This is a genomic window from Saccharospirillum sp. (genome assembly GCF_039982735.1).
In the GTDB taxonomy this organism is placed as follows: domain Bacteria; phylum Pseudomonadota; class Gammaproteobacteria; order Pseudomonadales; family Natronospirillaceae; genus Saccharospirillum.
Genome location: NZ_JBDWXV010000011.1, coordinates 459,505 through 574,847, shown reverse-complemented (window position 1 = coordinate 574,847; position 115,343 = coordinate 459,505). Strand labels below are relative to the sequence as shown.

The 115,343-nt window shown below is 55.6% G+C and carries 107 protein-coding genes and 7 tRNA genes (2 of these 114 only partly in view); 35 read left to right on the top strand and 79 right to left on the bottom strand.

Annotated elements, in window-relative coordinates:
• The 12 genes from ABJT94_RS10965 to ABJT94_RS10910 form a co-directional block, all read right to left on the bottom strand.
• On the bottom strand, window positions 1-111 hold the beginning of the coding sequence (locus ABJT94_RS10965) for a PilZ domain-containing protein (protein WP_028669935.1). The gene continues 243 nt to the left of window position 1, outside the view; 111 of the gene's 354 nt are visible here — the first part of the coding sequence; the start codon lies at window positions 109-111; its stop codon lies beyond the left edge, outside the window.
• Window positions 108-1,064, bottom strand: coding sequence for a DNA polymerase III subunit (locus ABJT94_RS10960; protein WP_348475314.1), 957 nt, complete (start codon window positions 1,062-1,064; stop codon window positions 108-110). Before ABJT94_RS10960 ends, ABJT94_RS10965 begins: the two co-directional genes overlap by 4 nt.
• Window positions 1,061-1,681: a dTMP kinase gene (gene tmk, locus ABJT94_RS10955; RefSeq protein ID WP_348475315.1), complete on the bottom strand. Its 621-nt coding sequence runs from the start codon at window positions 1,679-1,681 to the stop codon at window positions 1,061-1,063. The genes ABJT94_RS10960 and tmk overlap by 4 nt, the downstream gene beginning before the upstream one ends.
• Complete coding sequence (gene mltG / locus ABJT94_RS10950; protein WP_348475317.1) at window positions 1,678-2,724, bottom strand: endolytic transglycosylase MltG; 1,047 nt, start codon at window positions 2,722-2,724, stop codon at window positions 1,678-1,680. Before mltG ends, tmk begins: the two co-directional genes overlap by 4 nt.
• A complete protein-coding gene (gene pabC / locus ABJT94_RS10945) occupies window positions 2,717-3,553 on the bottom strand; it encodes an aminodeoxychorismate lyase (RefSeq protein WP_348475318.1) in 837 nt (278 codons plus the stop codon). Before pabC ends, mltG begins: the two co-directional genes overlap by 8 nt.
• Before the next feature lie 123 nt (window positions 3,554-3,676).
• Window positions 3,677-4,915 carry a beta-ketoacyl-ACP synthase II gene (gene fabF, locus ABJT94_RS10940; protein ID WP_348475319.1) on the bottom strand — a complete coding sequence of 413 codons (1,239 nt, stop codon included), beginning with the start codon at window positions 4,913-4,915 and terminating at the stop codon, window positions 3,677-3,679.
• Window positions 4,916-4,997: 82 nt separating this feature from the next.
• A complete protein-coding gene (gene acpP / locus ABJT94_RS10935) occupies window positions 4,998-5,234 on the bottom strand; it encodes an acyl carrier protein (protein ID WP_127555348.1) in 237 nt (78 codons plus the stop codon).
• A gap of 88 nt (window positions 5,235-5,322) precedes the next feature.
• A complete protein-coding gene (fabG, locus tag ABJT94_RS10930; protein ID WP_348475320.1) occupies window positions 5,323-6,063 on the bottom strand; it encodes a 3-oxoacyl-ACP reductase FabG in 741 nt (246 codons plus the stop codon).
• The gene (gene fabD / locus ABJT94_RS10925) at window positions 6,060-6,998 is read right to left on the bottom strand and encodes an ACP S-malonyltransferase (RefSeq protein ID WP_348475321.1); all 939 of its coding nucleotides are present in this window, start codon (window positions 6,996-6,998) and stop codon (window positions 6,060-6,062) included. Before fabD ends, fabG begins: the two co-directional genes overlap by 4 nt.
• A 198-nt stretch (window positions 6,999-7,196) precedes the next feature.
• On the bottom strand, window positions 7,197-8,204 hold the full coding sequence (locus ABJT94_RS10920; RefSeq protein ID WP_348475322.1) for a hypothetical protein: 1,008 nt from the start codon (window positions 8,202-8,204) through the stop codon (window positions 7,197-7,199).
• Between the two features lie 6 nt (window positions 8,205-8,210).
• Entirely contained in the window at window positions 8,211-8,393 is a 183-nt protein-coding gene (gene rpmF, locus ABJT94_RS10915; RefSeq protein WP_348475323.1) for a 50S ribosomal protein L32, read from the bottom strand.
• Between the two features lie 91 nt (window positions 8,394-8,484).
• Complete coding sequence (locus ABJT94_RS10910; RefSeq protein WP_348475324.1) at window positions 8,485-8,934, bottom strand: YceD family protein; 450 nt, start codon at window positions 8,932-8,934, stop codon at window positions 8,485-8,487.
• 209 nt (window positions 8,935-9,143) lie between these two features.
• On the opposite strand from ABJT94_RS10910, the gene ABJT94_RS10905 reads away from it, so the two are divergent.
• Window positions 9,144-9,719, top strand: coding sequence for a nucleoside triphosphate pyrophosphatase (locus ABJT94_RS10905; RefSeq protein ID WP_348475325.1), 576 nt, complete (start codon window positions 9,144-9,146; stop codon window positions 9,717-9,719).
• Between the two features lie 15 nt (window positions 9,720-9,734).
• Here ABJT94_RS10905 and ABJT94_RS10900 read toward each other — a convergent pair whose 3' ends face one another.
• Together ABJT94_RS10900 and rluC are read right to left on the bottom strand one after the other, a co-directional pair.
• Entirely contained in the window at window positions 9,735-10,724 is a 990-nt protein-coding gene (locus ABJT94_RS10900; protein ID WP_348475326.1) for a S49 family peptidase, read from the bottom strand.
• A gap of 36 nt (window positions 10,725-10,760) precedes the next feature.
• On the bottom strand, window positions 10,761-11,717 hold the full coding sequence (gene rluC, locus ABJT94_RS10895) for a 23S rRNA pseudouridine(955/2504/2580) synthase RluC (protein ID WP_348475327.1): 957 nt from the start codon (window positions 11,715-11,717) through the stop codon (window positions 10,761-10,763).
• A 619-nt stretch (window positions 11,718-12,336) separates the two neighbouring features.
• On the opposite strand from rluC, the gene rne reads away from it, so the two are divergent.
• Window positions 12,337-15,354, top strand: a complete 3,018-nt coding sequence (gene rne / locus ABJT94_RS10890; RefSeq protein ID WP_348475328.1) for a ribonuclease E — start codon at window positions 12,337-12,339, stop codon at window positions 15,352-15,354.
• 66 nt (window positions 15,355-15,420) lie between these two features.
• On the opposite strand, the gene murB is transcribed toward rne, so the two are convergent.
• The 7 genes from murB to ABJT94_RS10855 all read right to left on the bottom strand — a co-directional run bounded on the left by murB (window position 15,421) and on the right by ABJT94_RS10855 (window position 22,001).
• Window positions 15,421-16,434 carry a UDP-N-acetylmuramate dehydrogenase gene (murB, locus tag ABJT94_RS10885; RefSeq protein ID WP_348475329.1) on the bottom strand — a complete coding sequence of 338 codons (1,014 nt, stop codon included), beginning with the start codon at window positions 16,432-16,434 and terminating at the stop codon, window positions 15,421-15,423.
• The gene (locus ABJT94_RS10880; protein ID WP_348475330.1) at window positions 16,431-16,925 is read right to left on the bottom strand and encodes a low molecular weight protein-tyrosine-phosphatase; all 495 of its coding nucleotides are present in this window, start codon (window positions 16,923-16,925) and stop codon (window positions 16,431-16,433) included. Before ABJT94_RS10880 ends, murB begins: the two co-directional genes overlap by 4 nt.
• The gene (kdsB, locus tag ABJT94_RS10875) at window positions 16,922-17,674 is read right to left on the bottom strand and encodes a 3-deoxy-manno-octulosonate cytidylyltransferase (protein ID WP_348475331.1); all 753 of its coding nucleotides are present in this window, start codon (window positions 17,672-17,674) and stop codon (window positions 16,922-16,924) included. The genes ABJT94_RS10880 and kdsB overlap by 4 nt, the downstream gene beginning before the upstream one ends.
• Before the next feature lie 2 nt (window positions 17,675-17,676).
• On the bottom strand, window positions 17,677-18,621 hold the full coding sequence (lpxK, locus tag ABJT94_RS10870; protein ID WP_348475333.1) for a tetraacyldisaccharide 4'-kinase: 945 nt from the start codon (window positions 18,619-18,621) through the stop codon (window positions 17,677-17,679).
• A 23-nt stretch (window positions 18,622-18,644) separates the two neighbouring features.
• The gene (locus ABJT94_RS10865; RefSeq protein ID WP_127555336.1) at window positions 18,645-19,064 is read right to left on the bottom strand and encodes a biopolymer transporter ExbD; all 420 of its coding nucleotides are present in this window, start codon (window positions 19,062-19,064) and stop codon (window positions 18,645-18,647) included.
• A gap of 12 nt (window positions 19,065-19,076) precedes the next feature.
• Window positions 19,077-19,691 (bottom strand): MotA/TolQ/ExbB proton channel family protein, encoded by a 615-nt coding sequence (locus ABJT94_RS10860; protein WP_213677955.1) that lies wholly within the window; start codon window positions 19,689-19,691, stop codon window positions 19,077-19,079.
• Window positions 19,692-19,775: 84 nt separating this feature from the next.
• Window positions 19,776-22,001, bottom strand: coding sequence for a DNA internalization-related competence protein ComEC/Rec2 (locus tag ABJT94_RS10855; RefSeq protein ID WP_348475334.1), 2,226 nt, complete (start codon window positions 21,999-22,001; stop codon window positions 19,776-19,778).
• A 58-nt stretch (window positions 22,002-22,059) separates the two neighbouring features.
• On the opposite strand from ABJT94_RS10855, the gene ABJT94_RS10850 reads away from it, so the two are divergent.
• Window positions 22,060-22,590, top strand: a complete 531-nt coding sequence (locus ABJT94_RS10850; protein ID WP_348475335.1) for a DUF2062 domain-containing protein — start codon at window positions 22,060-22,062, stop codon at window positions 22,588-22,590.
• Between the two features lie 7 nt (window positions 22,591-22,597).
• Here ABJT94_RS10850 and ABJT94_RS10845 read toward each other — a convergent pair whose 3' ends face one another.
• Window positions 22,598-23,284, bottom strand: a complete 687-nt coding sequence (locus tag ABJT94_RS10845) for an ABC transporter ATP-binding protein (protein WP_348475336.1) — start codon at window positions 23,282-23,284, stop codon at window positions 22,598-22,600.
• Complete coding sequence (locus ABJT94_RS10840; RefSeq protein WP_348475790.1) at window positions 23,274-24,518, bottom strand: lipoprotein-releasing ABC transporter permease subunit; 1,245 nt, start codon at window positions 24,516-24,518, stop codon at window positions 23,274-23,276. Before ABJT94_RS10840 ends, ABJT94_RS10845 begins: the two co-directional genes overlap by 11 nt.
• 153 nt (window positions 24,519-24,671) lie before the next feature.
• Between ABJT94_RS10840 and ABJT94_RS10835 the strand changes: the two genes are divergently transcribed.
• Window positions 24,672-25,208 carry a PilZ domain-containing protein gene (locus ABJT94_RS10835; protein ID WP_348475337.1) on the top strand — a complete coding sequence of 179 codons (537 nt, stop codon included), beginning with the start codon at window positions 24,672-24,674 and terminating at the stop codon, window positions 25,206-25,208.
• 108 nt (window positions 25,209-25,316) lie between these two features.
• Window positions 25,317-26,378 (top strand): agmatine deiminase family protein, encoded by a 1,062-nt coding sequence (locus ABJT94_RS10830; protein ID WP_348475339.1) that lies wholly within the window; start codon window positions 25,317-25,319, stop codon window positions 26,376-26,378.
• A 13-nt stretch (window positions 26,379-26,391) separates the two neighbouring features.
• On the opposite strand, the gene dinG is transcribed toward ABJT94_RS10830, so the two are convergent.
• Entirely contained in the window at window positions 26,392-28,572 is a 2,181-nt protein-coding gene (gene dinG, locus ABJT94_RS10825; RefSeq protein WP_348475340.1) for an ATP-dependent DNA helicase DinG, read from the bottom strand.
• 13 nt (window positions 28,573-28,585) lie between these two features.
• On the opposite strand from dinG, the gene kdsA reads away from it, so the two are divergent.
• A complete protein-coding gene (gene kdsA / locus ABJT94_RS10820) occupies window positions 28,586-29,431 on the top strand; it encodes a 3-deoxy-8-phosphooctulonate synthase (protein ID WP_213677962.1) in 846 nt (281 codons plus the stop codon).
• A 23-nt stretch (window positions 29,432-29,454) separates the two neighbouring features.
• Here the strand turns inward: kdsA and ABJT94_RS10815 are convergent, their stop codons facing one another.
• The 11 genes from ABJT94_RS10815 to ABJT94_RS10765 form a co-directional block, all read right to left on the bottom strand.
• The gene (locus ABJT94_RS10815; protein WP_348475341.1) at window positions 29,455-30,018 is read right to left on the bottom strand and encodes an HAD-IIIA family hydrolase; all 564 of its coding nucleotides are present in this window, start codon (window positions 30,016-30,018) and stop codon (window positions 29,455-29,457) included.
• Window positions 30,019-30,033: 15 nt separating this feature from the next.
• Window positions 30,034-30,276, bottom strand: a complete 243-nt coding sequence (locus ABJT94_RS10810; protein ID WP_348475342.1) for a hypothetical protein — start codon at window positions 30,274-30,276, stop codon at window positions 30,034-30,036.
• Window positions 30,277-30,377: 101 nt separating this feature from the next.
• Window positions 30,378-32,237 (bottom strand): SurA N-terminal domain-containing protein, encoded by a 1,860-nt coding sequence (locus ABJT94_RS10805; protein WP_348475343.1) that lies wholly within the window; start codon window positions 32,235-32,237, stop codon window positions 30,378-30,380.
• Between the two features lie 126 nt (window positions 32,238-32,363).
• Complete coding sequence (gene hupB / locus ABJT94_RS10800; RefSeq protein ID WP_028669965.1) at window positions 32,364-32,636, bottom strand: nucleoid-associated protein HU-beta; 273 nt, start codon at window positions 32,634-32,636, stop codon at window positions 32,364-32,366.
• A 192-nt stretch (window positions 32,637-32,828) separates the two neighbouring features.
• Window positions 32,829-35,252: an endopeptidase La gene (gene lon, locus ABJT94_RS10795; protein ID WP_348475344.1), complete on the bottom strand. Its 2,424-nt coding sequence runs from the start codon at window positions 35,250-35,252 to the stop codon at window positions 32,829-32,831.
• Window positions 35,253-35,412: 160 nt separating this feature from the next.
• On the bottom strand, window positions 35,413-36,699 hold the full coding sequence (gene clpX, locus ABJT94_RS10790) for an ATP-dependent Clp protease ATP-binding subunit ClpX (RefSeq protein WP_348475345.1): 1,287 nt from the start codon (window positions 36,697-36,699) through the stop codon (window positions 35,413-35,415).
• A gap of 146 nt (window positions 36,700-36,845) precedes the next feature.
• Window positions 36,846-37,484 (bottom strand): ATP-dependent Clp endopeptidase proteolytic subunit ClpP, encoded by a 639-nt coding sequence (gene clpP / locus ABJT94_RS10785; protein WP_127555324.1) that lies wholly within the window; start codon window positions 37,482-37,484, stop codon window positions 36,846-36,848.
• A gap of 105 nt (window positions 37,485-37,589) precedes the next feature.
• Window positions 37,590-38,903, bottom strand: coding sequence for a trigger factor (tig, locus tag ABJT94_RS10780; RefSeq protein WP_348475346.1), 1,314 nt, complete (start codon window positions 38,901-38,903; stop codon window positions 37,590-37,592).
• A 252-nt stretch (window positions 38,904-39,155) separates the two neighbouring features.
• A tRNA-His gene (locus ABJT94_RS10775) sits at window positions 39,156-39,231 on the bottom strand.
• A gap of 21 nt (window positions 39,232-39,252) precedes the next feature.
• A tRNA-Arg gene (locus ABJT94_RS10770) sits at window positions 39,253-39,329 on the bottom strand.
• Window positions 39,330-39,401: 72 nt separating this feature from the next.
• Window positions 39,402-39,478 (bottom strand) — tRNA-Pro (locus ABJT94_RS10765).
• Between the two features lie 198 nt (window positions 39,479-39,676).
• On the opposite strand from ABJT94_RS10765, the gene folD reads away from it, so the two are divergent.
• From folD to ABJT94_RS10750, 3 genes are read left to right on the top strand one after another with little or no spacing between them, the layout of a single operon-like run.
• Window positions 39,677-40,543 (top strand): bifunctional methylenetetrahydrofolate dehydrogenase/methenyltetrahydrofolate cyclohydrolase FolD, encoded by an 867-nt coding sequence (gene folD, locus ABJT94_RS10760; RefSeq protein ID WP_348475347.1) that lies wholly within the window; start codon window positions 39,677-39,679, stop codon window positions 40,541-40,543.
• A gap of 14 nt (window positions 40,544-40,557) precedes the next feature.
• Entirely contained in the window at window positions 40,558-41,055 is a 498-nt protein-coding gene (locus ABJT94_RS10755) for a peptidylprolyl isomerase (RefSeq protein ID WP_127555321.1), read from the top strand.
• A 4-nt stretch (window positions 41,056-41,059) separates the two neighbouring features.
• On the top strand, window positions 41,060-41,818 hold the full coding sequence (locus tag ABJT94_RS10750) for a UDP-2,3-diacylglucosamine diphosphatase (RefSeq protein ID WP_348475348.1): 759 nt from the start codon (window positions 41,060-41,062) through the stop codon (window positions 41,816-41,818).
• A 3-nt stretch (window positions 41,819-41,821) separates the two neighbouring features.
• On the opposite strand, the gene ABJT94_RS10745 is transcribed toward ABJT94_RS10750, so the two are convergent.
• Window positions 41,822-42,433 (bottom strand): tRNA-(ms[2]io[6]A)-hydroxylase, encoded by a 612-nt coding sequence (locus ABJT94_RS10745; protein WP_348475791.1) that lies wholly within the window; start codon window positions 42,431-42,433, stop codon window positions 41,822-41,824.
• Window positions 42,434-42,672: 239 nt separating this feature from the next.
• On the opposite strand from ABJT94_RS10745, the gene trmA reads away from it, so the two are divergent.
• Both trmA and ABJT94_RS10735 read left to right on the top strand, forming a co-directional pair.
• Window positions 42,673-43,758: a tRNA (uridine(54)-C5)-methyltransferase TrmA gene (gene trmA / locus ABJT94_RS10740; protein ID WP_348475349.1), complete on the top strand. Its 1,086-nt coding sequence runs from the start codon at window positions 42,673-42,675 to the stop codon at window positions 43,756-43,758.
• On the top strand, window positions 43,758-44,849 hold the full coding sequence (locus tag ABJT94_RS10735) for a methyltransferase (RefSeq protein ID WP_348475350.1): 1,092 nt from the start codon (window positions 43,758-43,760) through the stop codon (window positions 44,847-44,849). The genes trmA and ABJT94_RS10735 overlap by 1 nt, the downstream gene beginning before the upstream one ends.
• A gap of 37 nt (window positions 44,850-44,886) precedes the next feature.
• Here ABJT94_RS10735 and rlmKL read toward each other — a convergent pair whose 3' ends face one another.
• A complete protein-coding gene (rlmKL, locus tag ABJT94_RS10730; RefSeq protein ID WP_348475351.1) occupies window positions 44,887-47,037 on the bottom strand; it encodes a bifunctional 23S rRNA (guanine(2069)-N(7))-methyltransferase RlmK/23S rRNA (guanine(2445)-N(2))-methyltransferase RlmL in 2,151 nt (716 codons plus the stop codon).
• Window positions 47,038-47,332: 295 nt separating this feature from the next.
• Between rlmKL and rmf the strand changes: the two genes are divergently transcribed.
• A complete protein-coding gene (gene rmf, locus ABJT94_RS10725; protein ID WP_127555316.1) occupies window positions 47,333-47,548 on the top strand; it encodes a ribosome modulation factor in 216 nt (71 codons plus the stop codon).
• A gap of 111 nt (window positions 47,549-47,659) precedes the next feature.
• Here rmf and ABJT94_RS10720 read toward each other — a convergent pair whose 3' ends face one another.
• The 3 genes from ABJT94_RS10720 to ABJT94_RS10710 all read right to left on the bottom strand — a co-directional run bounded on the left by ABJT94_RS10720 (window position 47,660) and on the right by ABJT94_RS10710 (window position 53,936).
• Window positions 47,660-48,679, bottom strand: coding sequence for a quinone-dependent dihydroorotate dehydrogenase (locus ABJT94_RS10720; RefSeq protein ID WP_348475352.1), 1,020 nt, complete (start codon window positions 48,677-48,679; stop codon window positions 47,660-47,662).
• Window positions 48,680-48,755: 76 nt separating this feature from the next.
• Window positions 48,756-48,980, bottom strand: a complete 225-nt coding sequence (locus tag ABJT94_RS10715; protein ID WP_127555314.1) for a DUF2835 domain-containing protein — start codon at window positions 48,978-48,980, stop codon at window positions 48,756-48,758.
• Window positions 48,981-49,130: 150 nt separating this feature from the next.
• A complete protein-coding gene (locus tag ABJT94_RS10710) occupies window positions 49,131-53,936 on the bottom strand; it encodes an NAD-glutamate dehydrogenase (RefSeq protein WP_348475353.1) in 4,806 nt (1,601 codons plus the stop codon).
• Window positions 53,937-54,208: 272 nt separating this feature from the next.
• Here ABJT94_RS10710 and ABJT94_RS10705 point away from each other — a divergent pair, with 272 nt between their 5' ends.
• The 4 genes from ABJT94_RS10705 to ABJT94_RS10690 all read left to right on the top strand — a co-directional run bounded on the left by ABJT94_RS10705 (window position 54,209) and on the right by ABJT94_RS10690 (window position 57,859).
• Window positions 54,209-54,442 carry a DUF2970 domain-containing protein gene (locus ABJT94_RS10705; RefSeq protein WP_348475354.1) on the top strand — a complete coding sequence of 78 codons (234 nt, stop codon included), beginning with the start codon at window positions 54,209-54,211 and terminating at the stop codon, window positions 54,440-54,442.
• 536 nt (window positions 54,443-54,978) lie between these two features.
• Window positions 54,979-56,640: a nitrite/sulfite reductase gene (locus ABJT94_RS10700; RefSeq protein WP_348475355.1), complete on the top strand. Its 1,662-nt coding sequence runs from the start codon at window positions 54,979-54,981 to the stop codon at window positions 56,638-56,640.
• Window positions 56,624-57,106, top strand: coding sequence for a DUF934 domain-containing protein (locus ABJT94_RS10695; RefSeq protein ID WP_348475356.1), 483 nt, complete (start codon window positions 56,624-56,626; stop codon window positions 57,104-57,106). Before ABJT94_RS10700 ends, ABJT94_RS10695 begins: the two co-directional genes overlap by 17 nt.
• Before the next feature lie 195 nt (window positions 57,107-57,301).
• The gene (locus ABJT94_RS10690) at window positions 57,302-57,859 is read left to right on the top strand and encodes a SulA-like leucine-rich domain-containing protein (RefSeq protein ID WP_348475357.1); all 558 of its coding nucleotides are present in this window, start codon (window positions 57,302-57,304) and stop codon (window positions 57,857-57,859) included.
• Window positions 57,860-57,960: 101 nt separating this feature from the next.
• Here ABJT94_RS10690 and ABJT94_RS10685 read toward each other — a convergent pair.
• The 8 genes from ABJT94_RS10685 to ABJT94_RS10650 form a co-directional block, all read right to left on the bottom strand.
• Window positions 57,961-58,048, bottom strand: a tRNA-Leu gene (locus ABJT94_RS10685).
• Between the two features lie 88 nt (window positions 58,049-58,136).
• Window positions 58,137-58,210: transfer RNA gene (locus ABJT94_RS10680), tRNA-Cys, on the bottom strand.
• Window positions 58,211-58,309: 99 nt separating this feature from the next.
• Window positions 58,310-58,384: transfer RNA gene (locus ABJT94_RS10675), tRNA-Gly, on the bottom strand.
• A 296-nt stretch (window positions 58,385-58,680) separates the two neighbouring features.
• The gene (pgsA, locus tag ABJT94_RS10670; RefSeq protein ID WP_348475359.1) at window positions 58,681-59,250 is read right to left on the bottom strand and encodes a CDP-diacylglycerol--glycerol-3-phosphate 3-phosphatidyltransferase; all 570 of its coding nucleotides are present in this window, start codon (window positions 59,248-59,250) and stop codon (window positions 58,681-58,683) included.
• A gap of 143 nt (window positions 59,251-59,393) precedes the next feature.
• Window positions 59,394-61,226, bottom strand: a complete 1,833-nt coding sequence (gene uvrC / locus ABJT94_RS10665) for an excinuclease ABC subunit UvrC (RefSeq protein ID WP_348475360.1) — start codon at window positions 61,224-61,226, stop codon at window positions 59,394-59,396.
• A gap of 8 nt (window positions 61,227-61,234) precedes the next feature.
• Window positions 61,235-61,879: a UvrY/SirA/GacA family response regulator transcription factor gene (gene uvrY / locus ABJT94_RS10660; RefSeq protein WP_213677983.1), complete on the bottom strand. Its 645-nt coding sequence runs from the start codon at window positions 61,877-61,879 to the stop codon at window positions 61,235-61,237.
• 250 nt (window positions 61,880-62,129) lie between these two features.
• Complete coding sequence (locus ABJT94_RS10655) at window positions 62,130-63,530, bottom strand: PhoH family protein (protein ID WP_348475361.1); 1,401 nt, start codon at window positions 63,528-63,530, stop codon at window positions 62,130-62,132.
• 262 nt (window positions 63,531-63,792) lie between these two features.
• Window positions 63,793-64,737, bottom strand: coding sequence for a DegV family protein (locus ABJT94_RS10650; protein ID WP_348475362.1), 945 nt, complete (start codon window positions 64,735-64,737; stop codon window positions 63,793-63,795).
• A 238-nt stretch (window positions 64,738-64,975) separates the two neighbouring features.
• On the opposite strand from ABJT94_RS10650, the gene ABJT94_RS10645 reads away from it, so the two are divergent.
• Window positions 64,976-66,352: an anthranilate synthase component I family protein gene (locus ABJT94_RS10645; RefSeq protein WP_348475363.1), complete on the top strand. Its 1,377-nt coding sequence runs from the start codon at window positions 64,976-64,978 to the stop codon at window positions 66,350-66,352.
• On the opposite strand, the gene thrH is transcribed toward ABJT94_RS10645, so the two are convergent.
• The gene (gene thrH / locus ABJT94_RS10640; protein ID WP_213677987.1) at window positions 66,341-66,958 is read right to left on the bottom strand and encodes a bifunctional phosphoserine phosphatase/homoserine phosphotransferase ThrH; all 618 of its coding nucleotides are present in this window, start codon (window positions 66,956-66,958) and stop codon (window positions 66,341-66,343) included. The genes ABJT94_RS10645 and thrH overlap by 12 nt on opposite strands.
• 312 nt (window positions 66,959-67,270) lie before the next feature.
• On the opposite strand from thrH, the gene ABJT94_RS10635 reads away from it, so the two are divergent.
• Entirely contained in the window at window positions 67,271-68,002 is a 732-nt protein-coding gene (locus tag ABJT94_RS10635; protein WP_348475364.1) for a phosphoadenylyl-sulfate reductase, read from the top strand.
• Window positions 68,003-68,028: 26 nt separating this feature from the next.
• On the opposite strand, the gene cysB is transcribed toward ABJT94_RS10635, so the two are convergent.
• Both cysB and ABJT94_RS10625 read right to left on the bottom strand, forming a co-directional pair.
• A complete protein-coding gene (cysB, locus tag ABJT94_RS10630) occupies window positions 68,029-69,003 on the bottom strand; it encodes an HTH-type transcriptional regulator CysB (RefSeq protein WP_348475365.1) in 975 nt (324 codons plus the stop codon).
• 221 nt (window positions 69,004-69,224) lie between these two features.
• On the bottom strand, window positions 69,225-69,674 hold the full coding sequence (locus ABJT94_RS10625) for a hypothetical protein (protein WP_348475366.1): 450 nt from the start codon (window positions 69,672-69,674) through the stop codon (window positions 69,225-69,227).
• Window positions 69,675-69,827: 153 nt separating this feature from the next.
• Here ABJT94_RS10625 and ABJT94_RS10620 point away from each other — a divergent pair, with 153 nt between their 5' ends.
• Window positions 69,828-70,898 carry a 3-deoxy-7-phosphoheptulonate synthase gene (locus ABJT94_RS10620; RefSeq protein WP_348475367.1) on the top strand — a complete coding sequence of 357 codons (1,071 nt, stop codon included), beginning with the start codon at window positions 69,828-69,830 and terminating at the stop codon, window positions 70,896-70,898.
• A 55-nt stretch (window positions 70,899-70,953) separates the two neighbouring features.
• Here ABJT94_RS10620 and ABJT94_RS10615 read toward each other — a convergent pair whose 3' ends face one another.
• Window positions 70,954-71,823, bottom strand: a complete 870-nt coding sequence (locus tag ABJT94_RS10615) for an alpha/beta fold hydrolase (RefSeq protein ID WP_348475368.1) — start codon at window positions 71,821-71,823, stop codon at window positions 70,954-70,956.
• Between the two features lie 73 nt (window positions 71,824-71,896).
• Here ABJT94_RS10615 and lexA point away from each other — a divergent pair, with 73 nt between their 5' ends.
• On the top strand, window positions 71,897-72,502 hold the full coding sequence (lexA, locus tag ABJT94_RS10610; RefSeq protein WP_348475369.1) for a transcriptional repressor LexA: 606 nt from the start codon (window positions 71,897-71,899) through the stop codon (window positions 72,500-72,502).
• Between the two features lie 33 nt (window positions 72,503-72,535).
• Here the strand turns inward: lexA and dnaQ are convergent, their stop codons facing one another.
• The 3 genes from dnaQ to ABJT94_RS10595 form a co-directional block, all read right to left on the bottom strand.
• Window positions 72,536-73,273, bottom strand: a complete 738-nt coding sequence (gene dnaQ / locus ABJT94_RS10605) for a DNA polymerase III subunit epsilon (RefSeq protein WP_348475370.1) — start codon at window positions 73,271-73,273, stop codon at window positions 72,536-72,538.
• A 62-nt stretch (window positions 73,274-73,335) separates the two neighbouring features.
• Window positions 73,336-73,800 (bottom strand): ribonuclease HI, encoded by a 465-nt coding sequence (rnhA, locus tag ABJT94_RS10600; RefSeq protein ID WP_348475371.1) that lies wholly within the window; start codon window positions 73,798-73,800, stop codon window positions 73,336-73,338.
• Window positions 73,790-74,527, bottom strand: coding sequence for a methyltransferase domain-containing protein (locus ABJT94_RS10595; protein WP_348475372.1), 738 nt, complete (start codon window positions 74,525-74,527; stop codon window positions 73,790-73,792). The genes rnhA and ABJT94_RS10595 overlap by 11 nt, the downstream gene beginning before the upstream one ends.
• A 252-nt stretch (window positions 74,528-74,779) precedes the next feature.
• Between ABJT94_RS10595 and ABJT94_RS10590 the strand changes: the two genes are divergently transcribed.
• Window positions 74,780-76,531, top strand: a complete 1,752-nt coding sequence (locus tag ABJT94_RS10590) for a LysM peptidoglycan-binding domain-containing protein (RefSeq protein WP_348475373.1) — start codon at window positions 74,780-74,782, stop codon at window positions 76,529-76,531.
• A gap of 93 nt (window positions 76,532-76,624) precedes the next feature.
• Here ABJT94_RS10590 and sohB read toward each other — a convergent pair whose 3' ends face one another.
• Window positions 76,625-77,632, bottom strand: a complete 1,008-nt coding sequence (sohB, locus tag ABJT94_RS10585; protein ID WP_348475374.1) for a protease SohB — start codon at window positions 77,630-77,632, stop codon at window positions 76,625-76,627.
• Window positions 77,633-77,749: 117 nt separating this feature from the next.
• On the opposite strand from sohB, the gene ABJT94_RS10580 reads away from it, so the two are divergent.
• Window positions 77,750-78,064, top strand: a complete 315-nt coding sequence (locus ABJT94_RS10580; protein WP_348475375.1) for an SCP2 sterol-binding domain-containing protein — start codon at window positions 77,750-77,752, stop codon at window positions 78,062-78,064.
• A 21-nt stretch (window positions 78,065-78,085) separates the two neighbouring features.
• Here ABJT94_RS10580 and ABJT94_RS10575 read toward each other — a convergent pair whose 3' ends face one another.
• Together ABJT94_RS10575 and ABJT94_RS10570 are read right to left on the bottom strand one after the other, a co-directional pair.
• On the bottom strand, window positions 78,086-78,742 hold the full coding sequence (locus ABJT94_RS10575; protein WP_348475376.1) for a hypothetical protein: 657 nt from the start codon (window positions 78,740-78,742) through the stop codon (window positions 78,086-78,088).
• Between the two features lie 9 nt (window positions 78,743-78,751).
• Window positions 78,752-80,407 carry a hypothetical protein gene (locus ABJT94_RS10570; protein WP_348475377.1) on the bottom strand — a complete coding sequence of 552 codons (1,656 nt, stop codon included), beginning with the start codon at window positions 80,405-80,407 and terminating at the stop codon, window positions 78,752-78,754.
• A gap of 454 nt (window positions 80,408-80,861) precedes the next feature.
• Between ABJT94_RS10570 and nhaB the strand changes: the two genes are divergently transcribed.
• The 4 genes from nhaB (at window position 80,862) to ABJT94_RS10550 (ending at window position 85,454) form a co-directional block, all read left to right on the top strand.
• Window positions 80,862-82,373, top strand: a complete 1,512-nt coding sequence (gene nhaB / locus ABJT94_RS10565; protein WP_348475379.1) for a sodium/proton antiporter NhaB — start codon at window positions 80,862-80,864, stop codon at window positions 82,371-82,373.
• Window positions 82,374-82,445: 72 nt separating this feature from the next.
• Window positions 82,446-83,450, top strand: coding sequence for a tRNA dihydrouridine(20/20a) synthase DusA (gene dusA, locus ABJT94_RS10560; RefSeq protein ID WP_348475381.1), 1,005 nt, complete (start codon window positions 82,446-82,448; stop codon window positions 83,448-83,450).
• Between the two features lie 66 nt (window positions 83,451-83,516).
• A complete protein-coding gene (tal, locus tag ABJT94_RS10555; RefSeq protein ID WP_348475382.1) occupies window positions 83,517-84,443 on the top strand; it encodes a transaldolase in 927 nt (308 codons plus the stop codon).
• 153 nt (window positions 84,444-84,596) lie between these two features.
• Complete coding sequence (locus ABJT94_RS10550; RefSeq protein WP_348475383.1) at window positions 84,597-85,454, top strand: DNA replication terminus site-binding protein; 858 nt, start codon at window positions 84,597-84,599, stop codon at window positions 85,452-85,454.
• A 64-nt stretch (window positions 85,455-85,518) separates the two neighbouring features.
• Here ABJT94_RS10550 and sthA read toward each other — a convergent pair whose 3' ends face one another.
• The 9 genes from sthA to ABJT94_RS10505 all read right to left on the bottom strand — a co-directional run bounded on the left by sthA (window position 85,519) and on the right by ABJT94_RS10505 (window position 94,168).
• Window positions 85,519-86,913 carry a Si-specific NAD(P)(+) transhydrogenase gene (gene sthA / locus ABJT94_RS10545; RefSeq protein ID WP_348475384.1) on the bottom strand — a complete coding sequence of 465 codons (1,395 nt, stop codon included), beginning with the start codon at window positions 86,911-86,913 and terminating at the stop codon, window positions 85,519-85,521.
• 49 nt (window positions 86,914-86,962) lie between these two features.
• Window positions 86,963-87,205 carry a (Na+)-NQR maturation NqrM gene (gene nqrM / locus ABJT94_RS10540; RefSeq protein WP_127555282.1) on the bottom strand — a complete coding sequence of 81 codons (243 nt, stop codon included), beginning with the start codon at window positions 87,203-87,205 and terminating at the stop codon, window positions 86,963-86,965.
• A 78-nt stretch (window positions 87,206-87,283) separates the two neighbouring features.
• A complete protein-coding gene (locus tag ABJT94_RS10535) occupies window positions 87,284-88,312 on the bottom strand; it encodes an FAD:protein FMN transferase (protein WP_348475386.1) in 1,029 nt (342 codons plus the stop codon).
• Window positions 88,313-88,337: 25 nt separating this feature from the next.
• The gene (gene nqrF / locus ABJT94_RS10530; protein ID WP_348475387.1) at window positions 88,338-89,564 is read right to left on the bottom strand and encodes an NADH:ubiquinone reductase (Na(+)-transporting) subunit F; all 1,227 of its coding nucleotides are present in this window, start codon (window positions 89,562-89,564) and stop codon (window positions 88,338-88,340) included.
• Window positions 89,565-89,582: 18 nt separating this feature from the next.
• The gene (gene nqrE, locus ABJT94_RS10525) at window positions 89,583-90,191 is read right to left on the bottom strand and encodes an NADH:ubiquinone reductase (Na(+)-transporting) subunit E (protein ID WP_127555279.1); all 609 of its coding nucleotides are present in this window, start codon (window positions 90,189-90,191) and stop codon (window positions 89,583-89,585) included.
• Window positions 90,191-90,850, bottom strand: a complete 660-nt coding sequence (locus ABJT94_RS10520; protein WP_348475388.1) for an NADH:ubiquinone reductase (Na(+)-transporting) subunit D — start codon at window positions 90,848-90,850, stop codon at window positions 90,191-90,193. Before ABJT94_RS10520 ends, nqrE begins: the two co-directional genes overlap by 1 nt.
• 2 nt (window positions 90,851-90,852) lie before the next feature.
• Window positions 90,853-91,635: a Na(+)-translocating NADH-quinone reductase subunit C gene (locus ABJT94_RS10515; protein ID WP_348475389.1), complete on the bottom strand. Its 783-nt coding sequence runs from the start codon at window positions 91,633-91,635 to the stop codon at window positions 90,853-90,855.
• Entirely contained in the window at window positions 91,625-92,827 is a 1,203-nt protein-coding gene (locus tag ABJT94_RS10510) for an NADH:ubiquinone reductase (Na(+)-transporting) subunit B (protein ID WP_348475390.1), read from the bottom strand. Before ABJT94_RS10510 ends, ABJT94_RS10515 begins: the two co-directional genes overlap by 11 nt.
• A gap of 3 nt (window positions 92,828-92,830) precedes the next feature.
• Entirely contained in the window at window positions 92,831-94,168 is a 1,338-nt protein-coding gene (locus tag ABJT94_RS10505; protein WP_348475391.1) for a Na(+)-translocating NADH-quinone reductase subunit A, read from the bottom strand.
• A 338-nt stretch (window positions 94,169-94,506) separates the two neighbouring features.
• Here ABJT94_RS10505 and mfd point away from each other — a divergent pair, with 338 nt between their 5' ends.
• On the top strand, window positions 94,507-97,965 hold the full coding sequence (gene mfd, locus ABJT94_RS10500; protein WP_348475392.1) for a transcription-repair coupling factor: 3,459 nt from the start codon (window positions 94,507-94,509) through the stop codon (window positions 97,963-97,965).
• An 8-nt stretch (window positions 97,966-97,973) separates the two neighbouring features.
• A complete protein-coding gene (locus tag ABJT94_RS10495) occupies window positions 97,974-98,771 on the top strand; it encodes a CsiV family protein (RefSeq protein ID WP_348475393.1) in 798 nt (265 codons plus the stop codon).
• A 101-nt stretch (window positions 98,772-98,872) separates the two neighbouring features.
• Here the strand turns inward: ABJT94_RS10495 and ABJT94_RS10490 are convergent, their stop codons facing one another.
• A complete protein-coding gene (locus tag ABJT94_RS10490) occupies window positions 98,873-99,625 on the bottom strand; it encodes an S-methyl-5'-thioinosine phosphorylase (protein WP_348475394.1) in 753 nt (250 codons plus the stop codon).
• A gap of 126 nt (window positions 99,626-99,751) precedes the next feature.
• A tRNA-Arg gene (locus ABJT94_RS10485) sits at window positions 99,752-99,827 on the bottom strand.
• A 146-nt stretch (window positions 99,828-99,973) separates the two neighbouring features.
• On the opposite strand from ABJT94_RS10485, the gene ABJT94_RS10480 reads away from it, so the two are divergent.
• Window positions 99,974-100,519: a YecA family protein gene (locus ABJT94_RS10480; protein WP_348475395.1), complete on the top strand. Its 546-nt coding sequence runs from the start codon at window positions 99,974-99,976 to the stop codon at window positions 100,517-100,519.
• On the opposite strand, the gene ABJT94_RS10475 is transcribed toward ABJT94_RS10480, so the two are convergent.
• The 8 genes from ABJT94_RS10475 to ABJT94_RS10440 all read right to left on the bottom strand — a co-directional run bounded on the left by ABJT94_RS10475 (window position 100,516) and on the right by ABJT94_RS10440 (window position 109,910).
• Complete coding sequence (locus ABJT94_RS10475) at window positions 100,516-100,818, bottom strand: BolA family protein (protein ID WP_348475396.1); 303 nt, start codon at window positions 100,816-100,818, stop codon at window positions 100,516-100,518. The two genes, ABJT94_RS10480 and ABJT94_RS10475, sit on opposite strands and share 4 nt — an antisense overlap.
• 97 nt (window positions 100,819-100,915) lie before the next feature.
• The gene (locus tag ABJT94_RS10470) at window positions 100,916-101,428 is read right to left on the bottom strand and encodes a hypothetical protein (RefSeq protein WP_348475397.1); all 513 of its coding nucleotides are present in this window, start codon (window positions 101,426-101,428) and stop codon (window positions 100,916-100,918) included.
• A gap of 117 nt (window positions 101,429-101,545) precedes the next feature.
• Window positions 101,546-103,267, bottom strand: coding sequence for a protein-disulfide reductase DsbD (locus ABJT94_RS10465; RefSeq protein ID WP_348475398.1), 1,722 nt, complete (start codon window positions 103,265-103,267; stop codon window positions 101,546-101,548).
• 36 nt (window positions 103,268-103,303) lie between these two features.
• Window positions 103,304-104,197, bottom strand: coding sequence for an FAD:protein FMN transferase (locus ABJT94_RS10460; protein WP_348475399.1), 894 nt, complete (start codon window positions 104,195-104,197; stop codon window positions 103,304-103,306).
• Window positions 104,198-104,273: 76 nt separating this feature from the next.
• Window positions 104,274-105,518 (bottom strand): DUF3570 domain-containing protein, encoded by a 1,245-nt coding sequence (locus ABJT94_RS10455; RefSeq protein ID WP_348475400.1) that lies wholly within the window; start codon window positions 105,516-105,518, stop codon window positions 104,274-104,276.
• Between the two features lie 9 nt (window positions 105,519-105,527).
• Window positions 105,528-105,764 carry a DUF4266 domain-containing protein gene (locus ABJT94_RS10450; protein WP_348475401.1) on the bottom strand — a complete coding sequence of 79 codons (237 nt, stop codon included), beginning with the start codon at window positions 105,762-105,764 and terminating at the stop codon, window positions 105,528-105,530.
• A gap of 64 nt (window positions 105,765-105,828) precedes the next feature.
• Window positions 105,829-107,460, bottom strand: coding sequence for a DUF1501 domain-containing protein (locus ABJT94_RS10445; protein ID WP_348475402.1), 1,632 nt, complete (start codon window positions 107,458-107,460; stop codon window positions 105,829-105,831).
• 11 nt (window positions 107,461-107,471) lie between these two features.
• Complete coding sequence (locus tag ABJT94_RS10440) at window positions 107,472-109,910, bottom strand: c-type cytochrome (RefSeq protein WP_348475403.1); 2,439 nt, start codon at window positions 109,908-109,910, stop codon at window positions 107,472-107,474.
• A gap of 276 nt (window positions 109,911-110,186) precedes the next feature.
• On the opposite strand from ABJT94_RS10440, the gene ABJT94_RS10435 reads away from it, so the two are divergent.
• Complete coding sequence (locus tag ABJT94_RS10435) at window positions 110,187-111,383, top strand: transposase (RefSeq protein WP_348475404.1); 1,197 nt, start codon at window positions 110,187-110,189, stop codon at window positions 111,381-111,383.
• Window positions 111,380-111,724: a hypothetical protein gene (locus ABJT94_RS10430; RefSeq protein ID WP_348475405.1), complete on the top strand. Its 345-nt coding sequence runs from the start codon at window positions 111,380-111,382 to the stop codon at window positions 111,722-111,724. Before ABJT94_RS10435 ends, ABJT94_RS10430 begins: the two co-directional genes overlap by 4 nt.
• Here ABJT94_RS10430 and ABJT94_RS10425 read toward each other — a convergent pair.
• Window positions 111,721-112,269, bottom strand: coding sequence for a sugar O-acetyltransferase (locus ABJT94_RS10425; protein WP_348475406.1), 549 nt, complete (start codon window positions 112,267-112,269; stop codon window positions 111,721-111,723). The genes ABJT94_RS10430 and ABJT94_RS10425 overlap by 4 nt on opposite strands.
• A gap of 142 nt (window positions 112,270-112,411) precedes the next feature.
• Here ABJT94_RS10425 and arsC point away from each other — a divergent pair, with 142 nt between their 5' ends.
• From arsC to ABJT94_RS10410, 3 genes are read left to right on the top strand one after another with little or no spacing between them, the layout of a single operon-like run.
• Window positions 112,412-112,759 carry an arsenate reductase (glutaredoxin) gene (gene arsC, locus ABJT94_RS10420; protein WP_348475407.1) on the top strand — a complete coding sequence of 116 codons (348 nt, stop codon included), beginning with the start codon at window positions 112,412-112,414 and terminating at the stop codon, window positions 112,757-112,759.
• A complete protein-coding gene (wrbA, locus tag ABJT94_RS10415) occupies window positions 112,760-113,359 on the top strand; it encodes an NAD(P)H:quinone oxidoreductase (protein WP_348475408.1) in 600 nt (199 codons plus the stop codon).
• Window positions 113,349-113,762, top strand: coding sequence for a hypothetical protein (locus ABJT94_RS10410; protein WP_348475409.1), 414 nt, complete (start codon window positions 113,349-113,351; stop codon window positions 113,760-113,762). The genes wrbA and ABJT94_RS10410 overlap by 11 nt, the downstream gene beginning before the upstream one ends.
• Here ABJT94_RS10410 and ABJT94_RS10405 read toward each other — a convergent pair.
• Window positions 113,759-114,733 (bottom strand): helix-turn-helix domain-containing protein, encoded by a 975-nt coding sequence (locus ABJT94_RS10405; RefSeq protein WP_348475410.1) that lies wholly within the window; start codon window positions 114,731-114,733, stop codon window positions 113,759-113,761. The two genes, ABJT94_RS10410 and ABJT94_RS10405, sit on opposite strands and share 4 nt — an antisense overlap.
• Window positions 114,734-114,868: 135 nt before the next feature.
• On the opposite strand from ABJT94_RS10405, the gene ABJT94_RS10400 reads away from it, so the two are divergent.
• Window positions 114,869-115,343, top strand: the start of a protein-coding gene (locus ABJT94_RS10400) for a beta-ketoacyl synthase (RefSeq protein ID WP_348475411.1). 1,367 nt of this gene lie beyond the right edge of the window; only the first 475 of its 1,842 coding nucleotides appear in the window; it begins with the start codon at window positions 114,869-114,871; its stop codon lies beyond the right edge, outside the window.

Sequence of the window (115,343 nt, the reverse complement as noted above, 5' to 3'; positions counted from 1 at the left end):
GAACAGACCACCGTTTTTCACAAAAGGCATATACGCCGCGTACAGCACTGCCTTGTCTTTCATCGTCAGCGACAAGATGCCATTGCGTGGGCCACCGAGTTTTGGATTCATGCGTTTCCTGTCATTTCCAGCCAGCGAGCAGACAATTGCTCACTCCACATCTGTTGATTCAGGTTCGCCTGCTGCTGCAGGCCCTGCTTTAACTGCACAATATAGTCTCTAAACCGAAAAAGCGACACCACTGGCAGCCCCTGCAACGCCTGGACGAGATCTTCATCACGCTCCGGCACCGGCGCGGACTGCTGGTTCAACCGGCGAATGGCCGTGTCGACCCACAGCAGAGCCTGGTTCAGCAGCTTCTCAGGATCCTGTTGCTGAATGAATAATGCCAGTGCTGTGAAGTTACGTTCCTGCAAAAAGCAACTGACTTGCCGGTCCCACTGCTCGATGGCTTCATCGGTAACCAGTGCGGCGGCCAGGGGCGCGCCGTCGACCATGGCCAGGCGTTGCTCGGGGCGTTCTATGCCGTTATCCGTTAGCCATTGCCGGGCGCCTGAGGGGCCCGGTTGCTCAAGCTTGTAAAGCCGGCAACGGGACCGAACAGTCGGAAGCATGCGCGACAGCGAGGTGCTTTCCAGAATCAGGTAGGTATTGGGCGTCGGTTCTTCGAGCATTTTCAGCACGGCGTTGGCCGCTGCCGTATTCATTTTTTCACTGTGCGTCAGCCTAATAACCTTGTTACCACCCTGCTGGGGGGTTTCATGCATAAAATCAGCGATGCCCCGAATCTGATCCACCTTGATGGTGAGACTCTTGCCTTCCGGCTCCAGGACCCGACTGTCAGGATGGGCCCCGGCCTTAACCAGCAGGCAAGACTTGCATTGACCGCAAGGCTCTATGCCAGGCTGCTTACACAACAAACCGCACCGTAGATAGTCGCCCAGTAGTGACAATCCATCCCCTACCCGGCCAACCAGCATCAGCGCATGGGGCAGTCGCTGCCCGGCAAAGCTCGCGTTAACCTGGCTGGCAATGTCCCGGGTCCAAACGGGCAGTTCATTCATGAGTATCGGGCCTCCAGGGCCTGAATCAGTGCAGCGCTGACCGACTCGATGGAACCGGTAGCATCGAGCCTGACAAAGCGTTGCGGGTCTTCCTGGCAGCGGCGTTCATAGCCGGCCCGGCAGCGCTCAAAGAAAGCAATGTCTTCGGTTTCAATTCGATCGAGCTCACCGCGCTGCCGGGCGCGGGCCAGCCCCACCTCGGCCGGGCAATCGAGCCACAAGGTCAGGTCAGGCCGGAACCCTTCGAGTACCCGGCGCTCCAGGTCCACGATATGATCCCAGGGGATGCCGCGCCCGCCCCCCTGATAGGCATAGCTGGCGTCGGTAAAACGGTCACTGACGACCCACTGGCCTCGGGACAACGCGGGCAGTATGGCAGCACTTAGGTGCTGACGCCGCGCGGCAAACACCAGCAACAGCTCAGTCCAGACATCAACGGGTTCTTCATGGTGGGCCAGCAAAACCTCACGAATCTGTTCGGCCATGGCGGTACCGCCCGGCTCGCGCGTGACCATGGGCTGGGCAAAACGCTCAGTGACCCAGCTGGCCAGCACATCCCGCTGGGTAGACTTACCAGCGCCTTCTAGGCCTTCGATTGAAATGAATTGAGGGTTCACGACCCGTCTCCCTGTTCTTCGGCTGGCGGCGCAGAGCGGTAGTCGTCCCGCCGTTGAAAACGCTGATACTGACGCACCGCCTGGTTATGCTCTTCATAGGTGTCGGAGAACTGGTGGGTGCCATCGCCCCGGGCGACAAAGAACAGCGTTGTGCCTTCGGCCGGGTCAACCGCTGCTTCGAGTGCCCCGCGCCCGGGGTTAGCAATTGGCGTTGGCGGCAGGCCGCTGCGGGTGTAGGTATTGTAGGGCGTATCCTGACGCAGGTGGCTGCGTGTCAGGTTGCCGCTGAAGTCCTCACCCAGGCCATAAATCACTGTCGGGTCAGTTTGCAGCCGCATGTTTTGGGCCAGTCGCCGGGAGAAGACACCGGCTATCTCTGGCCGTTCAAAAGCGGCACCGGTTTCGCGTTCAATAATGGACGCCAGAATCAGCGCCTCATAGGGGGTGTCTACCTGCGTGGATTCGGCGCGGTTCTCCCAGGCCCGACTAAGCTCCTGTTGCATACGCTGGTGCGCCTGCCTGAGAATGTCCACATCGGCCGTGCCGCGCTCAAACAGGTAGGTATCCGGGAAAAACCAGCCTTCGGGATGCTGCTGGTCGATGTCCAGTTTTTCAAGCACCGAGGCAGTATCGGTGTCTGTGAGTGTATGATTCACGGCCTCGTTAGCGGCCAGTGCAACCAGGAACTGCCGGAAGGTCCACCCTTCGATAAACTGCACGCTGTACTGGATTTTCCGCCCTTCGATCATCCGGTTTACCGCGTCGCTGCTGGTATCGTCGGGACTCACCCGGTATTCGCCACGCTGAATCGCGGTTTGCTCCTGATACCTCAGCCAAAGCTCATGTGCCCGGGCGTACTGAATCCAGCCTTTGGCTTCGAAATCATTCAACACCCGTCTAAGTGAAGCACCTGAGGGGACCGTATAGGTTTGCTCGGAGGTCAGCGCCATGGGGGAATCGATACGATCCTTGAGGTAGAACGCGGCGCCAAAACCCGCACCAACCATCAACAGTACCGCGATAACTATCAGTCGTTTAATCAAGATTCAATCCAATCCGGTGTTGTAGGGAGGCCAGTTCAGTCGGGTCTCCCAGGGGTAGCGGAACGTCATTGAAATGCGTAACCCGAACCAGCCCCATCAGGGCGTTGCCAATCAACAGCGCTTCACAACTGGCCAGGTCATCTGGCCTGATGTCTGCGATACCCAGCGCCTGTTGACCAATGTCTAACCAGCGCCTGCGGATAATGCCATTCACACCCGCTCGTTTCAGCCCCGGCGTTAACCACTGTCCGCCGCGGCAATAAAAGACATTGCTCATGCTGCCTTCAACTACCCAGCCCTGGTCGTCGCACAGCAGCGCTTCATGTGCCTGAAGGCTTCGCGCTGTTTGCCGGGCCAGCACGGAATCCAGACGATTCAGGTGCTTGATACCCGCCAGAGCGACGTTGACCGATGCCGGAATGGGCGAGGTCACTAACCGGGCTCCTGATTCATACCAGGGGGCCGGACGATACTCGAACAGCTGCAGTAGCCGGTCGGTTTGCTGGGTTGCCGGATCGTAATCGTAACCCCGACCCGCCGCGTGCCTGCCCAGCGTGATTTTCAGCACCGCTGGCGCTTCAACCGTCTTTAACAGGGTATCGATATCTGACTGCAGGGTTCGCTGATCCTGCCCGGTCCAGGCAAGGTTCAAACGAGCTGTGCCTTCCTGCAGACGCTGCAGATGGTCGCTTGCAAACCGCAGCCCCTGCCGGGTTACCAGGCAGGTTTCAAACAAGCCATCACCAAACGCCAGCATTCGGCTGGGCAGTGGGAGTTGGTCGATCGGTTGGCTGTTTAACAGGCAGGCTAGCATGGGATTCAGGCGCATTGAATGAGCCCGTCAGTGTACCCGATCCCAGGCGAAGCGCCCAGTTCGACCAGGGATAAACAAGCAGGGGAACAAGGTGCGCTGACCGCCTCGGCCAACGCACTCTGTTCCGCTTTTGGACCCTTAAACCTTGCTGAAGATCAGGGTGCCATTGGTACCGCCAAAGCCAAATGAATTCGACAAGGCGTGGTTTATTCGCATTTCACGGGCGGTGTGTGGTACGTAGTCCAAATCACAGCCTTCGCTCGGCGTCTCCAGGTTGATGGTCGGCGGTGCCACCTGATCGCGGATGGCCAGTACCGAGAAAATCGCCTCAACCGCACCGGCAGCACCCAGGAGGTGACCGATCATCGACTTGGTTGAACTCATGACAATCTTGTCGGCATCAGCGCCATACAATGTTTTGGCAGCCTGGCTTTCCGCTTTGTCGCCGGCCGGCGTCGAGGTACCATGCGCATTGATGTAATTCACATCAATGGGGTTCAGCTTCGCATCCTGCACGGCATTGCGCATGGAAGCGCAGGCCCCGGCACCGGTTTCGGGTGGTGACGTCATGTGGTAGGCATCGCCGCTCATGCCAAACCCAGTAAGTTCGGCATAAATGGTCGCGCCCCGGGCCTTAGCGTGCTCATACTCTTCAAGCACCATAACTCCGGCACCATCACCCAGTACAAAGCCATCGCGGTCTTTATCCCAGGGGCGACTTGCCCGGGTTGGATCATCGTTTCGGGTCGACAGCGCGCGGGCAGCACCAAAACCGGCAATACCCAGAGGCGTAGAGGCCATTTCGGCACCGCCGGCTACCATCACATCGGCATCGCCATAGGCAATGGTTCGCCCTGCATAACCGATGTTGTGCGTACCGGTGGTGCAGGCCGTGGTGATGGCAATGTTAGGCCCTTTGAAGCCGTAATCGATCGACAGATAACCGGCGATCATGTTGATGATGGCTGAGGGTACAAAGAACGGCGAAACCCGACGTGGCCCGGACTTATTCAGGGCATCGTGGTTGCGTTCAATGGTATCGAGACCGCCGATCCCGGCGCCAATGGCCAGGCCAATGCGATGGGCATTGCTTTCGGTGGCTTCAATGCCCGAATCACGAATGGCTTCGATGGCGGCCGCATAGCCGTACTGAATGAAGCCATCCATTTTCTTGGTGTCTTTGGGGTTGATGTAGGCAGCCGGATCAAACCCCTTCACCATGCAGGCAAAATTCGTAGTGAACTTCTCGGTATCGAACTTTTCGATGGTGGAAGCCCCGCTCTTACCCGCCAGAATTCCGGCCCAGGTAGAGACAACATCGTTACCCAGTGGGCTGAGGCAACCCAGACCGGTCACAACGACTCTTCGACGTGACATAGTGTTCTCCAAATAAAAAGCCGTACTGTCTGACGACAATACGGCTTGAATCCAGAGCGGTATAGCCGGATGGCTACCGCACTTAGCCCAGGTGGGCGTTGATGTAGTCGATCGCGTCCTGAACAGTACCCAGCTTCTCAGACTCTTCGTCCGGAATCTCGGTTTCAAACTCTTCTTCCAGAGCCATCACCAGGTTTACGGTGTCCAGAGAGTCAGCACCCAGGTCGTCTACGAAAGACGCCTGTGCAGTTACGTCTTCTTCTTTCGCGCCCAGCTGTTCACAGACGATTTTCTTTACACGATCTTCAATGTTGCTCATTACGAACACTCCCTACTTGGAATTGCACTTCAAGGTGCGATTTAGTGTATTAAACGTTATTCGTTACCGGCAAGTCAAAACTGGCCGGTCAACCCATGTACATGCCACCGTTCACGTGCAATGTTTCACCCGTGATGTACGACGCCTGGTCACTGACCAGAAACGCTACGGCAGCGGCAATTTCGTTTGGATCACCCATACGACCCAGCGGGATTTGCTTGAGCAGTGTTTCCCGCGTGGCCTCTGGCAGCTCGTGAGTCATATCGGTCTGAATAAAACCCGGTGCCACCGAATTCACGGTGATATTACGCGAACCGACCTCTCGCGCCAATGATCGGGTCAACCCTTCGAGCCCGGCTTTGGCCGCGCAATAGTTTGCCTGACCCGCGTTGCCCATGGAAGCGACCACCGACGAAACATTCACAATACGACCAAAACGGGCCCGCGTCATCGATTTGATCACTGCTTTGCTCATACGATAGGCCGAAGACAGGTTGGTGTCGATTACCGAGTCCCACTCTGCTTCTTTCATGCGCAGGAAGAGATTGTCTTTGGTGATACCGGCGTTATTGATGAGCACTTCGGGTGTGGCGTCGGCTGCTTTCAGATCCGCCATCAGCTGGTCGATAGACTCCGGGCTGGTCACGTCAAGCGTGTAGCCTTGTCCTTCGATACCAGCGGCTTGCAGTCGCTCGGAGATGGCCTGGGCACCCGATTCAGACGTTGCGGTTCCGGCAATACGATAGCCCTGACGGCCAAGTGTTTCGGCAATGGCGGCGCCAATGCCTCGACTGGCGCCCGTAATCAAAACCCACTTGTGATCACTCATGCGTTACTCCCTATGCGTTCCTGAAAAGCTGCCAACGACCCAAGGGCCGACAAGGTCAGCGTTTTCTCAATGCGCTTGTTCAAGCCGGATAATACCTTACCGGGACCGCATTCAACGGTCTCACTAACGCCAAGACCGACCAGTTCAGTGACCGATTGCGACCACAAAACCGGACGAAACAGTTGTTCAACGAGGTTCTGCTTTAGAGCATCGGCGTTGCTTTCGGCCGCGGCCGAGACGTTTTGAATGATTGGCAGTTCTGCGTTTTGCCAGTTGAGCGTATCCAGATGACTGGAAAGCTGTGCCGCAGCGTCTTTCATCAATGAGCAATGCGAGGGTACGGAGACCGGCAGAGGCATCGCCCGTTTGGCGCCTGCGGCTTTGAGGGTCTCTATGGCACGATCTACGGCGGCAACAGAGCCGGCGATAACCACCTGACCCGGGGTGTTGAAATTAACCGCTTCAACGACGTCACCCTGAGCCGCTGCGGTACAGCCATCAATCACGGCCTGATCGTCGAGACCCAGAATGGCCGCCATGCTGCCCTGCCCTGCGGGTACGGCGGCTTGCATCAGCTGACCTCGTTTCTCGACCAGCACAGCAGCGTCCGCCAGCGGTAATACGCCAGCGGCGACCAGCGCGGAATATTCACCCAGGCTATGACCCGCCAGATAGTCAGGCCGGGCGCCACCCTCAGCTTGCCATAAACGCCACAAGGCGATGCTGGCCGTGAGCAGTGCCGGTTGCGTCTTTTCGGTCTTGTTCAATTCTTCGGCGGGCCCTTCACTGACCAGCGCCCACAGGTCGTAACCCAAAGCGTTGGAGGCTTCTGCGAAAGTTTCCTGAATCAACGGATACTGTTCAGCCAGATCCGACAGCATGCCGACCTGCTGGGATCCCTGACCCGGAAAAACGAAGGCGAGTTTTTGGCTCATGCAATACGTTCCTGTTGTTGTGGAGACTCAGCCTGGCGGCCCGACCCAAGGGGTCTGACTCACTGAATATCCCAGTGGCGTGCATTATGGTCGCAACAACCGCTCAGTAAAGGCGAACCCCGTTAAAACATTTATGAATTCCGGGAACAGCTAGAGCGGTATTGTTGACGCACGAAATCAGATAAAGGCTGGCAACCCTCATACCCCGGCGACCGAACGCTCCGGCAATGCATCGAGCTGTGCCTGAATCGACGGGCACCAGGCACCTTCACTTGCCTCTATGGCCCGGTTTAATGCAGCCTGAAAAGCAGCCCCTGTGGCGTCGCCATGGCTTTTAATCAGAGTCATGTCAGTACCCGCGAGCAGCGCCCCATTGCTGCGCCTGGGATCGAGCTGCCGCATCACCGGCCTCAGCCGATGCCGCAACAATCGCCCCAGTATTTTTCCCGTCACATCCCGGCTTAACGCATGCCGTATAGCGCCCAGAGTCAGATCCAGCGTACCTTCGGCCGCCTTGATAACCGCATTCCCGGTAAAGCCGTCGGTAATCACCAGATCCAGGTTTCCGCGAAAGACATCGCCTGCCTCAACAAAACCACGGTAGTCAATATCGGGCCAGCGCGCCAGCTGCTCGGCCGCCTGGCGAATGGAGTGCGGCCCCTTATTGGGCTCCACGCCGAGATTGAGCAGTGCCAGCCGAGGTTTTCGGCCCAGTTGCCCCGAGGCAATGGCCACACCCACGGCCGCAAAACCGAGCAATTGTTTCGCTGTGGCCGAAAACGAAGCGCCCAGATCAAGCATCAACATGGCGTCTTTGGAAGTAGGCACCCAACTGACCAGAACTGGCCGATCCAGAGCCGTGTGAACATGGCCGTGACGATGCAGTAAGGCCATTAATATGCCGGTGTGCTCCGATGAAACCAACGCATCGAACCGTTGCTGGCTCAACTGAGAAACCGCCTGCTCTATGCTGCTGCCGTAGTCATTGCGCAATAACCGGCCCGGGTTCAAGTTGGAGGGCAGAGCACCGGTACAGGATTCAAAGCGAAGATTAATTGGCAGGGTTGGCAAGGCAGTCCGGAGAATGGAGGTGCCGAATAGAATGCCGCTGTGCTGGGGGTGGTTCTGAAAAAAACGGATAGAGGCAGGAAGCAAATGGGAGGGGCCGAAATCCCCTCCCTCTAGATCAATGGCCAGAACAGCCATTGAGTGTTACTCGACTTCCGCTTCAGCGACGACCTTACGACCTTTGTAAAAGCCATCTGGCGAGACGTGGTGACGACGGTGAGTTTCACCGCTGGTAGGATCAACCGACAAAGCGGTTGTCGTCAATGCATCGTGCGAGCGACGCATTCCGCGACGTGAACGGGTCTTCTTGCTTTTCTGAACTGCCATGGCCGGGGCCTCCTAAATAGGACACTTAAAATATCAGTAACGGGCGCTGTGCGCTTGGCCCGGTTGCAGGCCACCCATCACTGTGAAACTGTCAGGATCTCTTCAGAGATTCCAGTACCTTAAACGGATTATCCTTCACCGGCGTTTCTTCAACCCCGGCGTCATCCGGTTTAAATTCAGTCTGTATCTGACACTCGCCTTCGTCATGCATCGCATGCATTGGCAAGCACAGTAACAACTCGTCTTCGACCAGCTCCGCCACTACCAGAGGTTCGTCTGGCATCAACATCAGCGGGTCGATATCTGCAGGCAACGCTTTCGCCATTTCATCGTTGTACACCACGGCCATCGTAAAGTGACCGTCGAGTGCCACCGATACTGGCTGCAAGCACCGCTGACATTCGAGTACAACCTTCCCAGACACATCGCCTGTGACCATGCGGCGCTGCTCGGCGTCACGATTAAAGTTTAAAGCGGCTTTAAACTCGGCATCCTGACTGAGCACCACATCCGCCAGACGTGACAACCTGGTTGACGGCACAACACCCTCAAGATTCTGGGGGCCCTGATCTGCCAACTTATAGGCATCAACGCGTTCTGGGAGCTCGGATTTCGACATAGGCGCGGTATGATACGGATGAGACTGTTCAAGTCAAAGGCTTTTTGGCTCAAATGGCTGATAAACAGTAGGCTGTGAGGCATTGGCTACCCAATTCACACAAACCACCCCGACCTTTAAGGAGCACAACCATGTTGCCACCGGTATTGCTGGCCTCGACTTCACCGTATCGGGCGGAACGACTGGCCAGCCTGAACGTGCCCTTCGAACAGGCCAAACCTGATATGGACGAGACGCCTCTGCCTGGTGAGTCGCCTTTTGATCTGTCGCTTCGCCTGGCTCGGGGCAAGGCCCGCAGCCTGGTAGATTCCCACCCGGGCTATCTGATTATTGGCAGCGATCAAACCGCTGCCGATGACCGGGGCACCCTACTGGGCAAGCCAGGCAACCTGGCCCGCGCGGTCGATCAACTGACACGATGCTCAGGCACATCCCTGACATTTTACAGTGGTGTCGCACTCGCTGGTCACTCCGACGATGCCTGGGTGGTCACCACTGACGTCGTTTTCCGGGATCTGACCCGGGCGGAAATTGTCCGTTACCTCGACCGGGATCGCCCGTTCGATTGTGCGGGCAGTTTCAAGGTTGAAGCGCTGGGAATTACCCTGTTCCAGTCAGTCCGAAGCGACGACCCCAACGCCCTGATCGGGTTGCCGCTGATTTCACTGGCGGCCAAGCTTCGCGAGGCAGGGTTTGCCCTGCCCTGACCGTGTTGCTGGCATTCAGCGCAGCTCTATGGACTCGGTGGCTCCCAGCTTGACCAGGGTTTCAGCGACCGAAACGCCAAGGTTTCGGGCGAACTGCTGCAGTGGTGAAGGTCGCAGAGTGAAATCAACAGTATTGGGGTAACCCAGTTCACGGGCCAGTTCAGAGGTTGATTTCAGTCCGTCAACAAGGCCAAGCTCCAGCGCCTGGGTGCCCGTCCAGACCAGTCCGGAGAACAACTTGTCGTTATCAGTGACCAGTCGGTCACCGCGACCTTCCTTAACATCGCTGATGAACTGCTGGTGCACGTTATCGAGCAAGGCTTCGAACAAGGCCCGCTCTTCGGGATCGACCGGCTGAAACGGGTCCAGAAAGGTTTTGTGCTCACCAGAGGCGAAAGAGCGGCGTTCGATACCCACCTTCTCAATCAGTTCTTCAAAACCAAAACTTGCGGCTGTCACTCCAATGGAACCCACCAGGCTGGATCCGTTGGCATAGATGTTTTCAGCGGCCGAGGCAATGTAATAGGCCCCGCTGGCACCCGTATCGGCAATAACCGCATGTATCGGTATGTCTTCATGCAATGATCGCAGACGCTGAATTTCGTCGTATACATAGGCCGACTGTACCGGGCTGCCACCACCACTGTTGATGCGGACAATAACGGCCCGGGTATCCTCATGATCCATGGCATTGCGCAACGACGTTACGATCGCATCGGCGTTGGCCGGCTCACTCTGTGAGATCAAACCACGCACATCGACAATGGCCGTATGCCCACCCGTTTTAGTCGGAACCCCAACACCAATGTCACTGTTGCTGATAAACAGCCACAACAGCGCAAACAGGTAAATAAAGGTGAGCAACTTGAACACAATGCCCCAGCGCCGTTGCTTCTTGAGCTCGGCGGTATTGGCCATTACCACCTTTTCGATCAGCTGCCACTCTTTGCGGGAGCCAGCCCAGGAATCATCAGATGATTCCTGCTGCGGAGTTTTTCCAAACATTCAATCAGTTTCCTGTCAGTGACTGGGAGGTCTGTTTTAATTGAGATCGCGCGATTCATTGGCCAGAGCGCTCAGAAGCCGCTCCAGCGCTGGATCAAGTGGTGCCGTCATGGTCAGCATTTCGCCAGTCACCGGGTGCGGCACGGTCAGTTGCGCAGCATGCAGAAACAGCCGGCCCAACCCTATATCCCTGGCGACCGCTTCAGCCCGGCTGGACTGGTACTTGGTATCACCCAGGATCGGATGCCCCGCATACTGGGTGTGCACTCGAATCTGATGCGTTCGCCCCGTCACTGGTTGCGCTTCCACCCAGCTGCACCGCTCAAAGGCCTTCAGCAATCTGAATCGGGTTTGGGACGGCTTTCCATCTGGAGCGACGCTGACCATGCGCTCTCCGCCTTGAGCCTCATTCTTGCGCAAGGGTACATCAACAAAGCGCTGCTCTTCAGGCCAGTGCCCATGCACCAGACACCAATACACCTTTTTTACGTCTGTTTTGTGCCTGAAAACGGTTTGCAGCGCTTTCAGTGCCGAGCGTTTCTTGGCGATCAGCACCACACCCGAGGTATCACGGTCAAGCCGGTGAACCAGCTCAACAAATTTCAATTCCGGCCGGATGATCCGATACGACTCAATCAATCCCAATGAAATACCCGACCCACCGTGAACGGCCAGGCCATGGGGTTTATTGAGGGCAACCAGCACATCATCCTCATACAGAATGGCTTTATCAAGCTGGTGGCGCAGTGCCTGGCTCGGAACCGCTGTATTGACCGGCTTTTCGGCAATGCGGACTGGAGGAATGCGCACCGTATCACCGCCCTCAAGGCGATACTCGGGCTTCACCCGCTTGCCATTAACCCGGACCTCACCCTTGCGCAGCACCCGGTAAACCCGGCTCTTGGGCACTGATTTCCAATGACCGATCAAAAAGTTATCGATGCGCTGACCAGCGCGGTCTTCTTCAACTTCGTAGAGTTCGACGTTTGCCACAATGCCCTGCTTTGCCAATACCGGTGCCCGGCTTAAAAATCGCTACCGTTAATGCCTTATAGCACGCAACCTGCTGTAACAGTGATAACGGTAATGAGGTGCTTGCTATGGAAAGGCACGTTACTGATGCCATTGTACCAGCAGTCGGTTCACGAAAGGAGGCTTCGCGACGCTACCGGGCGGACCATAGCGCCCGCTCCGCATAGTGATTGTTCAACCGGGAGTCTACTGCTACACTGTTACTCGCTGGGATTCTGATCATCCTACCGCCCAGAGACCACACAGGCGGCAAGGGGCAGACCCCCCAACCTGTTGCGCCGACGTTACGTGCAACTCAAGAATCGGTTGGGCAGCAAGTACAGTTTGAAACAGCGTATGACGATGGGGTCATATGGAAGAAAGCACTTCACCACAAACGCGCAAGTGCTTCTAAATAGAGCAGGCATCCCCATAAGACTCTGTCCGTTTCCCCATTGTTAATGGAAAACACCGATCCACTGTGCTGGCGTTGTCGCCTGCACCGACCTGTGTGTTACCGATTTCTATCGGTGTTCGCCCGCCTGTATCCCTGCCCTTGCTGCTCTGTCACCCATGATTTATTACAGAGTATCGTTCCTCAATGAAAAGAATGTTAATCAATGCAACCCAGTCAGAAGAGCTGAGGGTTGCCCTGGTCGATGGCCAGAAACTCTATGACCTGGATATCGAAACCGGCTTTCGCGAGCAAAAGAAAGCCAACATCTACAAAGGCAAAATCACCCGCGTAGAACCCAGCCTTGAAGCAGCTTTTGTCGATTTTGGCGCCGAACGCCACGGTTTTCTCCCCCTGAAAGAAATCGCCCGCGAATACTTTGTCGATGCCAACATGTCCTCTCGAGCGAACATTCGCGAGCTGGTTAAAGAAGGCACCGAAGTCATTGTGCAGGTCGACAAGGAAGAGCGCGGCAATAAGGGCGCTGCTCTGACTACTATGGTCAGCCTGGCCGGTCGTTATCTGGTACTGATGCCCAACAACCCGCGCGCCGGTGGTATCTCGCGTCGTATTGAAGGTGATGAGCGCGCCCAGATTCGTGAAGCATTACAGGGCGTGACCATTCCCGATGGCATGGGCTGCATAGTCCGTACGGCCGGTATTGGACGCAGCGCCGAAGAATTGCAATGGGACCTCGACTACCTGATCCAACTGTGGGATTCCATCAAACAAGCCTCCGAAGGCCGTTCTGCGCCCTTCCTGATCCTGCAGGAAAGCAACGTCATTCTGCGTGCGATCCGCGATTATCTGCGTCAGGACATCGGCGAAGTATTGATCGACAGCAAAGATGCCTACCAGTACGCGCTGGATTTCGTGCAGAAAGTGATGCCGAATTATCAGAGCAAACTGAAGCTCTACGAAGACCCGGTACCGCTGTTCAACCGCTACCAGATTGAAGCGCAGATCGAAAGCGCCTTTCAGCGCGAAGTAAAACTGCCCAGTGGCGGCTCGATCGTTATCGACCCGACCGAAGCTCTGGTCTCGATCGACATCAACTCCAGTCGCTCGACCAAAGGCGTTGATATCGAAGAAACGGCTTTCCACACCAACCTGGAAGCGGCCGAAGAAATTGCCCGTCAGTTGCGTTTGCGTGACATGGGCGGCCTGGTGGTGATCGACTTCATCGATATGAACCAGTCCAAGCATCAACGCGAAGTGGAAGCGCGCATCAAGGATGCTACCTCCCCCGACCGTGCCCGTGTTCAGGTAGGCCGGCTGTCCCGTTTTGGTCTGCTGGAAATGTCCCGGCAAAGACTGCGCCCTTCACTGGGTGAAACCAGCGGCATTGTCTGCCCCCGTTGTAATGGCCACGGCATCATTCGCGATGTGAAATCACTGTCACTGGCCATACTGCGACTGATCGAAGAAGAATCACTGAAAGAGCGCACCGCTCAGATTCGTGCCATTGTGCCGTTGACCGTGGCCACCTTCCTGTTGAACGAAAAGCGGGAGGCCATCTTCGATGTTGAGCGTCGTCAGAAAGTTCATGTTCTGATTGTGCCCAACACGCAAATGGAAACGCCGCACTATGAAGTCGTGCGTCTGCGTGACGATGACGAAACTCTGGTCAACGCCGAGCCCAGCTACGCCCTGAAACTGGAAGAAAAGCCGTCTGAAACCGAAACGGTTCTGGAAGCGCAAACCAAGCCCCAGGAAGCCGCTATTTCCAGTCTGCAAGTAACGCCTCGTGCGCCGGTACCACCGTCCGCACCGGAAGCCAGCAGCGAAGCTCCGGCCAAGCCTGCCCGCGCAGCCGCAGAAACGGCGGTGGAAAAGCGTCGCTCTGAGGGCAAAGGTCTGTTTTCCCGTCTGGGTGGCTGGGTAAGCCAGTTGCTGGGGTCTGACGATGAAACCCAAAAACAGGAAAAGCCCGCGACCGAACGTAAACCGGACAACCGTTCGCGCCAGCGCGATGACAACCGCGGCAACCGTCGCAGCCCTAACCGGAATAACCGCAATCGCAACCGCGATAGCAGCCGGGAGTCGGGCCGTGATAGCGCTCGCGATACCAATCGCGACAGTGGCACCAACAACCGTGATTCGAACCGGGACGGTGCCTCGCGGGGCAATGGCCGCAATGCGGGCCGCGGATCTCGCGACCGTGATGCGGTGGCTACACCCGACGCCAGCTCAAAAGAAACCAAGCAACCGGTGAAAGACTCCGCTCCCTCTGCACAAAACAGCGCAGATTCTGCCGAGAGCCAGAATGATCGGCGGCCACGCCAGCCACAAATGAAGCGTCGTGAAGAGCGAGACGACAGCACCGGACGCGTGCCTCTGGCCGAAGTCGGCAAGAACCGACAGGTTCGGGGCATCAGCAAAAACGCCAGCAAGCGGCCTAACCCGGAAAAGCCCGGTGAAATCATCAGCGACATCCAAACCGTCATTGAGATGATCAGCACCAAGTCGGCTGATGATGCGCGTGCCGCAGCCAAGGTAAGAGCCGATGAAGCGGCTGCGTCGACTGAGACGACGGCTGAGGCGACACCCATCACTGATGCACCGCAGACCGATGCCAAGCCCAGCAACGTCGAGTCAAATGACACGGCACACAGCGAGCCGTCCAAGCTGGAAGAGTCGCCCAACCCCCGGGTTGAGCACGAAGTGATCAACGCAGAAGATAACGAGGCAACCACGCAACCGGTTGATCAGGATGAGCCATCCGAATCTACCCCTGCAACGTCGCCTTCAGCAGAGTCAGACGTTAAACCAGCCGTTGCCGAAGCCAAGGCTGTTGAAAACGCCGACACACCTGCGGAAAACACTGAGTCTGAAACACACAGTGATACCGTTGAAGCAAAGGCAACCACTGCGGCAACCACGGAAGAAACGTCAGCCTCTGAGCCTGCTGAAACAACAACTGAAAGCGCGCCAAAAGTGCCTGAGCCCGTTAACCAGGTTGAATCAGACGAAACGCCTGCACCGGCACAAGCGGTAACGGAAGAGCCTCAACAGAGCGTTCCGGTTCAATCAGCCGAAACCCAGGAAACTGAGCAACCCACCGCTCAGGATGGCGAAGAAGACGTCGCCAAGCCAGTCGGTCGGGCACCGAACGATCCTCGTGAAGTGCGTCGTCGCAAGATGGCCGAACAGCAAGACAAGTAACCCTTGTCTTAGCCATAAAAAAACCGGCCCCGGCCGGTTTTTTTATGGGTGTTTCCTGCAAACGACTCAGGTCCAAAAACGTGGTTCAGGTTCAAGTAGAACCTGGAATCGTTCAAACACGGCATCCTGTACATGGATTTGCCAATCCAGTATGGAAGATGCTGCCGCCCGTTTTGGGTTGACCAGCACCAGGGCCTGACGTTCGTAACAGCCCACACCATCCTCATTACTTTGTCCGCGCAGCCCACACTGATCGATCAACCAGCCAGCCGCCAGTTTCCAGCCTTCTGGTTGCTCATAAACCACCAGATCATCATGACGAACCAACAACGCCTGATACTGCTCGGTAGAAATAACCGGGTTCTTAAAAAAGCTGCCTGCATTAGGAAGGTGGTCGGGGTCTGGCAGGCGTGACTGCCGAATCTCGATGACCGTCTCCATCACATCCTGCGCAGTCAGATCAGGCTTCGCTGCCAATGCCTGCAACGGACCATAGGACAGTTGCGGCATAAAGGTTCGATTCAACTCTAGTTCGACCGCCGTAATGATGAATCGATTTTCCAATTGTTTGAATACGCTGTCCCGATAACCAAACTGACAGGCCTCCCGGGTGAAATATCGCCAGCGCTCCTCGAGAATATCGTAGGCCTCAACCCGGTACAGACAGTCCGCCAGCTCAACACCATAAGCGCCAATATTCTGAACCGGCGCTGCACCAACGGTACCCGGAATCAGCGCCAGGTTTTCAATGCCGGAACCGCCCTGTAACACCAGATCAACGACGGTCTGATGCCAGGACTCCCCTGCCCCAATACGCCAGCGCTGGCGGTCAGATTCAGTCTCAACCCGGGTCTTACCGCGAATGGCGACCTTGATCGTCAGTCCACTGACCTGCTCGTTCAGTACCAGGTTGCTTCCGCCACCCAGGGCTCTAATGGCCATACCCTGAGCGCTTGCCCAGCGCACCAGCGCCGGTAAGTCCCCGGGGTCGGTGAGTTCGGCGCACCAGGCAGCCGTTGACGGGACGCCAAGGGTATTGGCGGCTGAGAGGTCTACCTGAGGCAGTGGATCGATCGTCATCGTGAGGAAGTCTGCAGGTGCGCCAGCAAGCCCTGGCTGGCTTGCTCACACAGATCCAGCACCGTTGCAAAACCCTCGTCACCACCAAAATAGGGGTCGGGAACTTCCCGCAAGTCGGTAGCCGCTGCAAAATCCAAAAATAATGCCACGGTTGCCCGACTGGACTGGGAGGCGATTGCGTTCAGGTTGCTTAGATTATCGGAATCCATCGCCAGAATGTAATCAAACCGATGAAAGTCTTCAGGGGTGACTTGTCGGGCTCTTAAGTGATCCAGCTTGTAGCCTCGCTCCCGCGCAGCAGCCTGACTTCTCGGATCGGGTGCTTTGCCAAGGTGATAGGCCGCCGTGCCAGCTGAATCGACCTCGACTGCTGCCGCCAGTGGCGAGTCAGCCAGCCGGGCTTCAAACACCGCCTGGGCCGTAGGAGAGCGGCAAATATTACCCAGACAAACGAATAAGACTGATGTCGATGTTGGCTGAGTGTCTGTCATGGGGTCTCCTTGCTAAACAGGGCGCGCACCGCTTCCAGGTCTTCCCGGGTGTCGACACCGGCCGGAACCGGTTGCGCAGCCGGCGCCGCAACAATACAGGCGCCATGCTCCATAAAACGCAGTTGCTCGAGTTTTTCCAGTTGCTCCAGCGGACTTTCTGGCCAGCCAATGAAGGCATCCAGCGCGCTTTTGCGATAGGCGTATAAACCAATGTGTCGTTTCCAGACGCCTTGCGGCGACGACTGGGTGTTGTCCCGATCAAACGGAATTCCGGCCCGACTGAAGTACATGACTTCACCGTCTTGCCGTTGAACCAGTTTTACCGCATTGGGATTGGTGACCATTGCCAGACTGGTGACCGGCTCATAGAGCGTAGCAACCTGGGCCCGGGGGTTCCTCTCCAGCAACTGGGCGACCTGCAAGACGTTATCAACGGGCATCAGCGGTTCATCGCCCTGCACATTGACGATGATATCATCGGGGTTCAACCCAAGTTGTTCAGCCGCCTCCTGCAACCGGTCAGTTCCTGAAGGATGATCGGCCCGGGTCATAACAACGCTGAATCCGGCCTGCGATACGACATGCCGTATTTTCTCGTCATCGGTGGCGACCACGACCTGGTCGGCGCCACATGCCTGCACCGCCATGGCCACTCGAACCACCATGGGCTGCCCGCCAATATCGAGCAGGGGTTTACCGGGTAATCGGCTGGAGCTGTAACGGGCCGGTATCATGATTATGGTTGCCATCTTTAGGCGCTCCTGAGGGCAGATTCTATGGAGTCCAACAAGTCAGCCGGTAATTCCGGTTCTAGCCTGACAACGTAACAATGGTCTGGCCAGGGTCTGGCCAGTTTAACAGCGTCTTTTTCCGTCAACACCAGGGGTAGCCCAGCATCAGCCAACCAGTCTGGCGGCACGGGTCTATGATCGCCGGGCGAATGAGTGGCCTGCAGACGAAACCCCTGCTCTGCCAATTGCTGATAAAAGCTTTGCGGGTAACCGATGCCGGCACAGGCACGGATTTCGGTGTTTTTGGCGAGTAAATGGCCCTGTGCGTTGACGGGCCATTGGGGATTGAGTGTCAGTACCGCATCAACATCAAGGCCTGCTGGCCGCTGCCCCTTGGCTACCCGCCATTGAACAGTGGGTATTCGATCAGCCGGTTCGCGCAACGGCCCGGCTGGCAGCATTTGGCCGTTACCGAGGCCTCGAACGCCATCGATCATGATCAGCTCAAGGTCGCGCCCCATCCGGTAATGCTGCAAACCATCATCACTGATCACTGCATCCAGCGGGTACTGTTTCACCAGATATCGCACCGCCCGGTCGCGGTCGGGGTCTACCACCACGGGGCAGCCTAATTGCTGTGCCAGTGCTTTGGGTTCATCACCACACTGGCCGGCATCGGTGTCAGTGGTTACGAGAAGCGGATAATGGTGGCTGTGTCCGCCATAACCGCGCGACACGATACCACAACGCACCCCCCGCTCCTGAAGACAGGACACCAGAGCCTGAATGGCTGGCGACTTACCGGTGCCGCCAACCGTCAGGTTACCCACGACCAAAACGGGCACTCCGTAATGGCCCTTGTGCCGCTGACGAAACCGGCGCCGGGCAATCAACCCGGCCAGCCAGCTTAAAGGCAATAGCAGCCGGGCTACCAGCGTGAGTGGTTTAACGTACCAGAAGTTCATTCGCTACTTGCCGGCGCCATCGGTCAGGGGCTTTCCGGTACCTGGGTCGCGTAGCTGACCCGATAGAACCCCATTTGACCTACCGCATCAAGCACGTAGACCATCGCCTGGTGCGGTGCCTGGGCATCGCCCGTAATGATGACGGTGGTATCCCGGCTGCTGCCTGCCATTTCGGCCAGCGCCTGCTTGAGAGATTCTGTATCAGAGCGCAGCAAGGGCGTGTTATTCACCGCGTACTGGCCCTGGGCATCGACCTGAATTTCGATCGGTCTTTCATCACCGAGCACGGCCTCACTGCTGCTTTCAGGCAGATCGATCTGCAACTGAGTTTCACGAGTAAAGGTGGTCGATACCATAAAAAAAATTAGCAGGAGGAAAACGACATCAATCAGCGGCGTTAGATTGACCTGCGCTTCTTCCTGGCGGCTGCGTCTGAATCGCATGGGCGGCTCCCGTCAGCTCGACTTGGCATCGGAATGAATGGCATCAACCAGTTTGGCGCTGTCCTGTTCCATGATAACCAGCAGATCATCCACCCGGCGAGTCAGCGCACGGTGAAAAATAACCGCTGGAATGGCCACGCTCAACCCGGCGGCGGTGGTAATCAGTGCCTGGGATATACCGCCGGCCAGTACGCCTGTGTTGCCACTGCCCTGAACCATGATGGCGGTAAATACTTCGATCATGCCCAATACCGTGCCCAGCAAACCCAACAGAGGTGCGATCGCGGCAATGGTGCCCAGGGTGCTCAGAAACTTTTCCATTTCATGGGCAACATGATTGCCCGCTTCCTGAATGGCATCCTTCATGGCTTCACGACCATGCTTGGACGCCGTCAATCCGGACGAAAGGATATAGCCAAAGAGGCTGCCGCTTTTCAGTTCCTTGATCTTAGCCGAATCCAGTTCGTGGTTCTTGATCCACATCCAGACTTTCGGCAACTGATCTTTGGGCATTACCTTGGCCAGGCGCAACGCCCAATAACGTTCGACCGTAATGGCAATGGCGACGATGGAACACAACACAATGGGGACCATCAACCACCCACCGGCTTTAATAATTTCAAACACTTAGCGTACCTCCATAGACTCGGGCGTAATTTACCATACTGTTTCCGTCAGAACATGGCTTTAAAACAGGTTGTGAAATAATTCTCATTTGAACCAGCGTTTCCTAAAGGCCGAGCGGTAATCGTTCAATTGCATGCGCCCGTCTCTGACGATCAGCCTGAAGGTACCCAGGTCCGCCGTATTGTGCAGCGTTCGGTCGTGGCGTCGGGTATAAGCCACCAGATCGGCATTGGGCCAGCGTGGCAGGTGCCTGTCTCCTGAACTGACCAGCAACAAAGCCTCAGGGCTGGCATCCAGAAAAGCAGAGGCACTGCTGGTGCGACTGCCATGATGACCAACAACAATGGCCGCGGCCGGAAATAATTCCGGGCGCGTCTGCAGTAACCAGTATTCTACCATTCGACTGGCGTCACCCGTGATCAGCACAGCCCCTGCAGGCGTCGGAATCCAGATTACGCAGGAGGTGTCGTTGCTGCTGGTCTGCAGAGCAAGCGGGACCGGAATCATTTCAAACGGCAAGGCGTTGTGCCGGGCCCCCGTACGATGGCAATTGCGCCAGCCAGGCCGGCCGCTCAACTGAGCCAATCGATCCGGATTGCCGGACACCCGGCTGGCCCCGGGCCATTCCTGCACGGCCCAATGGGCACCTCCGGCATGGTCGGCATCGGCGTGACTGACCAGGAGCCCGGTGGGCTGAATGGACTCACGCCGATACCAGGGTGCCAGGCGCTGACTGGCAACGCTGGTGCCATCCTGCCACTGACCAGCCAGGTCATAAAGCCAGGTTTGGCCCGGCCACTGCAACACCATGGCCTGACCGTGGCCAACATCCAGCAGCGTCATTTGAAAGGTGTCGATTTCAGATCTCGAGGAAGCCATGGCCATGGCGACCACCGCCAGCAACGGCATGGCAATCCAGCGCACCGGTCGTTCCACGCTCTGGCTCAACCACCACCAGAGCAACACGGTGACCAGACCGATTTGCCACCAGGACCAGGCCGGAGCCAACTGATACCAGGGTGACACCCGCTCAAGCACCGCCAGGGCAATGGCAACCACCCACTCATAACCGCTGACCCAGGCGATGTCTGGCAACAATAGTATAAAAAGTGACCACGGCAGCAGGAGCAAGGTCACCATCGGTATCATCAGGGCATTGATGAACAGCGACAAGGGATGCCAGACAAACCCCATCGCTGCGGTAATGGGGATCATGAGCAGCGTCAGTGTGGCTTGCAGCTTAAGTGCCAGCCAGACGGTTGAATGATCGCGTTGCGACCAGCGCTCGGCGAGACGAACGATGATCGCCACCAGTAAAAAACTCAACCAGGCACCGGTACTGAGCCAGGCCTGGGGTCGAAACAGCGTAATGACGACAGCTGCACACGCCAACACATCGAGTGCATTGAAGCGTCGCCCAACACTCAGGGCGATCAGTGGTATGGCCAGCATAACCCAGGCCCGCAACGCGGGAAATCCAAATCCGGTCAGGCCGACAAAGGCACCGCACAGCAATGCCACCCAGGCCAGTTGCAGGTAAAAGCCCCGGTTCAGCGGTATGCCGGGCAGGAGTAACAAAGCACGACCGAGCAGCACCCCCCAGGCGGCAACCATGCCCACATGCATACCACTGACGACCATCAGATGTTTCAACTGAGTCTGCTCGAACAGGTCGCCCAGATGAGCGGGTAAACTGGAAGACCACCCCAGACTGAGCGCAGACCAGATGGCCCGTGCATCTGCGCTCTGAAACTGCGGTGACGCCCGGTCGTGCAGTCGCACAGGTACACCCGGCTGCTGTGTTACGGTGTGGATCGCCAGCAAGCTGCCCAGGGCATCGATGCGCTCACTGAAATAGTAGCGCGTCGCATTAAACTGACCGGGTATAAGCGCGCCGACGGGTTTTTTGAGTCGAAAATCGCCCCGAACGCAGTCACCCGCGTGCAGGATTCGCCCGGCATCGGCGGTGAACCGCAACTGACGCAACGCCAGTTCGGCAGGCTGATCGGTCACCGTCGCGACGGCGGATTGATAATCGTCGAATACCCGAGCCGGTTGAGACAGGCAAACGACCAGTTCTGCTGTCTTGTGTTGCCACTGAGGGGGCAATAGAAAGCGCGCTTCATATTCCAGCCGCATCAACAAGGTGGCCGTAAAAACCAACAGCAGTAAAGCCAGGAAGGGCCGAAACCAGAGAGTGACCAACACGACCAGTGCGACCAATCCGCTGGCCAAGCCAACACCGATGTAAAACCACAGTAATGGCAGGCTTATACTCAGCACTGCCAGGCTGGTCATACCCTTGACCATATAGAGCTGGCTCCTTTAAACAGGCATACTGTTCGTCTACCTCAAGTGTTAATCATTTATGCCCCGGCGTACCCTGCAAAAATGGCTGCCCCACCCAGATCACATTCGACAATTGCCCGCCCTGCACCGGTTCGGACACTGGTTGCATGAACCCGGGATCTGGCACCTTAACCGGCGCAGTGTCGCCCGGGCCTTCGCTATTGGTCTGTTTGTAGCGCTGTTGCCGATACCTGGCCAAATGCCACTGGCCGCCCTGGCTGCAATATTCTTTACCGCGAATTTGCCCATTGCACTGGCGTTGGTGTGGCTGAGTAATCCGTTCACCATGCCAGTGATATTTTATGGCACCTACTGGCTGGGCGCACAGTTATCCGGCCGATCTGTGATCGCGTTCGAAACAATTCAGCAAAACGGTTGGGGGTCGACCCTGCTGTTGGACCTCTACTGGCCAACTTTTCTGGGCGGGGTTCTGTGCGGGCTGGTACTGGCGCCGCTCGGGTATTTTCTGATCAGCGCTCTCTACCACTGGCGCATGCGCTTGAACCGCCGTCGCCGCAACCGGTTACGGCAACAGCGACGGGGTGAATGACGGGTCGTTAGGCGGTCAACAACTCCAGGTGGCCGCGTTTCAGTACGTACTGTTTCGGCATTTGCCGGGCCCAATCCTGATTGTGGGTCACCACAATAAAACTCGAATCCATATCCCGGTTCAATTCCATGATCAACTCATGAACCTGCTCTGAGGTCGTGTCATCCAGGTTGCCCGTAGGTTCGTCCATTAACACCACAGGCGGGTGATTGATCAGGGCACGAGCGATCGCTACGCGCTGGCGTTCACCACCTGACAGTTCAGCCGGGCGATGCCGCGCCCTGTCTTTCAGGCCAACCCGTTCCAGCAATTGCATCGCCCTCGGTTCACTCTCTGACGCCTTCATGCCCCCTATCACCTGTGGCAACAGGATATTCTCCAGCGCGGTAAACTCGGGCAACAAATGATGAAACTGAAAAACGAAGCCCATGTGCTGATTGCGCAGCAGGGCACGTCGGCGATCGCTCAGACTGGACATGGCCTGGTCGGCCATATACACCTCACCGACACTCGGAGAATCAAGCCCGGCCAGCAAATTAAGCAAGGTCGTCTTCCCGGAACCGCTACTGCCAACGATGCTGACGAGCTCTCCGGGGTCGATGGTGAAATTGATGTCGTGCAACACCTCGACCTGCTCGGGGCCCATTTTAAAAAAACGACCGACGGATTCGCACCGCAACACATCACGATTCATATCGCAGGGCCTCCGCCGGTGAGATTCGAGAGGCCCGCCAGGCTGGGTACAGCGTTGCCAGTACGCTGATTACGAAAGTCGCCCCCGCAATCAACCGTACGTCAGTCCACTTCAATTCAGACGGTATATAGCTGATAAAATAAACCTCGGCATTGAGGAACTGAATGTTCAGCACTTGCTCGAACCAGGCAATGATGTCGGCCACAGACCAGGCACCCACGACCCCCAGAATAACCCCCAGGGAGATACCGATCAGCCCGATGGCCGTGCCCTGAACAATGAATATTCCCATGATCTGACCGGTGCGCGCCCCCAGCGTTCTGAGAATGGCAATTTCACCCTGCTTGTCCGTCACCATCATGACCAGGCTCGACACAATGTTAAACACGGCAACGGCTACGATCATGAACAGCAACAAACCGACCATGCGTTTTTCCATCTGAATCGCCTGGAACAGATTGCCCTGGGTTCGGCTCCAGTCACTGACCAGATAGCGGCCAGCAAGCTCACGCCCGGCCTCGACTCCGATCCGGCGGGCATCGAACAGATCGTCTACTTTCAAGTGAACGCCATCGACAGCATCGCCATAGCGCAGTATCCGACCAAGATCCGTCATGTGAACCACCGCCAGATTGGCGTCCAGCTCCGCTCCTACCGAAAAGGTACCGACCACTTCAAAGCGTTTGAACCGGGGTGTGACTCCAGCCAGGTTGACCGTGACTTCGGGCACCATCATGGTAACCCGGTCGCCAACCCCGACGCCGAGGGTGCGCGCCATAATGTCACCCAGCACGATGCCAAAGCCGCCCTCGACCAGTGGGTCAAGCGAGCCGGATACCATGTGATTGGGGAGAATGGACACGTCTGCCAGGGTAGACGGATCAACGCCATTGATCAGTGCGCCCTTGGTTTGGGAGCGCCCTACCAGCATGCCCTGACTTTCTGTATAAGGGCTGGCACCCAGAACTTGCGGATGTTCTGTGACCGTGTTGACGACGGATTGCCAGTCGGTCATTTCACCCGGTTGCGACAGGGTCGCGTGGGGTACCATACCGAGAATGCGATTACGCAATTCGCGATCGAAGCCATTCATCACCGACAACACGATGATCAACACCATAACCCCCAGGGTCAGGCCGATCATCGAGACGCCGGAAATGAAGGAAATAAAGTGGTTTCTGCGGCGGGCGCGCAAATAACGCAAACCGACCAAAAGCGGGATATGATTCAGCATGGCGGGCATTAAACCACCCTGCCCAGAGCGTGCCAAGATCATTTTGGGTACACTCGGGCTGCAGACAGGTGCTTTTCGTCTTCGTTACACTCATTAACACAATGAGCGGCGGGCAACCTGCCACCAAACACCGCCTTCTCAAAGGAGCGCACTATGGACACTGATCGCCGGGAATTTTTTCGCGTCGCCGATACCGCCTACATTACCGCTACGGCCTTTGATCCGGAGCGCCCGGCCATTGCTGATTACTTTCCTCAACTGCATCAGGTCGCAGTGCTGAAAGAATTTGAGAACGTGGATGCCCAGTTCAGTGAGTTTCTGGAACGCATCAAAGACCCGGCCACGCGCAAATTGATGGACTTGTTCAACACCAAACTGACTCTGATGACCCGCTACCTGCACATTCAGACCACTCAGGCAGAACACCTCCAGGCACAGCCGATCGACATCAGTGAAGGCGGCTGCCAGTGCTGGCTTGAGGGTGCCCACCCGGTCGGGGAGGACCTCGCCCTGGCGATAATATTCTCTCCCAGTTATTTATCGCTGTTCTGCCATGCCCGGGTGGCGGAGGCCATTACCGACGGCTCCGGTACACGGGTGCACCTCGAGTTCCAGGCGTTGAGCGAAACTCAGCGCCAGTCATTAACCCGGCACTTGTTCAAAGTTCAGGCCCAGAGCCGCGGCTCATGAGACCCGCTTGCTGTAACGGAACGTTATTGGTTGCGTTACAGGCAAGCAAAACCCGCCAACTGCCTGTATACTGCCTGCCCTTTTTATTTCAGGCGTGACGAATAATCTATGAGCCAACGCTACCTGCCCGCTGAATGGAATCCGCAGGATGCCATTCTCATCACCTGGCCCCACCCCGACAGTGACTGGGCTGACGCTCTGTCTGATGCAGAAGACGTCTATCTGGACCTGCTGAGTTCACTCAGCCACACTCAGGATGTCGTGATTCAGGTACATGCCAGCATTGATACAGACCGGCTCAAGGTCATGTTCGAACGCGATGGCATCAACCAGGCCCGGTGCCATCTGGTATTGGTCGACGGCGATGACACCTGGGCCCGCGACCACGGCCCCATTACCGTGCTCGAAAACGAACAGCCACTGCTACTGGATTTCACCTTCAACGGCTGGGGCGGAAAATTCGATGCCCGCAACGACAACGCCCTGAACCAGTGTATGGCCGACAAGGGTCTCTTTGCGGCGCCCATGCAGCCTGTCGACTGGGTACTGGAAGGTGGCAGCATCGAATCGGACGGCCAGGGCACCCTGCTTAGCACCACGGCCTGCCTGATGAACCCGAATCGAAACGGTGACCAGCCGCGCTCGGCGGTAGAGACGAAGTTGAAAGCCTGGTTTGGGGTACAGCAGATACTCTGGCTGGAAAACGGCGCGCTCGCCGGAGACGACACCGACGCTCACATCGACACCCTGGCCCGCTTTGCGCCTGAAGATACTCTGGTGTTTCAGGGGTGCCAGGATGAAACCGATGCGCATTTTGAGGCACTCAGGGCCATGAAACACGAACTGGCGGCGTTCACCAATGCGCACGGCAAGCCGTACCGGCTCATTGAACTGCCCTGGCCCGATGCTCAATTCAATCAGGATGGCCAGCGTCTGCCAGCAACCTACGCCAACTTTCTGGTTGCCAATCAGCTCTTGCTGGTACCCACCTACGGCGTTCCCCAGGATGGTGCGGCACTGGAACGCCTGGCTGATGCCTTCCCCGGGCACCGGGTTGTGGGTTTGCCCTGCCGGGCATTGATCGAGCAGTTCGGCAGCCTGCACTGCATTACCATGCAGCTGCCCAAAGGCACTTTGTCGCAATCGTTGCTCGATTCACAGGATCTGTGAGCCGCGCCACCCACTAACGCGGCGCGGGGGGCTCCACTTCCCAGCGATAATCCGGCAGTGACTGACGAACCAGGCTGCCGTATCGCTTGTCGATCAGGCGGCGGTCCATAAACCAGAGCGTGCCACTGTCAGATTCGTTGCGAATCAATCGGCCACAGGCCTGAACCAGCCGAATAATGGCAGTCGGTAAGCTGACCTGGGCAAAGGGGTTCGAACCCCGCTGTTCCAGCCACAAAGACAGGGTTGAAAGAATCGGATCATCGGGTGTCGCAAACGGCAGTTTGGCAATCATCAGGTGCGTCAGGTAGTTCCCCGGCAAGTCCACTCCTTCGGCCAGACTGGCCAGCCCGAACAACGTAGAGCCCTGGCCGCTTTCAAGCCGCTCCCGGTGATGATTGATCAGAGCGTTCTTGGGTAATGCATCCTGCAACGTCACGCGTTCCTGCCAGTCGGCGCTGAGCCCCCGATACACCTCATTCATTTGCTGACGCGACGAAAACAACACCAGATTCCCGGTCGACGTTGGCAGGTATTCCTGCACCGCTTCAATCATCGCTGTGGTGTGCGCCTCGCGCAGGCCACCATCGCAGGCGATCGCTGGTACGCGCGCGATCACCCGTGACTGGTAATCAAAGGGGCTCGACACCTGTAAATACCCGGTGTGGTCTGGCAAACCGGCCTGGAGGGCGAAGCGATTAAAATCACCCGCGATGGTCAACGTAGCTGAGGTCACAATGGCCCCGAAACACCGGTTCCATATATGCTGTCGCAGTATTGACTGGGCGGAGACCGGACTGGCGTTCAACACCAGATCCTGATAATCCGGCAAGTCGATGTTGTCGAACCAGCGCGCCGTCGGCGGTGCCTCTGCCTTGTCTTCCTGAAGCCAGGAAACCACCAGATCGCGCGCCGGCTCGGCGCGCCCCATCCATCGCCCCAGCAGCGGCAGGGTTTGTTCCAGTCGCCCTTTCTCATCCACATCCTGAGAGGCAGACAGGCGCTTGCGAACTGACTCGTCCAGGCGCAACAAGGCCGTGCACAGTTGCTTCAGCGGCTGTTCCAGCGGGGCCAGTAACGCCTGCGTCTGGGTCAGCCAGTCCGGATCATGAACTGTCAGGGTCGACAGATGCCCGTCGAGCCGCTGACGAACCGGCGCCAGCGCCCCCCAGGCATCGGTCAGGCACAGGTGGGCATCACCGATGGCGGCTTCCACCTGATCCAGCAGCCGCTCTTCCGAGTCACCGTAGGCCAGCTCCAGCCTGACCTTGGGCAGTTGCTTGCGCCAGCCCTCTATCTGATTCAGCGTCTGCTTGAACGGCAGCTGACTGGCAAAGTGGGAAAGCCCCTTGTCCGGCAGGTGATGCCCTTCATCGAACACATAGATGGTCTGGGCCGGTGCTGGCAGAATCACCCCACCACCCAGTGCCAGATCAGCCATCACCAGATCGTGATTGGCAATGATAACGTCGGCGTCTTCCAGTTCCTTGCGGGTTTCATAGAACGGGCAGTTCTGAAAATGCGGGCAACGACGGTTCAGGCACTCCCGGTGCGTGGAGGTCACCGGACGCCAAAGCTCATCGTCGAGGCGGTCTGGCCACTGGTCCCGGTCACCACTCCACTGCCCTCGTCCGAATTGATCCAGCATGTCGGTATAGACCTGCAAGGCGGCCTCATCCTCTGCCATCGTCTCCTCAAACAGTGACAAGGCAGTCACCGCGCCTTCCTGCATCTGGATGCTTTGTTCCAGGCGTTGCAAGCACAGGTAGCGCCCGCGGCCCTTGGCCAGAACGGCATTAAAGCTCAAACCGCTGGAAGCCAGAATGTCGGGAATGTCTTTTTGAACCACCTGCTCTTGCAGGGCCACAGTGGCCGTGGCGATAACCAGCCGTTTATCGAAATGCTGTGCGATCGGGATGGCGCTGAGTGCATAGCCAATGGTTTTACCGGTACCGGTACCTGCCTCAACCACCGCTATGGGTGCTGCGCCCTGACACTCGCCATCAGCCGACAGCTCAACCTCAGACAAGGTGCGGGCAATGTGCGCCAGCATGTGCTTCTGACCGCTGCGTGCCTTGAGGTCACGGGCAGTGAGGTACTCGCTGTAGGCAGTCTGAATAGTGTTTTTCAGTTCGGGGGAGAGCATGGGCAGGTTTAGCTTCTCGCGGTCAACGGCTACAATGGCAGCCCAATTCAATAGGGACACTGTTATGCAACAGCGTGCTGTATCTGTTCAAGATCTGGCCGTCGGTAACGACCAGCCGTTTACTCTGTTTGGTGGCATCAATGTCATCGAAAGTCGCGACCTGGCGATGACCATGGCCGAACACTATGTCAGGATCACTGAAGATCTGGGCATTCCCTACGTGTTCAAGGCCAGCTTCGACAAAGCCAATCGCAGTTCAATTGCAGGGTTTCGGGGCCCGGGCCTGGACGAAGGGTTGAAGATACTGCAGGAGATCAAACAAACTTTCAACGTGCCGGTGATCACCGACGTCCACGAACCCTACCAGTGCCAGCCGGCTGCCGACGTCGCCGATGTTATTCAACTGCCTGCGTTTCTGTCCCGCCAGACTGATTTGGTCATGGCGATGGCCAAAACCGGTGCCGTCATCAACATCAAGAAAGCCCAGTTTCTGGCCCCTCACGAAATGGCTCACATTCTGCGCAAGTGCGAAGAAGCGGGCAACGATCAACTGATACTCTGTGAGCGTGGCACCTCGTTTGGGTACAACAACCTGGTGGTCGATATGCTCGGTTTTGGCATCATGAAACAAACCGGTTACCCGGTCATTTTTGACGTGACCCACGCTCTGCAGAAACCCGGTGGCCGCTCCGACTCGGCCGACGGTCGGCGGTCGCAGGTAACGGACCTGGCCCGGGCTGGCATGTCGCAGAAAATTGCGGGGCTGTTTCTGGAATCTCACCCCGACCCGGACCAGGCTAAGTGCGATGGTCCCAGTGCCCTGCCGCTGGAACAGCTAAAGCCGTTTCTGGCGCAAATGAAAGCGCTGGATGACTTCATCAAAGCTCAGCCCGACCTGGTGACAGGCTGACTCACCGATACGGTAGTCGGCTCTCAGCGGTCTGAAGGGTCTCGCCGACGTTCAAAATGAGCGTCGGCAGCCAGGGTGTAAGCCTGCTGATAAAGCCCCTGGGCATTAAGCACAAGGTCCGCCACACATCGGGCTACTCCGTGCCCGCCCTCAACGGTCAATACCACATTGGCCCTCTCCAACACGAAGCTGTAAGCGTCTGCCGGCGCCAGGCTGCATCCGCACCAGGCCATCACCTCCAGATCCACCAGATCATCCCCGACAAAGGCGATCTCATTAGGCGCTAATCCCAATTCCCCAGCCAGCGCCTGCAAGCGCTGAAGTTTATCGTGACACCCGACAAAAGCATGTTTAACGCCAAGGTCATTCAAACGGGCACGAAGTGCGGGACTGTCTTTTGCCGATACGACAGCGACCTCAATGCCAACATCGGGAAGCACCTTTAACGCCACCCCATCCCGAACGTGAAAAACCTTTTGGGATTCGCCATCGGGGCCATAGTACAAACGCCCGTCGGTTAGCACGCCGTCAACATCGAAGGCGACCAGGCGAATGTTCTTTAGCAAGGCGGCATGTTCTTCATTCATGGACAAGTCCCCCGGTTACCCAAACAGATCAAAACTCGGACCGGTGCCCCGGGTGGTCGCCGGGGTATCATCGAGCCAGTATGCGGGCTTGGAAAAGGTTTGCTCTATTTGCCGTGCCAACTTGGGTGTCAGTGCTTTTTTCCCTGTACACAGCCGCTCGGCCTGTACCGGTTCGATGCCCAGGCAATAGGCAAAATCTTCGGCTGTAATGGCATTTTCATCGAGTAGCTGGGTCAGTTTCTGATGCTGTGAATTCATCTCAGGCTCCCGCCATTAAAAAAGGCCGCTCAGGCGGCCTTTGCAATACTCAGTATAGCCGACCCAACGCTTCTGGCGCAGGGGTCGAGCGCCTGACTCCGTTACTGGGACAAGGCGCCACTGATGCGCACGTCGGCAGAGGTACGCAGTGCATTGAAGAAACTCTGATAGTCAGCCTGGCCGGTACGCTGCGCCAGGTAGTCACCCACCGACTGGCGAACATCCTCACTGACCTCACCTTCCGTTACCGACAACACAGCAACCAGATAAACGGTTTCACCAGCGGTAAACCGTTCGACGGTCAGACCATCGGCGGCCGGACGCGGCAGCTCAAAGCTGAACTGCACCAGGTTCGAAGGCAATTCGCTGTTATCGCGATCGATCACAATAGATGAAGCCCAGCGCTCATCCGCAACCACACCTTCCGATCTCACCTGTTCCAGGTCATCAGTCGCAGCCTGCTCAGCCAACTCGGTTGCCTGCTCATTGGTTACAATGTCAACAATCCGGTCTCGCACTGCGTCCAGCGGTTGCACTTGCTCCGGTTCGTAAGCCTCCAGTTGCATAACCGCCAGGCCACCGTTCTCCAGACGAACAACATCGCTGATCAGATCATTGTCGACCACGGGTTCAGAAAAGGCTGCCGTTACGAATGACGCGGAAGCCGCAATACCAGAGGTGCTGTTACGGTTAATCCAGTCAGAGGTTTGAACCGCCGTATTGAACGTTTCGGCAACCTCGTCAATGCGGTCACTCTGAAAAGCAATATCAGCCATTTCTGTTTCAAGCAATCCAAACTCTTCACGCGCCTTGCGCTCGCGTACGGCTTGCTCCAGGGCGTCACGAACGCTTTCCAGCGGCTCGACATCGGCCTGCTCAAGCGTTTCCAGCCGGATCAGATGCACACCGAACTCGGTTTGTACCGGATCGCTCACATCACCGACTGCCTGCAGTTGCTGACCCGCCTCAAAGAATTCATCGACATAGAGGCCTTCACTCAACTCGCCCAGATATCCGCCGTCGAGCGAGCTTCCCGGGTCATCAGACAACTCTTCGGCCAAGTCAGCAAATGATTCACCAGCGTCCAGACGCGCCATGGCGGCTTCAGCTGCTGTCATGGGGTCATCACCCTCTGCAAAGAGGATATGTGACACTTCGCGTAGCGTTTCTGCTTCGGTTTCTGCGACATAGCGATTGTATTCGGACTCTATGTCCGACTCGGTCACCACCATGTCCGGAATCAAATCACTCTGGTTAAGAACAACGTAGCGAACCTGAACCTGCTCCGGGTTCAAAAACTGGTCACTGTTGGTCTCGTAATAAGTCTGAATATCCTGTTCGGTAACGTCGACCTGATCCAGAAAGTCTTCGGCGTTGTAACGGCGATAAGTCACTTCCCGGCGTTGGCTTTCCAGCGCAGCAGAACGTTCGACATCTCGCTCCAGTTCAAAGGCAGAACGAACCAGGCCCGCTTGCATTTGCTCCAGCCGTATCTGGCTGCTCAACTGGGTGCGAAACGTTGTGGGAGTAAAACCGTTGATTGCGATATACCGACGAAAGGCTTCTTCATCAAAGCGGCCATTCGACTGAAACGCACCAATGGTCAGAATATTCTGATTAACTTCTTCTTCGCTGACGGCCAGATCCAGATTAACACTCGCCTGTCGCTGAATTTCTTCATTGACCAGGGCGTTGACGACTGACTGACGGATAAACGACGAGTTCAACAATTCAGGGGTCGCATTTTCACCCAGTTGCTGTATCAGTTGCTGTTGGCGTTCCTGGACCAGTCGCTGTACCTGCACATCGCTGATGCCCTCACCATTGACTTCAATCGGGTCGGAATTGTTTACAATGCCGACGATGGACTCGGCACCAAAAAAAGCAAAGGCAACGACGATAACGGCGACGATGACCTTCCCCGTCACTCCCTTGGCTGCATTACGGAAAAACTGGAGCATTTAGCTTCCCACCCCGTCTGGACACTACGGATATTCAGATAAAAAAAAAGCGCATCAGGGCTGACACGCTGTCGGTTTAAACCGGGTTCTGGTGAGAGCCTGAGGCTCCCACCCGAGACCCTTCAATCAGTTTACGGCGTCTTTCAGCGCTTTACCGGCCTTGAAGCTCGGCACTTTGGCCGCTTTGATTTCGATCGGCTGGCCAGTTTGAGGGTTACGACCGGTACGGGCCGCACGCTCTTTAACGCCAAAGGTACCGAAACCCACCAGTACGACCTGATCACCGCTTTTCAGCGTGTCAGTTACAGAGTCAATCATTGCATCCAGTGCACGGCCAGCAGCCGCTTTTGGAATGTCAGCCGCAGCCGCTACAGCATCAATCAGTTCAGACTTGTTCACACTTTTCCCCTTTAACTTCGTTGTGATGCAGTTTTATGTCCCTGGCAATGCCTGGGGTGTTAAACCCGGGGCATTGCGCTTACTAAAGCACCCTGCACCTGTTTTGTTATTTGTTTGTGCTTTTCAGCCCGTGCATTCGATTCATGTCGAACCCACTTTATACCAGCCTCAAAATTCCACTGTCAAGCGGTTCTAGTGAGTGCTGAGGCTAGATGATGTCTGGTTCTCAGAGCGAGTCTTGGCCATTTCCGCTTCCACCTGGGCATCGGTCAGGGGCGTAGGATTGCGCTCCAGGGCTACATTTAACACATCATCTATCCATTCAACAGGACGAATATCCAGCTCTTTCTTGATATTGTCCGGTATCTCCTTCAAATCCCTGACATTTTCCTTGGGAATGATAACGGTTTTTATACCCCCTCGGCGAGCCGCCAGCAGCTTTTCTTTCAAGCCACCAATGGGCAACACCTGCCCGCGCAGGGTAATTTCACCGGTCATGGCGACATCGGCCCGAACCGGAATACGAGTCAGCACTGAGACCAAAGCAGTAGCCATGCCAATACCTGCGGACGGTCCGTCCTTGGGGGTAGCCCCTTCCGGAACGTGCACATGGATGTCACGGTTCTCAATAAAGTTGGGCATGATGCCCAGGCTTTGTGCCCGGCTGCGAACCACCGTCATGGCCGCCTGGATGGATTCTTTCATCACATCCCCCAGCGAGCCGGTCTGTACAGTTCGGCCCTTGCCAGGCACCGAGGTGGCCTCGAGGTTCAGTAACTCACCACCCACCGATGTCCAGGCAAGACCGGTGACCATACCGACCTGATTTTCCTTGTCGGCCAATCCGAATTTGTATTTGTGGACACCGGAAAACTCTTCCAGATTATCCTGGTCGATGGTTGTCGTTCTGGTTTCTTTTTCCAGCACGTTGGCCATCACAACCTTGCGCGCTACCTTGGCGATTTCCCGCTCAAGCCCACGAACACCCGCTTCCCGGCTGTAATAGCGAATCAGGTCGCTGATCGCACCGGTTGTCAGGTTGAGTTCATTTGCCTTCAGTCCGTTGGCCTTTAATTGCTTGGGCAACAGGTACTTTTCGGCAATCGCCACTTTTTCATCTTCGGTGTAACCCGGAATGCGGATGATCTCCATCCGATCCAGCAGCGGACCGGGAATGTTCATCGAATTGGCGGTACAGATGAACATCACATCCGACAGGTCATAATCCACTTCGAGATAATGGTCATTGAAGGTGTGGTTCTGTTCCGGGTCGAGAATCTCCAGTAAGGCAGACGCCGGGTCACCCCGGTGATCCATCCCCATCTTGTCGATCTCGTCGAGCAGGAAAAGCGGGTTACGCACCCCAACCTTGCTCAGTTTCTGTACAACCTTGCCAGGCATCGAGCCAATGTAAGTACGGCGGTGACCACGCATTTCCGATTCATCCCTTACCCCGCCGAGCGCCATACGGACAAATTTGCGGTTTGTTGCGCGCGCGATGGACTGACCCAGGGAGGTTTTACCTACCCCCGGCGGCCCTACCAAACACAATACCGGCCCTTTAACTTTCTTCACGCGCTGCTGCACAGCCAGGTATTCGAGGATGCGTTTCTTAACCTCATCCAGACCATAGTGGTCTTCTTCCAGAACTTCCTGGGCGCGCTTCAGATCATGTCGAACGCGTGACTTTTTGGACCAGGGTACGCTGATCATCCAGTCGAGGTAATTGCGCACGACCGAGGATTCCGCCGACATCGGCGACATCATTTTCAGCTTGTTCAATTCAGCTTTGGCTTTTTCAAGCGCCTCTTTAGGCATGCCAGCGTTATCGATCTTACCGCTTAGCTCTTCAATTTCATTGGGGTTACTTTCATCCAGGTCGCCCAGTTCTTTTTGAATCGCTTTCATTTGTTCGTTCAGGTAATACTCGCGCTGGGATTTCTCCATCTGCTTTTTTACCCGACCGCGAATGCGCTTTTCGACTTGCAGCAGGTCGATTTCGGTTTCCAGAACCGACAACAGATGTTCGATACGGTCGCGATCAGCCGACAGTTCCAGCACCTGCTGTTTCTCATCTATCTTCAACGACAGATGCGCAGCAATCGTATCCGCCAGGCGACCCGGTTCCTCAATACTGTTCAAAGAGGTAATCACTTCTGAGGGTACTTTTTTGCTCAGCTGGACGTATTTGTCGAACTGGGACATCAGCAGCCGAACCAGTGACTCGCTCTCGCGCTCACTCAGCTGTCCGCCGGTCATTAGCGTCGCGTGCCCTTTTATGTACTCCTCGCCCTCTTCCAGCTCGTCAATGCTGACACGATCAACGCCTTCAACGAGTACCTTTACCGTGCCATCTGGCAGTCGCAACAATTGCAGCACCGTCGCCAGGGTACCAACATGATAGAGATCGCTCTGATCGGGCTCATCATCAGAGGCATTGCGCTGGGCGACCAGCAGTATTTTCTTGCCATCGTCCATGGCGGCCTGAAGAGCCGCTATGGACTTCTCGCGACCAACAAACAACGGAATGACCATGTGCGGGTAAACAACCACATCACGCAATGGAAGCAATGGTAATACGATGGGATCGCCTGCCGGGGAGTCAGAATGCTCCATGGGAACCTCGAAAACTGTTCAGATTTGAATTGATAATGGCGCCTGGGCCCGCCAAATCAAGAGCTTAGGGCAATAAAACTTTCGCCTGTCCGGTTGCGACACGGAGGCGCCAACAGCGTAATAGCAGAATAAAAAACGGGCCCTTAAGCCCGTTTTCAGATCAGTCGTGCTGACCACCCGCTGTTTTCTTGCTGTCTTGTGTTTCATAGATCAGCAGGGGTTCGGATTCTCCCTTGATGACACTCTCTTCAATAACCACCTTCGATACCCCGGATTCCGAGGGAATCTGATACATGGTGTCGAGCAGCACGTTTTCCAGAATGGAGCGCAGGCCCCGGGCACCGGTTTTACGTTCCATAGCCTTGTGAGCAACAGCCTTGAGCGCACTGATGCGAAAATCCAGCTCGACACCTTCCATATCAAACAACTTCTGGTACTGCTTCACCAGGGAGTTCTTGGGCTCGGTCAGAATCTGAATCAGGGCGTCTTCATCCAGTTCGGTCAGGGTAGCAACCACGGGCAAACGACCAATAAATTCCGGGATCAGGCCGTACTTGACCAGATCTTCCGGCTCGACATCGGCAATGGTTTCACCCAGGTTCCGGTTCTCGTCCTTGGTCTTCATGGTGGCACTGAAACCAATACCACCCTTTTCAGAGCGATTACGAATAACCTTTTCCAGGCCTGCGAAAGCACCACCACAGATAAACAGGATGTTGCCGGTGTCGACCTGCAAAAACTCCTGTTGGGGGTGTTTGCGTCCGCCCTGCGGCGGTACTGACGCCACGGTACCCTCAATCAGCTTCAATAAAGCTTGCTGCACGCCCTCGCCGGAGACATCCCGGGTAATGGAGGGGTTGTCGGATTTCCGGGAGATCTTGTCGATCTCATCGATGTAGACAATGCCGCGCTGGGCCTTGTCGACGTCGTAATCACACTTTTGCAGCAGTTTTTGAATGATGTTCTCGACATCCTCACCCACATAACCCGCTTCAGTCAGGGTGGTGGCATCGGCAATGGTGAACGGTACGTTCAACATACGGGCCAGTGTTTCGGCCAGCAGTGTTTTACCGCTGCCTGTCGGGCCGATCAGAAGAATATTGGACTTGCTCAGCTCAACGTCATCGTTGTGCTCACCGTACTGCAGGCGTTTGTAATGATTGTAAACGGCGACCGAAAGCACCATTTTGGCGCGCGACTGGCCAATGACGTATTCGTCCAGCGTTTCTCGGATTTCCGCGGGAGTCGGCAGTTTACTGCTTTCGTGCTTGGGACCATTGTCCTGCAGCTCTTCGCGAATGATGTCGTTACACAGATCAACACACTCATCGCAAATGAACACCGAAGGCCCGGCAATCAGCTTACGGACTTCATGCTGGCTCTTTCCGCAGAAAGAGCAATACAGCAGCTTACCGTCTTCGCCTTTTCCGGTTCTATCGTCGGCCATTCAACTACTCCATTGGTAACGGTTGCTCGATTAAAGATGAAACCACAGCCCCGATAATGCAAGTTTTTTCAGGGAAACCACTGTGGTTGTTTGGTAAACATGATCAACCGATTGATTTTACAGGTATTTTAGCGATTTCATTACAATCAGCCAGTATTGCGGCTCTGCATGACCTTATCGACCAGGCCGTAGCTAACGGCGTCGTCGGCCTTCATGAAGTTATCACGATCAGTGTCTTTTTCGACAACCTCAAGCGGTTGACCGGTATGATACGCCATGATGTCGTTCAAACGCTGTTTCATTTCCAGAATTTCACGCGCATGGATCTCGATGTCTGACGCCTGACCCTGGAAACCGCCCAGAGGCTGATGAATCATCATCCGCGAATTGGGCAGGCAGAAACGTTTGCCCTTGGCACCTGCTGTCAGTAACAGCGCGCCCATGCTGGCCGCCTGCCCAATGCACATGGTGCTCACATCGGGCTTGATGAACTGCATGGTATCGTAAATAGCCATGCCAGCGGTGACCGAGCCGCCCGGTGAATTGATGTACAGCGAAATGTCCTTGTCCGGATTCTCGCTTTCCAGAAACAGTAACTGCGCGACAATCAGGTTGGCCATATGGTCTTCAATCTGACCGACCAGGAAGATTACGTTCTCTTTCAGCAGTCGCGAATAGATATCGTAAGACCGTTCACCCCGAGCCGACTGCTCAACGACCATAGGTACCAGACCGCTGGCGTTCATGATATCGGGTGCGGACCCGTTGGCATCAAACTTTGACATTGACTCGACTCCTGGTATTCAAAAAACAAAAAAGTTGGCACCCCCAAGGAAGCGCCAACTCTCATTGCTGCCTCATGCTGCCGACATCAGAGCCGGCACTGGCATTCAGCCTTGTGCCGCCGCCTTGTTCTTAACAGCGTCCTGGTAACTTACGGTGGATTCGTTCACCTTGGATTTACTCAGGATATAGTCGATTGCTGCGTTTTCAACAACCACAGCACGAACTTGGTTCAAAAGTTCACGATTGCTGTAGTAATAGTCAATAACCTGCTGCGGCTCCTGGTATACGGACGCCTGGTCTTCGATGTAGGCGCGCACTTCGGCGTCGTCTGCTTTCAGCTCGCCACTGTTGATCACTTCGTTCATCAGCAGGCCGACTTTAACGCGACGCTCGGCTTGCTCCTGAAACAGCTCCTTAGGCAGGCTGGACGGGTCCATTTGGGCGCCACCACCGAACTGCTGAACGGCTTGCTGCTGTAAACGACCAATCTCTTCATCAACCAGCGCTGAAGGTACGTCGAGGCTGTTGTCTTCGACCAACTTCTCGATGACATCGTTCTTCAGCTTGGCCTGGAGTGCGTTGCGAGCTTCGCGTTCCATGTTCTGGCGAACTTCAACTTTGAAGCTTTCAAGGTCGGTACCCTTGGTGCCGAAAGCTTCAAAGAAGGCCTCGTTCAACTCGGGCAGCTCGGCTTCAGCCACTTCGTTCAGCGTGATATCGAACACAGCTGCTTTGCCAGCCAGTTCCTTGTTGCCGTATTCTTCCGGGAAGGTGACATCAACCGCCTTGGTTTCACCGGCTTTCATGCCGACGATGCCGTCTTCAAAGCCTGGAATCATAGACTTGGAGCCCAGAATCAGGGTCTGATCTTCGGCGCTGCCGCCATCAAACGCTTCGCCATCTACCTTGCCGACAAAATCGATCTTGACCTGATCAGTATCGGCTGCGGCACGATCGACAACTTTATATTCAGCACGCTGCTTGCGCAGATTGGCCAGCATGTCATCAATATCGCTATCCGCTATTTCTGCCGACTGCTTGTCGAACTCATAACCGTCGAACGCTGCCAGTGTTACCTCAGGGAAAACTTCAAAGGTGGCGACAAACTCAACATCCTGGCCCGCTTTGTCCTGAGTGAATTCAATGCGCGGAGAACCGGCAGGCGTCAGCTTCTCTTCGGTCAGGGCTCTTGCGTAGTTGTTCTGTACTACTTCCTGCAGAACTTCGGCGCGAATACCATCACCAAAACGCTGTTTAACCACGGAAACAGGCACTTTACCCGGACGGAAACCGTCGATGCGCACGCGGCGAGCTGTTTGTTTCAGCTTTTCACTAACCGCATTATCCACTTCACTGGCGGGGACACCCACCTTTAGACGGCGTTCCAGTCCGGTAGTCGCTTCGACAGACACTTGCATGAGGCTTCCTCTTGCTCTTTTATAAGGTAATGACCGGTAAACTAAGCCCGATCTGTACATTGGGTTAATTAGGGGGCGGATAATGTAGGGGTGATGGGGGTACTATTCAAGCCCAGTCAACGGTATCCGGCCGCCCTGCTGACAAATAATGATTCAACCAACGATTGAATCCACCGGGAAGCAAGAAACCGCCCGACTTTTTTAGCGCACATACAAAAAAAGCCGGAGACCGGCCTTTTCTGAAATAATAAGTGGGGTGGACGATGGGACTCGAACCCACGACGACTGGAATCACAATCCAGGGCTCTACCAACTGAGCTACGCCCACCACAAATTATCGTTACGAGACTGGTACGCCCGGCAGGACTTGAACCTGCAACCACTCGCTTAGAAGGCGAGTGCTCTATCCGGTTGAGCTACGGGCGCGTAATCCCAAAAGGTCACGCTACCAGAGCGGCGAAACCGCCTGCCCACCGAGACGACACCTTACTAAATTAATGGTCGGAGCAGAGGGATTCGAACCCCCGACCCTCTGGTCCCAAACCAGATGCGCTACCAGGCTGCGCTATGCTCCGATCAGTACGTCTCGTCAACGTGGGGCGCATATTACTGACGGGCCGGGGTGCCGTCAAACACTTTTTTAAAAAAATTCAGGAAAAACAAGACGATAGACCCTTTTCCTGTTAATTCGATCAATCTTTGAACTGAGTGTGTTTCCTTGCCCGACCCAGACGAGCATGCGAAAATCCGCAAAACTTCCAAGGAACCTCTCCATGCCCGCAAACATACTGGACGGTAAGGCGACGGCGAGCCGCGTACGCGCCCGTGTCGCCGAAGAAGTCACCGCCCTGACCAGCCAGGGGATTCGGCCACCTGGCCTGGCTGTAATTCTGGTCGGCACTGACCCGGCCTCCGAAGTCTATGTTGGCAGCAAGCGCCGCGCCTGCGATGAAGTAGGCTTCAAATCAGTCAGTTACGATTTGCCATCATCTACCAAAGAAGCTCAGTTACTGGCGCTGATCGACGACTTGAATGACGATGCCTCCATAGATGGCATTCTGGTCCAACTACCACTGCCCGAGCATATTAATGCCGATACCGTGGTCGAGCGCATCCGCCCGGATAAAGACGTCGATGGCTTTCACCCGTTCAACGCCGGGCGGCTGGTTCAGCGCCGGCCCATGCTCGAAAGCTGCACCCCCAAAGGCATTATGACTCTGCTGCGCGAAACCGGGGTGGATCTGCGTGGCCAGGAGGCCCTGGTTGTTGGGGCCTCGAATCACGTTGGTCGGCCGATGGTGCTGGAATTGCTGCTGGCTGGCTGTACAACAACCTGCGCCCATCGGTTCACGGTCGATCTTGAAAAACACGTACGTCGCGCCGATATCCTGGTGGCCGCTGTTGGTCGGCCCGGCCTGATCAAAGGCGACTGGATCAAAGAAGGCGCCATTGTGATCGATGTGGGTATCAGCCGCACCGACGACGGCAAACTGACTGGCGATGTGGATTTTGAACTGGCCTCGGAGAAAGCGGCCTGGATAACCCCAGTGCCTGGCGGTGTCGGTCCGATGACGGTAGCCACTCTGATGGAAAACACCTTGATAGCAACCAAACGGTTGCACTTGAATCTCACGCAATAACCCGAGGACAACCTGTGAACGTATTGCTAACCACTAACCTGGGTGACATCACCCTGACCCTGAACACCGAAAAAGCGCCCAACACCAGCGCCAACTTCGCCGAGTACGTGAATGCCGGCTTTTACGATGGCCTGATCTTTCACCGGGTGATCAACGGCTTTATGGTCCAGGGCGGCGGCTTTGAGCCCGGCATGAAGCAGCGCTCTACCCGCGCGCCGATCGACAACGAGGCCAACAACGGCCTTAAGAACACCGTCGGCACCATTGCCATGGCCCGTACCGCTGATCCGCACTCGGCCACGGCCCAGTTTTTCATCAATATTGCTGACAACAGCTTCCTGGATTTCAAATCGGAAAGCACCGACGGCTGGGGTTATGCAGTCTTTGGTGAGGTAACCGACGGCATGGATGTTGTTAATCGAATCAAAGCAGTACCGACAACCTTCAAGGCTGGCCATCAGGATGTGCCGACCGAAGACGTCATCATCGAAAAAGCCGTTATTCTGGAATGATTGGATGATACACCACCGCCGTGCTGTTCTGATTTCAGATCTGCACCTGAGCGAGTCCCGCCCGGACCTGGTCCGGGCCTTTTATGCCTTTCTGGACGACGTTGCCAGCCAGCACGAAGCCCTGTTCATTCTCGGGGATTTCTTCGAATACTGGGTCGGTGACGACGCCACTACCTCCCTGCATGACGACATAGCCAAACGGCTGCATCAACTGACTGAAACCACAGCGGTCTATTTGATGGTCGGTAACCGGGATTTTGCCCTCGGCAACGACTACGCCAAACGCTGCAACGCGACCTTGCTTCCAGACCCGACCCCAGTTCAATTTGGCACTCAGACCTGGGTGTTAAGCCATGGTGATCGACTGTGCACCGATGACCGAGGTTATCAACGCTACCGGGCCATCATTCAGTCTCCCGCCGTGCTGGGCACCCTGCGTCGACTGCCCCTGGCATGGCGGCTAACATTGGCCGAACGCTTGCGCAAGGCCAGCAAAGACCGAAACAGAACGGATGCGCCCCGCCACTTCGACGTGAATCAAAAAGCCGTAAAACGTACGCTGAAAGGCACCCGGCACGCCGGGCTGATCCATGGGCATACCCATATGGCCGACTGGCACAGGGTCTCCGATGATAATGAACCGGAGCGGGAACGCCTGGTAATGGGTGATTGGGATGAACTGGGCTGGTATTTGCAATTTGAGCATGATAGCAAAACGCTTAACCGGTTCAGTATCACCCAGTTAACGTTCGGACAAGACTGACCGTCACTCCTGCACAGGCAGGCCACTGTGAAACCGGAAGGTCTCATCCGGCAATTCAATCAAGCGGGCTTCCAGCTCCCGAAAAGCAGCAACTCGATCCGTAATGTCTGTCTCTGAATACTGCCGTGCCAGCGTCAGATAGTCTTTGTAATGCCGCGCCTCGCTTTTTAACAACGAGAAATAGAAACGACCCAGCACTTCATCGCCCCGGCGGTACAATTCCGGCACCAGCGCTGCGAATCGCTCACAGGAACGGGCTTCCACAAAAGCCCCCAGTATCAAGCGATCGACCAGCTTTTCCGGCTCGCTCTTGCGAATCAGCTCGTGTAAGGCGCCGGCATAGCGGCCCGCTGTAAGGTGTGTGTATTGAATGCCACGATCATCCATCAACTTGAGCACCTGATCGAAATGCACCAGCTCCTCACGTGCCAGCTTACTCATTTTCGACAACAGCTCACGGCGATCGACGTATTTGTACATCATCGACATGGCCGCCGAAGCCGCTTTTTTTTCACATTGGGCGTGGTCGATCAGCAGCACCGTCAGGTTATCCAGCGCCTTCTCAACCCAGGCTTGCGGAGTACGGTTACCGAGAAAATCCGGGATATCCCCCAGTACGGTTTTCGGATCGGGGGCTTCTGTGGCCAATTCGGGATTAACAGCGTCTTGAATCACGCAAACTCCAACATGAATGATAAACGTCAGGCCAAACCGCCTGATTGAGGGCCGGGAATTATACTGATTCCCAGGGCACTCGACTATTGTCAAAATCAGTCAACGTAGATAACGGTATAAACTGGTTTGAGAGCCGGGAATAACTAGAATGGCGGCCCGAATCCTGAACTGGACTGGTCATGCCCTTCCCTTTTGCGCCCGAACAGTATGAAACACAGCTGACCGAGAAGGTTGAGCGCCTGAAAACGCTGTTTGATGGCATCACCCTACCCGAGCCCGAGGTGTTCCGGTCAGCCCCCAGCCACTACCGTATGCGAGCCGAATTCAAGTTCTGGCACGATGGAGACGACTCCTGGTACGCCATGTTTGACCCGGCCGACCCCAAAGTCCCGGTTCGGGTTGACCAGTTCCCGGTCGCCAGCAAACTGCTGAACCGCCTGATGACAGAAGTGCGCAACAGCGTGCTTGAAGACCCGCAGCTGCGGGAACGGTTATTTCAGGTCGAATTCATTACCACCCAGCAAGGCGACGCCCTCATCACCCTCATCTACCACAAGGCGCTGGACGATGCCTGGGAAGTTCGCGGGCGACACTGGCAGGAACAATGGGGGTTCCCGGTGATTGGCCGGGCACGCAAGCAGCGCCTGGTTCTGTCGCGCGACTACGTGAACGAAACCCTGACCATTCAGGGGCAGGATTATCATTTCAGGCAATACGAAAATTCCTTCACCCAGCCCAATGCTGGCGTTTGCGAACAGATGGTGGGCTGGGCCAAACACCACACAACCCACTGTGAAGCAGACTTGCTCGAACTGTATTGCGGCAATGGTAATTTCTCAATTCCGCTGGCTACCAACTTCAACCGTGCACTTGCCACGGAGATTTCCCGTGTATCGGTACACAGTGCCCAACACAACATCAAGGCCAATGGGATCGAGAACCTGACCATTGCCCGGATGTCGAGTGAAGACTTCGCCAACGCTTGGCTCGGGCGGACCGAATCGCGTCGTCTGCGCGAATGGGCGGTATCGGACTACGATTTCAAAACCTTACTGGTCGACCCGCCCCGGGCTGGTCTCGATGACGACACCCTGGCCCTGGCGCGCCATTTCGAGCGTATCGTTTACATCTCCTGCAACCCGGACACCCTCGCTGCCAACGTGCGGGCGCTGGGCTCCGATTACCGCATTGAGGCCGCTGCCGTCTTTGACCAGTTCCCCTACACACATCACATGGAAGCAGGCCTGGTGCTGGTTAAAACCTGATGATTGGGGATCTGACTCAGTTAACGCTCAGCCGGGTGCCACCGGCCCCGGACTTGCAAGCTTACAACGCGGCCGATGAACTGGTATTGCAGCGGCTCCAGACTTACGACGGCCCTGCTGGCCCGATGCTGCTGGTCAACGACGGTTTTGGCGCACTGGCGACGGCCCTGGCTTCGACCAGCCCGGACTGGTGGAGCGACAGCGCCATGGCCGGTGAAGCCTTGAAGCTGAACGTCAGCGCCAACCAGGCCAGTACACCCCGTCTTATTGAATCCAGCGCTGACCTGAAGGACCACTACGCATTGGTGATTCTGCACGCCCCCAAATCGCTGACGCTTTTTGAGTGGCAATTGAGCCAGATCGCCAGGCGAATCGCCGAAGGCGGACAATGCTGGGTAGCCGGTATGGTCAAACACCTGAGCCGAGGTCACCAGAAGGTCATGCAGCGGTATTTTGGACAGATCAATCCGGGATTGGCGGTCAAAAAAGCCCGGTGCGTCACGCTGACGGACCCGCTCAATCAAGGCTCGCCAGAATTGGCTCATGACTATATCGCCGGTCAGGTCAACCTGGTGTCCCTGCCCGGCTGTTTCAGCGAAGCCCGCCCCGACCCGGGCGCACTGGCCTTTCTGGCTGTATTCGACCAGTTACCGGCGGTCGACCGGTTTGTGGACCTGGGTTGCGGCAATGGGGTTCTGGCGCTGAATTATCTGCACCGACATCCGCACAGCCAGGCCATTCTAATCGACGAGAGCCGCCAGGCCACTGCTTCAGCTACGGCCAGTGCAGCCGGTAACGGACGACAGGTCCACCTCCATCACAACAATGGCCTGAGCGGCCTTGGCCTAACGGGTCTACCGCTCATTCTCTGCAATCCGCCGTTTCATCAGAGCACTACCCTAACCACCGATATAGCCCACAGCCTGTTCGAGCAGGCTGCAGGCGCCCTGGCGGACAACGGCGAATTCTGGGTGGTTGGAAACCGGCACCTCAACTATCACAAGACTCTGAAACGCTGGTTCAGTCAGGTCACCCCGGTGAGCCAGCACCCGAAGTTTGTCATCTTCCGGTGCACGGGCCCCAAGCCATAACCTGGGAACCCTATTCAATGCGTACCGGCCGCTGAAACTACCCTTTGTGGTGAAAGTGCCAGCACTGATGCGGGCGTGAGCGTTTGAAATCGAATGGAATCGACACCTGAGTCACGTCCTTTACGTCATACCGGGCCTGTAATTCCGGATCCAGCTTGAACTTGCGGAAGTTGTTGGAAAATATCAGCACCCCGTCGCTGGCCAGTGAGTTCATGGCCGCACGGATCAGGCCCGGGTGATCCCGCTGTATGTCCAGGGTATCCGTCATACGGGCCGAGTTGCTGAAGGTCGGCGGGTCCATAAAAATCAGATCAAACGTCTCGTTGTTTTCTTCAATCCAGGTCATGCAATCGGCCTGGATAAAGCGATGATGGCCAGAAACCTGACCGCCATTATGGCGTAAATTGTCTTTCGCCCAGTTCAGGTAAGTGCGCGACAGATCCACACTGGTTGTACTGGTGGCACCACCGACCAGGGCATGGGCCGTTGCCGCGCCGGTATAGCTGAACAAATTCAGGAAGCGTTTGCCCTGGGAATGCTGTTGTATCCAGTGCCGTGTCGGCCGGTGATCCAGAAAGACCCCGGTATCGAGATAATCCCTCAGGTTAATCTGCAAATTCACGCCGTGTTCGGAAATGGTGAAGACGTCACCCGCACTGTCTTTTCGTTCGTATTGCTGTTTGCCACGCTGACGCTGGCGCTGCTTGAGCACGGTACGCTCGGCGGGAATCCCGGTGACGTCGCCCAGTACCGCCAGGGCGTGCATCAGGCGTTGCCGGGCTTTCTCTTCGGGTATTTCCTTGGGCGGTGCGTATTCCTGAACATGCAGACTGTCGCCGTAGCAGTCGATGGCGATGGCAAATTCGGGCAAATCAGCGTCGTACAAGCGGTAGGCTTCTATGCTTTCCTTTTTGAGCCACTTTTGCCGCAATTTCAGGTTTTTTAACAACCGATTGCGCAAGGCGTCATCCTGCGCCACCTGCTGACTGGGTTGATGGGCGGTGCGCTCTCCGACCGGAAACACATAGAGGTGAGTTTCTATAGGGCCATTAAAAAAACGCAGTTTCTCGGCAGCACGCAGCCCCGTTTCCCGCGCCAGAACGGTATCGGACGTCAGCAATGCCACCGTCCAGTCCGCCAACTCGGTCTGAGCCAGGTTACCCAGTTTAAGGTAAAGCGACAGCAACTCCGGTTTGTTACCCAGACGTTCGCCATAGGGCGGATTGGTCACTACCAGTCCAGGCTTGAGTGCCAGATGCGTGGGCCGCGACCATTCGGCCAGTGGCTTGTGATAACAGCGTGTCTGGCGACTGAGGCCAAGCCGCTCCAGGGTTTCATTGGCACGGGCAACAACACCGCCATCGGCATCGTATCCAAGTACCGGCACCATGGCGGCTTCACCGTCCTGGCGCCTGGCGCGCGCTTCACCCAGCAAGGTGTTCCAGGCTGCCCGGTCATGCCCGAGCCAGCCTTCAAAGCCAAACCTGGGCCGCAACAACCCCGGAGCAAAGTCGGCGGCGATCATCGCCGCTTCGATTACCAAGGTGCCCGAACCACACAACGGATCGATAAAGCTTTCTCCGGCCCGTGCTCGCTCAGGCCAACCAGTGGCCAACAGCAATGCCGCCGCCAGGTTCTCCTTCAACGGGGCCGGACCGGTTGCCCGTCGGTAACCACGCCGGTGCAGCGAATCGCCCGACAGATCAAGCGCCAGGTCGATGCGTTTGCGCCCAATGAGCACCACAACGCTGATGTCCGGTGCATCCCGGTCCACATCAGGGCGGACGCCATGGCGTTCGCGCATCTGGTCGACAATAAAATCCTTAACCTTCTGTCCGCCATACCGGGAGTCATCTATACCCGGCAGGTGCCCCTGAAAATCCACTCTGAGCGTGCCCGAGGGCCGCACATGCTGATCCCAGTCGATGCTGTCAACCAATGCCTTGAGCCCGTCCATGCTCATCTCGTCCGTCTGCCCCAGTGGCAAATAAATACGGTTGGCGAGCCGGCTCCATAGACACAGGCGATAGGCTTCCAGTAAAGGGGCGTCAAGCGCCATGCCTCGGGCCCAGTCGCGCGGGACCACACCGGTAAGGTCAGTAATTTCCCGCTTGAGCAAGGCATGAAACCCATTCGGACAGGTGATCCAGATTTCGTTGTGCGGCGTTTGAACAGCGTCTGAAGGCATGGTTAGACAAAATCTCTATAAAAAAATAAAAATGACTGCCGGGAGTTTATTAAAACCCACGAACAGGGTTAGATGGCTCGCCTCACAACACCGATTCCAGAGCAGTGTTGCAATTACAACCACCATTTTATGACATCGAGCACTTAAAACGAGGTTTTTTAGACTGAATTGGTCATCGACACCGGTGGCCATCTTTCGATACAACAGTACCAGAAGGATAGTCGTATTAAGAGCTTCACAGCGCTCGGCTCGGAAGGCCGGGTTTATTCCCATGGACTGAAAGAGAGGTCTATTTATGAAGCGACAAAAACGTGACCCGCTAGGACGTGCTTATCAAAAAGGCTACATGGCTGGTCTTGAGGGTAGATCCAAAAGTTTATGTCCCGACGGCAAACCCGAGGTCCATCAGGAGTGGATGAACGGGTGGCGCGAAGGACGATCCGATCAGTGGGATGGTTTCACAGGCGTACGCGGTGTACACCGTATCAACGAAGTACTGATGCCCCACTGACCCTTGTCATCCAACATTAACTACCCTTGACTCAAAAGCCGGCCACTCTGCCGGCTTTTTTGTAACCCTTTCCAGCTCTGGCCCTACCCCCTTTATAACCCAAACTCAGCCTTATTTGGCCTGAGACAAAGAAGCCCGCACACAGTCCCGAATCAGGCCTGGCCCCTGATAAATGAACCCGCTGTAGATCTGAATCAGATCGGCGCCGGCATCCCACTTTTTCCGGGCGTCAGTGGCAGAACAGATGCCGCCAACGCCGATGATGGGCACCTGCGCTGGAAGCACCTCGCGCAGCAGGGTCAGCACCCGGTTCGACGACTCGAGCAAGGGGGCGCCACTCAAGCCGCCGCTTTCCTCTGCATGAGGGTGGCCTGCAACGGCATCGCGAGCCAGGGTGGTGTTGGTCGCCACCACACCATCAATGCCAGACTCTGCCAGGGCCCGGGCCACACTCTGCACTTCTTCGGCGGTCATGTCCGGGGCGATCTTGATCAGCAGCGGCTTAAACCCATCAATCGCCGTCAAGTGTTGCTGTCGCTCTTTGAGCCCTGCCAGCAAACGGGTCAACGCCTCGCCAAACTGAAGATTGCGCAGCCCGGGGGTATTCGGTGACGACACATTGACCACCACGTAGTGCGCATGGGCGTAAACTTTGTCGAGACAGGTGAGGTAATCGTTCAGAGCGTCTTCTTCCGGAGTGTCCTTGTTCTTACCGATATTGATGCCGATAACACCGCGGTATTGGCTGCGTTTAACGCGCTCTACCAAGTAGTCGACACCTTTGTTGTTGAAGCCCATTCGGTTGATGATTGCCTGATGCTCGGGCAACCGAAACAGTCGCGGATGCGGATTACCGGGTTGTGGCCGCGGTGTTACCGTGCCCACTTCAACAAAGCCAAAGCCGAGGGTCCCCAGCGCATCCAGATAATCGGCATTCTTGTCGAGCCCGGCAGCCAAACCGACCGGATTCTCGAAATCGATGCCCCACAACGTTGTCCGCCGGCCTTCCGGTTTCTTGCTGAACGCGCTCAATACCCCCAGCCGCTGCAAAGCACCCAACCCATCGAGACTGAGATCGTGGGAGGTTTCCGGACTGAGGGTAAACAAGGCACGGCGGATCAGGTTATACATGGGCAGGCTCCGTTTTGGACGGCGCGCAGTATAGCACCGGCCCAGCCCAGACTTAAGAGCCGCCAGCAGGCTTCAATCAGGCAATACGTTTAACGGATACCAGTTTGTTGGCATCGTCAAATTCAATGCGAAAACTGCCGTGTATGCCACTTCGGGTGACGAAGCGCTGCAGAATACTGGACGGGAATCGAACCCGCCGACCATCACGCGCTTCGCACACCACCTGTGATACCTGTCCTTTGTAATGTCGCAGATAGTCATCTGCTGAAATGTACAAATCCACAATGAGGTGCTGCGCCATGCAGAACGGGTCTCCGGGGGTGTCGGAATCGGTGAAGGGTGTTCAGACCTTGATTATGCTGACTTTCAATGCGCAAACAAGCTGACCATTACCAAAAAAGGCTCCCGGGGGAGCCTTTTTTCAAACAGTCTTCTGCTTACCCTTGTTGCTTCAGAGTTCTGGCATAGTTGCCTGTGACAGATCCAGCAGTTCGCGAATCGCGACGCTGTACATGCTGAACTCGGGCTCATTGACAGCCCGAATTTCACTCATCATCCGTAACCAGCGCTCTACCAGAATGGTGTTGCGTTCCAGCCATTCAGAGACCACCGGTTCCAGCTCACTGCCCTTCTCCATTTGCGCAAACAGACCCTGGGTAATGCGTCTTTGTTGCCATTCCAGGTCGTCCCGAAATGACTCCCGGGCCATAGCCTGCCAGTGCGTATTGACACTGAGGCTGTTGACCTGGTTGGCAAAATTATCCAGTTCCAGCGCATCGCCGACCCTGAAATAACCCTGGGCAACCAGCATGGGGTCGCGCTCCTGGGTCTGAGCCACCGCGATGACCCCCAGGGTCGTGTACAGAATTTCGGAAGCACAGACACGCCGTGCCACGTCAGCCGGTATCCCCTGCTCTTCCAGTGCAGCCGCTTCTTTCAGCCAGTTCTCTTTTTGCTCTTCAGGCAACAGCGTTTCCAGCGCATCAATCATCCGTTCTACCGGCTCCCGATACAAACTGATGACGTTGCTGATGTCGATTCCGGTGCGGTAATTCTTCACCAACCAGCGGCTGGCGCGCCGGACCATCCGGGCGGTGCGTAACATCAGCTGGCTTTGCAGCTCGCACGGAACCTGATGATCCAGAGCTTCGATCTGATCCCACAATCCATGCAATCCGAAGATATCCCGCGCTGCCACGTATGCTTTGGCCGCTTCAACGGGCGATGCGCCGGTGCTTTCCTGAAGCCGGTTGAAGTAGGCGATGCCCATGTAGTTGAAGATGTCGTTGGCAACCTGAGTGGCGACAATTTCCGACTTCAACCGGTGCTGGCGCATCGGCCCTTCGAACTTCTTGAGCATTTTTTCCGGAAATACGGTTGTTACCGCGTCTTCCAGGTAGGCATCTTCAGCGACATTTTCGCGAATCAGCTGCTCTTTCAGATCTCCTTTCACGTAGGAAATCAGCACAGACAACTCAGGCCGCGTCAGACCCAGACCGCGGGTCTTGCGCTCTGTAATGTCGTCGTCCGAGGGCAAAAACTCGAGCGAGCGATTCAGCTTTCCAGCGGCTTCCATCGAATTGATCAGACGGCGGTATTCTTCCACACGGCGGCTCGACTCGGTGAACGCCAGACCCAACGCCTGAGTTTGGCGATAGTTATTGCGCAAGACCAGTCGGGATACATCCTCGGTCTGCTTGAACAGCCATTCATTACGCTGCTTGACGGTCAGGTCACCGTTGGCGACCAGGTCGTCCAGTAAGATCTTCATGTTGACTTCGTGGTCAGAACAATCGACACCGCCGGCATTGTCGATAAAATCGGTAAAGCAGCGTCCGCCGTTCAGGTTGAACTCCACCCGTCCCAGCTGACTGAAGCCCAGGTTGCCCCCTTCACCAATCACCTTGCAGCGTAACTCGTTGCCATTGACCCGTAACGCATCGTTGGCCTTGTCGCCGATGTCGGTATGATTTTCGTGGCTGGCTTTGACATAAGTGCCGATACCGCCATTCCACAACAGATCCACCGGCGCCCTGAGCATGGCACTGATCAGGTCGTTCGGGGATATCTTCGACTTGCTGATGCCAAACACCGCTTTCATTTCCTTCGAAACCGGAATCGACTTGGCTGTACGGCTGAAAATGCCGCCCCCTTTGGAAATCAGCGACGCATCATAGTCTTCCCAGCTCGAACGCGGCAGGTCAAACAACCGTTGCCGCTCGGCGAAGCTCGCCGCGGCATCGGGTTCAGGGTCCACGAAAATATGCAGGTGGTTGAAGGCACCCACCAGTTTCAGCGTTTGCGAACGCAGCAGGCCGTTGCCAAAGACATCGCCGGCCATATCACCAATGCCAACCACGCTGATGGGGTCTTTCTGGACATCCAGCCCCAGCTCTCGAAAGTGACGTTGTACGCTGACCCAGGCGCCCCGGGCAGTGATGCCCATTTTCTTGTGGTCATACCCATTACTGCCGCCCGAGGCAAAGGCATCCCCCAGCCAGAAGTCGTATTCGTCGGCGACCGCATTGGCAATGTCAGAGAACGTTGCGGTGCCTTTGTCGGCGGCGACAACCAGGTAGGGGTCGTCTTCATCGTAGCGCACGACATTCTCGGGGGCGATCAGCTCACCTTCTTTGAGGTTGTCGGTAACGTCCAGCAACGCCCGAATAAAGGTTTTGTAGCAGGCAATGCCTTCGCGCATAAAGGCTTCGCGATCACCGTCCAATGGGAGTTGTTTGGCGACGAATCCGCCTTTGGCACCCACGGGTACAATAACCGCGTTCTTAACCTGCTGTGCCTTGACCAACCCCAACACTTCGGTACGGAAATCTTCAATCCGGTCGGACCATCGCAGTCCGCCACGGGCCACCTTCCCACCGCGCAGGTGCACACCTTCGACGCGCGGTGAGTAGACAAAGATTTCAAACATCGGCCTGGGCAATGGAATACCGCTGATTTTGGCCGGGTTCAGTTTGAAACTGATGTAATCTTTGCGGCGACCGGGTTCATCTTCCTGATAGAAGTTGGTGCGCAAGGTCGCTTTCATCAGCTCAACATAGCGCCGCATGATGCGGTCTTCGTTGATGTTATTGACGCTCTCCAGTGATTGTTCAATACCCTGCAACCACTTGTCGACCTGGGGTTTGCCTTTTTGTTTGGCCGGGCTGAACCGGGCCGAGAACAGCTCGGCCAGCATGTCAGTAATCTCGGTGTATTTGATCAGGGTGTCGGCGATGTATTCCTGTGACAGGCCAAAACGCAGTTGCTTCATGTAATGCGCGTAGGCACGCAACATGGCGACTTCGCGCCAGGTCAAGCGGGCGCGCAGAATCAGCTGATTGTAGGCGTCGTTTTCAGCCCGGCCATTCCAGATATTGATAAAGGCCCGGGAGAACTCATCGCGGTATTTGGCCGGATCAAGGTCCGGATCAGGCTCGTACAACAGGGAGAAATCGTAGATCCAGATGCAGCTGTCTTCCCCGTAATTGATCTCATAGGGGTATTCGTCGATGACCTTCAGCCCCAGGTTCTCCAGAACCGGAATAAGGTCGGACAGCAGCAATGCCGAGCCCTTGTTGAAGATCTTCAGTTTCAGCTCACTGCCCGTCGGCTCCATCGAACGATAAAAGCTGAGCGTTATGGGGTCGGCATTGGTCGCATTAAGCGATTCCATACGCTGAATATCAGCCACCGCTACCCGGGCGCTGTATTGCTCGCGATAGCTGGCCGGAAAGGCCTCAACATAGCGTTGGTGAAAACGCATGCCTTTTTCTTCACCGAACGACTCGATCAGCGCCTGCTGCAGTTCATCCGTCCAGCGACGGGCGATCTGAACGATGCGTTTTTCCAAAAGCTCGGTCGGCAATTCTTCGTCGATCGGATGACTCAGTTTGAAAACGAAACGCGTTCGCGCCAGCACAGACTCACTGAAAAAGGTGGTGAAATCAGACCCTTCGACATCGAACTGATCAACCAGCAGGTCGTGCACCTGTTGCCGCAATTGCGAGTTGAAGATATCGCGCGGCATATAGACGATGGCGTTCAGGAACTTGCCATAGATATCCTTGCGCAGCAGCAACCGGATGCGCTTGCGTTCCTGAATGGCCAGAACGTCCAGCGTCATGCTCAACAGGGTATCGACCGAGGCCTGAATCAGTTCGTCGCGCGGGAAAGTAAAGAGAATGGAAGCCAGCTCCTTGTAATTATGGCCACCCTCGGCAAACCCGCTCTTTTCCAGAACCAACTCAATTTTACGCCGCACAACAGGGATATTCACCGGTGCTTCGTTGTAAACGGTCGAGGTGTAAAGCCCCAGAAAACGGCGCCCGCCAACAACTTCACCCTTGTCATTAAAGTGTTTGACCAGCACGTAGTCCGAATAGGCCGGACGATGAACATTGGCCCGGTGACCGGATTTGGAGAAAATCAGAAGTTCTTTTTCAAAGACATGAGACCGGCGGTGCTCGGACATTCCAGCAATGGTCTCATCACGGCGTTTCGGGCTCTTTTTGAACAACCCTAGCGCACTGCCTTCAACCTGCTTAACCGTATCACCCTCGACAACGTATTCATCATAGGCCAGGAACGTGAAGTGGTTGTTGGCCAGCCACTTCATGAATACCTTGCCTTCATCGAGTTCCGAGGCATCAACCGGGTACTTCAGGGTGTTGAAATCGCTGATGGCATCCCGGGTTTTCTGCAGAATGGCGGTGTAATCGTCAACAACCCGCTCAACATCCTGAACCACGGAACGAATTTCGCTCTCGATACGATCGCGCTCACTGGCGATGGTTGTGCGGTCAACCTCGATCAGCAGCAGCAACTCCTGGGCACCCTTGCCCGAAAAGCCGTCAAATTGCCCGCTCTTGTTGCGCGATACAGCCAGGCTGGCGTGAAAAATGGTGTGAATGTTGGCGCCCAGACGGTTCAGGGTGAGGCGAACAGAGTCGATAATGAACGGCAAATCCGAATGCAAAATAGACACAATGGTATGCGGCGACTGCCACTCGTGTTCTTCTACATTGGGATTAAATACATTGACCAGCCCATGCTGTGCTTTCCCGCCCTGCAAGGTGCGCCACATTGAAACTACCAGACCGGCCAAGTCGGTCATTTCATAGGAAAGCAGATCTTGCATTGATGCATGCTTGAACAGGGCATGAATCAGCGTCTTCAGGTTGTCACTGTGCTCTTTCGGGAAGTGGGGCTGAAGGCGGGCATGCAAGCTTTCAAGCAACTCACTTCGCTGATGAGACATGGTTTGCGTCATTGTTGGCCTCTGTTTTTCTTTTTAATGTCCGGCAATGTCAGGCATTGCTCACTGTTGATTTGCAGGTAGTATGGGTTGTGCTGTGTCTGATTGATGATGTCGGGTGCTTGTTTGATACTAGTTGAACCGGGCGTATTCTCTAGTAAACGACACCCCCTTTCACCCTGCCGGCCACCGTTTTGCGGGGCTTTGTCGCATTGCAGGATGCAGGGTCGCATTTATGAAATCTATTTGATAATACTGAAGTGAGAGACTGTATCATGTCCGGTAAGACAGGTTCGACTGCTAATGACACCGAAAATCGTGCCAGCAAACCGCGATGGTCGAAGTTACTGATTAGCCTGCTGGCTGGGCTGGTGGGTGTGCAGAGCGACAAAAATCGCGTCAGCGACTTTTCATCGGGCAGTATCTGGCCCTTTATCATCGGTGGCATCCTGTTCACCGTGTTGTTTGTGTTCAGCCTGATTGGGCTGGTTACCTTGCTGGCACCCTAAGCAGTCTGCCGGCAAGCCACCTGCAAAAAAGGCCCTTTTCAGGGCCTCAGCGGCGTTACCTTGTGCAGCGCAAAGGTGCTATCAGGTTGCAGTTGCAACCCAGTAAACCGCTGCAACCACAACGGTAGTGACGATAATAACAGCCGCGATGGCATCCGCCTGAGCATCCGTCATGCCTGATTTCTTGGTTGTTGCCATAATTAAATTCCCCTTTTTGTTCTTTTTGTGAGCATGTCTTTAGTGTGGCAGCATCCATTATTCTGGTATGCCGAAGATAGGGTTATAACATCCTGTCGCGCTGTCTTTGCAGCCTATCGACCCTAAGCGACCATTCCGGCAGATAGTCGTTTCCGGGCCGCAGCTAGCACGTTTGGACCAGAATGCTATTTACGCGAGCCATTTAATCGTCTATTGGACGCCGGTTCAAGCCGTCTCATATAACGGTATAGCATAAAATTATGAAATATAAATTGTTTATGGAATAAGAGGCTTTCTCTATAGTGTCAGCCAACACCCTCATTGGATAGGCGGACTGCATGTACCTGTACGATTCGTTCGACCAGAAAGTGGTCGATGAACGCGTTGCTCAGTTTAGAGAGCAAACTGAGCGTTACCTCGACGGCAAAATCGCCGATGACGAGTTCCTGCCGCTGCGCCTGCAAAATGGCCTGTATATCCAGCGCCATGCGCCTATGCTGCGCATCGCCATTCCCTATGGCTTGCTGTCTTCCAGGCAGCTCTATCGCCTGGCCGACCTGACCGAACAGTACGATAAGGGCTATGCCCATTTCACGACGCGCCAGAACGTCCAGTTCAACTGGCCTGCTCTGGAAGACGTACCCGACATCCTGGCGGGCCTGGCCGAGGTGCAGATGCACGCCATTCAAACCTCGGGCAACTGCATTCGCAACACCACTACCGACCAATTCGCCGGAGTGTTGCGGGATGAAATAGCCGACCCGCGCCCCTGGTGCGAGCTGATTCGACAATGGTCGACCCTGCACCCCGAGTTTGCCTTCCTGCCGCGCAAGTTCAAGATTGCCGTCAATGCCAGCCCGGATTCAGATCGGGCGGCCGTCCGCTTTCACGACATAGGCCTGGAACTGGTGCGAGACGAAGCCGGTGATATCGGTTTCCGCGTATTTGTTGGTGGCGGCCTGGGCCGGACACCACTGGTGGGCCAGAACGTCCGCGACTTTCTGCCCGCCAAACATCTACTGACCTACCTCGACGCCATCTTGCGGGTCTACAACCTCAACGGTCGTCGTGACAACAAATTCAAGGCTCGCATCAAGATTCTGGTGAAAGCGCTTGGCGTAGACGCCTTCCGTGATCGGGTTGAGGCTGAATGGGCCAACCTGAAAGACGGCCCGGGCACGTTGACCAAGGCTGAAATCGAGCGCGTGGGCAAGCACTTCATTGACCCGGATTACGCCGAACTGAACAATGCCGATGCCTTGCTGACTGAACAGAAAGACGCCCACCCGGGCTTTAGCCGCTGGCTGGAACGCAATGTTACTGGCCACAAAAAACCGGGCTATGCGGCCGTTACCCTGTCACTCAAGAAAGTGGGCTATGCCCCGGGCGATTGCACCTCTGGCCAAATGCGCGCGGCCGCACAACTGGCCGATGCATTCTCACTGGGTGGATTGCGCGTCAGCCACGAACAAAACCTGATCCTGGCCGATGTGCGTCAGGATCAGCTGTTCGAACTCTGGGAAACCGCCAAACAACATGGCTTCGCCACCCCAACCATTGGCACCCTGACCGACGTAATCTGCTGCCCCGGTGGCGACTACTGCGCACTGGCCAATGCCAAGTCCATCCCGATTGCCGAGGCGATTCAGGCTCAGTTTGATGATCTGGATTATCTGTTTGATCTGGGCGACATCGATCTGAACATTTCTGGCTGCATGAACGCCTGTGGTCATCACCACATTGGCAATATCGGCATTCTCGGCGTGGATAAAAAAGGCGAAGAGTTCTACCAGGTATCGCTCGGTGGCGACTCCGGGCTAAATGCCCGGGTTGGCAAGATCCTCGGGCCGTCGTTCAAGGCAGACGAAGTGCCCGCCGTGGTCGACAAGGTCATACAGGTCTATGTTGACAACCGCCGCCCCGACGAAGCCTTTATCGATACCGTAGACCGAATTGGCATCGAGCCGTTCAAGGAGCGTGTTTATGCAAAATCTCATTAAAGACGGCCAGCGCCAGGACGACCCCTGGACACTCGTTGAAGACGACGCGCCCATACCAGCCGAGGGCCCGATCATACTTCCTTTGGCTCACTATCGGGCTCTAAAGGCCGAATGGGACGCTTCCGACCGCGACATCGGTGTCTGGCTGAACGATGAGCAGATGGCGGAGGACGTAACTGACAGCCTGGACAGGCTGGCAGTGATTGCACTGCGTTTTCCCAAGTTTGCCGATGGCCGGGGCTTCTCCAAAGCCCGCTTGCTACGTGAGCGCTATGGCTATTCCGGTGAGCTTCGCGCCATTGGCGACTTTTTGCCGGATCAGGTGTTTTATATGGGTCGCTGCGGCCTCAACGCCTTTGCCTGCCGAACCGAGGACGAAGCGTCGATCGCGCTGGCTCTGCTGGCGCCGTTCAGTGTTCGTTACCAGGGCGGAACTGACGGCACACCTTTGTTCGAACATCGCTGACGCGCTTTCCTGACGTCTCACCAGCTTCCCCGACCAGGCCCTCTCAGCAGGGCCTTTTATTTGCCTTGCCAGCCAGAAATTCAGCCCATGCCTGTCGCAAAGACACCAACTCGATCACAAAAAAAGTTGACGACACCCTGATCACTGTATATAACTACAGTTACTGTATAGATGAACAGTAATCAGGAGGCCGTCATGTCCGCAACCGCACAGATCACTCAGACCGAAATCGACCGCAATACTCCCGTCTGGCGTAACCGCGCAACGAGGCCACAACCACAACACGGTCGGGCAGCTGCTGACGCGCTGACAATGAGCACGCTGACTGAAGTCTTCTGCCAGGCCGAAGGGTTGCAGCAACTGCATCTGCTGGTCCCTGTGCTGGCCCAATTGAGCCAGAAAAAACAGTGGATTACCTTCATCGCCCCGCCCTGCCTGCCGAATGAACGCGCCCTAGCTCGTGCTGGCGTTGATACCCGCAAGGTTCAGATCATTCATACCCGCACCATCAGAGATTACTGGAAGACACTGGACGACGTACTGCACAACGGACAGAGCAGCGCCGTATTGTGCTGGCCTCCGCAGGGCGAATACAACGATGCCAGGCGCGCACAGATGAAACAGACGGGTGACAGCAGTGATACGCTGGTGTTCGTCTTTCGGCCGTTCGGCAAAACGCGCTCCGAGGCTGTAAACGACACCGACAAGGCAGCCACGCCCAACGATGAACGCCAACTGGCCCTGGCATTCTGATACCACTGGCGAACTTAAAGCAGTTTATTAAGAAAGTGGATTGAAAAGGATGTATAGAAGGGCTGGAAAAGCTGAAGGTTAGTAAGCGCTATGGCTGAAACTGGTGCCCGGAGCCGGAATCGAACCGGCACGGCCGCAATGGCCGAGGGATTTTAAGTCCCTTGTGTCTACCAATTTCACCATCCGGGCGAATCGAGGACTGTCTCGGTGCGGTCACGATGCCGCGGATACTGCAGAACCCTGACAAGGGCTATATAGCCACTTCCGAATGAGGAAATGGAGGCTGGAGTCGGAATCGAACCGGCGTACACGGAGTTGCAGTCCGCTGCATGACCACTCTGCCATCCAGCCTTTACAGGCTTGCTCTTTGGAAGAGCCTTTCTATTTGGAGCGGGAAACGAGATTCAACTGGCCGGCATCCCGGTCGTGACCCTCGGGTCGCGCTTCAATTGGAGCGGGAAACGAGATTCGAACTCGCGACCCCAACCTTGGCAAGGTTGTGCTCTACCACTGAGCTATTCCCGCTTTACAACTCACTACCAATGGTAATGCACCAACACTGTCCGGTTGACTGAGGCTTCTACGAAGCCTGAACTCGCGAGACTGCGCGTCCCGCCCCAACCTCGGACAAGGTTGTGCTCTACCACTGAGCTATTCCCGCTTTACTGCTTCGTTCATCTGGTGCTGGAAGTACGGCCCCAACCCCAATCAACGAGCGCGCATTCTAAGCATTCGTTTATGGGGCGTCAATTATTTTTCTTTACAATTTAGGCACTTAGCTGACTTTTACGCCGCGACACCGCTGCGGCTCAGATGAACGCTCAGGTTTCGGGTCGTAATTCCGGCCAGGCGGCTCGCAAATATACGATCATGGACCAGAGGGTCAACACAGCAGATACCTGAAGTGCCAGCAGGCCGAGGTTGGCCAGCCATTCTGCTGACAGCGCCGTGCGCATGGCAGGATCCTGAGTCAGCAGGATAACGATGGCAACCATTTGCAAAGTGGTTTTCACCTTGCCCAGCATGTTAACCGCAACACTGGCACGCTTGCCCAGCTCTGCCATCCACTCGCGCAATGCGGAAATAACGATCTCCCGGCCAATAATCACAACTGCCGGAACGGTCATCCAGATGCTGCTGTGGCTTTCCACCAGCACCACCAAAGCCGCAGCGACGATCAGTTTATCGGCCACCGGATCGAGGAAGGCGCCGAAGGGGGTCATTTGGCCCAATTTGCGAGCCAGATAGCCGTCCACCCAATCCGTTATGGCTGCTGCTGTGAAAATAACGGCGGCCAGCAGAAACGACCAGCTTGGCGGCAGGTAGTAGACGACAACGACGACAGGAATCATCAGAATCCTGAACAGCGTTAAGATATTCGGTATGTTCATAGCCTTCCTTTAATGGTGCGGACCAGCAAGGTCCGCTTTGCGTCCAACGGGCGGAAGGATTCCAGCTTTGTTCCATACTGTAAACCATTGCATGGCCCGGACGGGTACTTTTTCACAGTCGTTTCATGCTGCCCGATGCCGGGTCAACGGCTGTGCAGAAATTCATAGATCGATTCTGCCAGCGCCCGGGACACCCCTTTCACCCGGGCTATTTCCTCCTGACTGGCGGCTTTGACGCCCTGCGCACTGCCAAAATGGCGAATCAGCGCTTTGCGACGCCCCGGACCCACATTGGGAATTTCATCCAGTAGCGACCCGACTCGGGCCTTGCTACGCCGGGCGCGGTGGCTGGTAATAGCAAAGCGGTGCGCTTCATCCCGAATATGTTGAATGAGGTGCAGGGCCGGGGCATGGTTTGGTAACTGAATAACCTGGTCCGGTGTTTCAAAAAACAGTGTCTCCAGCCCTGGCTTTCGGGTTTCCCCCTTGGCCACACCCAGCAGGGGTATCGACACACCCAGCTCATCCATGACCTCTCTTGCCATTTTCATCTGGCCTTTGCCGCCGTCAACAATCAACAGATCGGGCAGTTTGGCTTCTTCCTTTTGCAAGCGGCTGTAACGCCGCTCAATCGCCTGGGACATAGCGGCATAGTCGTCACCCGCGGTCACCCCTTCAATGTTGAATTTGCGATACAGGCTCTTGTTTGGGCCGTTTTGATCGAAAACAACGCAGGATGCTGTGGTGGCCTCACCGGAACTGTGAGAAATGTCAAAACACTCGATGCGCTCAGGCATCTCCTCCAGTTCCAGCGCCAACTGCAAGGCTTCGAAACGCTGCACAACCTGCTGGCGATGGCTGATGCGCTGCTGCAATTGTTCCCGGGCATTGGTCTGAGCCAGTTCCAGCCAGCGGGCATTGCGTCCGCGCACCGAACTGCTCAGCGTAATCTTGCGGCCAAAGTGTTCGCAAAGCGCTGTTTCCAGCCAGTCTTTATCGGTCACCGGAACATTCAACACCACACTCTGCGGGCAATCATCGTGAGTGCGGCCAAAATAATACTGACCCAGAAAACTGAGCATGATGGTGGCCGGCTCTTCTTCGATGCCGGGCTTGGGAAAATAGCTTTGGCTGCCGAGCAGACGGCCCTGACGAATCATCAGGTAGTGCACACAGAGGCCAAGGTCACCGGATTCCAGCGCAAAGACATCGACGTCACCCCGGTCGCTGGAGACGTACTGCTGCTCCTGAACTTTGCGTAACACCAGCAATTGGTCGCGCACTTCGGCGGCGTTTTCAAAGTCCAGCTCGGCGGCAGAGGTGTCCATTTCCAGTTCCAGTGTCTGAATCAACGTTTGATTCTTACCCTGCAGGAAGGCCCGGGTTTTCTCAAGGTCGGCCTGATACTCTTCTTCACTGACAAACCCGACACAGGGCGCCTTGCAGCGTTTGATCTGGTATTGCAGACAGGGCCGTTGCCGATTGGTGAAGACACTGTCCTTGCACTGACGCACCTTGAACGCTTTCTGCAAAATCGCCAGAGATTCGCGCACTGCACTGGCATTGGGAAAAGGGCCAAAATACTCGGACTTGCCGCGTCGGGCACCCCGATGAACATAGAGCCCAGGCGATTCATGCTCGGTCGTCAGACGGATATAGGGGTAGGATTTGTCGTCTATCAGCAAAATATTATAAGGCGGTTTGTGCTGCTTGATCAGGGTTTGCTCAAGCAGCAGTGCCTCGGTTTCGCTATGGGTAACGGTGGTATCGATGCGCTGAATACGCGCCACCAGTGCCAGGGTCTTGTTGGTTAACCCGCGGCTGCGAAAATAGCTCGAAACCCGGTTTTTCAGGTTCTTGGCTTTGCCTACATAAAGCAGCTGGCCGTCGGTATCGTACATGCGATACACACCAGGCCGGGCTGTCAGATGTTTGAGGTAGGCTTTGTGGTCAAAGGGGTGCGTTGTCTCTGGCATAGCCAGGATTATACCATCTCGTTGGGTTCCAGGATGCCATGACGAATGGCCAGATGCGTCAGTTCCACATCACTGGAGATGCTGAGCTTGTCGAAAATCCGATAGCGATAGGTGTTCACCGTCTTTGGGCTCAGGCATAACTTGTCGGAAATTTCCTGAACCTTCTTGCAGGAGCAGATCATCGTGGCAATCTGCATTTCCCGGTCAGACAGCTCCGAGAAAGGCGACCCCCCTGCCCCAACGTTTTGCAGCGCCAGTTTTTGAGCCACATTGGGTGCCAGATATTTCTGTCCTGCAACCACAGTGCGCACGGCCAGCACCATCTCTTCGGACGAGGCGCCTTTAGTCAGGTAACCTGCCGCTCCGGCCTGCAACAGGCGCGCAGGAAACGGATCGTCGCCACAGGCGGTCACGGCAATAATGCGAATATCCGGAAACTGACGGTGAATCTTGCGGGTGGCTTCAATGCCCCCGATGCCGGGCATGCGAACGTCCATCATGATGACATCCGGCTCATGTTCCTTGGCAAGACGAATAGCGTCTTCGCCGCTGGCGCCTTCTTTGATGACTTCAATGCCATCAGCGTCGCCCAGCAACCGGACCAGTCCCATCCGCACTAGATCATGATCGTCTACCACGATTACCTGGATCACGCACCCACCTCAATCGTTAACTGCACTTCTCATCCTGAGGTTTTGTCCGTCCTGGGAAAAAGATACCGTCGAATGGCTCTGAAGGCCGGTGACAGCAGAGAGGAACCGGCTTTGACGCAGAATACAGACCACCGGAATGCCAGCTCACCCACAGTGGCCCATAATACGGCTCAACCCCATCGGAGAAAAGCACTATGTCACTTTTTCGTCAACCCACTGACCCGGGTTAACGACCTTTACACCCTACCCACTACAAATGCGATTCCGCGTACGCCGCCAGTCGACTGCGCGCAACACCCTCAAGCGTAATGGAGCCACCGTGCTCGAACCCCTTGAACCGCTCACTCATGTAGGTCAGCCCTGAACTGGTTGGCCCAAGGTAGGGGGTATCGATCTGAGCGAGGTTCCCCAGGCACACTACCTTGGTACCCTGCCCCGCCCTGGTAATGATCGTCTTGATCTGGTGTGGGGTCAGATTCTGGGCTTCGTCGACAATCATGAAGCTTTGCTGGAAGCTGCGTCCACGGACAAAATTCAGGCTCTTGAATTGTATGGGCACCTTGGCGCCCACAAAATCCTGACTGCTGCCCGGATCAAAATCCTCCGCATGCAGCGCTTCAAGGTTATCGGTAAAGGCCCCCAGCCAGGGCTGCATTTTCTCGGTTTCGGTTCCCGGTAAAAAGCCGATGTCTTCATCCAGACCACGCGTACTGCGTGTCGCGATGATGCGCTTGTACTGCTTGGTTTCCATCGTCTGCTCAAGGGCACAGGCCAGCGCCAACATGGTTTTGCCACTACCGGCAGCCCCATTGAGCGCGACCAGATCGATTTCGGGATCGAACAACAGATACATGGCCATGGCCTGAAACAAATCACGCGGGACCATCCCCCAGGCTTTCTGACGCATCAGCACCCCGGTGTTGAGCATCTCTATCGACACCTGAGCGTCATCCACCCGGTGAATACGGCCAACAAATTCTTTCTGATCGTAAAAAAACTGATTGGCATAAAACGGTTCGTGCAGTACTTCCGCCAAAACCTTCTTATCGATCACATGGTAACGTTCACCTCGAATATTTTGGGGAGCAACGGCTTCAATCTGCTCCCAGAAACTGCCCTCCAGGGCATGGTAGCCGGTGGTGAGGCTGTCTATATCGGAAATCAGCTGGTCGTTATGGTAGTCCTCCGATTGCAGGCCGCTGCCTCTGGCCTTGAGGCGCATATTGATGTCTTTGGTAACCAGCACCACCTCAGCTTCCTGATGCTGGGTTTGCAAAGCCAGTAAATCGTTGATGATGCGATTGTCGTTGCTGTGTGCCGGCAGGATAGACGCCGAGGGATCCCTGGGCATCATGATACTGAGCGTACCCACACTTTGCTGGGTGTGCTGGCGTTCAATACCGACTCCCTCCATGATTTGCTGGGGTGTGGCTCCCCCTAGAATGGCGTCGATGGTACGCACAGACTGGCGAGCATCGGCTGCCAGAGCCGTGCTGCCAACTTTGAGTTTATCGAGTTCTTCCAGCACCACCATGGGCACCAGAACCTGGTGTTCTTCAAAGTTAAAAACTGCATTGGGGTCGTGGATCAGGACGTTAGTATCTAGGGCGTAGATTTTCGGGTTGGAACCTTCACGAGCAGATGCGTGCATAACCTCTCCTGGTCGGGACAGCGGAGCAAGCAGGGTTGCTCCGGCGCGACAGCCATTCTGGTGACCTGGCTGCCCAGACGATATCTGACTGAACAAACGACTTCCCGGCGGGCCTGAACACCCGGCAACCAAGCCTGGCCTGGAGGCACCGGACCGGTTTGAGCGAGCGAGTTCTCCTTTCAGTTGGCACAGTTTCAGAATAGGTGACCCGAGTCTGGTTGTCTCCCCCTGTTTTACTCAACGAATGAAAAGATCAGGACGGCTAGCCGTCAAACTCATGATCTTCGGCGGCAAAAGCCACACAGATACTGCCCGGACCGACATTCAGCCCGCCAGTCAGTCCCATCACACAACTGAGCACTGTCACGCCCTTACTGGCAGCCGTGCTATGTAATGCCTTATAGCCTTCATGATTCTCCAGACCAGAAAGATCGCCGGCAATCGACACCACCACATAAGGTGTCAGCAAGCCGTGCTCTACCTGGCGAATGGTGTAGCGCAGTAACCGGTCGACGCTGGCGTCAAATCCCCGCCCTTTGGCAACCGGAAACGTATCATCACCCCGCGCAGACAGTATCGGTACAATATCAAGCGATTTAGCCACCAGAGCCGTGAGCATGCCAACACTTTCATCGCCTTTTTTGCGTGCCCGCTCGCGAATGTAGTACACATCGGGAGCGACCAGGTAGGCATAGATTCGCTGGCGCATGGCATCGGCCAGTTTGAGAATCTCGTTCTTTGCTTTGCCGCGTTCTATCATGTCGCTGGTGAAAGCAGCCAGCACACCCTGCCCACAAAACAGGGTCCCAGAGTTCATGACCCTCATACCAAAATTTCCGTCGCGTCCGGCTGCTTCACGAACATCGTGATAACTGCGCAAAATGGCGTGTGAAGCCTTGGTGGCGTTGTCATATATCGGACTGCGTTTCCGACTCACGGTTTGCACCAGTGCAAAGTCGTACTCGGTCACCAGCTCATCCAGAAACAGCCGTTCAATTTGTTCACTGCTGTAGGGGATGGATTCGGCATCGTGGTTACGACCAAGCCTGTCCTGGGCATAGAAGTCGGTCAGTTTTTGAGCATCCTTGACATCCGTGTAAGTCTGATCGTCAACCCGAATGGCGATAGGCAACAATTTAATGTTGCGGTCATCGATAAAACTTGGCGGCAAATCGCAGGCCGCATCGATAACGAGAACGGTGCTCATGGTTCACTCCTGATGTGATTTTTTATTATTGAGTGCGTTGTACTGTCTACCGTAAAGATGGTGCTCTCCTTATGTGAACCCGGTCAACTTTCAGTGTTCGGGGGGTGTCGAATCTGTCCCCTTTTTACCCGGTAACCGATTCATTACAGAAGAAATTTCACTAAACCTGCCCCATGGCAGGACTTTCAGCACAATATCGCTAGAATAGCGCCGGCTCATTTACCAAGAAGTGAACACCTTGCAGCGTCTGGAACTCCCCTACACAGCGACCGCCCGCCCTTACTTTGCGACCCTGGCGAATGAAGTTGGGGCCATCTGGTTTCATTCCGGCAATCCCGCCCGGGAAGGCCACCGCTGGGAGTGGTGTTCGGCCTGGCCGGAAACCCGATACCGGATGCTCGACAATCGGCAGGTTGAGTGTGAGCAACAGGGTCAGACAACATTGATTGACGTCCCTGATTTTTTGAGTTGGCTGGCCGCCCGCCAGCCCAACCCCGTGACCGGGTATGACTTGCCCTTTTCGTCAGGCCTGGCCGGACATCTCAACTACGAGGCCGGGTATTCGCTGCACGGCCTGACCAGCCGCCACCCTAGCCCAACCTGCCTGGCCAGTATTGACCGCTATGAGTGGAGCCTGGTGTTAGATCATCAGCAACAGCGCGCGTTTCTGTGCATGTCAGAGCACCTTTCCGAACTGCTGAGACAGCGGGTTATGGTCTGGTATGAGACCGTTCGAAGACGGCCCCCAACCCCTGAAGTCCCACCCCCTATTGAGTCCCTCGCATGGCGCTCGGGCATGAGCCGAGAAACCTATCAGCAGCACTTCGCAGCACTTAAGGAATACATCCTCGCGGGCGACATTTACCAGGCCAACCTCACTCGACCCTGGTACGCAGACGTAGAGCCCGGGGTTTCCGACTGGTCGATTTACAGTCACCTGATCGACCGGATTCAGGCCCCTTACGCCGTTTACCATCGCGCCGCTGATCACACACTAATGAGTGTGTCACCAGAGCGATTTATCACCATCGACCAGGGGCACATCATAACGCAACCCATCAAAGGCACTCGTCCCAGAGGGGCATCGCCGGACGAAGATCAGCGTTTGTCGCAGGCACTGGAACACAGCGAAAAAGACCGGGCTGAAAACCTGATGATTGTCGACTTGCTGCGCAACGACATTTCCCGCAATGCCCGGGTAGGCAGCGTAAAAGTACCGGAACTGTGTAAGCCGGTAGCATTCAGCAATGTGCATCATCTGGTCAGCACCATCACCGCAGACCTGGCAACTGGCTCGACTCCGCTGGACGTGCTGCGCGACGCTTTCCCTGGCGGATCCATTACCGGCGCACCAAAACGCCGGGCAATGGAGATCATCGATGAACTGGAGGTGTGCGCACGCGGCCCCTATTGCGGCACTGCATTCTGGCTCAGTGACAGCGGGTCCTTTGACAGCAACATCCTGATCCGGTCACTACTGAGAACGCCTGGCCAATTGACGTGCTCAGGTGGTGGTGGCATCGTCGCCGACAGTATCGCCGACGATGAATACGAGGAAAGCGCCACCAAGGTGGCGCATATTCTTAATGCACTGGGGACGGTTTCAGGCGGGTAGAACCCGGTTGCTCGCCTGCAAAAAGGCCGCTTTCAGATTGTCGTAGCCGGTCACAGCCGGAAACTGCGGGAACTCGGCAATCACATTAGCGGGCGCATTAAACAGAATGCCCGCATCGGCCTCGCCCAGCATGGTGGTGTCGTTGTAGGAGTCGCCTGCGGCAATGCACCGGAAATTCAGTCCATGAAACGCTTTGATCGAGGCTCGCTTCGGATCGGGCTGACGTAAGACGTAATCCAGCACCTTGCCCTGGCCATCGACTTCAAGCCGATGACAGAACAATGTCGGGTAACCCAACTGGCGCATCAGAGGGGCCGCGAATTCGTAAAAGGTATCCGACAGAATGACTACCTGAAACCGCTCACGAAGCCAATCAACAAACTCCCTGGCTCCGGGCAGCGGCTCAAGCTCTGCGATCACCGCCTGAATCTCGTTCAGACCCAGATTATGATCGTCCAGTATCTGCAAGCGTTGCTTCATCAGTACATCGTAATCAGGAATATCCCGGGTAGTCGCCTTCAGGGCATCAATACCGGTTTTTTCCGCAAAGGCAATCCAGATTTCAGGGATCAGAACCCCTTCCAGGTCAAGGCAGGCTAATTCCACAGTTGGCTCATCCTAATGGTGGGAAACATTGCAGCCGTTAACGTTACTGGGCTGACAAAAAGAAGGCAACGCCATTAAGTGAATCGCAGTATTGCCAGATAGGCCACAGTACCTGAGCTTTTCTCCCAGTTGATCAAAAAGTGTTCCACAGCTAAGGCTCCACGTGGAACCGTTCCACGGAAACTCACGCGCCTGCTAACGCCCTGTCCCGGCGCATAGATCCAACTACATAACCTTATGATATGCGGTTATTTAACGAAACCCGCGCAAGCTGGTAGAGTCGCCGCTTCACCGTGACTGCCGTGCCTCATCATGAATCTGACTGAACTGAATCTGGAACTTTCCGGGCTATCGCCCCGCGACATTCTCAAACGTGCGCTCGACACGCACGAACACATCGCCTTGTCGTTCAGCGGCGCGGAAGACGTTGTGCTGGTTCACATGCTAAGCAAGCTGACCCAGTCCCCACGGGTATTTACCCTGGATACCGGCCGTCTGCATCCGGAGACTTATCGGTTTATTGATCAGATCCGCAATCACTACAATCTGCCGATTGAGCTCTATTCACCGCAACCAGAGCCACTGCAAACCCTGGTTCGTGAAAAGGGCTTGTTCAGTTTCTATCAGGATGGGCACCAGGAGTGCTGCGGCATTCGGAAAATTGAGCCGCTTGAGCGCGCACTCAGCGGTCTTGACGCCTGGATTACCGGGCAACGGAAAGACCAAAGCCCTAGCACCCGGGCCGAAGTCCCTCATGTACAGCGCGACGACCGCTTTACCGGTCGTGCCGAGCAACTGTACAAATACAATCCACTGGCGAACTGGACGTCAGCGGAAGTCTGGAACTACATCAGAATGATGGAAATCCCCTTCAACAGTCTGCATGAACGCGGCTTTATCAGCATTGGTTGTGAACCCTGCACACGCCCGGTACTGCCAGGGCAGCACGAACGGGAAGGTCGCTGGTGGTGGGAAGAAGCCACCCAGAAAGAGTGCGGTTTGCACGCTGGCGGAAAACCCGGTGCACTGCCATTTACCGGTTGATTGACTGCGGCCGGTCGCTGAACCGGCTAGTAGGTTGGCAACTGAGTGTGTTGAAACAACTCATCCAATTCGTGCCGGCTCGTTGTAGCCATCGCCTCGTCGACAACCGACTTGTTCAGGTGGGGCGCAAAGCGCTCGATGAACCGGTACATAAAGCCGCGAATGAAGGTGCCCTTTCGGATGCCTATTTTAGTGATGCTGGCCTCAAACAGGTGGCTGGCGTCCAGGCTGACCAGGTCCCGGTCCTGCTCCGGATCGATGGCCATATGCGCCAGTATACCGACACCCAACCCCAATCTGACGTACGTTTTGATCACATCGGCGTCGGCGGCGGTAAAGACGACTTTGGGTGTCAGGCCACGTTCAAGAAAGGCTTCATCCAGTTTTGAACGGCCGGTAAAACCAAAGACATATGTAACAATCGGAAAAGCCGCCACGTCTTCAAGCGTGATCTGGGTGCGTTTTGCCAGCGGGTGTTCCCGGGGAACGACGATGGAGCGATTCCAGCGATAGCAAGGCATCATCACCAGGTCCGAGAAATGTTCCATCCCCTCGGTCGCAATGGCCAGATCAACGGTTCCGTCAGCCGCCATCTCGGCAATCTGCACCGGCGTTCCCTGATGCATGTGCAACGACACATCGGGAAAGTCGCGTATAAAGCTGTCAATTACCTGCGGCAAGGCGTAACGCGCTTGTGTGTGGGTGGTGGCCAGACTCAGACTGCCCTGGCGGTCGTCGCTGTGCTCCTGCGCGATCTGCTTGATCGAGTCGACCTTGCGCAGAATTTCACCGGCAACCTTTAACACCGCCTCTCCGGCGGGCGTGATGCGGGTCAGGTGCTTTCCGGAGCGGGCGAAAATTTCAATGCCGAGTTCGTCTTCAAGGAGCCTGATCTGCTTGCTGATGCCAGGCTGGGAGGTATAAAGAACCTGTGCCGTTGCCGATACGTTTAAATCGTGATGAGCTACTTCCCAGATGTATCTCAATTGCTGCAACTTCATAGTGCTCCCCTTTGCCTGTTCAGTGCAGTTCCGGAACGATCGCCCGGCGCTTTTTTGTTGTCGGTCTGTACTGGACAGCGGCCGCCACCCGGCTCGCTGCGTTTCACTATACACACTGCACAATTTCTATCAGGTTATATAAAGATGATCAATTATTCATTTTTAGCATAATCTCTTTACCGGCCCTTTAGCCGGTCATCACCAGCACACTTGCCTACACCTCAACCCCAAAACATGTTTCCGTAGTTCTGCAATCGATACTCCAGTATTAGGCGATTAACCGCTGAAACATCGCATCGGGCATAAATGTCGTCGCGCTCCCGCCCCTCCAGGGTTAAATCCAGAAACACGGTGTGCACCTGCAATTCGGTGTTGTACCGTGAAGAGCGCTGGTCGAAGCTCGACTGCAACAACTCCCGGCCAAGTTGCCGCGCCACCCGTTGCCGGCAAATCTCCACGGCCAACTGCACACTGACCTGCGCACGCCCAACGGGCACAACCGGCTTACCTGTCAGCCGATCCCAGACCGTTCGCCGATATTCACCTTCACCGGCTGCCATCTCTTCCAGTGCAATCCCCATTACAGCTGCAAACACAACAATGACGACGAAACCACCGAGCAATCCGGACCAGGGCTTTTGATTTTTCTTACTTTTTGAACGAGAGACCACCAAGCTGTATCCTTTTCTTTACGGGTTGTATTTTATTCTTTACTTACTTATCATTCCTGCAGGTTCAGGCCAACCCCGACGGGGCTTACAACCGTTAGCGGCCTGGCGACACCCAATATGAATCGAGCCATTAACGAGAGCCCTAGCGTTATCATGCAAGCATTAGCGAACTTAAACGTAGAAAGCCAGGAAATTCTGCTCACGCCAGATGCCCTGAAAGCCGACATTCCGGTCACAGAAGAAGCCGCTGCCGTTATCAATGCCGGTCGCGATGCCGTACGCGCCATACTGGATAGAACCGATCCGCGCGTCATCGTAGTCATCGGCCCCTGCTCAATACACGACCCGGTACTGGCCATTGACTACGCCAAACGCCTCAAGGCGTTAAGCGAAGAAGTCAGCGAATCCATGCTGATTGTCATGCGGGTTTACTTCGAAAAACCCCGCACAACCACTGGCTGGAAAGGCCTGATCAATGACCCTTACCTGAACGACTCCTTTAAAATTGAAGACGGTCTTCACATTGGTCGCAAGTTACTGATGGACATTGCCCACCTCGGTCTGCCGACAGCCACAGAAGCACTGGACCCGATTTCCCCGCAGTACCTGCAAGACCTGATCAGCTGGTCTGCTGTGGGCGCACGAACGACTGAAAGCCAGACACACCGTGAAATGGCCAGCGGCCTGTCTTCAGCGGTTGGTTTCAAGAACGGCACCGACGGCAGCCTTGATGTTGCCATCAATGCGCTCAAGTCCGTGTCGTCACCACACCGGTTCCTGGGTATCAATCAGGAAGGACAGGTTGCCATCATCCACACCAAGGGCAATGCCTACGGCCATGTTGTGCTGCGCGGCGGTAACGGCAAACCGAATTACGATTCAGTCAGTGTTGCCCAGTGTGAAGCCACGTTGCGCAAGGCGGGTGTTCCGACCAACATTATGGTCGACTGCTCGCACGCAAACTCCAATAAAGACCACGCGCTGCAACCCCTGGTTGCCGACAACGTTGCCAATCAGATACTTGAGGGCAATCAGTCGATCATCGGTTTAATGATTGAAAGCAATCTGGAAGAGGGAAATCAGAGCATTCCGGACGATCTGTCACAGCTGAAACCCGGTGTCTCCGTAACCGATGCCTGTATTGGCTGGTCTGCTACCGAGAACTTACTGCGATCCATGCATGCCAAGCTGAAGAATGTACTGCCGGGTCGAACAGGCGCCTGACGGAACCCATCACCGGCGTCCGGAGATCGAATCCGTACGCCGGTTAGCACCAGGGCTAACGCGGCTGTTCCTGCACTATCGGCTTGTGGGTCGGACTGATTGAGGCCATCAATGTTAGCCAGTCCCGGGCACCAGCGCCGGTAATCACTCGTGACGGATCCAACCCCAGACGCCTTAAACCGGAATCAGGTTTCTGTGACGAAAGAACCCAGTAAAGACGGGATTCCACGGCTTTTAACCGGGGCTTCATCAGTTCCCGATCGTAGCCGCGCCAGCGTCCAAACCAACCCTGACGACGCAGCATCTGCCGGAATAGCGTAGCGGGTTCGATTTCTTCCCGCCCCTCCTTTCGATGCCAGCGCCGTAAACCAAGCCTGATTCTATACCAGGCTTTGACGCCTGGAATCCAGAATACCCGGCGCGGCCAGACCGGCGATGCGTCCAACAATACAACATTGGCTGTGTACTGTATTACGGCTGCATGCTGCAACACCATCTCACAACCGTAACCCTGGCTAACCAGAGTAGGTAGCTGCGCTGTTTTCTCTTCTATAAAACGGATAACCGGCGGCAAATCAAATTCAGCCATCGCATCAAGTGTATTGAGGGTTGGCCTTTGATTGCGGGAAGACAAACCATGTCCGCGCCAGTCCATAAGCCAGACATCATACCCCGCACGCACCAATGCACCGGCTACTCCACCGATCCCGTAATCGAGCCATTGCCAGTGGTTGGAGAAGGCATCATGCACCAGCAAAACCGGGTGACCCCGCGACACCTGTTCCGAATGCAACCGAACCAGCGCAATCTCCACCGTATTGTCGGTACTGGTATTGGGTTTCAGCGAATAGACATCTTCATAAATGCCTTCTTTGTACTCCGCGCTCAACAGAGCAACCGGGAAGTATTGACTGCTACTTTTCAAACCAGAGAATCCTTTACAGCGATCACAGGCTGTATATAATCACAGCTACTGTATATAAAAACAGGGCGACATTATGTTTAAACTGACGGCTCGTCAACAACAAGTTCTCGACCTCGTGAAAGACCACATGCTGGAAACGGGCTACCCTCCTACCCGTGCGGAAATCGCCAGCCAACTGGGCTTCCGTTCTCCCAACGCCGCTGAAGAACACCTCAAGGCGCTGGCCCGCAAGGGCGCCATCGAGATCATCCCCGGCGCATCGCGCGGCATTCGCCTTCCCGAGGAACCCGAGTCAGGCCTGCCAGTTATCGGGCGGGTTGCAGCAGGCGAACCCATACTGGCACAGGAACAGATAGAAGAATTCCTGAGCCTTCCCTCTACCCTGTTCAGCCCCAAGGCAGATTTTCTATTGCAGGTTCAGGGGCTGAGCATGAAGAATATGGGCATTCTCGAAGACGACCTCATCGCGGTCCATAAAACCGATCAGGTACGCAATGGCGATGTTGTCGTAGCCCGCGTAGGCGATGAAGTCACCGTCAAGCGCTATGAACGTGATGGGCAGACTGTCACGCTCTACCCGGAAAATGAAGACTTCGAACCTATCCGGGTTGATCTAACCCAGCAGGAGTTCGCCATTGAAGGCCTTTACGTAGGCGTGATTCGGCGCTCCCTGCACTGAACACGGCCCCTAGGGTAATGGACTGGCCAACCTTTAGTCACCAGGGGTTGCCAGTTCAAGCCATAATGGTGTCTTGCCCGCTGCTTTTTCTATAACTGCCATCATGTCGCGATGCGCATCCTGCTCTTCAGGTGTTGGTTGAACGCGCTTGAGAGGCTGGTTGGAGGCAATGACCGCACTGGCGTCAAAACTGACCTGCTCCGAACTTTTTTCTTCTTCGTCGTCCAGAATCAACGCAGTCTGACCGCCCGTCATCAGCAAATAGACGTCAGCCAGAATTTCCGAATCGAGCAAGGCGCCGTGCAAGGTACGGTGTGAATTGTCGATGCCATAGCGTTTGCATAACGCATCCAGTGATGCCTTGGCACCCGGGTGTTTTTCGCGGGCCAGCTTCAGCGTATCGAGTACGCCACACACGGCATTAAGTTGCCCAAACTGAGAGAACCCTTCATCGGCAAGCCGGTTGAACTCCATCTGCAGAAAGCCCATGTCGAAGGCTGAATTGTGTATGACCAGCTCGGCACCGTGAACGTAGTCCCAAAACTGCTGGGCAATGTCACGAAATTTGGGGGCATCCTTTACTTTGTCGTTATCAATACCATGGACCGCAACCACCTCGTCGGGAATGTCGCGCTCGGGGTTTATATAGTAATGAAAGTGACGACCGGTTAGCTTGCGATCCACCAGCTCGACACACCCGACTTCCACGATGCGATCGCCTTTATTGGGGCTTAAACCCGTGGTTTCCGTATCCAGTACAATCTGTCTCATGCTGTCAAAATTCTCATCGTGAAATAGGTTGAAACACACCATCCATCGCGTTGCAGCCTCACTCAGGCACGTACACTGCGATCGTCAATCCCCAGATTGGCCAGTGCGTCGGCCCGCTCGTTCCCCGGATGGCCCGCATGACCCTTTACCCAGTGCCAGTTCACCCGGTGGCGAGCGATGCTGTCGTCTAGCCGCTGCCATAAATCCCGGTTCTTGACGTCTTTTTTGGCCGATGTCTTCCAGCCATTCTTCTTCCAGCCATGTATCCATTCGGTAATGCCTTTGCGCACGTACTGGGAGTCGGTGTAAATGTCGACCTGGCAAGTGCGTTTCAGGGCTTCCAGGCCGGCAATGGCAGCCATCAGTTCCATTCGGTTATTGGTTGTCTGATCTTCACCGCCATAGAGCTCCTTGCGTTTCTCTCCGTATTGCATCAATACCCCCCAGCCACCCGGGCCAGGATTACCCCGGCAAGCACCGTCGGTGTAGAGCACGACGGCCTGGCCATTTTGTTCATTATTGCTCATGTTGTTTCCTGATGGTTCGGCCGGCCAACCCGGATTCGAGTATGGGCTTAGCGCGCCAGCGGGCACGGCCGTTAATTCGTCCCGGTACCTGTTTACAGCCGACCAGTAAATAGACCGAGCCAGTGACGGGCAACAGCGATTTTTGCAGCCGGCCAAGGAACCTCAGTTTCGAGAGCCAGGCCGGCCGGGAAAAGGGTGACATAAACCCGTGTTTTTCGGAGCGCTCCAGTTCAAAATTCAGCAACTGCATCCAGTCCGAAACCCGATTGCTGCTGATGAACCGACTGCGCCACAGACCGGCACGAGCCCGGCTGAACAAGGCACGAAGGCCCCAGGTGGAATAGGGATTAAAGCCAACGATCACCAGTATGCCACCAGGCCTTAAGGTCTGAGCCGCTTCACGCACTGCCTGGTATGGGTTATCGCACTGGTCCAGAGTGTGATGCATGATCAGTGCATCGAGACTCTCCGGTTCAAACGGCAAGGCTTCGGCATCGCCCCGAACACTCGGGCAAGGCGCCCGATTATCGAGTTGTGTCATTAATAGACCGCATCCGTACAGGCGGGGCTCAAACAGTGGCTTATGATAGCCGGAGTCCAACTGCACCAAGTGCGTACCAAAGCGGCCAGCCAGAGCCCGGGCGACCAGCTGTCGTTCGACTTCAATCAAACGAGCACCCATGGGGGTGTTGTACCAGTCGTGCAGGGCTGATTCCTGGACGGCCACGGACGGTGGCCCCGCTCGAAGCCACTGTTTGAATCTGAAACCTATCCGTTTAGCCAAAATGCCCTCATTACAGTCAGCGCACGTCAGAATACGTCATAAAGCGCCGAAATAGGATCCCCTGACCGATGCTCAGTGTCACAAAGCGGCTTGATCACTTCACCCTTACTATGCCTTAACTTGCCCCTACACCCCATAGCAACATAGAATTATCGCTCAACTGGAATCCAGCATCAAAAAAGAAACGACTCATACATGGCATCCAAACGACTATTGATACCGCTGGCCGTCGCAGGCTTTGTCACCAGCGGATGCAGTACTTTGCCTGCACTCTCGTCTTTTTCCCAGACCACAGCACAGCCGAATCCGGAGGCCAGCGCTGATGTCAGCGAGCAGGTTCTGGTTGAAAGCGAACTGGACACCGCCCTGGATGAAGCCGCTCAACCCGAAACCGAGACAGTTTTTGATCCACTGCTCGCCGATCTGACCGCAACCGAGTATCTGTTTGATGAAGAGCCGGACCTGAGCGCTGAAACCCTGCGCGCTCGCGCGGTTTACGATCCTTACGCCCAGTACCCGGAAGACCTGTATCAAACGTTGCGTCGTGGCTTTGAATTCGACCTGACACTGGAAGACCCCCGCATCACCTCGCAATTACGCTGGTATGCCAGCCACCAGAGCTATTTTAACCGTGTCAGTGAACGCGCGGGTCGCTATATGTTCCACATTGTCGCGGAACTGCAGGCTCGGGATATGCCGCTCGACCTGGCCCTGCTGCCCATTGTTGAAAGCGCCTTCGATCCTTTCGCCTACTCACATGGCAGCGCCGCTGGCATGTGGCAGTTTATACCCTCGACCGGGCGAATGTTCGGACTCAAGCAGGACTGGTGGTACGACGGCCGGCGCGATGTGGTCGAGTCGACCCGGGCTGCCATGGAGTACCTCGATCAGCTCAACGAGATGTTTGATGGTGATTGGCTGCTCGCGCTGGCCGCTTACAACTCAGGCCCTGGCACGGTGATGCGCGCCATGCGTCGCAACCGGGCCGAAGGCAAGCCAACGGACTTCTGGAACCTGGATTTGCCCCGGGAAACCGAGGCCTATGTCCCGAAGATGTTCGCACTCGCAAAGCTGATTCACTCGCCGGAAACCTATGGCATTGAACTGCCCCTGCTCGATACCGAGCCGTTCTTTGAGATCGTTGACGTCGGCAGCCAGATTGACCTTGCACAAGCCGCAACCATGGCCGATATGGATCTGAGCGACTTGTACCTGCTGAATCCGGGTTTCAACCAGTGGGCAACCAACCCTGAAGGGCCGCACCGGTTGCTGGTGCATGCCGACAACGCCGCCGGTTTCCGGGAACGCCTGGCCGACCTGCCACTCGACTCACGCATGGCCTGGCAGCGCTACACCATCGAGCCCGGTGATTCATTGCTGACCATTGCACGTGACTTCGGGGTGACTGTAGCCATCATCCAGGAAGCGAACGATTTAAATGGCAGTATGATTCGTGCAGGCGACGCCCTGATGATCCCCACCGCTTCGGCCAGCAGCAATGCTTATTCGATGAGTGCAGATCAGCGACTCGAGCGGCGGCAAAATGCCTCAGGCAGTTCAGACACCCGGCGGGTCGATTACGTCGTTCAGCCAGGTGACAGTTTCTGGGATATTTCCAGAGAGTTTGACGTCACGGTTCAAAGCCTTGCCCGGTGGAACAACATGGCTCCACGCGACGTTATTCGCCCAGGGCAAACACTGGCCGTGTGGGTCAGTAACGATGCCACACCTTCAACCAATGCCTCAGTCAGCTCATCCGTCAGGAATGGACGTGAAGTCGTACGCAAAGTCGGATATGTCGTACGGGCAGGCGACTCGCTGTACCGCATCGCCAATCGCTTTAACGTGCGAATTGCCGATATTCAGAACTGGAACACCATCGGTCAGGAATATTTGCAACCCGGACAGCGCCTGACGCTCTATGTCGACGTCACCCGACTTCAATAACCGATAACGCTGGTGTTACCGGCCACCTGGGCAGAGCCACCCGGCTCTGCCCTTCTGCTTCACCGCCCAGAATCAACATCTGCCACTATTTGCTCAGGGAATATACCGCTGGGATAATGACTCTACAGCCCCCTGAAGAGACGAGGAAAACGCCTTTTTCAGACGCTGATCCACCCCTACCGGAGGCACCCAGGTAACCGAAACCACATCAGCGCCGTTCGCTTTTGCCAACAGGTAGGCGTCGCTGGTTTCAAGCTGATCGACCAACCCCAGTTCGCGAGCATCTTCCGCCAACCAGAAATCGCCTTCTGTAACCGCGGCCAGATCCAGCTGCGGACGGTAACGCCCGACCAGCTCTTTGAAGCGCTCATGTATGGCCTTGAGGTCGTCCAGCAGTTTCTGACGACCCTCTTCCGTTTTTTCACCCATCAGTGTCATCGGCGCCTTGTGTTTACCCGCCGTCAACACGTCCACATCCACCTGATGTCTTTGCAACAGTTTATGAATATTAGGCACCTGCGCCAGCACACCGATGGAGCCGACCACCGCAAAGGGAGCCGCTATGATCCGGTCTGCGATACACGCCATCATGTAACCGCCGCTGGCAGCCACTTTGTCGACACACACCGTCAGTGACAACCCGGCGTCTTTCAGCCGCACCAGCTGCGAAGCCGCCAGGCCGTAACCGGATACGGCACCCCCCGGGCTTTCGAGCACCACCACCACCTCATCACTGGCACTGGCTACCTGAATAATCGCCGTGACTTCTCGGCGCAAACTGTCTACCTGAGACGCCTGCATATCGCCTTTGAAACGCAGCACCCAGACCTGATCGGTCGCCTTCCCGGTAGCGGCTTTCTGGTCGGCCTTTTGAGCTTTCTGGTGTGCCTTGTAGGCTTTCTTTGACATGACCACCTGTCGAACCCGATCGGCGCCTGTAGCCAGGCGATCGTTAAGTTTTTCGACCTGCAACCGCCCTCCGGATTTTTTGGATCCACCGCTATTTCCCTGCGATGCGCGAGCTACCGCGATCAGCCCAATCACCAGAATAACGACCAGGGTGATGGTTTTTAATACAAATGCACCGTATTCAGCCCACACAATTCTCTCCTTTTCATCAGTTAAACTTACGTTTCAAACAATCGTTTGATTTTGAACCATCAGCTCTCTACAATCCAGGCACTGACTATTCAGCCACCCCTTAACGGAGAGCAAACCATGGCTTCGACCGCAGACATGTTCAACAACATTGAGTCTCAATTCAACGCTGACGCCGCCTCGGGCCTGGATGTTGTGTTTCAATTCAACATCGACGACAGCGAGACCTATCACCTGATCGTGAAAGACAGCCAGTGCAAGCTGGTATCCGGCGAACATGAAGACCCATCGGTCACCCTGATCATGGATGAAGATACGTTGAAAGAAATCGTTTCAGGCGATTTGAATGGCATGCAGGCTTTTATGGCAGGTCGGTTGCGTACCGAAGGCGACATGATGCTGGCAACCCGTCTGTCGGATCTGTTTTCTCTGTAATTCAGCGCAATACAGTGGTGCTCAGTCAGAAAACCACTCCCCCAGCGCGTCGCGAGCCGGTTCATTGACCGGTCTTGCGACCAGCCCCTGAGCACCCAGCACAACTTCAAACAAGCCGTTATCAACCATGGGCAGATACACACTGCTGCCAAACCGTGCGTTGACCCAGGGCAACCAATCGCTGACCTCACTCGCCGACCAGAGCGCATCCGCACGCAAATCGATAATGGTTCTAGGCGCGTTCAATTCCCGTTCAACGGTCTGATAACGCCCGCTGATCCGGTCCAGCCGATAAACCGGTTCCATACCCAGCACCACCAGCGGCCCTGACCAGGTAAGCACTCTGGCATCCAGCTGCCATTCATCGCCATTCAACACCAGGGTGCGCTGTTGCTGGTCCTGATTGGTCTCCAGATTGACCTCATAGATCTGTTCGCCCTGCTGACTGAACGACAGGGTTGCAATGATCATTTCCCGGGTAAAGGCGCGATAAGCCGCCAGATCAACAATAAAGAGGCCGATGATGACCAGGCCGACCAGACAGGCGACGCCCAGGGTGCCTCGAACAAAGCCCCGTACCCAGCCACGGCGCAGTAGCAGACGCAAGGCAATGTAAGCCAGTACCAGGCCGGGCAGCACCAGCACTGCAAACAGTGGCCATTGCGTCATCAGTTTCATGGTATTGGATTACACCGCCAGCGCAGCCAGGCTGTGTTTGGCGAGCTTCAGGATGTCTTCATTGGCCGAATCGCTGAGCAAGCCCTCGAGGAAGAACTCCAGACTCGACAAGGCATCAGCCAGTGACTCCAGCTGCCCCGGATCGACCATAGTGCCGGATTCTTCAAGATCCCGGCTGATGTAGTTAATGGCACGCTGAATCAGGTTGGCAGCGGTAGTGCTGTTCAGGAAGACAAAAGCCCCTTTTACGCCATGGAGCGTAGGCACCACATTCGACAAATGCAGTCGGTCACCCTGGGAGTCCATATACGCTGTAATGGCCCTTTTGGCCAGGGCCAGGCCGGCCTCTGCTTCATCGATCAGGACAACCCGGGCATCGTGCAACTGCGCCAGCGCGGCCTTGTTGTCGCCACTGCCTTCCAGCTGGCGCTGACCCTGCAAAATGCGTGACAAAGCGCTTTCTGCGTACAAAACCGCATCGGCTATGGTCAGCAACTGCTCGTTGGAGGGGGCCGCGTTGTCGGCCCAGCCTGCGATCACCTTCGCTTGCTGTTTCAGCACATTTGCCGGGCTTTGCAGGCCCAGCATAACGTACACATCGGCCACCTTGGTCATGCGCTCCTGCAAGGTGCGCGCTGAAAAGCCGCTATCACCGCGCGCCGCCTGATCAACCGTATCCTTGATGACCGATATGTCCTCTTTCAGGGCGTCGGATACACTCGACAGGACACTGCGGCCGGGACTGAACAGGATTTGCCGCTGTTCTTCGAGCATGTCATCGCTCTGCCCCAGGGTGGGCAGCTTGTAAAACTTGGCGACTTGGCGCGCCCTGAGGCTTTCGGCCGGATTCATGGCGAGCAGAAACAGAAATTCTTTCATCAGCGCGAGCGAAGGTTGTTTGCTCAGCGATTTGGGGGCGTGGCTGATCAGGTCTTTCAGATGGCGATCGAGCTGGGCAAACAGCATCTTGCGAGGCCCGGTCATCAGTGCACTGCGGTTGGCCATCGACTCCAGTGCGCCCGAAGCGACCCACCACAGCGGCGCGCAGGGAGCGTTGGCCAGCAGTTGATCAATCCGGTTTAATGCGAGACCCATATATTTGAAGGCACCCATGGTGCGCTCGCCCCGCAACAGGTGCAACAAACCGGCCTGGTACATATGGCGAAATTTCTTGAGCTGACGAACTTTCTGAGGTGAAAACTCGAAGACTTTGTTGTCTGCCGGCTTGCCGGGTTTGAACGAGAACTGAAAGAAGTGCCCTTCTCCCAGCAAAGTCACACCCCGGGCCCGCCGAAGCTGATTGATGGTGGGCAACAGTACCGCAGGTATGGCTTTCTGGCCGAGGCTCAAAAACTCCAGATAACGGCTCAGAACTACCAGTCCGCCGCTCATGGCGTCCAGTTTGACGCGCACATCGTCACTATCGACTGCATCGCCGGTGGGAATGGCGTTAATCAGCGCATTAAACTCGTCGCACAGGGCGATGGCGCCCTCTTCTTCCAAAACCTGGAAGATGCCCCGCATTTGTCCAATCAGATCCTGTGATTGTTGTAATTGCACCAGATCGCTCGTGTCCGAGCTAAAACTCTCAAGTGCAGACTGCGCTTGCTGCAGCGTGGCTTCAAGCTCGGTCTTGATCGCTTCCTTAGATGTGGCTGTACTCATCGTTCACTAACCTTGTTGCGGGACTCACGTACGGGACGTGATCAACAACCGCCTGCTGCCTTGGCGGCGACTCCGGTGGGTGGCGTTACTGTCCGCCGGCTCCTGGCCAATCATCATACTGCTGATCGGCTCGATTGCGCAGTGAACCAGCGAATAACGCATCCTTGCTGCCAGTATACCCAGCAACCACCCATTGCATCAGTGTTCCACACTCAATTTGTTAATAAAAGCACATATTTAGCGTCGATTTCTTAGGTTTTGTCTTAACGGGCAAGGGTTTCATGGCAACAACCGGTGGAATCGGCTTCCTGATTAGCGACCTGTCATTGTTGTTTTCCTACAAGCGGCTTGAATTTCCTGCAGAAACGGGTACTTTGGGCGCGCTTTGCGCGACCCGTACAGGCTACAACAGGGTTGTTGCAATACCGCTTTCACATTACCCGAAGAGCCTCTGATGAACACCTCGCTTAGTCAGTCCTTTGTTAAGAACTTTCTGGGGCACAGCCCCAACTGGTATAAAAAGACCATTGTCGCCTTCCTGGTCATCAACCCCATACTATTTTTCAGTCTGGGAGACAGCGGGCCCCTGATCGTTGGCTGGATGCTGATTGGCCAGTTCATTTTTACCCTGGCCATGGCATTAAAATGCTATCCGCTGCAACCTGGCGGCTTGCTGGCCATTGAAGCCGTTGTCATCGGCCTGACCAGCCCGGAAGTCGTTTACCACGAAGCGGTGACCAACTTCCCGGTGATCATGCTGCTGATGTTCATGGTTGCCGGCATCTACTTCATGAAAGACTTGCTGCTGTTCATTTTCACCAAGCTGTTACTGGGCATTCGCTCCAAAACTCTGCTCTCCCTGATGTTTTGCAGCGCAGCGGCCTTCCTGTCGGCCTTTCTGGATGCCCTGACCGTCACTGCCGTACTGATCAGCGTCGCCGTTGGTTTCTATTCGGTCTACCATAAAGTCGCCTCCGGAAAGCACTTCCACCACGACCACGACCATAATATGGACGAAGGGGTGGAAGACCTGCACCGGGAAGATCTCGACTCGTTCCGGGGCTTTCTGCGCTCTCTGCTGATGCACGGCGCCGTTGGCACCGCGCTGGGCGGTGTTTGCACCCTGGTGGGTGAACCGCAAAACCTGCTGATTGCGCGTATAGCTGGCTGGGACTTTGCAGAGTTTTTTCTCAGAATGGCTCCGGTAACCATGCCGGTGCTGATCGCAGGCCTGACTACCTGCGTACTGCTCGAGAAGCTCAAGTGGTTCGGGTATGGCTCCAAACTGCCCCAGGTCGTGCGCAGTATTCTGGAAGACTATGAGGAGCACCAGCAGGCCAAACGTACCCGCAAAGACGTCGCCAAGCTTATTGTACAGGGCGTGGTCGCCATCTGGCTGATACTGGGCCTGGCGTTCCACATTGCTGAAGTGGGCCTGATCGGCCTGAGCGTAATCGTGCTGTTAACAGCCTTCAACGGCATTACAGACGAGCACAACATCGGCAAGGCGTTTGAGGAGGCATTGCCGTTCACCGCCTTGCTGGTCGTTTTCTTTACCATCGTTGGTGTCATTCACAGTCAGCACCTGTTCGCGCCCATCATTGCCTGGGTACTCAGTCTGCCCATGGATATCCAGCCCGGGATGTTCTTTATTGCCAACGGCTTATTGTCCGCAATCAGTGACAATGTGTTCGTCGCCACGGTATACATCAACGAAGTGAAGCTGGCGCTTGAAGCCGGTGACATCAGCCGTGACCAGTTCAACCTGCTGACGGTTGCAATTAACACCGGTACCAACCTGCCATCGGTCGCCACGCCCAATGGTCAGGCGGCTTTCCTGTTCCTGCTGACGTCAGCAATCTCGCCGCTGGTGCGGCTGTCATACGGCCGGATGGTGGTGATGGCATTCCCTTATGCCGTGGTTATGGCGACTTTTGGTTATATTGGCGTCACATATTGGCTATGATGCGCACCTGAACGTTCTGGCGGGCGCTACCCGGAGTGCCGCCCGCCAGCCTGTCTGACGCTGCCACCGGAGATGAACTTGAGCTACCCACATCGCTTCAGCGTAGCCCCTATGATGGACTGGACGACCAGTGAGTGCCGTCAGTTTCACCGGCTGCTGACGCGCCGTGCCCTGCTTTACACCGAAATGGTTACGACTGGCGCGCTCATTCATGGTCAGCGCGACCGTTTTCTGGCCTATACTGAATCTGAACACCCGCTGGCCCTGCAACTGGGCGGTTCCGATGCACAAGATCTGGCCACCTGCGCTAAAATGGCGGAACAATGGGGCTATGATGAAGTCAACCTGAACGCAGGCTGCCCTTCCGACCGGGTCCAGAATGGCATGATCGGCGCCATACTCATGGCTCATGGCGCTCTGGTCCGCGACGGACTCAAAGCCATGCGCGACGCGGTATCACTGCCCATCACGCTGAAACATCGCATTGGCATCGACGATTTCGACAGCTACGAATTCCTGCGCGACTTTGTTGGCATCACCGCCGAATCCGGATGCGACACCTTCATCGTCCATGCACGTAAAGCCATTCTCAGCGGCCTCAGCCCCAAGGAAAACCGTGAGATACCGCCGCTCGACTACGATCGGGTCAGGCAGTTGAAGGCTGATTTCCCTGCCCTGAACATCATTATCAATGGCGGGCTCAAGGATCATGCCGCCTGCCTCTCCCTGCTAGATGAAGGCCTCGATGGTGTCATGCTCGGACGTGAGGCGTACCAGAATCCATTGATTCTACAATCGGTAGACCCAACCTACTACGGTCAGGCTATGGCCATTCAAACGCAGTCAGAGCTGGTCTCTGCGTACGTGCAATGGGTTGACCATCATCTGCAGCAAGGCAAACCATTGAAATATGCGCTGAGACATACTCTGGGTTTATTTCAGGGGCAGCCGGGTGCACGGCGTTTCCGTCGTGTCCTGAGTGAAGGCATGCACAAACCCGGTGCCAGCCTGGAACTATTGGAGCGGGCACTGTCAGAAGTTGAATTGCTTGATGCTGAACCCCTGGAACACGCCTGACGGGGGCACCAGCACCTATCCCAGCCACCATCACTGGCCCCCGGGGTCAGCAAAAAGAGAGTTGACATGAGCAAACTTGAACAGCTGAAAGAATACACCGTCATCGTCGCAGATACCGGCGAACTCGAGTCCATCAAGAAGTTCAAACCCCAGGACGCAACCACCAACCCCTCGTTGGTATTAAAAGCCGTAGAGAGTGGGCTCTACGACAACCTAATCAAGCGCTGCATGGCTGAATCCAGCGATTTCGATGATGGCATCGACCGGCTGATCACCTCGATCGGCCAGGAAATCCTTCAGGAAGTGCCTGGCTACGTATCCACAGAAGTCGATGCGCGCCTGTCGTTCGATACCGAGGCTACCCTCGCCAAAGCCCACCGACTGATTGAGCTATACGAAGCAGCAGGCTGGAGCCGTGACCGCATTCTGATCAAGATCGCCAGTACCTGGGAAGGCATTCAGGCCGCTCGTGTCCTTGAAAAAGAGGGTATCCACTGCAACATGACCCTTTTGTTCAGCATGGAACAAGCCCAGGCGTGCGCCGACGCCGGTGCAACCCTGATATCTCCCTTTGTCGGTCGCATTATGGACTGGTACAAAAAAGACACAGGCCAGACCTACACCGGTGAAAACGACCCTGGGGTAATCAGTGTTCGCGAGATCTTCAAGCACTACAAAGAACACGGCTATCCAACCATTGTAATGGGTGCCAGCTTCCGTAACACCGGAGAAATTGAAGCTCTGGCCGGTTGCGATCGCCTGACCATTAGCCCCGCCCTGCTGGAAGAGCTGAGTAACGACAGCGGTGAACTGAAACAGGCTCTGGTCGCACCAGCGGCGACAGGCAAGCAACCGGAAGCGATCAGGGAATCTGATTTCCGCCTGGGCATGAACAATAACCCGATGGCGACCGAGAAACTCGCGGAAGGTATTCGCAAGTTCATTGAAGACCAAATCAAGATGGAAGGCATCATCAAGGCCCACTCAGCCTGATAACACCTGCGGGCCCTCCCGGGCCCGTTTTCCTGCCCTATTAAGACCCCTCCTGAACAACCTAATCCCGCCTGTCAGCCCAGACATCAATACCTTGGCAACTCCAGACACATCCATTATGCTGAAGACTACGCTGTAGATAACGGTATAAATATGAATGAAAAACAACTCTTTGATGAGTTCGAGCGATTGCGTCGCTCCATTTCTGCATTTTCCCGTTCAGTTCATCAGTACGACAGCGCGCACTGGATTGCGCCCTGGAACGGAGCCGTGCGTGCGCCCGACCTCGAGGATTTGCTGCTGGATCTCTGGTATCAGGACGACCAGGACGGCCGGGAAACCCGGGTCTACCCGGGGCTGATTGCCCTGAACCGGGAACAGATTACGCTTGCGGCTGAAGTGAATATCGCCAAAGACCGGTTTCGCAACCGGGTACAGGCGATAAAAACAGCCGATTCCGTTCACTGGCGTGAGCTCCAGGGTCAACTTGCCCGGCGTTACAAGGGCCTGAACGAGGCCCTGGGTCGGGAAGGCCTGACCCGCTTGCACCTGAAGCAGGTTTTTCGGCACATTCCTCTGGTGGTAAAACGCCCCGATCGTGTTGGCTTTAGTTGGTACACCAGCGGACGCTCCATCCAGAAAATCACCAAAAAAGAGGCCTGGCAGCGGTTGATCAAACTCAATACCGAATCGGCACACATCCGCATCCAAATGGAGCGCCTGGCTTCATTGCCAGATTCCGAACCCCTGGCCCGCGTGCAGAAACAGGCGCCGGTATTGCGTGCCAACCTGGTCTTTGCCGATGGCCGTCGTAAATCACTGAATGTCTCGCTGCCGCTGTTGTTTCCCAGTCAGGGCATTAATGAACTGCCCGACTTCTCAATCCCCACGGCCACCCCACCCGGCGAACGTCAGCGCCTGGTTCGCAGTGACAACCGGCTGGAAGACGACGCCTTTCTGCCCTCCATTCGCGTTCATCGCTATGTGCAGCCCAAACGAGGGGTTTACTGATTACAGCAACAAAAAAAGCAGCCCTGAGGCTGCTTTTTTAACCGGTCAAACACGATAATCGGTGTCAGAAAATACGGTTCAAGCCGTTCAGTGCCGCCACCCGATAGGCTTCAGCCATTGTCGGGTAATTGAACGTATGTTCAATGAAGTACTGGATGTTATTTCCGCCATTCTTTTGCGCCATAATGGCCTGGCCAATGTGCAGAATTTCAGCAGCCTGGTCGCCGAAACAATGGATCCCCAGCAGTTCGAGCGTATCGCGGTGGAACAATAACTTCAGCATACCGACGTCTTCACCGGTGATTTGCGCCCGGGCCGTGTCTTTGAAATAGGCTTTACCCACTTCATAAGGCACCTTTGCCTGCGTCAATTCGCGTTCGGTTTTGCCTACCGACGAAATTTCCGGGATGGTATAAATGCCAGTGGGTACATCGTTAATGTGCCGGTAGGTGTTGTTATCGACGATCACGCCAGAGGCACTGCGGCCCTGATCGTACGCTGCACTGGCCAAACTCGGCCAGCCAATAACATCACCAACGGCATAAATGTGCGGCACGGATGTCCGGTAAAACTCATCCACCTCCAGTTGCCCCCGTCTATTGGCGGTTAGGCCCGCCGCAGGCATGTTCAGCTTGTCGGTGTTACCAGAACGCCCGTTGGCCCACATAAAGGCGTCGGCTTTGATCTTCTTGCCGGAAGCAAGTGTCAGCACAATATGGTCATCGAAACCATCGACACTGATAAATTCCTCATTGTGTCTCACCAATACGCCGTGACCACGCAAGTGGTAACTCAGACCATCGGAGATTTCATCGTCCATAAAGGCCAGCAGGCGGTCACCTGGATTGATCAGATCCACCTTGCAACCCAGGCCGTTGAAGATAGAGGCATACTCACTGCCAATAACACCCGCACCATAAATCACCAGATGCCGGGGTGTTTCCGTGGAATCGAGAATGGTATCGCTGTCGAACAGTCGCGGATGATTAAAATCAACTTCGGGCGGCCGGTAAGGCCGCGAACCTGTGGCTACGATGATCTCATGAGCCGTCAGAACATCAGCCTGATCGTCTGAGCGGTCCACCTTGATGGTATGCGGATCGATAAAACTGGCAACACCGTAATACAGGTCGACGCCGTTGCGGCTATAGAAACGGGCTCGCATCGACACTTGCTTGTCAATGACCCGGTGTGCCGATTCCCTAACCTGACTGTACGACAACCACTTTTGTTCGGATATATGCCGGAACATCGGGCTGCGATTAAATTGCATGACCTGGTTTACCGCATGACGCAGTGCCTTGGAGGGTATCGTGCCCTGGTGCGTACAGTTGCCTCCCACCAGTTGGCGCAGGTCGACAACAGCCACCTTTTTACCCGCTTTTGCAGCGTTCATGGCCGCACTCTCACCGGCAGGTCCACTGCCGATGATCACCAGATCGTATTGTGCTTCCGACATGCTTGCTCCTTAGAAACTGTCTATGCAGGGTGATTACCGATCACCCTCATTACCGGGTTGCGTCGACACCCAGATCAGACAGGGCCTTTTGCCGGGCCGCCTTACGAGCGGACTTGATTTCAGTATCGCACTTGCCTTTATCGCCCCCGCAAACATCACACTCGGCTTCCATACCCACGGCAGCCATGCCACCACAAGAGCCTTTAATCGGCTGACGTCCGAAGATCACGCCCACCGCCATTGCTGCGATCACTAGCAGCATAAATACAAACACAGCGAAAAAGGTCGCCATAAGCACCTCCAATAAGGCCATACCGATTGGCGGTTAAACACTCGATCCAGATCCGGTACGGGCCAGGTTTACTGCAGTTTAGTTGCTTTGTTCAAACAGTGCGTCGAATCGCTCGGAAAGGGTTTCCGTATCCCCTTCCCCGTTACGCTGAATCAGGTAGACGGCCAAATCCTGATCACTGGCCAGCGCCATGGCTGCCTCGGTACCCATCACCATAAACGCGGTAGCGTATGCATCGCTTAAAACACTGCGCTCACCAATAACGGTCGCGCTGACCAGGTCATGGCGAATAGGATACCCCGTTTGCGGATCCAGGGTGTGGGAGTAGCGCATCCCATCCTGCTCGAAAAAATTCCGGTAGTCTCCACTGGTTGCCATGGAACCTTCGGACACTTCCAGTATTTTATATACCGAGCGGCGTTCACTGTCTGGCGATTCTATCGCAACACGCCAGGCCTCATTTTCTGGCTTTGTGCCTGCGAAACGCATCTCTCCGCCAATTTCCACCAGGTAATTATTGATGCCTCTGGCTTCCAGCATGTCGGCTACCTGGTCTACTGCGTAGCCTTTGGCGATGGCCGACAAATCCAGTTCACGCGGCTCCGTTTTACGCAGCTTGTGGGCGGTACTATCGACTTCAATGGCTTGCCAGCCCACCATGGCCATTGCCGCTTCAATTTCTTCTTCAGACGGCACCTGATCCGTGGTTTCCTTAGGTCCAAAGCCCCATAGATTAACCAGAGGCCCAATGGTCGGGTCAAAGGCCCCGTCACTGGCTTCGGCAACCTCGAGTGCGAGACTGACCACTTCGGCCGTCATTGGCGAAACGGTAACCCAGCCATCAACGGCGGCTTCATTGAAGCGGGATACATCAGAGCGTGGCAAATAGGTGGACATGGCGACGTTTACTTCGTCAATAACCGTTCTTACTTCCCCGTCCAGAGCCCGGGCTTCAGAATCCTTGGCAACAATACTGACGGTGTAACTGGTTCCCATAGAGTAGCCGCTGAGCTTGTGAACCTCGGCAGCGTCCCAACCAGAACAGCCCGAGAGCAGCCATGCCACCAGGCACAGCCACACTGCAGGCTTTTTCAAGGCATAAAACATCAATTCTCCAATAGCAGAGCCTGGTTTAGCCGCCAAAGTCGTCAAGCAGGATGTTGTCGCGCTCTACACCCAGATCTTCAAGCATCTTGATGCAGGCTGCGTTCATCATCGGAGGACCACACATGTAGTACTCGACGTCTTCCGGGGCCTCATGATCTTTCAGATACTGCTCATAGAGGACGTTATGGATAAAGCCAGTATGGCCCGTCCAGTTATCTTCCGGCAGCGCATCCGACAAGGCCAGGTGCCACTCGAAATTGTCGTTCTCTTCGGCAAGTGTATCGTACTCTTCCGAATAGAAGGTTTCGCGCAAGCTGCGGGCTCCGTACCAGAAGCTGATCTTGCGCTTTGAATTCAAACGCTTCAGCTGGTCAAAAATATGGGACCGCATGGGTGCCATACCCGCACCACCACCAATAAACACCATTTCTGCATCGGTGTCCTTGGCGAAAAACTCGCCAAACGGTCCAAACACGGTGATTTTGTCACCCGGTTTCAGACTGAAAACGTATGAAGACATGATGCCCGGCGGATAGCTCGTTCCCGGTGGAGGAGAGGCGATCCGGATATTGAACTTCACGATGCCCTTCTCTTCCGGGTAGTTCGCCATCGAATAGGCCCGGATGGTGGTCTCATTCACCTTGGAAGAGTACTGCCAGACATTGAACTTGTCCCAGTCTGAACGGAAACGTTCTTCAATATCGAAGTCTTTGTAGTGCACTTCATGTGGCGGTGCTTCCAGTTGGACGTAACCACCGGCACGGAAGTCGACGTTCTCACCTTCAGGCAGTCGCAGCGTCAGCTCTTTAATGAAGGTGGCCACGTTCGGGTTGGATTCAACTGTACATTCCCAACGCTTTACACCGAAGAACTCAGGCTCAACTTCAATTTTCATGTCCTGCTTCACGGCTACCTGGCAAGCCAGGCGCCAGCCTTCACGCAATTCACCCTTGGTGAAATGCTGCTCTTCGGTTGGCAAAGCGGCGCCGCCACCATCAAGTACTTTGCATTTGCACTGAGCGCAGGTACCGCCGCCGCCGCAGGCTGAAGACAGGAAAATACCATCATTCGCAAGCGTACCGAGCAGCTTGCTTCCGGCCGGCACGATAATGGCCTTGTCGGCATCTTCATTTATTTCGATGGTTACATCACCGCTGCTCACCAGCTTGGAGCGGGCCGACAGAATAACGCCGACCAGCAACAGCACGATTACGGTGAACAGAACAACACCGAGTATGATTTCTGTAGTCATCTGTTCATTCCTTACCGGTTACAGGGAAACGCCCGAGAACGACATAAAGCCAAGAGACATCAGGCCAACGGTGACAAAAGTGATACCCAGTCCACGCAAACCTGCTGGTACATCACTGTACTTCAGCTTCTCGCGAATACCCGCGAGTGCGAGAATCGCAAGCGCCCAGCCGACACCGGCTCCAATGCCATAAACAACGGATTCACTGAAGGTGTAGTCACGCTCTACCATGAACAGGGATGCACCCAGGATGGCGCAGTTCACGGTGATCAGTGGCAAAAACACACCCAGGGCGTTGTACAGAGCCGGAAAATATTTATCGAGCACCATTTCCAGAATCTGAACAATGGCCGCAATAACACCTATGTAGCTCAGGTAACCCAGGAAACTCAGGTCGGCATCGGGAAAGCCCGCCCATGCCAGCGCACCTTCGCGTAACACGAAGTTAAACAACAGATTGTTGACCGGCACCGTAATGGTCTGCACAACGATAACCGCAATACCGAGACCAATCGCCGCAGACACTTTCTTGGACAACGCCAGGAACGTACACATTCCCAAAAAGAACGCCAGAGCCATGTTTTCAACAAAAACTGCGCGAATAAAGAGGCTAATTAATGCTTCCATTACATGGCCTCCTTCTTGACGTGTGCTTTCATGGTAAATTCATTTTCCTCAACCTGGTCCTTGTAAACCGTACGCAGAACCCAGATAAAACCGCCGATAATAAAGAAGGCACTGGGCGGCAATAGCAGCAGACCGTTTGGAATATACCAGCCACCATTGTTCACCGTCGCCAGAATTTCCACACCGAACAAGCTGCCGGCACCAAGAAACTCACGAATGACCGCAACAAACAGCAGCACAACGCTGTAGCCCAGGCCATTACCAACACCATCGATAAAGCTCATGCCCGGCGGATTCTGCATGGCAAAGGCTTCCGCACGCCCCATCACAATGCAGTTGGTGATGATAAGACCGATGAAGACAGACAGTTGCTTCGACATTTCGAACGCGTAGGCCTTCAAGATCTGATCAACCACGATAACCAGCGAGGCGATAATGGTCATTTGCACAATGATCCGGATGCTGCTCGGAATCTGATTACGAATCATCGAGATAAAGAGATTTGAAAACGCCGTGACCGACGTCAGTGCTATACACATCACAATGGTGACGTTCACACTGGTGGTGACCGCGAGTGCAGAGCAAATCCCGAGGATTTGCAGGGCAATGGGATTGTTGGCAAAAATAGGTGCCAGTAATACCTTACGTGTCTCAGACATGATCAGGCTTCTCCCGCTTCAAGTTTAGTAAGAAAAGGCTTGAACCCACGCTCGCCGAGCCAGTATTGAATCAGGCTGGTAACGCCGCGGCTGGTCAGCGTTGCGCCGCTCAGGCCGTCGACCATGTGCGTCGCCTCCATTTCGTTGCTGCGGTTGACCGAGCCTTTCTTAACGGCTAATTCAACGCTGCCCTGATCGCCATAAACTTCTTTGCCGATGAACTGCTCTTTCCAGTTGGGGTTGTCAACTTCGCCACCCAGCCCCGGTGTTTCAGCATGCTCATAGAACCCGAAACCACGGACTGTGTTGAGGTCACTGTCCAGGGCGATAAAGCCCCACAATGTCGACCACAGGCCATAGCCGCGTACAGGCAGAATCAGCGTTTGCAACTGCCCTTCACTGTCGTTGATCAGGTACACCTCAGTGTACTGCTCCCGACGCTTGATACCGGCAATATCTTCTGAGGCCGGGATGGCTTCGGACAGGGCCGGGTCCCGAATGGCATCACGCGGTTCATAGGTCTCGGTATCGAATTCGTCTGAGAACTCACCGGTTTCCAGGTTGATCAGGCGGGTGTCCACCTGTTCGAACTGCTCCTGAACCGACACCCCATCCTGCAGCAGGCCAGCCGCTGCCAGAATGTTGCGACGCAAGTCCAACTGACGGTTTTCCTGCTGTATCGGTCTTAACGCTACAGCAGCAGTAGAAACGACGATTGCGCAGGCCAGACATACCAGCAAGGCAACCTTGAGAACATTGGTGATGGAGTCTTTGTTACTGGACACGAGCAAGCCTCCGTTTGATGTTTCGCTCAACCACGAAGTAGTCGATGGTCGGTGCAAAAATATTGGCGAACAAAATGGCCAGCATAATGCCTTCCGGGAAGGCCGGGTTAACAACGCGAATCAACACCGTCATTACGCCGATCAGAATGCCGAACCAGATTTTACCGGTATTGGTCATGGAGCTCGAAACCGGGTCGGTGGCCATGAACATCATGCCAAAGGCAAAACCACCAATCACAAGATGCCAGTACCAGGGCAGACCGAACATGGGGTTGGTGTCAGACCCGATCAGATTGAACAGGCTCGACAACAAGATCATGCCCACCAGCGTACCCAGTACAATCCGCCAGCTGGCAATACCCATTATCAGCAATACCGCGCCACCAAGCAGAATCATCAGCGTGGAAACTTCACCAACAGAGCCCTGCTGAATACCCAGAAAGGCGTCCAACCAGGTCAGGCTGCCAAGCATGCCGTCTACCAGGCCGTTGCTGAACGCGTAGCTCAGCGCCGTTGCGCCCGAGAAGCCATCAACGGCTGTCCATACCGCATCGCCCGACATGCTTGCCGGGTACGCAAAGTACAAGAACGCACGTCCGGTCAGTGCCGGGTTCAGGAAGTTTTTGCCCGTGCCGCCAAAGATTTCCTTGCCGACCACCACACCGAAAGTGATACCCAGCGCAACTGCCCATAAAGGCAGCGTTGGCGGACAGATCAGGGCGAACAGTACCGACGTCACGAAGAAGCCTTCGTTGACTTCGTGGCCACGCACCATGGCGAAGGTTACTTCCCAGAAGCCGCCCACAATGAACGTAACCGCATAGATGGGGACAAAATAAGCCGCCCCGTAGATCAGATTATCCCAGATGCTAGCAGGATCGTGACCGGCAAAAAGGCTGATCAGCGCTTCGCGCCAGCCGTCATTGACGGCCATGCCTGCTTCGATGGCGGTGTTGGCCTGGAAGCCAAGGTTCCACATCCCCCAGATCATGGCTGGAAAGGTGCACAGCCATACGGTAATCATGATGCGTTTCAGGTCCATACCATCACGCACGTGAGCCGTGGTGCGGGTAACGGAGTTGGGCATATAGAAAATGGTATCTACCGCTTCATAAAGCGCATACCACTTTTCATACTTGCCGCCTTTTTCAAACAGCGGCGCCATATTGTCTAGCGTTGTACGTAAACCCATGCCTTACCCCTCCAGCTCGATGCGAGTCAGATTTTCCCGCAGGATCGGGCCATATTCATACTTGCCGGCACATACATAGGTGCACAGCGCCAGATCTTCTTCATCCAGCTCCAATGCGCCCAGCTTTTCCGCCGAATCCAGATCGCCCACAATCAGCGCACGCAGCAGCTGAGTTGGCAGAATATCCAGAGGCATCACCTTCTCATACTGCCCCACCGGAACCATTGCCCGTTCAGAGCCATTAGTGGTGGTATTGAAATCGAAGGTTTTTCCGCGCATCAGCTTGGACAAATAAATGTTCAGTATCGAATGGCGGTTTTTACCGGCATGCAGGTAATGCAAAATCGGGCGTGCGCGACCTTCGGCCAACACACTGACCTGAGTGTGATAGCGACCGAGATAGGCGGCTTCTTCAAGCCCACCACGACCCCCAAATACCGAGCCGGAAATCAGGCGGTTCTCACCTTCCTTCAACTCATCACGGGTCAGTTCGACCAGGGATGCGCCCAGACGTGTCCGAACCAGGCGGGGTTCTTTCACCTGAGGACCGGCCAGCGCGACGATACGGTCGGTTGGCAGTACACCGGTAACAATCAATTTGGCCAGGGCAATCACTTCCTGATAACCAATGGTCCATACGACTTTGCCAGCGTGCACAGGTTCGAGGAAGTGGATATGAGTACCAGCATTGCCAGCCGGGTGGACACCGCCGAATTCTTCAACGGAAACCCCTTCAGCCGTAGGAATCTGACTGCCCGGCGCCTTGCAAACCCACACCTTGCCCTGAGTGAGCTTGGTCAGCAGTGCCAGGCCCTGAGTAAAAGCGTCGGTATCGGTCGCAATCACCGCTGCCGGATCAGCCGCCAGCGGGTTGGTATCCATCGCCTGTACAAAAATGGCTGTCGGCTCGGAATCGATGGCGGGCACCTTGGAATAGGGCCGTGTCCGAAAAGCGGTCCAGGCGCCTGATTTTACCAGAGTTTCACGCAACGCTTCAGTGCTCAGCGAACTGAACTGATCTGCCGGAGTTGCCTCGAACTGCTCATGATCGTCGCCATCGAGCTCGATAACCAGAGACTGGAACAGACGGCGCGCACCGCGATTGATGGCCATAACCAGGCCGGAAGCCGGAGCCGTGTAGACAACCCCTTCGTTTTTCTTGTCGGTGAAGACGGCTTGACCCAGCTTGACCCGGTCACCCTCCTTTACCAACATGGTCGGTTTCATCCCGTTGTAGTCGTAACCGACCAAAGCCACTGTGTTGACCGGCTGACCATCCGAAATTTCCTGACGCGGAGCGCCGGAAATGGGCAAGTCGAGCCCTTTCTTGATCGTTATCATAGTGTGCTCTGTCCAATGATTAGCGCCGCCATACCGGGTCCGCACGGCCCACGGGTTAACGACACAAACCAAATATTGCTTTCAGGCTGACCAAATCCGAACCGATTAATGCCCAATACGACACAATGTCGGCACGACGGCAAACCCACCCCAAAAAATCGTGCATAAGTATAAAGATCAGTGGTTTGGATGGCTACCATAGTATGAGATTCCTTTTTTTGCCGACTTCCCATAAAACCGGGCCTGACAGGCTGATTGGCTCGCTACAGCGCTGGGCGCTGCCAACCAAGTCTGCTAGCATTCGCGCCCTGTTCCGACTGATTTGATAACCCTAGCCCATGTACAACCCTTCGCTGAATATCCCCCTGAAGCCCGGTGATCACCGTCACATCGGCCAGATCAACGGTGCCGCCACGGGCTGGTACCTCGCTCACGTCATGAAACACCACGACGGCACCCTGTTGCTCATTGCCGATACACCGGCCGATGTCGACCGTCTGGCGCAGGAGTTGACGGTATTCAAAGGAACAGACACCTGGGATATTCTGGTATTCCCGGACTGGGAAACCCTGCCTTACGATAACTTTTCACCGCATGAAGACATCATTTCGGATCGACTCAGCGTGCTTAATGCGCTGGCAAAGAACCCGAGAGTGATCTGCATTGCCAGTGCCGCCAACCTCAGTCACCGGCTGGCGCCCAAAGAAGCCATTATCGGCACGGCCTTTGACTGGCATCTGGGCCAGACCATCGACATCGCCCAGCAGCGCCGGCAACTGGAATCAGCAGGCTACCGGGCCACCGACACCGTATACCAGCACGGCGAGTTTGCAGTCAGGGGCTCGATTCTAGACATTTTTCCGATGGGTTCTGAACAGCCGGTTCGCGTTGACCTGTTCGATGAAGACATCGAGTCAATCCGGTACTTCGATCCGGAAACGCAGCGTTCGGGCGAGCCCATCCAACGCATCACCCTGTTGCCGGGGCGGGAAGTGCCACTGACAGAGACCGGCATTGCCCGGTTCCGGCAAGCTTTCCGGGAACGCTTTGCTGCCGACTTCTCCCGCTGCCGGACCTATACCGAAGTCAGCGAAGGCATTGCTCCGGGTGGCATAGAATATTTCCTGCCCCTGTTTTATGAGCGTACCGATTCATTTTGGGATTACCTGCCTGAGCATGCACTGGTTGCCCACCAGTCAACTCTGGTCAGTCAACTGGACCACTTCTGGCAGGAAGTTGAAAGCCGGTACGAAAATCGCCGCCACGACATTACTCAACCCATTTTGACACCGAGGGAGCTGTTTACGCCGAGTGATGAAGTATTCACCCGGCTCAACCAGTTCCGGCGGCTATCGCTCAGCACGGCTCCGGTCCGCGAGCAAAGCGGACACCTGAACCTGAGCACCGAGCCGCCGGCTGACTACCCGGTGGATCACCGGGCTCAGGAACCCCTGAACCGCCTGGAATGTTTTCTCAAGGAAACCGGTCACCGGGTACTGTTTTGTGCCGAGTCACTGGGCAGGCGCGAAGCGCTCAAAGAGCTGCTTGGGCGCATCCGGATTAAGCCGGAACCCTTCGATACGGTATCCGGATTCCTGGATCATTCCGATTCAGCCATTGGCCTGACCGTCGCGCCGCTGGGCCAGGGCCTGGTGCTGACCGATGCCGGCACCACCCTGATCAGCGAGCCCCAGTTATTCGGCGATTACGTCGTTCAGAAGAAGCGCAGAGACCGTGCTCAGTCCGATCAATCCGACCAGGTTATTCGCAACCTGACCGAACTGAACCCGGGCAGCGCCGTCGTTCACCTGGATCACGGCGTTGGCCGCTACCAGGGCCTGGAAACCCTCGAACTTGACGGACAAGCCCAGGAATTTCTGAAACTCAGCTATGCCGAAGGCAGCCATCTCTACGTGCCGGTCAGCAACCTGCATATGATCAGCCGGTATTCCGGGGCCGATACCGACAGCGCGCCGCTGCACAAGCTGGGGCATGACCGCTGGAGCAAAACCAAGCACAAGGCTGCCGAAAAGATTCGCGATACGGCCGCAGAACTGTTAGCCCTGTACGCCACGCGAGAAGCCCGCCGGGGGCATTCCTTCCCGTTCGAGGAAACCGAGTACGCTCAGTTCAGCGCCGGCTTCGGGTTTGAACCGACAGACGATCAGGCCGACGCCATCGACGCCGTAATCAAAGACATGCGTCGCCCCCAGCCGATGGACCGCCTGGTCTGCGGTGATGTTGGTTTCGGCAAGACCGAAGTCGCCATGCGCGCGGCCTTCATTGCCGCTAACGCCGGGCGCCAGGTCGCCATACTGGTACCAACCACCCTGCTCGCCCAGCAACATTACGAGAACTTCAACGACCGTTTTGCCAACTGGCCGGTGCGAGTCGAGGTACTCAGCCGCTTTCGAAACACAGGCGATACCAAATCGGTGATCGATGGCATCACAGACGGCAAGGTCGATGTTGTGGTCGGCACCCACAAGTTGTTGCAAAAAGACATTCGTTTTAAGGACTTGGGATTGTTGATCATCGATGAAGAACATCGCTTTGGTGTCACCCAGAAAGAACGCATAAAAGCCCTGCGGGCCAACGTCGACATCCTAACCCTGACGGCAACCCCTATTCCGCGCACCCTGAATATGTCGATGTCCGGGGTACGGGATCTGAGCATCATTGCCACCCCTCCGGCACGGCGCCTGTCGGTAAAAACGTTCGTGCGCGAACGCGATGACGCCCAAGTCAAGGAAGCCTTGCTGCGCGAGATCCTCCGCGGTGGCCAGGTTTATTACCTGTACAATGAAGTCAGCACCATTGAGCGAACCGCCCAGGCATTGCGCGAGCTGGTACCGGAAGCCCGGATTGTGACCGCCCATGGCCAGATGCCGGAACGCCAGCTTGAACGCATCATGTCAGACTTCTATCACAAACGGTTCAACGTCCTGCTGTGCACAACCATTATTGAAACCGGTATCGATGTACCTACTGCCAACACCATACTGATCGAGCGGGCTGACCGGTTCGGCCTGGCTCAGCTGCACCAGTTGCGGGGGCGAGTTGGCCGCTCTCACCACCAGGCCTATGCCTACATGATGACGCCTCCCTGGAAAACGCTGACCAAGGATGCGCAGAAACGACTGGAAGCCATCGGCGAAGCCCAGGACCTGGGGGCCGGCTTCACTCTGGCTACACATGATCTGGAAATTCGCGGTGCCGGTGAGTTGCTGGGCGAGGAGCAAAGCGGCCATATTGAAGGCATCGGCTTTTCGCTGTACATGGACATGCTGAATAAGGCGGTCAAGGCCATCCAGAGAGGCGAGACGTTCAACCCGGAGGATCTGGACAACCCCGGTGTCGAGGTCAACCTGCGCATACCGGCGCTGATCCCGGCCGATTACATTGGCGACATCAACACTCGCCTCACCCTCTACAAGCGCATCGCGTCCAGTGAAGATGCCGATCAACTGCGCGATTTGCAGGTCGAGATGATCGACCGCTTCGGCTTATTGCCGGAACCGGTAAACCATCTCTTTAAAGTGACTGAATTGCGACAGAAGCTCGAACCTCTGGGCGTGCAACGTATTGATATCGGCTTGTCCGGCGGCACCATTGAGTTCAGCAAAAACACCACGATTGATCCAATTACCCTGGTCCAGCTGATTCAGTCGCAGCCACACCGTTTCAAATTGAAAAATGGCACCATGCTGCATGTTATTACCGACAGCCCGACGCCTGCGTCAAGGTTTGACACGGTTGAAGAAATCATCACACTGGTCAGCAGGAAACCCCAATGAGACACGTCATGACGTTTCGAACGACTTGCATTACCTTGCTGGCCGGCCTGATTTCTCTGCCCGCCGCTGCTGAATTCGAGGGCAGCTGGTTTCAGGTGGAAGTGCTGATTTTCGAACACACAGGCAGTCGCCCGGAAAACCCGGAACGCTGGCCAACCTATCCCAGCCTGGAGCGGCGCTCTCCGGCCGTGGCAATCACCGACGGTAATGAGCAAGCGGAAGGCTCCGGCAATGCCGAACAATCGCCCATTCCGTTCAGGCCACTGAGCGAACCCGAGTGGACCCTGGCAAAGGAAAAAGCAGCACTGGAAAGTAGCCGTAATTACCGGGTGCTGTATCACCAGAGCTGGGTACAGCCGGTTCCGGGACGAAACGACATTGTCCCTATTCGGATTGACGCCGGCGATGTCTATGGCAGCCAGCACGAGCTACAGGGCTACCTGGACCTTTACGTTGAACGCTATCTGCACCTCAACACCGACCTGCAACTGGTCCGATACGCTCAGACTGACAACCCGTTTCGACTCATCGACGAGAACGCCAACACTGGTCCAGCCGACGAATCAACGCCCTTCACGGGGCTGAGCCTAGACCAGGAAGCCAGCGCCCTGGGCAGCAACGTCTTCGATACCGATATCATCACGTCAAACAATAATCAGTATTATGTCGCCACAGAAAGCATCGAGATGAAGCAGCGACGGCGCATGCGCAGCACCGAGCTGCACTACATTGACAATCCGGAACTGGGTCTGCTGATCTACATTGTGCCGCTCGAATTCGACGAGCCGGAAGGCGAAGCGCCCTGACCAACGCGCTTTCCACCCTGGATCTGACCATAAAAAAAGCCAGCAATTGCTGGCTTTTTTTATGCGATGCTCGATCCGTAAACCGATTTACCGACGCTTAATTACTCAGTATAGAAGCGATTGACGGACGTCTCCACGATGCGCTTTACCCGCTCCATCCCCGCAGCCAGGTTCTCGTCAATTTCCTTGATGGTAATAACCCCTTCACCCTTGCCTGCTGCCGGGTTCACCACCACCGACAAGCTGGCGTAGCGTAACTTCAGCTCCCGGGCGAGCGCTGCTTCAGGCATACCGGTCATGCCCACAAGATCACAGCCATCCTGTTCCATGCGGAATATCTCGGCAACCGTTTCCAGTCTCGGCCCCTGGGTGGCACCATAAACCCCACCGTTAATCACGGGCTCAGACACTTCCTTGGCCGATTTGAGCAGCAATTGACGCAAGCTTTCCGTATAGGGGTAACTGAAATCGACATGAGTTACACCAGAAAGCTCGCCTTCAAAAATGGTCGATTCCCGGCCGTGTGTGTAGTCGATAATCTGCACCGGCACCACCAGCGCCTGACTGGTCATATTGCGGGTAATGCCGCCCACTGCGTTAATGGCGATCACATCGGTCGCATAGAGATTCTGCAGCGCCCACAAATTGGCGCGATAGTTTACCTGATGCGGTGGTACACGGTGCGGGTGCCCGTGCCGGGCCAGAAACAAAACCCGATAGCCGTTGAGCTCGCCTTCCAGTATCGGGGCTGACGGTGAGCCATAAGGCGTCTGTACATCGTGTGCGTTGGAAATGGTAAGCCCCGGTAACTGCGTCAGACCGGTTCCGCCTATGATTGCCAGTGTATCAGACATACCCTACCTCGTTTCCATTGACTGAAGCCGCTGACTGCGCCGGGTTACCGGTGTGACCAGACGGACTGGGCGATTCAGAGGGTGGTATCGACCGAATGGTAGGAACCCACTCCTCATCAATAATCCTGGTCTCCCCGCCTGGACTCGAACCAGGATTTAAGCCTTAGGAGGGCCTCGTTCTATCCAGTTGAACTACGGGGAGAATCCGAGCCATTGTAACGGCCCTCGCCAAACATGGAAACCCGTTTGCGAACAGAGACTTACCGCCGTTCACCTACCAGCGATGCGTATTCAATCGGGTCACTAACCCGGTATACTGCCTGCATTGAACTCAACGGAGCCTGCCCAATGACCTCAGAGACCGATCTGGATGCCCTGGCCGACTGGCTGGAAGACGACCACCGCAGTGAGGACTGTCTCGACATTCACGGCCTGCACGGTTACCTGACTGCGCTGGTAATCGTTCAGGAGCCCCTGTCGGACGACTGGCTAAACGACACCCTCGGCCAACCGCTGTCCGACTTGCCGGAAGCCGAAGCGCAGCAGTTTGCTGACAGCTGCGTATCACTCTACCGGGAAATTTCAGACGAGCTCTATTCCGACGATCAGGTCGCACTCAGTTTCGAGCCGGACATAGAATGGGAAGACTCGGACATGCAGGCCTGGGCTGTGGGTTTTATGGAGGTGGTCTTTGCTCTGCCCGACCGGTTTACTCACTCCAGTGAAGACGATCTGGCCACCTTGCTGTTACCGATCGAAGTGGCCTCAGGGCTTTTTGCCGTCGAAGCCGACTACCGTCCGTTATACCGCAACAAGACCTTGCTCAGCCAGATGTTCAATGACATACCGGACATCTTGACCGACCTGTATCTGCTGCTGAACAGCCCCGCCTAGTTGCGGCTACCACCCCGGCAATCGGGAGAAGCCGGGGCATCACCCTGCCACTCATCAGGCGCATAGGCGTGAATGGCCAACGCATGAACGGGCCCGGCCAGTTCTTCTTGAAGTAACTGGTAGACCTTCTGGTGACGCTGAACTGCTCTCACGCCTGCAAACGCCTCGCTGACAATCTCCACCCGGAAATGGGTTTCGCTGTTCTCGGGCACCGAATGTTTATGACTCTCGTTATCGACGCTCAGATGACGGGGCGACAGCGCCGCCAGTTTATTCTTGATCGCAAGTGCAACAGACATGATCGGGCTCGCTTGGGTTGGCGTGAAAAACAGGATTTGATGCAGACAAGATCGGGGTGAAACAGACGGATTCAAGAGGCCCGGCAGTGAGTCAAACTCAAGAACGTTTCAACTGGGCCTGGTATTCCATAAGCGCCGTGGTTTCATAAGTCATCTGCAACAACCGGGCATCTTCACCAGCCCGATGATGGCTGAGCGCGTGCTCTGACCGGATGCGCAACTTGGTGTCATCCCACACCGAGAGCTGGTACTCGGTAAGTATGCGTGGCAGGGTTTCCAGCCGGAACGTCATGGTCCGGCGGGCACAATAATACAACAGTGCCAGCCAACCGGAATCGAAACCCCAGCCGTCACTGTACAAAATCTGCCCTTCCAGCATTTCATTCAGATGGTCGGCAATGCTATCGACACCCAAACCGTCCCGAACCAGTTGCTCCCGGGAAATCCCATGCAACTGGGCTGCATTGTCGTCCCAGTGATCCCAGTCAGACTCGGGTCGAACCAGCCAGGACATCGCTTCGCCGGATTCCGTTGCCACCCCTATTTCGATCGGATAACTGCCCCGCCCAAATCCGGAAGCTTCAATGTCGATAATGCCTGGCAATAACATCGGTGTGGGTATCTCTCTCCGTACGGTGGCGTTGGGGGCCTGCCGTGCAAGCCCCTGTTGCGAGTGGATCCTGGCATCTTCAGATGCCGACAGCACGCGCCCGGGAACGGGCGACCGTCAGGATGCTGAAAAGGTGCGCTCAATCAACCCGGGCGTTAACACCTGGGGCAACAATTGCACCGGTCCACCGTCACCGGGAAAGTAAGCATAGAGAGGAACGCCCTGGCGGTCAAAGCGTGCGATCAGTGCATCGACTTCAGGCGAGGGGTTGGTCCAGTCGGCTTTCATCAGCTGGACACCCTGTTTCTTGACCAGCGCTTCGAACCGGTTACCCGACAAAGCCACCCGCTCATTAGCCTTGCAGGTGATGCACCAGGCGGCCGTAACATCCAGAAAAACGGGCTGACCAAGCATCTGGTAACTGTCGAGCATGGCAGCATCGTAAGGCTGCCAGATATCAATCTGCTGGCGCTGGTCGAACACCATCACAAAGGCAATCGCCACCAAAGCAAACCGAAGGCCACGCTTAAGGAAGCGAGCAATCAGCCCGTTGCCCGAGGTCACAGCCAGCGCTGGCCAAATTGCCATGGTCAATAGAATCAGACCGATACCCACCGACAACAACACCGTTGTCCCTTGAATTTCAATCAATACCCATAGCAGCCAGAGCACCGTGGCGAACAGAGGAAACGCCATCAATTGACGGAAAACGTTCATCCAGGCACCCGGCTTCGGCAGACGGCGTGCCAGGCCCGGCAAATAAGTAATTGCCAATATGGGCAAGGCCATACCAAAACCCATGGTCGCAAAAATCAGCAGCCCCACGGCGGGCGGTTGCAACAGGGCAAACCCAATTGCTGACCCCATAAAGGGAGCCGTGCACGGCGTGGCCACCAGAGTCGCCAGCACGCCGGTAAAGAAAGTACCGGAGGCACCGGGTTTCTGCGTTAGGGTTTGCCCGGCCCCCATTAACCGCTGGCCAACTTCAACGTAACCGGCCATGGCCAGTGCCAGGACATAAAACAGCATAATCAGGCCGGCAACAAAGATCGGCGACTGTAGCTGAAAGCCCCAGCCCACCCAGGTTCCAAACTGCCGCAACAGCAACAATACAGCCGCAACCGCCATAAAACTGAGCACCACACCCAGGGTGTAGATCCAACCATGCAGTCGCGAATGGTGGGTATCCTGCCCCCACTGGGCCAGGTGCATTGCCTTGAGCGACAGCACTGGAAAGACACAGGGCATGAGATTGAGGACCATGCCACCAAGCAGAGCGAATACCAGCGCCAGTGCCAGCGACAGACTGGCTACATCGGAACCTGCCTGCCCTTCGGTGTCAAAAGCGCTGCGAGTGAGGGCTGAACCATCTGCAGTGGTGGTGGATGTGCCTGCAACCGGTGTGGCCATGGCCTCGCCATTAATATCAAACACCCGGGTCTGGGGCGGGTAACACAAGCCGGCATCGGCGCAACCCTGATAGACAACTTCAATAACACCCTGATCGGCCAATACCGCGTAGTCTGCCGACATGGTGTTGTAATAGACCGGCATGATTTCCTTGAACGTATCGTCGTACTTTTCCAATACATTGAAAGACAGCTGGCCTTCACCCACTTCAGCGCCATCACGGGTATTTACCCTGTGCTGATCCCGATACAGGTAGTATTCATCGGCAATGTCCCAGTGCAACTTCAACTGGTCGCCGTTGCGCTCAACGGTTAACTCGAAAGCTTCGTTCACCGGTAAAAACTCCGATGCAACGGCATTACCCAGTGTTGCCATGCTTAACAGCATGACAGTACAGAGCATCGAAAATCTGGTCAGGTGCTTAATCATCGGGTAGTAACCTTGAGCTTTTGCAGTTAACAGTGTTTAAGGAGTGACCAGCGTACCAGACACATTCATAGCCGCATCACATAGTAAAAAAGGTACTTCCAGCTTCACCAGCCAGCTTTCGGCATCTTTACCTTTGAGCATGGCAATGGTGGCCAGGCTGCCGGCCATAATACAGTGGTCGGCGATCACGGTAACAGAGCGCGGTGCATCCGTAACCGGCCAACCCGTGTGAGGGCTCAGAATATGGCTGTAACGCGCACCCATATGGGTAAAGCCCCGCTCGTAATCCCCGCTGCTGGCCAAACCACCCTGGTTCAGCGCAACGCTGGCCATGGCCTGACCAGTACCTCGCGGATCCCTTACACCCAACATCCAGGGGCAGCCATCTGACTTCGGTCCGGTTACTGCAATGTCGCCAGCCAGGTTGGCCATGCCGTGGTATCCGGCTTCGGCCATCAGAGCCACCAGGCGGTCGGCAGCAAACTCTTTCACGATGCCACCGAAGTCGAGTTCCATGCCGGGTTCCAGCCGTAACTGCTCTCCGTTCCACTCGACCCGCTCCCAACCGACAGCGGCCTGGGCCGCTGCTATCTCGGCCGGGTCAGGGATGCGTTGCTGCTTGAAATCCCAGGCCCGCCGCAGAGCACCGGCCGTGACATCAAAAGCGCCGTCGCTGAGCCGGTAGCAATGGTCGGCATAATTCAGCAACCCTGCACACTCTGCATCAACAGACTGAGCGGTACCCGCCTTCCGGTTAATATCACTGACCAGGCTGTCTGGCCGGTAACGGGAATAACGCTGTTCCAGCCGGACGACTTCGTCTTTCAGTCGCTGCAACAAGCTATCGGGAGCACCAAATACGGCCAGGTCACAGGGGCCACCCATGGCCTCGAAATGGTACTGTCGGGGCTTGGGATCAGGTTCAGTCATCACCACAAGCCTGGGCTCATTGCTTCAGCCGACGAGGTGCAATGCCAATCTCTCGTCATATCCAGGCGCGCTCCGGTCAAAAACGGAAATCCAGACCCGTTGTCAGTCGCCAAAAGGCTGGCAACCCCGGCGTTTCGTCATCGAAATTAAACCCATAGGAGGGGTTCGCAGCGTAACGCTCGCCGGTGATGGTCCAGGAGTAGTTCCTAAAATCCGTTTTTAATGCCAGCCCCATGCTCAACGCCCCATAATTCGACAAACGGGGATCGCTGGAATAATAAGTGGTTGTATCGGCCGTGTAGTAAGGGTCTGCCACACCATGATCAGGTATTTCATAGAAGTAAGCCTGAGTCTGCTGGTAATAACGCAGCGAAGGTATCAGCTGAAAATCCACTTCATTGCGTACGAACCAGTCCCAGCCGGGTGCGTAATTCTGGTACCAGGACAGATCAGTTGTTGTCGACCAGATATCCCAGCTATCGGCCAGAAACCGGAAATCCAGATGCAGGGCGCCGTCAATGCCCGGGAAATACTTCCGACCACCCGCCGAGAGCGTTACCAGAGTTCGGCTGTCCGGGCGAATATCGTAAGGCACCTCGGCCCCCGCCCGCTCACGGTAGGGGTCTGACATGTAGCCGGAACGATGGGTCACACTAACACCCGCCTGAACCACGGTGTTCATATCAATGATCTGGCTGATGCCTTCAAAGATGGAGGCCTGCCATTTGGTCTGGTCTTTGGCGGCAAAACGCCCCGGGGTGTTTGCCTGCTGATCGGCCGGATCGGAGTAGTCCTGAGTGGGGTCCAGGAAATCATACCCCAGCGTCGCCCCGCCACTGAGCGTTGTCATCTGATCATTGATTTGCAGCGAACCATCGATGCCGGAACTCAGCGCCAGATAATCCTGTTCAACGGATATACCCGCCTGTGCGCCAATATCAGCTTGCGACCAGTAATAACGGCCAGTCCCGTACAAATCGAAACGGCGCTCAATGGATGCGCCAGCCATATACACCCGAGTGACGTCTTCGTCATCCAGGTAGGTGTATACCGGAGAGGCACCCGACATGGTTTCGAAGCTGCCTTCGACATCCCAGCTCATGTTGGAACCATAAGGCATCATTAGGTAAAACTGATGCACCTGAATGGTGTAACGCTCCTGAGCGCCACCGTCGGTGCGACTTTCCGGGGAATCATCTTCGGTGTAATAGGTGTACTGATACCCTGCTTCCGAGTCTGCCGGGGCGGCAGCCTGTGCCATTGAAACCAGCCCGGGAATGGCCAGTGCACTACGGGCCAACTGCTTTACTGCTTCAGACATCCGTTATCCTCAATTACAACCGCAACCGCCACCGGCAGCGGCACCGCCACCCGATGACGCTTCTTTTGAAAAATACACATGGCCGTTCAGTGTCGATTCGAGCCGGTTCGGAGACCAGCTCATTTCTTTTTTAGCCAGCACACCGCGCTCCCAGGGTTGAACGGTTGTACAGCCGCCCAGTGCAACGAGGCAGAGCATCGCCAATCCACTCGCCTTTGCTGCCTTTACCAATGTCATGTCTGTCATCTGCACTATCCGTTTACCGCAAGCAATGCGCCCCAGGGGGCACACTGCCAAAGGATTGTTTTTGTTAGCCGAGTATCGGCAGATCTGCGTCAACGTCAATCGGAAAACGTTGCGAAAAGGCGTGGTTCTGGATATTACCAGCTGCCCGCAATTGCCGGTGCAGGTGTGCGGGCGTCATCCGGATACCCGTGCTGTTTGAGGCTGTAGGAACGAGCCGCCCATCTTGAAGCTGGACATTACGCGGACCAACCAAATCATCAGTCGCATTAACCACACTGCCGCCAACGACATCACGCCCCAACAGCATATAACTGGTAACCGCCCAGTGATCCTTGCCATCACCGCCATTAAACCATGGCGTTCGGCCGAAGTCCGAGCCAAGAACGATGGTGGTTTTATCTCGAATGTTGTACACGTCAAGCGCGCGCCACAAGTAATGCAGGTCAACCAATACCGTACGGATGCGTTGAAAATGACTGTTGTCATGGTTGTTATGCGTGTCGAACCCGCCAAACCCGATCTGCATGGACGACGCCATACCAGCATCCATTGCAGCTGCGCCAATGCGCATTTGCCGCTGCCGGTTATTGTTTCCGGCTTCGTCATCCAATGCTCTGGCGGCTGTTCCAACCGGAGGCGTGGCCAGTTCTGCCGCCACGCCGGAGAAAGCGACGCCTTCATCACGAACCATGTACAACTGACTTTTCAAACGAACTCGCCGCGGAAGGGATTCCTTCTCGGCCAATACAGCCCGGCGCTGATCTTTGGCTTGCTCAATCAACGCATCGAGACCATTGCTCAAGTAGTTACCTTCCGGGTTAGCCAGTACGCTAAAAACGCCCACATCACTGGCACTAGAACGCGCCACCAAGCCAGCCGTCTCATTATTACCACCACCATCGGTGATGTAGGCCAGTGGCATTTCGGCACCTTTTGCAGCCGCATACAGTGCACTGAAGTCAGGGTATGACGGGTCCATACTGCCTGTATCAGCGAAACGAGTACCGGTATCGTGACCATTAGTGCGGTTGTCGACGCCATTCAATACACGGACATGCTGAGCATACAGACAATAAAACGCATCATAGACAAACAGGTTAGCGGCCATGTTCGTGCCATTGCGAACCAGTCCATTAAACAGGTCCGCATTGTCAGCAACCAAGGCACCAAAATTAATGGTGTCGACAGAGCCTTCGAGAATAGCTGCCGCATTGCTCCGTATCGTCGCAGCACTGCCAGATTTTGCCGCCGCCCAGCTAAAACCGGACTCGGTGTTCGCATTCAAAACGTCGCCAGCGACGGTACCAGCCAGCATACGCTGAATCATGTCTATAGACAGACCAGTATTATCACTGTCCCGATCATCGCGATTAAAGGTCCCTACAAAAGGCGCGTATCGCATGTCTGCATCGATGCCAGCTTCAATAGCCACGTCAACCGCTCGCCGAATTGCTCCGTCGCTGAATCTGTTGACCGGTGAGGCCCCCTCGCGGGCATTGATATCAATGCTATTGCGCAAACGATTCCCTTTGGGATTACACAATGAGGTGGGATCCCAGCCTCCGCCCAGATGCAGGAATACAAAATACCGGTTTACGGGTGTCGACTCCGCATAAGCACGCGACGTCAATGCCATTGGGCTGCACACGGCCATACCGGTTGCACTGAGTGTTTTAATAAAATCACGGCGTTTCATCTGGGTGACCCTTATCCGTAAATAAAGCGATAGTCGTTCATCAGATACACCAGCACAGCAAACCAGGCGTGCTCGGCATTACTCGAAACGTTACAACCGGACTCAATGTCCTCGGTTACGACGGTTCTGAACAATTCGAAGGCGATGTCCACATCTTCACTGTTAAGCTCAACTTCTTCATGCAGTAATGCCAGGTAAAGCGACTGAATGGTGGTGCGAATGGCCAGAGCTTCAGAACGCCGGTTAATACCCGAGTCACTTTCCAAGTCAGTCGATGTTTCTACCAATCGAAACAAACTGCGTTCAGATCTTGTTATATCGAACTCATTTCGGACCACATCACAAGACTCCTCTACGGCCATTGCCTGAGTGAGTGTCGCGATAATGCCACTGGCAGAGTCTGCGTCTTCCAAAACTTCACGAGAATCTTTACCACCCATAAAACGGCGACCCGTGCGCTGGTAAAGGTTGACCGTACTGCGCCAACCGCCCGAATTGATCGAACGCAATTTCTGATTCAGCAAGTGAGCAGGAATCAACCGTGCTGTGCCAAGGCTGTCGTATTCATCTGACATACCTGGCTGATACAGTCCGCGAGCTCGATAGTACCCACTCTTGGTGATCGCAAAAACCAACTCTTTGATGTCATAGCCAGAGGCGGAAAATTCAGAGGCGGCATTGGTAATCAAGCGGGACTGCTGCGCATAGGCATCACGATAAGTCTGAGGTGAATCCGGGTTCGGGGCACCCATAATTGGTTGACCAATTAATCCGCGCACCACAATCTGACTGATACCGCGTGCATAAGCGGCATCCTGAGCGATGGTTTCACCGAGCCATTGCACTTCTCGTCCGTTGTAGTTGTTGCTGGGGCTGAATTCATCAAAATCGGCACCCAGCTGTGACCAGCCAACCTGAACACCAGGCGTGAGTGGAACTTCACCCTGGTCCAGCTCACTCAGCTCTTCATCGTCCTGGTAGACGCCATCCAGTCGAAAATGACTGAACGCTTCAGCAACGGGGTCCATTATTTTGTGGCAGACGACACAATCAGCATTTGTCTTGGTTGGATCACTAATCCCCACTGACGCATTTGACGCTTCATCCAGTTCGAGAGCGGCAACATCACGGTTTCCTTCAATGGCTAGCAAATCCTTGCCACCAAAGAACCAGTAGACCATGCGAGCACGATGACGATGGCGGTTGGTATCCATTGCCGTAAACTTATTAAGAAATACCAAGTCCGTCAAAACACCCGAATGTGGAACACCTGCATTTTTAACGTTGCCACCCACATCGGTGTAGTACAACTGAACAGCACGAATGTCGCGTGGGTCGTAAGGAAATGCTTCCATGACGTATTGAGCGGTCAAATTTCCATTGGTCCGAGTTGAGTTACCGTTTGTGTCACGGCCAACCAGATCAGCGACATCCAGATAGTCGTTCAACGATTCAACATTGGGCCAAGAGTCCCATTCAGGCTCTGGCAGTATCGGAAGAGCACCATTGCTAGCCGAAGCATCGGGATCAACCGCTCTTACATTGGGCTTGTCAGTGTCTCCGGCAAATGCATACCAGGAGAAGGCATTGGCAACCGTATACTTTCCACTGACGAGCTCGCGAAAATCACGGTCGTTGCGGGCCAGAAATTCAACAAACAACAACGGCTTGCGAGACAGCGCTTCATCAGAGAAATGACGCAGGTAGCCTTCACTGAGCGGAAAGTCAGCCATGTCATTATTGTCAGGATCCAGAACACGGTCATACCAGTCCATACTGTCGAATATGTTCTGATTGTCGTTATCATTGACATCCCGGTTGTACACTTCATCCGGTCGACCACCGTTTGTTCGGCGATATTCGTCCGTCTGAAAACTGTCATTGAACACGTCTTTCAACCGTTCATAGAAGTAATCTTCTTCCATGAATCCGGCTACCACTTCACGCTCGCCTTCCAGACTTTCTGAAAAACGGGTGACTTCTTCAGGTTCCGGCAAGCGACCGGCCAGCTCAAACGCCAGCTTGTAGACCGCCTCGCGAGGTGTCAGTGTTGCAACACCGGGAATGGCCCGATCGACACTGCCCCTGGTAGATTCATTGAAGGCGACATAAACATACTCGGCAACATCTTGTGCATTCTGACCACGCAATGGACTGGACGCACTGGGCATGTCCTTTTTAATTTTGGCAATCAGAGAATCGGTACTGCCGCAAGATGCACAGCCGACCAGTGGACCGCCAGAGCCGCCCGCGCCACTGCCGCCATGACAGGAGGCGCATTCTTTGGCATAGAGTGACTTGCCGGCCTCGTTCAGGGACCGGGCTGACGTATCATCGCCGTCGAAATCCTGGGCACAGCCGACCAGCATGGTCAGCAGACCGGCCAATGCCAATCCACCCAATCGCCGGACCCACCCGGAAACATCACTGTTTGATTGTTGCAATTCCATAGTTGTTCGCTCCACCCAGCCGAGGGCTATTGGTAATTGGGCGAACATAGCAATAAAGGCGAACACGCAAGCGGAACGGCTTCACACTCTCTTTACAAATTGCGGCATATGTGACTTTTGTCACACTTTTAAATTTGATCCCCTTCCGCAAGAGTGACCCTGTACGTCGCTTATTGCCGCGTTCCCGTCATTAGTCTGGGCTATACAGGGTAAACCGGGTTGGAGGTAAGCCCGGCCCGACCTATACTGACGACTGAAATTCAAGAGGAAATACGAATGTCCCTGGCAACCGGCCTGTTGCAGTGGCAGTGGTGGCACCCACTGGTATATACACTGATTCTGACACACTTCACCATTATTGCCGTAACCGTCTTTCTCCACCGGCATTCAGCCCACAGAGCACTGCAATTGCACCCGGCCGTGAAACACGCCTTTCGTTTTTGGCTGTGGCTGACCACGTCAATTAAAACGAAGGAGTGGACGGCCATCCACCGCCGCCATCACGCGACCTGTGAAACAGAAGAAGACCCTCACAGCCCGCAAGTACTGGGCATTAAAAAAGTCTTGCTGGAAGGCTCGGAACTCTACAAGCAAGCCGCCGACCCGGCGACGCTGTCGCGCTTTGGCAATGGCACACCGGACGACTGGCTGGAGCGCAAGATATACAGCCACCCGGTTGGCAATTACCTGGGCATCGCTGTCATGGCCGCCATCAATATCGCCCTTTTCGGGCCCATTGGGTTGACCATCTGGGCCGTGCAAATGCTGTGGATTCCTATCTGGGCTGCCGGCGTTATTAACGGTCTTGCGCACTACTGGGGCTACCGGAATTTTGAAAGCCCCGATGCCGCGCGCAATCTGGTGCCCATCGCCGCCTTCATCGGTGGGGAAGAGTTGCACAACAATCACCACACTTACCCCAACTCCGCCCGGCTCTCTTCGCGCTGGTATGAATTCGACATTGGCTGGTTTTACATCAGAACCCTGCAGCTAATGGGTCTGGCGTGGGACATTCGCCGTGGCCCGGTGGTGCACAAGGTGGCCAGCAAATCCATGATCGACGCCGATACCGCTCTGGCTGCGGCCAACGACCGCTTTCGTATAATGGCCCAGTTCAAGCGGCAGGTGTTGCGTCGCACCATTCGAAGTGACCGCCGCATCAAGGCATCGGCCGGGGCGCATTACCGTGGTCTGGTGCAGTGGCTGTCGCAAAACCAGGAACACTGGGATGACGCACGGCACGACTGGATGAACACTTTCTTTGAAAAACACCCGGAACTGCGCACGCTCCACAGCCTGAAAGAAGAGCTCAATCACATCTGGTCGTTGCGCACCCGCTCGAAAGAGGAATTAATGGCAGCGTTCAAAGCCTGGTGCGAAAAAGCCGATGCAGCCGGTGTAGAGGCACTCTCGGAGTTCTCCGCCATGCTGCGTCAATACACCCTGAAACCAGCTGCGATTGGCGCCCGATGACCGACACCAACGCTCTGCTGCATGTACTGGAAGGATTGCGCTTACGCCGCATGACAGCCACTTACAAGGCCGTGGCCGATGCCATTGGCCTCACCCCGCCAGGGCAAATTCAAGCGCTGGCGGCCTTGCTCGAAGCAATACAGGAAGACGATGCCCGCCTTGAGCGACCGCAGCGGGCCGCTATGGTCATACAGAACGGCAAAGATCCGATTCCACGCCCCGGGTTTTTTCAACAGCTCACGGCCCTCGGCGTCTATCAGGGCAATGACCGGGGTGCGGAAGCCGCGATGTGGCATCAAAATGAAATTGAGCGCTTGTACGGGCTCGGGCCGGAGGGTTAAGCCGGTAACTCCTTCACCCAACGGGCCGGGTTACCCGCCACCAGAGTCCTTGCTGGAACCGATTCCCGAACCACCGAGCCGGCCGCCACTACCGCGCCATCGCCAAGGGTAACGCCCGGCAAAATGACCGTCTGACCACCCACCCATACGTTTCGACCCAGGGTAATGGGGCGTGCAAATTCTTCACCGAGAGCACGTTGCTCCGTATGGAGCGGGTGTGACACGGTATAAAGGTGGACGCCGGGCCCGACCAGGCTTCCCTCGCCGATGTCGATCCAGGCGCTGTCGAGCAACACGCACCCGAAATTCAGATACACCCTGTCCGCCAACCGTATCTGAGTGCCGTAATCGACCTGTATGCCCGGTTCGATAAAGGTGTGTTGACCGCAGGCGCCAAACAGGGCGGTCAGTCGTCTCAGGTTGCCAGGGGTGGGCGCATGGGCAAACCGGGCGCAACGCTCCCGGGCCTGAAAGCGTAACTGCCGAAGCTCAGGGTCAAGCGGGTTAAATACTGCACCGCTGCGCATCTTATCCAGTTCAGTCATTGGGTCTCCTTGAGCCCGGTGGTGTCACTCTGCTGCGTTACTCATTACAATCCCCGCAGACCTTTCGCCCTGTTTCCTCGTTCAAGTACCCGAGGGCCCCGGGCCAGAGTCGCCTCTCATGTTGACTGACAGGATATCCGCCATGACCACCCCCGTCTTGTATCACAATCCGCGTTGTTCCAAATCCCGCGAAGCCAAAGCTTTGCTTGACGACGCGGGCATCGATTACCAGGTCAGACTGTATCTCACCGACCCCCTGTCTGTCGCCGAACTGAAAACCCTGCTGAAGCAACTGGGTCTCTCTGCCGCCGATGTACTGCGTCGCAAGGAAGCCGATGCAAAGACGGCCGGACTCGACAGCAGCAGCAGCGATGAACAGATATTGGATGCCATGGTCCGGTTCCCAAAATTGCTTGAGCGACCCATACTGGTAACCGGCAAAGGGGCACGTGTTGGCCGCCCGCCCGAAGCCATTCGGGAGATTCTGTAAGTGCCCTATTTGCTGATTCTGTATTACAGCCGCTACGGCAGCCTGGCGCAACTGGCTGAAGCCATCGCCTCCGGCGTCGATGAAGTGGCTGGCATCGAGTCGCGACTGAGAACCGTGCCGGCAGTGCGCGCCGACCATGAAGTAATGGGCAGCGACATTCCTGACGATGGCCCCTTGTTCTGCACACTCGACGATCTCGCCAACTGTCACGGTCTGGCACTCGGCTCACCCGGTCGCTTTGGCAATATGGCCGCGTCGCTGAAATATTTTCTCGAGCAAAGCTCCTCACTCTGGGTATCGGGCAAACTGGTGGGCAAACCCGCCAGTGTGTTTACCAGTACCACGACCCCGCATGGCGGTCAGGAGTCGACCCTGTTGTCGATGATGATCCCTCTGCTGCACCATGGCATGATCATCACCGGGCTGCCGTTCACCGAAAAGCACCTGCACGACGGCTTTCAGGGGGGTACGCCCTATGGCAGCTCTCACGTAGCCGGACCGTCACACCGGCCACTAACCGATGAGGTTCGCCAACTGGCCAGACACCAGGGCAAACGCCTGGCTCAACTTGCACTGAAGGTAGGTACTGATGACGAATGAAAAAGGCCAGACGGTTAATCTGAACCGTCGACTGCGCACCAGCTACTGGCTGATGTTTTTGAGCATCTATGCCGGGGCCTTTCTGTACGGACCGGCCTTTGGCAGCATGCCGGTGGGCGAATGGATTGCCTCCTGCCTGGTCGTTGGTTTCTTTGTCAGCCTGCCTCTGTTGTTGGTTGTTCTGGTTGCGCTGCGCCCTACCCCGGGCGGCGTCAGCTGGATGAGTTTTTTGCTGTTGGGTTACCTGATCTACGGCATCGTGCTGATCTTCTCACCGCGCGGCCTGCTCGGCGGTTTGCTGCTGACAGGTACCACCCTCGCCACCTTTATCTATGCCGTCGCCTGGTTACGCCCACTCAAAAAAGCGGCCAAAGCACGCGCGAAAAACGAACCGTCGGACTAACCGGCCGCAAACACCTTGCTGCGCACTACCTTGCGGTATGCGCCCGGTGTCAGTGACAGTTTTTGCCGAAAAACCTTGCCGAAATAGGCCGGATTGCGGTAACCACTCAACTCGGCGACTTCGGCCACGGTCAGGTTGCTGTCGCGCAGCAATTCTCGGGCGTGCTCCAGACGCAGACGTTGCACATACTCCATTGGGCTCTCGCCGGTCGCCTGGGTAAACCGGCGGCTGAAATTTCGCACCGATTGATCGAGCAGGCCCGCCAGAGCATCGACGGTAATCTCCTCCGCCAGATGCTGGCGAACCCACGACTGCACCAGGCTCACCCCCTCATCGTGATGAATCGCCCCACCCGGTTCAAAATACGGCGTTGAAAAGGTGCGTTTCAGCTCATGCATAAACTGTCGTTCCACCAGGGCCAGCGCTTCCTCGCCGAAGGACTGTTCAATCAGAAACAGTACCAGGTCGGTCTGGGCATTGATCGAGCCAGCACAATAGATCCCATCTTCATGGGTCACGAAATGGTGCCCCTCGAAGCGGATAGCCGGATAGCGGCGGGCAAAGCGTTCCAGGTAATACCAGTGCGTTGTCGCCACCCGGCCAGCCAGTAAGCCAGCTTCGGCCAGATGCCCAACGCCGGTTCCAGTCGCCGCCAGGCGCGCCCCGGCCTGGTATTGTCTGGCCAGCCAGCGCTGCAGCGGCTGACTGCCTTGCAGCACTGGCCAGGGAGTTCCCCACAAAGGGGGCACAAACACCAGGTCAGCCTGGTCGGCCTGATCAAAGTTGGTATCGGGCACGATGCGCAGGCCACCGGTCAATACCGTTGTTGTCGCCTCACCCACCACTTGTAGCGTCAGGTTCTCCTGGCGCCGGTGGCGAACCCGGTGTCGGCTGGCGGCGTAAAACATCTCCAGCGGCAGGGCCAGTCCCGTCATCAGGGCCTGTTCGCAAACAACAAAGGCTATTTTCATGAACAACGGCTCTCAATACGCAAATAATGGCTTATAAGTTACATCATTCGGCATGATAGTAATACCTTAGCGCCGAAACAGGCACTATAGTCATGCACACTGACTTTTAAGCGAACGAATCACAGGCGTTTAACCATGAGAAAACTTCCCGTCATCACCGGATTTGGAGGCATCAACCCTGCTGGCCGGGTCTCCCTGCATCACGCTTATCGTCGCATGGTGCACGAAGCACTTGATGACCAGAAGATGGCAGCCACCTGGCAGGACCTGTCGCGTCTGATGAAGCTCGATCCGGCCAGTACCGATCATCAGACATTGCTCGACGGTACCCTGATTCGTCGCATCAACCCGGCCAGTCACTTCGACCCGGATGCCGTGCCGACGCACCGCAAAGCCACCCTGAAGCACCCCGATGGCCTCCACTTTCAGCTCAAACGATCCCAACTGCCGAAGCCACTGCCGGCTGGCTGGCAGGTTACGGATGCCAGCGCCGACCCGGTTGACGTTCAAGTCGATCAGGCGATGGCCGTGTTGCTGCCGGAGACTTATCAGTCCAGGGTCTCATCGGCAGGCACACTGCCTGACGGCTTTAACCCGGCCGACTACTACA

Excerpts from the sequence above, each read along its gene's own strand:
- ABJT94_RS10690 (WP_348475357.1), top strand. The coding sequence starts at position 57,302 with ATGTCCGCAACCGCACAGATCACTCAGACCGAAATCGACCGCAATACT.
- ABJT94_RS10715 (WP_127555314.1), bottom strand. The coding sequence starts at position 48,980 with ATGGCGCAGCACCTCATTGTGGATTTGTACATTTCAGCAGATGACTAT.
- nqrM (WP_127555282.1), bottom strand. The coding sequence starts at position 87,205 with ATGGCGACCTTTTTCGCTGTGTTTGTATTTATGCTGCTAGTGATCGCA.
- tal (WP_348475382.1), top strand. The coding sequence starts at position 83,517 with ATGAGCAAACTTGAACAGCTGAAAGAATACACCGTCATCGTCGCAGAT.
- folD (WP_348475347.1), top strand. The coding sequence starts at position 39,677 with ATGCCCGCAAACATACTGGACGGTAAGGCGACGGCGAGCCGCGTACGC.
- ABJT94_RS10880 (WP_348475330.1), bottom strand. The coding sequence starts at position 16,925 with ATGACAGACACTCAGCCAACATCGACATCAGTCTTATTCGTTTGTCTG.
- ABJT94_RS10735 (WP_348475350.1), top strand. The coding sequence starts at position 43,758 with ATGATTGGGGATCTGACTCAGTTAACGCTCAGCCGGGTGCCACCGGCC.
- ABJT94_RS10575 (WP_348475376.1), bottom strand. The coding sequence starts at position 78,742 with ATGAAACTGATGACGCAATGGCCACTGTTTGCAGTGCTGGTGCTGCCC.
- pgsA (WP_348475359.1), bottom strand. The coding sequence starts at position 59,250 with ATGAACATACCGAATATCTTAACGCTGTTCAGGATTCTGATGATTCCT.
- ABJT94_RS10520 (WP_348475388.1), bottom strand. The coding sequence starts at position 90,850 with ATGTCTGAGACACGTAAGGTATTACTGGCACCTATTTTTGCCAACAAT.
- murB (WP_348475329.1), bottom strand. The coding sequence starts at position 16,434 with ATGACGATCGATCCACTGCCTCAGGTAGACCTCTCAGCCGCCAATACC.
- ABJT94_RS10705 (WP_348475354.1), top strand. The coding sequence starts at position 54,209 with ATGTCCGGTAAGACAGGTTCGACTGCTAATGACACCGAAAATCGTGCC.
- ABJT94_RS10450 (WP_348475401.1), bottom strand. The coding sequence starts at position 105,764 with ATGACAGACATGACATTGGTAAAGGCAGCAAAGGCGAGTGGATTGGCG.
- ABJT94_RS10835 (WP_348475337.1), top strand. The coding sequence starts at position 24,672 with ATGGACACTGATCGCCGGGAATTTTTTCGCGTCGCCGATACCGCCTAC.
- nqrF (WP_348475387.1), bottom strand. The coding sequence starts at position 89,564 with ATGACTACAGAAATCATACTCGGTGTTGTTCTGTTCACCGTAATCGTG.
- ABJT94_RS10430 (WP_348475405.1), top strand. The coding sequence starts at position 111,380 with ATGACCGACACCAACGCTCTGCTGCATGTACTGGAAGGATTGCGCTTA.
- fabG (WP_348475320.1), bottom strand. The coding sequence starts at position 6,063 with ATGAGTGATCACAAGTGGGTTTTGATTACGGGCGCCAGTCGAGGCATT.
- rmf (WP_127555316.1), top strand. The coding sequence starts at position 47,333 with ATGAAGCGACAAAAACGTGACCCGCTAGGACGTGCTTATCAAAAAGGC.
- ABJT94_RS10700 (WP_348475355.1), top strand. The coding sequence starts at position 54,979 with ATGTACCTGTACGATTCGTTCGACCAGAAAGTGGTCGATGAACGCGTT.
- ABJT94_RS10570 (WP_348475377.1), bottom strand. The coding sequence starts at position 80,407 with ATGAGTACAGCCACATCTAAGGAAGCGATCAAGACCGAGCTTGAAGCC.
- ABJT94_RS10695 (WP_348475356.1), top strand. The coding sequence starts at position 56,624 with ATGCAAAATCTCATTAAAGACGGCCAGCGCCAGGACGACCCCTGGACA.
- ABJT94_RS10905 (WP_348475325.1), top strand. The coding sequence starts at position 9,144 with ATGTTGCCACCGGTATTGCTGGCCTCGACTTCACCGTATCGGGCGGAA.
- ABJT94_RS10830 (WP_348475339.1), top strand. The coding sequence starts at position 25,317 with ATGAGCCAACGCTACCTGCCCGCTGAATGGAATCCGCAGGATGCCATT.
- ABJT94_RS10590 (WP_348475373.1), top strand. The coding sequence starts at position 74,780 with ATGGCATCCAAACGACTATTGATACCGCTGGCCGTCGCAGGCTTTGTC.
- ABJT94_RS10855 (WP_348475334.1), bottom strand. The coding sequence starts at position 22,001 with ATGGTCAAGGGTATGACCAGCCTGGCAGTGCTGAGTATAAGCCTGCCA.
- ABJT94_RS10815 (WP_348475341.1), bottom strand. The coding sequence starts at position 30,018 with ATGAATGAAGAACATGCCGCCTTGCTAAAGAACATTCGCCTGGTCGCC.
- ABJT94_RS10535 (WP_348475386.1), bottom strand. The coding sequence starts at position 88,312 with ATGTTTTATGCCTTGAAAAAGCCTGCAGTGTGGCTGTGCCTGGTGGCA.
- uvrC (WP_348475360.1), bottom strand. The coding sequence starts at position 61,226 with ATGCCAGAGACAACGCACCCCTTTGACCACAAAGCCTACCTCAAACAT.
- pabC (WP_348475318.1), bottom strand. The coding sequence starts at position 3,553 with ATGCGCCTGAATCCCATGCTAGCCTGCCTGTTAAACAGCCAACCGATC.
- tig (WP_348475346.1), bottom strand. The coding sequence starts at position 38,903 with ATGCAAGTGTCTGTCGAAGCGACTACCGGACTGGAACGCCGTCTAAAG.
- ABJT94_RS10510 (WP_348475390.1), bottom strand. The coding sequence starts at position 92,827 with ATGGGTTTACGTACAACGCTAGACAATATGGCGCCGCTGTTTGAAAAA.
- ABJT94_RS10475 (WP_348475396.1), bottom strand. The coding sequence starts at position 100,818 with ATGTCTGTTGCACTTGCGATCAAGAATAAACTGGCGGCGCTGTCGCCC.
- sthA (WP_348475384.1), bottom strand. The coding sequence starts at position 86,913 with ATGTCGGAAGCACAATACGATCTGGTGATCATCGGCAGTGGACCTGCC.
- ABJT94_RS10405 (WP_348475410.1), bottom strand. The coding sequence starts at position 114,733 with ATGAAAATAGCCTTTGTTGTTTGCGAACAGGCCCTGATGACGGGACTG.
- ABJT94_RS10650 (WP_348475362.1), bottom strand. The coding sequence starts at position 64,737 with ATGAGCACCGTTCTCGTTATCGATGCGGCCTGCGATTTGCCGCCAAGT.
- rlmKL (WP_348475351.1), bottom strand. The coding sequence starts at position 47,037 with ATGCCTTCAGACGCTGTTCAAACGCCGCACAACGAAATCTGGATCACC.
- lon (WP_348475344.1), bottom strand. The coding sequence starts at position 35,252 with ATGGAGCATTCTGACTCCCCGGCAGGCGATCCCATCGTATTACCATTG.
- kdsB (WP_348475331.1), bottom strand. The coding sequence starts at position 17,674 with ATGGCAACCATAATCATGATACCGGCCCGTTACAGCTCCAGCCGATTA.
- ABJT94_RS10550 (WP_348475383.1), top strand. The coding sequence starts at position 84,597 with ATGAATGAAAAACAACTCTTTGATGAGTTCGAGCGATTGCGTCGCTCC.
- ABJT94_RS10720 (WP_348475352.1), bottom strand. The coding sequence starts at position 48,679 with ATGTATAACCTGATCCGCCGTGCCTTGTTTACCCTCAGTCCGGAAACC.
- ABJT94_RS10620 (WP_348475367.1), top strand. The coding sequence starts at position 69,828 with ATGCAAGCATTAGCGAACTTAAACGTAGAAAGCCAGGAAATTCTGCTC.
- cysB (WP_348475365.1), bottom strand. The coding sequence starts at position 69,003 with ATGAAGTTGCAGCAATTGAGATACATCTGGGAAGTAGCTCATCACGAT.
- lpxK (WP_348475333.1), bottom strand. The coding sequence starts at position 18,621 with ATGAACTTCTGGTACGTTAAACCACTCACGCTGGTAGCCCGGCTGCTA.
- mfd (WP_348475392.1), top strand. The coding sequence starts at position 94,507 with ATGTACAACCCTTCGCTGAATATCCCCCTGAAGCCCGGTGATCACCGT.
- kdsA (WP_213677962.1), top strand. The coding sequence starts at position 28,586 with ATGCAACAGCGTGCTGTATCTGTTCAAGATCTGGCCGTCGGTAACGAC.
- lexA (WP_348475369.1), top strand. The coding sequence starts at position 71,897 with ATGTTTAAACTGACGGCTCGTCAACAACAAGTTCTCGACCTCGTGAAA.
- fabD (WP_348475321.1), bottom strand. The coding sequence starts at position 6,998 with ATGAGCCAAAAACTCGCCTTCGTTTTTCCGGGTCAGGGATCCCAGCAG.
- ABJT94_RS10840 (WP_348475790.1), bottom strand. The coding sequence starts at position 24,518 with ATGCTGAATCATATCCCGCTTTTGGTCGGTTTGCGTTATTTGCGCGCC.
- dusA (WP_348475381.1), top strand. The coding sequence starts at position 82,446 with ATGAACTTGAGCTACCCACATCGCTTCAGCGTAGCCCCTATGATGGAC.
- dnaQ (WP_348475370.1), bottom strand. The coding sequence starts at position 73,273 with ATGAGACAGATTGTACTGGATACGGAAACCACGGGTTTAAGCCCCAAT.
- nhaB (WP_348475379.1), top strand. The coding sequence starts at position 80,862 with ATGAACACCTCGCTTAGTCAGTCCTTTGTTAAGAACTTTCTGGGGCAC.
- ABJT94_RS10445 (WP_348475402.1), bottom strand. The coding sequence starts at position 107,460 with ATGAAACGCCGTGATTTTATTAAAACACTCAGTGCAACCGGTATGGCC.
- ABJT94_RS10850 (WP_348475335.1), top strand. The coding sequence starts at position 22,060 with ATGCCCCGGCGTACCCTGCAAAAATGGCTGCCCCACCCAGATCACATT.
- ABJT94_RS10505 (WP_348475391.1), bottom strand. The coding sequence starts at position 94,168 with ATGATAACGATCAAGAAAGGGCTCGACTTGCCCATTTCCGGCGCTCCG.
- ABJT94_RS10425 (WP_348475406.1), bottom strand. The coding sequence starts at position 112,269 with ATGACTGAACTGGATAAGATGCGCAGCGGTGCAGTATTTAACCCGCTT.
- ABJT94_RS10465 (WP_348475398.1), bottom strand. The coding sequence starts at position 103,267 with ATGATTAAGCACCTGACCAGATTTTCGATGCTCTGTACTGTCATGCTG.
- ABJT94_RS10710 (WP_348475353.1), bottom strand. The coding sequence starts at position 53,936 with ATGTCTCATCAGCGAAGTGAGTTGCTTGAAAGCTTGCATGCCCGCCTT.
- ABJT94_RS10655 (WP_348475361.1), bottom strand. The coding sequence starts at position 63,530 with ATGCACGCATCTGCTCGTGAAGGTTCCAACCCGAAAATCTACGCCCTA.
- ABJT94_RS10495 (WP_348475393.1), top strand. The coding sequence starts at position 97,974 with ATGACGTTTCGAACGACTTGCATTACCTTGCTGGCCGGCCTGATTTCT.
- clpX (WP_348475345.1), bottom strand. The coding sequence starts at position 36,699 with ATGGCCGACGATAGAACCGGAAAAGGCGAAGACGGTAAGCTGCTGTAT.
- ABJT94_RS10460 (WP_348475399.1), bottom strand. The coding sequence starts at position 104,197 with ATGACTGAACCTGATCCCAAGCCCCGACAGTACCATTTCGAGGCCATG.
- ABJT94_RS10845 (WP_348475336.1), bottom strand. The coding sequence starts at position 23,284 with ATGAATCGTGATGTGTTGCGGTGCGAATCCGTCGGTCGTTTTTTTAAA.
- ABJT94_RS10805 (WP_348475343.1), bottom strand. The coding sequence starts at position 32,237 with ATGCTCCAGTTTTTCCGTAATGCAGCCAAGGGAGTGACGGGGAAGGTC.
- ABJT94_RS10480 (WP_348475395.1), top strand. The coding sequence starts at position 99,974 with ATGACCTCAGAGACCGATCTGGATGCCCTGGCCGACTGGCTGGAAGAC.
- ABJT94_RS10490 (WP_348475394.1), bottom strand. The coding sequence starts at position 99,625 with ATGTCTGATACACTGGCAATCATAGGCGGAACCGGTCTGACGCAGTTA.
- rnhA (WP_348475371.1), bottom strand. The coding sequence starts at position 73,800 with ATGAGCAATAATGAACAAAATGGCCAGGCCGTCGTGCTCTACACCGAC.
- clpP (WP_127555324.1), bottom strand. The coding sequence starts at position 37,484 with ATGTCAAAGTTTGATGCCAACGGGTCCGCACCCGATATCATGAACGCC.
- ABJT94_RS10960 (WP_348475314.1), bottom strand. The coding sequence starts at position 1,064 with ATGAATGAACTGCCCGTTTGGACCCGGGACATTGCCAGCCAGGTTAAC.
- ABJT94_RS10435 (WP_348475404.1), top strand. The coding sequence starts at position 110,187 with ATGTCCCTGGCAACCGGCCTGTTGCAGTGGCAGTGGTGGCACCCACTG.
- ABJT94_RS10865 (WP_127555336.1), bottom strand. The coding sequence starts at position 19,064 with ATGCGATTCAGACGCAGCCGCCAGGAAGAAGCGCAGGTCAATCTAACG.
- fabF (WP_348475319.1), bottom strand. The coding sequence starts at position 4,915 with ATGTCACGTCGAAGAGTCGTTGTGACCGGTCTGGGTTGCCTCAGCCCA.
- rpmF (WP_348475323.1), bottom strand. The coding sequence starts at position 8,393 with ATGGCAGTTCAGAAAAGCAAGAAGACCCGTTCACGTCGCGGAATGCGT.
- acpP (WP_127555348.1), bottom strand. The coding sequence starts at position 5,234 with ATGAGCAACATTGAAGATCGTGTAAAGAAAATCGTCTGTGAACAGCTG.
- ABJT94_RS10750 (WP_348475348.1), top strand. The coding sequence starts at position 41,060 with ATGATACACCACCGCCGTGCTGTTCTGATTTCAGATCTGCACCTGAGC.
- ABJT94_RS10635 (WP_348475364.1), top strand. The coding sequence starts at position 67,271 with ATGAATCTGACTGAACTGAATCTGGAACTTTCCGGGCTATCGCCCCGC.
- rne (WP_348475328.1), top strand. The coding sequence starts at position 12,337 with ATGAAAAGAATGTTAATCAATGCAACCCAGTCAGAAGAGCTGAGGGTT.
- arsC (WP_348475407.1), top strand. The coding sequence starts at position 112,412 with ATGACCACCCCCGTCTTGTATCACAATCCGCGTTGTTCCAAATCCCGC.
- ABJT94_RS10470 (WP_348475397.1), bottom strand. The coding sequence starts at position 101,428 with ATGTTATTGCCAGGCATTATCGACATTGAAGCTTCCGGATTTGGGCGG.
- ABJT94_RS10455 (WP_348475400.1), bottom strand. The coding sequence starts at position 105,518 with ATGTCTGAAGCAGTAAAGCAGTTGGCCCGTAGTGCACTGGCCATTCCC.
- ABJT94_RS10810 (WP_348475342.1), bottom strand. The coding sequence starts at position 30,276 with ATGAATTCACAGCATCAGAAACTGACCCAGCTACTCGATGAAAATGCC.
- nqrE (WP_127555279.1), bottom strand. The coding sequence starts at position 90,191 with ATGGAAGCATTAATTAGCCTCTTTATTCGCGCAGTTTTTGTTGAAAAC.
- ABJT94_RS10440 (WP_348475403.1), bottom strand. The coding sequence starts at position 109,910 with ATGGAATTGCAACAATCAAACAGTGATGTTTCCGGGTGGGTCCGGCGA.
- ABJT94_RS10900 (WP_348475326.1), bottom strand. The coding sequence starts at position 10,724 with ATGTTTGGAAAAACTCCGCAGCAGGAATCATCTGATGATTCCTGGGCT.
- ABJT94_RS10580 (WP_348475375.1), top strand. The coding sequence starts at position 77,750 with ATGGCTTCGACCGCAGACATGTTCAACAACATTGAGTCTCAATTCAAC.
- trmA (WP_348475349.1), top strand. The coding sequence starts at position 42,673 with ATGCCCTTCCCTTTTGCGCCCGAACAGTATGAAACACAGCTGACCGAG.
- ABJT94_RS10410 (WP_348475409.1), top strand. The coding sequence starts at position 113,349 with ATGACGAATGAAAAAGGCCAGACGGTTAATCTGAACCGTCGACTGCGC.
- ABJT94_RS10920 (WP_348475322.1), bottom strand. The coding sequence starts at position 8,204 with ATGGCTGTTCTGGCCATTGATCTAGAGGGAGGGGATTTCGGCCCCTCC.